Source organism: Parvibium lacunae, assembly GCF_003335215.1.
GTDB lineage: Bacteria > Pseudomonadota > Gammaproteobacteria > Burkholderiales > Burkholderiaceae_D > Parvibium > Parvibium lacunae.
In genome coordinates this window covers 519044-633703 of sequence record NZ_QPGB01000001.1, presented here as the reverse complement: position 1 = coordinate 633703, position 114660 = coordinate 519044, and the positions used below count along the sequence as shown (strand labels likewise).

108 protein-coding genes and 8 tRNA genes (2 of these 116 only partly in view) are annotated in these 114660 nt (G+C 50.4%); 54 read left to right on the top strand and 62 right to left on the bottom strand.

What is annotated here, in order from left to right:
• From DU000_RS02975 to DU000_RS02965, 3 genes are all read right to left on the bottom strand, one after another.
• A protein-coding gene (locus DU000_RS02975) for a nicotinate phosphoribosyltransferase (protein ID WP_114401833.1) crosses the window boundary here: on the bottom strand, positions 1 to 731 show its 5' portion. The gene continues 709 nt to the left of window position 1, outside the view; 731 of the gene's 1440 nt are visible here — the first part of the coding sequence; its start codon is at positions 729 to 731; its stop codon lies off the left edge, out of view.
• Positions 732 to 803: 72 nt separating this feature from the next.
• Positions 804 to 1907: a bifunctional nicotinamide-nucleotide adenylyltransferase/Nudix hydroxylase gene (locus DU000_RS02970; protein WP_114401832.1), complete on the bottom strand. Its 1104-nt coding sequence runs from the start codon at positions 1905 to 1907 to the stop codon at positions 804 to 806.
• A 175-nt stretch (positions 1908 to 2082) separates the two neighbouring features.
• Positions 2083 to 3645, bottom strand: coding sequence for a DEAD/DEAH box helicase (locus DU000_RS02965; RefSeq protein ID WP_114401831.1), 1563 nt, complete (start codon positions 3643 to 3645; stop codon positions 2083 to 2085).
• A gap of 518 nt (positions 3646 to 4163) precedes the next feature.
• On the opposite strand from DU000_RS02965, the gene DU000_RS02960 reads away from it, so the two are divergent.
• Positions 4164 to 5057, top strand: a complete 894-nt coding sequence (locus tag DU000_RS02960; protein WP_114401830.1) for a DMT family transporter — start codon at positions 4164 to 4166, stop codon at positions 5055 to 5057.
• A gap of 126 nt (positions 5058 to 5183) precedes the next feature.
• Here DU000_RS02960 and DU000_RS02955 read toward each other — a convergent pair whose 3' ends face one another.
• From DU000_RS02955 to DU000_RS02945, 3 genes are all read right to left on the bottom strand, one after another.
• A complete protein-coding gene (locus DU000_RS02955) occupies positions 5184 to 5645 on the bottom strand; it encodes a tetratricopeptide repeat protein (protein ID WP_158529612.1) in 462 nt (153 codons plus the stop codon).
• A gap of 106 nt (positions 5646 to 5751) precedes the next feature.
• Positions 5752 to 6444, bottom strand: coding sequence for an anti-sigma factor (locus DU000_RS02950; RefSeq protein WP_114401828.1), 693 nt, complete (start codon positions 6442 to 6444; stop codon positions 5752 to 5754).
• Entirely contained in the window at positions 6441 to 7040 is a 600-nt protein-coding gene (locus tag DU000_RS02945; protein WP_114401827.1) for a sigma-70 family RNA polymerase sigma factor, read from the bottom strand. The genes DU000_RS02950 and DU000_RS02945 overlap by 4 nt, the downstream gene beginning before the upstream one ends.
• Positions 7041 to 7129: 89 nt before the next feature.
• Here DU000_RS02945 and DU000_RS02940 point away from each other — a divergent pair, with 89 nt between their 5' ends.
• The 3 genes from DU000_RS02940 to ahpF all read left to right on the top strand — a co-directional run bounded on the left by DU000_RS02940 (position 7130) and on the right by ahpF (position 9801).
• Positions 7130 to 7345 carry a DUF2788 domain-containing protein gene (locus DU000_RS02940; protein WP_114401826.1) on the top strand — a complete coding sequence of 72 codons (216 nt, stop codon included), beginning with the start codon at positions 7130 to 7132 and terminating at the stop codon, positions 7343 to 7345.
• Between the two features lie 142 nt (positions 7346 to 7487).
• Positions 7488 to 8051, top strand: coding sequence for an alkyl hydroperoxide reductase subunit C (gene ahpC / locus DU000_RS02935; RefSeq protein ID WP_114401825.1), 564 nt, complete (start codon positions 7488 to 7490; stop codon positions 8049 to 8051).
• A 163-nt stretch (positions 8052 to 8214) separates the two neighbouring features.
• A complete protein-coding gene (gene ahpF, locus DU000_RS02930) occupies positions 8215 to 9801 on the top strand; it encodes an alkyl hydroperoxide reductase subunit F (protein ID WP_114402089.1) in 1587 nt (528 codons plus the stop codon).
• Positions 9802 to 9877: 76 nt separating this feature from the next.
• On the opposite strand, the gene DU000_RS02925 is transcribed toward ahpF, so the two are convergent.
• The 3 genes from DU000_RS02925 to ompR are packed head-to-tail and all read right to left on the bottom strand — an operon-like array spanning position 9878 to position 13436.
• Entirely contained in the window at positions 9878 to 11152 is a 1275-nt protein-coding gene (locus DU000_RS02925) for an MFS transporter (protein WP_114401824.1), read from the bottom strand.
• 2 nt (positions 11153 to 11154) lie between these two features.
• Positions 11155 to 12657, bottom strand: coding sequence for an ATP-binding protein (locus DU000_RS02920; RefSeq protein WP_114401823.1), 1503 nt, complete (start codon positions 12655 to 12657; stop codon positions 11155 to 11157).
• Positions 12654 to 13436, bottom strand: coding sequence for an osmolarity response regulator transcription factor OmpR (gene ompR, locus DU000_RS02915; RefSeq protein ID WP_114401822.1), 783 nt, complete (start codon positions 13434 to 13436; stop codon positions 12654 to 12656). The genes DU000_RS02920 and ompR overlap by 4 nt, the downstream gene beginning before the upstream one ends.
• 234 nt (positions 13437 to 13670) lie before the next feature.
• Between ompR and DU000_RS02910 the strand changes: the two genes are divergently transcribed.
• The 4 genes from DU000_RS02910 to DU000_RS02895 all read left to right on the top strand — a co-directional run bounded on the left by DU000_RS02910 (position 13671) and on the right by DU000_RS02895 (position 16335).
• Positions 13671 to 14090 carry a hypothetical protein gene (locus tag DU000_RS02910; protein ID WP_147266950.1) on the top strand — a complete coding sequence of 140 codons (420 nt, stop codon included), beginning with the start codon at positions 13671 to 13673 and terminating at the stop codon, positions 14088 to 14090.
• 89 nt (positions 14091 to 14179) lie between these two features.
• Positions 14180 to 15073, top strand: a complete 894-nt coding sequence (gene tsaB / locus DU000_RS02905) for a tRNA (adenosine(37)-N6)-threonylcarbamoyltransferase complex dimerization subunit type 1 TsaB (protein ID WP_114401820.1) — start codon at positions 14180 to 14182, stop codon at positions 15071 to 15073.
• Positions 15070 to 15564, top strand: a complete 495-nt coding sequence (rimI, locus tag DU000_RS02900) for a ribosomal protein S18-alanine N-acetyltransferase (protein ID WP_114401819.1) — start codon at positions 15070 to 15072, stop codon at positions 15562 to 15564. The genes tsaB and rimI overlap by 4 nt, the downstream gene beginning before the upstream one ends.
• Before the next feature lie 6 nt (positions 15565 to 15570).
• The gene (locus DU000_RS02895) at positions 15571 to 16335 is read left to right on the top strand and encodes a uracil-DNA glycosylase (protein ID WP_114401818.1); all 765 of its coding nucleotides are present in this window, start codon (positions 15571 to 15573) and stop codon (positions 16333 to 16335) included.
• Here DU000_RS02895 and lplT read toward each other — a convergent pair whose 3' ends face one another.
• Complete coding sequence (lplT, locus tag DU000_RS02890; protein ID WP_114401817.1) at positions 16336 to 17664, bottom strand: lysophospholipid transporter LplT; 1329 nt, start codon at positions 17662 to 17664, stop codon at positions 16336 to 16338.
• A 435-nt stretch (positions 17665 to 18099) separates the two neighbouring features.
• Between lplT and glnA the strand changes: the two genes are divergently transcribed.
• From glnA to ntrC, 4 genes are all read left to right on the top strand, one after another.
• Complete coding sequence (glnA, locus tag DU000_RS02885; RefSeq protein ID WP_114401816.1) at positions 18100 to 19512, top strand: type I glutamate--ammonia ligase; 1413 nt, start codon at positions 18100 to 18102, stop codon at positions 19510 to 19512.
• Positions 19513 to 19707: 195 nt separating this feature from the next.
• Positions 19708 to 20241: a DUF4124 domain-containing protein gene (locus DU000_RS02880; RefSeq protein ID WP_240001768.1), complete on the top strand. Its 534-nt coding sequence runs from the start codon at positions 19708 to 19710 to the stop codon at positions 20239 to 20241.
• Positions 20242 to 20247: 6 nt separating this feature from the next.
• Positions 20248 to 21375 (top strand): nitrogen regulation protein NR(II), encoded by a 1128-nt coding sequence (glnL, locus tag DU000_RS02875; RefSeq protein WP_114401814.1) that lies wholly within the window; start codon positions 20248 to 20250, stop codon positions 21373 to 21375.
• A 109-nt stretch (positions 21376 to 21484) separates the two neighbouring features.
• Positions 21485 to 22954 (top strand): nitrogen regulation protein NR(I), encoded by a 1470-nt coding sequence (gene ntrC, locus DU000_RS02870; RefSeq protein WP_114402088.1) that lies wholly within the window; start codon positions 21485 to 21487, stop codon positions 22952 to 22954.
• A gap of 25 nt (positions 22955 to 22979) precedes the next feature.
• On the opposite strand, the gene DU000_RS02865 is transcribed toward ntrC, so the two are convergent.
• From DU000_RS02865 to DU000_RS02855, 3 genes are read right to left on the bottom strand one after another with little or no spacing between them, the layout of a single operon-like run.
• Positions 22980 to 23951, bottom strand: a complete 972-nt coding sequence (locus DU000_RS02865; protein ID WP_240001767.1) for a sensor domain-containing diguanylate cyclase — start codon at positions 23949 to 23951, stop codon at positions 22980 to 22982.
• Between the two features lie 16 nt (positions 23952 to 23967).
• A complete protein-coding gene (locus tag DU000_RS02860) occupies positions 23968 to 24582 on the bottom strand; it encodes a hypothetical protein (RefSeq protein ID WP_114401813.1) in 615 nt (204 codons plus the stop codon).
• A complete protein-coding gene (locus DU000_RS02855) occupies positions 24579 to 24947 on the bottom strand; it encodes a response regulator (RefSeq protein WP_114401812.1) in 369 nt (122 codons plus the stop codon). Before DU000_RS02855 ends, DU000_RS02860 begins: the two co-directional genes overlap by 4 nt.
• Positions 24948 to 25205: 258 nt before the next feature.
• Between DU000_RS02855 and fnr the strand changes: the two genes are divergently transcribed.
• The gene (gene fnr, locus DU000_RS02850) at positions 25206 to 26003 is read left to right on the top strand and encodes a fumarate/nitrate reduction transcriptional regulator Fnr (RefSeq protein ID WP_114401811.1); all 798 of its coding nucleotides are present in this window, start codon (positions 25206 to 25208) and stop codon (positions 26001 to 26003) included.
• Positions 26004 to 26034: 31 nt separating this feature from the next.
• Here the strand turns inward: fnr and ccoS are convergent, their stop codons facing one another.
• From ccoS to DU000_RS02825, 5 genes are all read right to left on the bottom strand, one after another.
• Positions 26035 to 26193: a cbb3-type cytochrome oxidase assembly protein CcoS gene (gene ccoS / locus DU000_RS02845; RefSeq protein WP_114401810.1), complete on the bottom strand. Its 159-nt coding sequence runs from the start codon at positions 26191 to 26193 to the stop codon at positions 26035 to 26037.
• Positions 26193 to 28949, bottom strand: a complete 2757-nt coding sequence (locus DU000_RS02840; protein ID WP_114401809.1) for a heavy metal translocating P-type ATPase — start codon at positions 28947 to 28949, stop codon at positions 26193 to 26195. Before DU000_RS02840 ends, ccoS begins: the two co-directional genes overlap by 1 nt.
• Entirely contained in the window at positions 28940 to 29872 is a 933-nt protein-coding gene (locus tag DU000_RS02835; protein WP_114401808.1) for a sulfite exporter TauE/SafE family protein, read from the bottom strand. The genes DU000_RS02840 and DU000_RS02835 overlap by 10 nt, the downstream gene beginning before the upstream one ends.
• A gap of 42 nt (positions 29873 to 29914) precedes the next feature.
• Positions 29915 to 31366, bottom strand: a complete 1452-nt coding sequence (gene hemN, locus DU000_RS02830) for an oxygen-independent coproporphyrinogen III oxidase (RefSeq protein ID WP_240001766.1) — start codon at positions 31364 to 31366, stop codon at positions 29915 to 29917.
• Between the two features lie 109 nt (positions 31367 to 31475).
• Positions 31476 to 32258 carry a 3-hydroxybutyrate dehydrogenase gene (locus DU000_RS02825; protein ID WP_114402086.1) on the bottom strand — a complete coding sequence of 261 codons (783 nt, stop codon included), beginning with the start codon at positions 32256 to 32258 and terminating at the stop codon, positions 31476 to 31478.
• A 164-nt stretch (positions 32259 to 32422) separates the two neighbouring features.
• Here DU000_RS02825 and DU000_RS02820 point away from each other — a divergent pair, with 164 nt between their 5' ends.
• Positions 32423 to 33331: an alpha/beta fold hydrolase gene (locus DU000_RS02820; protein WP_114401807.1), complete on the top strand. Its 909-nt coding sequence runs from the start codon at positions 32423 to 32425 to the stop codon at positions 33329 to 33331.
• Positions 33332 to 33400: 69 nt separating this feature from the next.
• Positions 33401 to 34327, top strand: coding sequence for a hypothetical protein (locus DU000_RS02815; protein WP_114401806.1), 927 nt, complete (start codon positions 33401 to 33403; stop codon positions 34325 to 34327).
• Positions 34328 to 34356: 29 nt separating this feature from the next.
• Here the strand turns inward: DU000_RS02815 and DU000_RS02810 are convergent, their stop codons facing one another.
• A complete protein-coding gene (locus DU000_RS02810; RefSeq protein WP_114401805.1) occupies positions 34357 to 35244 on the bottom strand; it encodes a response regulator in 888 nt (295 codons plus the stop codon).
• Positions 35245 to 35285: 41 nt separating this feature from the next.
• On the bottom strand, positions 35286 to 35744 hold the full coding sequence (gene smpB, locus DU000_RS02805; protein ID WP_114402085.1) for an SsrA-binding protein SmpB: 459 nt from the start codon (positions 35742 to 35744) through the stop codon (positions 35286 to 35288).
• 83 nt (positions 35745 to 35827) lie between these two features.
• On the opposite strand from smpB, the gene DU000_RS02800 reads away from it, so the two are divergent.
• Entirely contained in the window at positions 35828 to 36259 is a 432-nt protein-coding gene (locus DU000_RS02800) for a type II toxin-antitoxin system RatA family toxin (RefSeq protein WP_114401804.1), read from the top strand.
• Complete coding sequence (locus DU000_RS02795; protein WP_114401803.1) at positions 36252 to 36560, top strand: RnfH family protein; 309 nt, start codon at positions 36252 to 36254, stop codon at positions 36558 to 36560. The genes DU000_RS02800 and DU000_RS02795 overlap by 8 nt, the downstream gene beginning before the upstream one ends.
• A gap of 21 nt (positions 36561 to 36581) precedes the next feature.
• Here the strand turns inward: DU000_RS02795 and DU000_RS02790 are convergent, their stop codons facing one another.
• Positions 36582 to 37103 (bottom strand): DUF4124 domain-containing protein, encoded by a 522-nt coding sequence (locus DU000_RS02790; RefSeq protein WP_114401802.1) that lies wholly within the window; start codon positions 37101 to 37103, stop codon positions 36582 to 36584.
• A 106-nt stretch (positions 37104 to 37209) separates the two neighbouring features.
• Here DU000_RS02790 and DU000_RS02785 point away from each other — a divergent pair, with 106 nt between their 5' ends.
• Both DU000_RS02785 and DU000_RS02780 read left to right on the top strand, forming a co-directional pair.
• Positions 37210 to 38466, top strand: a complete 1257-nt coding sequence (locus DU000_RS02785; protein WP_114401801.1) for a lipoprotein-releasing ABC transporter permease subunit — start codon at positions 37210 to 37212, stop codon at positions 38464 to 38466.
• Complete coding sequence (locus DU000_RS02780; RefSeq protein ID WP_114401800.1) at positions 38459 to 39169, top strand: ABC transporter ATP-binding protein; 711 nt, start codon at positions 38459 to 38461, stop codon at positions 39167 to 39169. The genes DU000_RS02785 and DU000_RS02780 overlap by 8 nt, the downstream gene beginning before the upstream one ends.
• 100 nt (positions 39170 to 39269) lie before the next feature.
• On the opposite strand, the gene DU000_RS02775 is transcribed toward DU000_RS02780, so the two are convergent.
• Complete coding sequence (locus DU000_RS02775; RefSeq protein WP_114401799.1) at positions 39270 to 40550, bottom strand: putative Na+/H+ antiporter; 1281 nt, start codon at positions 40548 to 40550, stop codon at positions 39270 to 39272.
• A gap of 37 nt (positions 40551 to 40587) precedes the next feature.
• Positions 40588 to 41202, bottom strand: a complete 615-nt coding sequence (locus DU000_RS02770) for a DUF2062 domain-containing protein (protein ID WP_114401798.1) — start codon at positions 41200 to 41202, stop codon at positions 40588 to 40590.
• Between the two features lie 22 nt (positions 41203 to 41224).
• Here DU000_RS02770 and DU000_RS02765 point away from each other — a divergent pair, with 22 nt between their 5' ends.
• From DU000_RS02765 to DU000_RS02745, 5 genes are all read left to right on the top strand, one after another.
• The gene (locus tag DU000_RS02765) at positions 41225 to 42127 is read left to right on the top strand and encodes a TatD family hydrolase (RefSeq protein ID WP_114401797.1); all 903 of its coding nucleotides are present in this window, start codon (positions 41225 to 41227) and stop codon (positions 42125 to 42127) included.
• A gap of 9 nt (positions 42128 to 42136) precedes the next feature.
• Positions 42137 to 44812, top strand: coding sequence for a DNA internalization-related competence protein ComEC/Rec2 (locus DU000_RS02760; protein WP_114401796.1), 2676 nt, complete (start codon positions 42137 to 42139; stop codon positions 44810 to 44812).
• A gap of 114 nt (positions 44813 to 44926) precedes the next feature.
• Positions 44927 to 45571: an L-threonylcarbamoyladenylate synthase gene (locus DU000_RS02755; RefSeq protein ID WP_114401795.1), complete on the top strand. Its 645-nt coding sequence runs from the start codon at positions 44927 to 44929 to the stop codon at positions 45569 to 45571.
• 29 nt (positions 45572 to 45600) lie between these two features.
• Positions 45601 to 46251: a site-2 protease family protein gene (locus DU000_RS02750; protein WP_114401794.1), complete on the top strand. Its 651-nt coding sequence runs from the start codon at positions 45601 to 45603 to the stop codon at positions 46249 to 46251.
• Between the two features lie 11 nt (positions 46252 to 46262).
• Positions 46263 to 47462: a tryptophan--tRNA ligase gene (locus tag DU000_RS02745; protein ID WP_114401793.1), complete on the top strand. Its 1200-nt coding sequence runs from the start codon at positions 46263 to 46265 to the stop codon at positions 47460 to 47462.
• A gap of 43 nt (positions 47463 to 47505) precedes the next feature.
• On the opposite strand, the gene DU000_RS02740 is transcribed toward DU000_RS02745, so the two are convergent.
• The 7 genes from DU000_RS02740 to DU000_RS02710 form a co-directional block, all read right to left on the bottom strand.
• Positions 47506 to 50346 (bottom strand): sensor domain-containing protein, encoded by a 2841-nt coding sequence (locus DU000_RS02740; RefSeq protein ID WP_114401792.1) that lies wholly within the window; start codon positions 50344 to 50346, stop codon positions 47506 to 47508.
• Positions 50347 to 50656: 310 nt separating this feature from the next.
• Positions 50657 to 51439 (bottom strand): peptidylprolyl isomerase, encoded by a 783-nt coding sequence (locus tag DU000_RS02735; RefSeq protein WP_114401791.1) that lies wholly within the window; start codon positions 51437 to 51439, stop codon positions 50657 to 50659.
• A 33-nt stretch (positions 51440 to 51472) separates the two neighbouring features.
• The gene (locus tag DU000_RS02730) at positions 51473 to 51739 is read right to left on the bottom strand and encodes a BolA family protein (protein WP_114401790.1); all 267 of its coding nucleotides are present in this window, start codon (positions 51737 to 51739) and stop codon (positions 51473 to 51475) included.
• A gap of 5 nt (positions 51740 to 51744) precedes the next feature.
• Complete coding sequence (locus tag DU000_RS02725; RefSeq protein ID WP_114401789.1) at positions 51745 to 52398, bottom strand: septation protein A; 654 nt, start codon at positions 52396 to 52398, stop codon at positions 51745 to 51747.
• Between the two features lie 8 nt (positions 52399 to 52406).
• Positions 52407 to 52835 (bottom strand): peptide-methionine (R)-S-oxide reductase MsrB, encoded by a 429-nt coding sequence (msrB, locus tag DU000_RS02720; protein WP_114401788.1) that lies wholly within the window; start codon positions 52833 to 52835, stop codon positions 52407 to 52409.
• A 28-nt stretch (positions 52836 to 52863) separates the two neighbouring features.
• Complete coding sequence (locus DU000_RS02715; RefSeq protein WP_240001765.1) at positions 52864 to 54558, bottom strand: protein adenylyltransferase SelO; 1695 nt, start codon at positions 54556 to 54558, stop codon at positions 52864 to 52866.
• Positions 54555 to 55046 carry a WbuC family cupin fold metalloprotein gene (locus tag DU000_RS02710; protein WP_114401787.1) on the bottom strand — a complete coding sequence of 164 codons (492 nt, stop codon included), beginning with the start codon at positions 55044 to 55046 and terminating at the stop codon, positions 54555 to 54557. Before DU000_RS02710 ends, DU000_RS02715 begins: the two co-directional genes overlap by 4 nt.
• A gap of 21 nt (positions 55047 to 55067) precedes the next feature.
• Here DU000_RS02710 and DU000_RS02705 point away from each other — a divergent pair, with 21 nt between their 5' ends.
• Genes DU000_RS02705 through DU000_RS02695 form a run of 3 tightly spaced genes read left to right on the top strand, consistent with a single transcriptional unit; the run spans position 55068 to position 57549 of the window.
• Positions 55068 to 56045 carry an alpha/beta hydrolase gene (locus DU000_RS02705; protein WP_114401786.1) on the top strand — a complete coding sequence of 326 codons (978 nt, stop codon included), beginning with the start codon at positions 55068 to 55070 and terminating at the stop codon, positions 56043 to 56045.
• 24 nt (positions 56046 to 56069) lie between these two features.
• The gene (locus DU000_RS02700; RefSeq protein WP_114401785.1) at positions 56070 to 56537 is read left to right on the top strand and encodes a GNAT family N-acetyltransferase; all 468 of its coding nucleotides are present in this window, start codon (positions 56070 to 56072) and stop codon (positions 56535 to 56537) included.
• Between the two features lie 34 nt (positions 56538 to 56571).
• Entirely contained in the window at positions 56572 to 57549 is a 978-nt protein-coding gene (locus DU000_RS02695) for a DMT family transporter (protein WP_114401784.1), read from the top strand.
• 6 nt (positions 57550 to 57555) lie between these two features.
• On the opposite strand, the gene DU000_RS02690 is transcribed toward DU000_RS02695, so the two are convergent.
• Together DU000_RS02690 and ygfZ are read right to left on the bottom strand one after the other, a co-directional pair.
• Positions 57556 to 57858: a DUF4936 family protein gene (locus DU000_RS02690; protein ID WP_114401783.1), complete on the bottom strand. Its 303-nt coding sequence runs from the start codon at positions 57856 to 57858 to the stop codon at positions 57556 to 57558.
• Positions 57859 to 57940: 82 nt separating this feature from the next.
• A complete protein-coding gene (gene ygfZ, locus DU000_RS02685) occupies positions 57941 to 59134 on the bottom strand; it encodes a CAF17-like 4Fe-4S cluster assembly/insertion protein YgfZ (RefSeq protein ID WP_158529610.1) in 1194 nt (397 codons plus the stop codon).
• A 221-nt stretch (positions 59135 to 59355) separates the two neighbouring features.
• Here ygfZ and mltG point away from each other — a divergent pair, with 221 nt between their 5' ends.
• From mltG to DU000_RS02650, 7 genes are all read left to right on the top strand, one after another.
• Positions 59356 to 60381 carry an endolytic transglycosylase MltG gene (mltG, locus tag DU000_RS02680; protein WP_420812097.1) on the top strand — a complete coding sequence of 342 codons (1026 nt, stop codon included), beginning with the start codon at positions 59356 to 59358 and terminating at the stop codon, positions 60379 to 60381.
• Positions 60382 to 60464: 83 nt separating this feature from the next.
• On the top strand, positions 60465 to 61127 hold the full coding sequence (gene tmk, locus DU000_RS02675; RefSeq protein WP_114401780.1) for a dTMP kinase: 663 nt from the start codon (positions 60465 to 60467) through the stop codon (positions 61125 to 61127).
• A complete protein-coding gene (gene holB / locus DU000_RS02670) occupies positions 61124 to 62233 on the top strand; it encodes a DNA polymerase III subunit delta' (RefSeq protein WP_114401779.1) in 1110 nt (369 codons plus the stop codon). The genes tmk and holB overlap by 4 nt, the downstream gene beginning before the upstream one ends.
• Entirely contained in the window at positions 62230 to 62631 is a 402-nt protein-coding gene (locus tag DU000_RS02665) for a PilZ domain-containing protein (protein WP_114401778.1), read from the top strand. Before holB ends, DU000_RS02665 begins: the two co-directional genes overlap by 4 nt.
• Positions 62632 to 62720: 89 nt before the next feature.
• Positions 62721 to 63524, top strand: coding sequence for a TatD family hydrolase (locus DU000_RS02660; protein ID WP_114401777.1), 804 nt, complete (start codon positions 62721 to 62723; stop codon positions 63522 to 63524).
• Between the two features lie 28 nt (positions 63525 to 63552).
• Positions 63553 to 64272 carry an ankyrin repeat domain-containing protein gene (locus DU000_RS02655; RefSeq protein WP_158529609.1) on the top strand — a complete coding sequence of 240 codons (720 nt, stop codon included), beginning with the start codon at positions 63553 to 63555 and terminating at the stop codon, positions 64270 to 64272.
• A gap of 49 nt (positions 64273 to 64321) precedes the next feature.
• Positions 64322 to 65479, top strand: a complete 1158-nt coding sequence (locus DU000_RS02650) for an AI-2E family transporter (RefSeq protein WP_114401775.1) — start codon at positions 64322 to 64324, stop codon at positions 65477 to 65479.
• Between the two features lie 33 nt (positions 65480 to 65512).
• Here the strand turns inward: DU000_RS02650 and DU000_RS02645 are convergent, their stop codons facing one another.
• Genes DU000_RS02645 through dapA form a run of 3 tightly spaced genes read right to left on the bottom strand, consistent with a single transcriptional unit; the run spans position 65513 to position 68364 of the window.
• The gene (locus tag DU000_RS02645; RefSeq protein WP_114402083.1) at positions 65513 to 66322 is read right to left on the bottom strand and encodes an MBL fold metallo-hydrolase; all 810 of its coding nucleotides are present in this window, start codon (positions 66320 to 66322) and stop codon (positions 65513 to 65515) included.
• 4 nt (positions 66323 to 66326) lie between these two features.
• Positions 66327 to 67433 carry an outer membrane protein assembly factor BamC gene (bamC, locus tag DU000_RS02640; protein WP_114402082.1) on the bottom strand — a complete coding sequence of 369 codons (1107 nt, stop codon included), beginning with the start codon at positions 67431 to 67433 and terminating at the stop codon, positions 66327 to 66329.
• 58 nt (positions 67434 to 67491) lie between these two features.
• On the bottom strand, positions 67492 to 68364 hold the full coding sequence (gene dapA / locus DU000_RS02635) for a 4-hydroxy-tetrahydrodipicolinate synthase (protein ID WP_114401774.1): 873 nt from the start codon (positions 68362 to 68364) through the stop codon (positions 67492 to 67494).
• 278 nt (positions 68365 to 68642) lie between these two features.
• On the opposite strand from dapA, the gene DU000_RS02630 reads away from it, so the two are divergent.
• The 7 genes from DU000_RS02630 (at position 68643) to DU000_RS02600 (ending at position 72468) form a co-directional block, all read left to right on the top strand.
• Positions 68643 to 68718 (top strand) — tRNA-Gly (locus tag DU000_RS02630).
• Between the two features lie 80 nt (positions 68719 to 68798).
• Positions 68799 to 68872 (top strand) — tRNA-Cys (locus DU000_RS02625).
• Positions 68873 to 68885: 13 nt separating this feature from the next.
• Positions 68886 to 68974, top strand: a tRNA-Leu gene (locus DU000_RS02620).
• Positions 68975 to 69104: 130 nt separating this feature from the next.
• Complete coding sequence (locus DU000_RS02615) at positions 69105 to 70355, top strand: aspartate kinase (protein ID WP_114401773.1); 1251 nt, start codon at positions 69105 to 69107, stop codon at positions 70353 to 70355.
• A 110-nt stretch (positions 70356 to 70465) separates the two neighbouring features.
• Positions 70466 to 70558, top strand: a tRNA-Ser gene (locus DU000_RS02610).
• Positions 70559 to 70614: 56 nt separating this feature from the next.
• A tRNA-Arg gene (locus DU000_RS02605) sits at positions 70615 to 70691 on the top strand.
• 142 nt (positions 70692 to 70833) lie between these two features.
• A complete protein-coding gene (locus DU000_RS02600; RefSeq protein WP_114401772.1) occupies positions 70834 to 72468 on the top strand; it encodes a methyl-accepting chemotaxis protein in 1635 nt (544 codons plus the stop codon).
• A gap of 85 nt (positions 72469 to 72553) precedes the next feature.
• Here the strand turns inward: DU000_RS02600 and DU000_RS02595 are convergent, their stop codons facing one another.
• Both DU000_RS02595 and DU000_RS02590 read right to left on the bottom strand, forming a co-directional pair.
• Positions 72554 to 75901: a transglutaminase family protein gene (locus DU000_RS02595; protein ID WP_114401771.1), complete on the bottom strand. Its 3348-nt coding sequence runs from the start codon at positions 75899 to 75901 to the stop codon at positions 72554 to 72556.
• Positions 75902 to 75980: 79 nt separating this feature from the next.
• Complete coding sequence (locus tag DU000_RS02590) at positions 75981 to 76736, bottom strand: proteasome-type protease (RefSeq protein ID WP_205074001.1); 756 nt, start codon at positions 76734 to 76736, stop codon at positions 75981 to 75983.
• A 177-nt stretch (positions 76737 to 76913) separates the two neighbouring features.
• Between DU000_RS02590 and DU000_RS02585 the strand changes: the two genes are divergently transcribed.
• Together DU000_RS02585 and DU000_RS02580 are read left to right on the top strand one after the other, a co-directional pair.
• Positions 76914 to 78368 carry a circularly permuted type 2 ATP-grasp protein gene (locus DU000_RS02585; RefSeq protein ID WP_192878416.1) on the top strand — a complete coding sequence of 485 codons (1455 nt, stop codon included), beginning with the start codon at positions 76914 to 76916 and terminating at the stop codon, positions 78366 to 78368.
• 50 nt (positions 78369 to 78418) lie between these two features.
• The gene (locus DU000_RS02580; protein WP_114401770.1) at positions 78419 to 79372 is read left to right on the top strand and encodes an alpha-E domain-containing protein; all 954 of its coding nucleotides are present in this window, start codon (positions 78419 to 78421) and stop codon (positions 79370 to 79372) included.
• 74 nt (positions 79373 to 79446) lie between these two features.
• On the opposite strand, the gene DU000_RS02575 is transcribed toward DU000_RS02580, so the two are convergent.
• On the bottom strand, positions 79447 to 79746 hold the full coding sequence (locus tag DU000_RS02575) for a hypothetical protein (protein ID WP_114401769.1): 300 nt from the start codon (positions 79744 to 79746) through the stop codon (positions 79447 to 79449).
• 276 nt (positions 79747 to 80022) lie between these two features.
• Between DU000_RS02575 and DU000_RS02570 the strand changes: the two genes are divergently transcribed.
• On the top strand, positions 80023 to 81402 hold the full coding sequence (locus DU000_RS02570) for an HD-GYP domain-containing protein (protein ID WP_114401768.1): 1380 nt from the start codon (positions 80023 to 80025) through the stop codon (positions 81400 to 81402).
• A 14-nt stretch (positions 81403 to 81416) separates the two neighbouring features.
• Here DU000_RS02570 and DU000_RS02565 read toward each other — a convergent pair whose 3' ends face one another.
• From DU000_RS02565 to DU000_RS02555, 3 genes are all read right to left on the bottom strand, one after another.
• Positions 81417 to 82961 carry a SpoVR family protein gene (locus DU000_RS02565; protein WP_114402079.1) on the bottom strand — a complete coding sequence of 515 codons (1545 nt, stop codon included), beginning with the start codon at positions 82959 to 82961 and terminating at the stop codon, positions 81417 to 81419.
• Between the two features lie 109 nt (positions 82962 to 83070).
• Complete coding sequence (locus tag DU000_RS02560; RefSeq protein WP_114401767.1) at positions 83071 to 84348, bottom strand: YeaH/YhbH family protein; 1278 nt, start codon at positions 84346 to 84348, stop codon at positions 83071 to 83073.
• A gap of 120 nt (positions 84349 to 84468) precedes the next feature.
• Positions 84469 to 86391 (bottom strand): PrkA family serine protein kinase, encoded by a 1923-nt coding sequence (locus DU000_RS02555; protein WP_114401766.1) that lies wholly within the window; start codon positions 86389 to 86391, stop codon positions 84469 to 84471.
• A 171-nt stretch (positions 86392 to 86562) separates the two neighbouring features.
• Here DU000_RS02555 and DU000_RS02550 point away from each other — a divergent pair, with 171 nt between their 5' ends.
• Positions 86563 to 87495, top strand: a complete 933-nt coding sequence (locus DU000_RS02550; RefSeq protein ID WP_114401765.1) for a sodium-dependent bicarbonate transport family permease — start codon at positions 86563 to 86565, stop codon at positions 87493 to 87495.
• A gap of 23 nt (positions 87496 to 87518) precedes the next feature.
• Positions 87519 to 87821 carry a P-II family nitrogen regulator gene (locus DU000_RS02545; protein ID WP_114401764.1) on the top strand — a complete coding sequence of 101 codons (303 nt, stop codon included), beginning with the start codon at positions 87519 to 87521 and terminating at the stop codon, positions 87819 to 87821.
• A 39-nt stretch (positions 87822 to 87860) separates the two neighbouring features.
• On the opposite strand, the gene iscX is transcribed toward DU000_RS02545, so the two are convergent.
• The 10 genes from iscX to uvrB all read right to left on the bottom strand — a co-directional run bounded on the left by iscX (position 87861) and on the right by uvrB (position 96137).
• The gene (gene iscX / locus DU000_RS02540; RefSeq protein WP_114401763.1) at positions 87861 to 88064 is read right to left on the bottom strand and encodes a Fe-S cluster assembly protein IscX; all 204 of its coding nucleotides are present in this window, start codon (positions 88062 to 88064) and stop codon (positions 87861 to 87863) included.
• On the bottom strand, positions 88064 to 88402 hold the full coding sequence (gene fdx, locus DU000_RS02535) for an ISC system 2Fe-2S type ferredoxin (protein WP_114401762.1): 339 nt from the start codon (positions 88400 to 88402) through the stop codon (positions 88064 to 88066). Before fdx ends, iscX begins: the two co-directional genes overlap by 1 nt.
• Complete coding sequence (gene hscA, locus DU000_RS02530) at positions 88399 to 90270, bottom strand: Fe-S protein assembly chaperone HscA (RefSeq protein ID WP_114401761.1); 1872 nt, start codon at positions 90268 to 90270, stop codon at positions 88399 to 88401. The genes fdx and hscA overlap by 4 nt, the downstream gene beginning before the upstream one ends.
• Position 90271: 1 nt before the next feature.
• Positions 90272 to 90820 carry a Fe-S protein assembly co-chaperone HscB gene (gene hscB / locus DU000_RS02525; protein ID WP_158529608.1) on the bottom strand — a complete coding sequence of 183 codons (549 nt, stop codon included), beginning with the start codon at positions 90818 to 90820 and terminating at the stop codon, positions 90272 to 90274.
• Positions 90817 to 91140 (bottom strand): iron-sulfur cluster assembly protein IscA, encoded by a 324-nt coding sequence (iscA, locus tag DU000_RS02520; RefSeq protein ID WP_114401759.1) that lies wholly within the window; start codon positions 91138 to 91140, stop codon positions 90817 to 90819. The genes hscB and iscA overlap by 4 nt, the downstream gene beginning before the upstream one ends.
• Before the next feature lie 38 nt (positions 91141 to 91178).
• A complete protein-coding gene (gene iscU, locus DU000_RS02515; RefSeq protein ID WP_114401758.1) occupies positions 91179 to 91562 on the bottom strand; it encodes a Fe-S cluster assembly scaffold IscU in 384 nt (127 codons plus the stop codon).
• Positions 91563 to 91581: 19 nt separating this feature from the next.
• Positions 91582 to 92796, bottom strand: coding sequence for an IscS subfamily cysteine desulfurase (locus DU000_RS02510; protein WP_114401757.1), 1215 nt, complete (start codon positions 92794 to 92796; stop codon positions 91582 to 91584).
• Between the two features lie 15 nt (positions 92797 to 92811).
• Positions 92812 to 93300: a Fe-S cluster assembly transcriptional regulator IscR gene (gene iscR, locus DU000_RS02505; protein WP_114401756.1), complete on the bottom strand. Its 489-nt coding sequence runs from the start codon at positions 93298 to 93300 to the stop codon at positions 92812 to 92814.
• 167 nt (positions 93301 to 93467) lie between these two features.
• Positions 93468 to 93956, bottom strand: coding sequence for a low molecular weight protein-tyrosine-phosphatase (locus DU000_RS02500; protein ID WP_114401755.1), 489 nt, complete (start codon positions 93954 to 93956; stop codon positions 93468 to 93470).
• Positions 93957 to 94055: 99 nt separating this feature from the next.
• Positions 94056 to 96137 (bottom strand): excinuclease ABC subunit UvrB, encoded by a 2082-nt coding sequence (uvrB, locus tag DU000_RS02495; RefSeq protein ID WP_114401754.1) that lies wholly within the window; start codon positions 96135 to 96137, stop codon positions 94056 to 94058.
• Positions 96138 to 96437: 300 nt separating this feature from the next.
• Here uvrB and DU000_RS02490 point away from each other — a divergent pair, with 300 nt between their 5' ends.
• From DU000_RS02490 to recJ, 4 genes are all read left to right on the top strand, one after another.
• A complete protein-coding gene (locus tag DU000_RS02490) occupies positions 96438 to 97646 on the top strand; it encodes an amino acid aminotransferase (protein WP_114401753.1) in 1209 nt (402 codons plus the stop codon).
• Between the two features lie 86 nt (positions 97647 to 97732).
• Positions 97733 to 97808, top strand: a tRNA-Asn gene (locus tag DU000_RS02485).
• A 110-nt stretch (positions 97809 to 97918) separates the two neighbouring features.
• Positions 97919 to 99160 (top strand): hypothetical protein, encoded by a 1242-nt coding sequence (locus DU000_RS02480; RefSeq protein ID WP_114401752.1) that lies wholly within the window; start codon positions 97919 to 97921, stop codon positions 99158 to 99160.
• A gap of 9 nt (positions 99161 to 99169) precedes the next feature.
• Entirely contained in the window at positions 99170 to 100915 is a 1746-nt protein-coding gene (gene recJ, locus DU000_RS02475) for a single-stranded-DNA-specific exonuclease RecJ (RefSeq protein ID WP_114401751.1), read from the top strand.
• Between the two features lie 19 nt (positions 100916 to 100934).
• Here recJ and DU000_RS02470 read toward each other — a convergent pair whose 3' ends face one another.
• Positions 100935 to 101672, bottom strand: a complete 738-nt coding sequence (locus DU000_RS02470; protein ID WP_114401750.1) for a class I SAM-dependent methyltransferase — start codon at positions 101670 to 101672, stop codon at positions 100935 to 100937.
• A gap of 91 nt (positions 101673 to 101763) precedes the next feature.
• Here DU000_RS02470 and prfB point away from each other — a divergent pair.
• A protein-coding gene (prfB, locus tag DU000_RS02465; RefSeq protein ID WP_114402078.1) for a peptide chain release factor 2 occupies positions 101764 to 102868 on the top strand; the annotation gives its coding sequence in 2 pieces (ribosomal slippage) (positions 101764 to 101844 and positions 101846 to 102868; 1104 coding nt in all).
• A 58-nt stretch (positions 102869 to 102926) separates the two neighbouring features.
• Positions 102927 to 104453: a lysine--tRNA ligase gene (gene lysS / locus DU000_RS02460; RefSeq protein ID WP_114401749.1), complete on the top strand. Its 1527-nt coding sequence runs from the start codon at positions 102927 to 102929 to the stop codon at positions 104451 to 104453.
• Positions 104454 to 104496: 43 nt separating this feature from the next.
• Here the strand turns inward: lysS and DU000_RS02455 are convergent, their stop codons facing one another.
• The 3 genes from DU000_RS02455 to rnr are packed head-to-tail and all read right to left on the bottom strand — an operon-like array spanning position 104497 to position 108732.
• Positions 104497 to 105381, bottom strand: coding sequence for a DMT family transporter (locus DU000_RS02455; protein ID WP_158529607.1), 885 nt, complete (start codon positions 105379 to 105381; stop codon positions 104497 to 104499).
• A gap of 13 nt (positions 105382 to 105394) precedes the next feature.
• The gene (rlmB, locus tag DU000_RS02450) at positions 105395 to 106174 is read right to left on the bottom strand and encodes a 23S rRNA (guanosine(2251)-2'-O)-methyltransferase RlmB (protein ID WP_114401747.1); all 780 of its coding nucleotides are present in this window, start codon (positions 106172 to 106174) and stop codon (positions 105395 to 105397) included.
• A 14-nt stretch (positions 106175 to 106188) separates the two neighbouring features.
• The gene (rnr, locus tag DU000_RS02445; protein WP_114401746.1) at positions 106189 to 108732 is read right to left on the bottom strand and encodes a ribonuclease R; all 2544 of its coding nucleotides are present in this window, start codon (positions 108730 to 108732) and stop codon (positions 106189 to 106191) included.
• A gap of 226 nt (positions 108733 to 108958) precedes the next feature.
• Between rnr and DU000_RS02440 the strand changes: the two genes are divergently transcribed.
• Both DU000_RS02440 and DU000_RS02435 read left to right on the top strand, forming a co-directional pair.
• Positions 108959 to 109045 (top strand) — tRNA-Leu (locus tag DU000_RS02440).
• A 16-nt stretch (positions 109046 to 109061) separates the two neighbouring features.
• A tRNA-Ser gene (locus tag DU000_RS02435) sits at positions 109062 to 109151 on the top strand.
• A 91-nt stretch (positions 109152 to 109242) separates the two neighbouring features.
• Here DU000_RS02435 and DU000_RS02430 read toward each other — a convergent pair.
• The 7 genes from DU000_RS02430 to DU000_RS02395 all read right to left on the bottom strand — a co-directional run.
• Positions 109243 to 109797, bottom strand: a complete 555-nt coding sequence (locus tag DU000_RS02430; RefSeq protein WP_158529606.1) for a hypothetical protein — start codon at positions 109795 to 109797, stop codon at positions 109243 to 109245.
• A 369-nt stretch (positions 109798 to 110166) separates the two neighbouring features.
• The gene (locus tag DU000_RS02420) at positions 110167 to 110637 is read right to left on the bottom strand and encodes a hypothetical protein (RefSeq protein ID WP_114401743.1); all 471 of its coding nucleotides are present in this window, start codon (positions 110635 to 110637) and stop codon (positions 110167 to 110169) included.
• Positions 110634 to 112781: a DUF3631 domain-containing protein gene (locus DU000_RS02415; RefSeq protein WP_114401742.1), complete on the bottom strand. Its 2148-nt coding sequence runs from the start codon at positions 112779 to 112781 to the stop codon at positions 110634 to 110636. The genes DU000_RS02420 and DU000_RS02415 overlap by 4 nt, the downstream gene beginning before the upstream one ends.
• Positions 112778 to 113080 carry a CHC2 zinc finger domain-containing protein gene (locus tag DU000_RS02410; protein WP_114401741.1) on the bottom strand — a complete coding sequence of 101 codons (303 nt, stop codon included), beginning with the start codon at positions 113078 to 113080 and terminating at the stop codon, positions 112778 to 112780. Before DU000_RS02410 ends, DU000_RS02415 begins: the two co-directional genes overlap by 4 nt.
• A 12-nt stretch (positions 113081 to 113092) precedes the next feature.
• Positions 113093 to 113362 carry a helix-turn-helix transcriptional regulator gene (locus DU000_RS02405; protein WP_114401740.1) on the bottom strand — a complete coding sequence of 90 codons (270 nt, stop codon included), beginning with the start codon at positions 113360 to 113362 and terminating at the stop codon, positions 113093 to 113095.
• Positions 113363 to 113436: 74 nt separating this feature from the next.
• Positions 113437 to 114147 (bottom strand): hypothetical protein, encoded by a 711-nt coding sequence (locus tag DU000_RS02400; protein WP_114401739.1) that lies wholly within the window; start codon positions 114145 to 114147, stop codon positions 113437 to 113439.
• Positions 114144 to 114660: the final stretch of a tyrosine-type recombinase/integrase gene (locus tag DU000_RS02395; RefSeq protein WP_114401738.1), read on the bottom strand. 728 nt of this gene lie beyond the right edge of the window; 517 of the gene's 1245 nt are visible here — the last part of the coding sequence; its start codon lies beyond the right edge, outside the window — the gene reads right to left on this strand; the stop codon is at positions 114144 to 114146. Before DU000_RS02395 ends, DU000_RS02400 begins: the two co-directional genes overlap by 4 nt.

Below are 114660 nucleotides of genomic sequence, written 5' to 3'. Positions count from 1 at the left end.
TCTCGTCCCCAGCTGGTGATAGTGGAGTGCTCCGCAGCGGGAATGGAGAAAGCAGCCATAGGTTCGTTGTAATACTGATTTGCAGCCATAACACCCAGCACGGTATCACTACCCATAAAGTTAACCAAGTGCGCCATGCCACCAATAGCAGAAGATTCTGTGCTCGAAACCCCACGTGCGCCAAAGTCGTGGAGTTTAAATGCGATCTGTCCAGCTGGGTCATCGCTGGTTTTGTCTAAATATTCGCGAATGACTTGTTTAATGTGCCAGCTTACGGTTGCTACCGTGATTGGGTACCACACGCGGAGAAGCAGTGTCTCTAAATAGGAGGCAACCCAAAATACTTTGGGATCGGTACACTCAATTGTCATCAGCACATTTTTGGTCGGTACGACAGTACCTTCTGGTACGGCTTTGATTGTGACGGGTAAAAAGCCTTGATAGCTATCAATGATATAGAGCCATGCGGCTTCATTAAATGGCTCGCCGTGGGCTAAAAAGAATAACTTGGCTTGTTCAACCATTTCACGAGTAATAGGTTGAGATAAATACTCTTTGAGAATGCTTTGCAATCCAAAAAAGACTGTTTTATCGTATTCGCCGCCACGTGATTCTATGTATGAAAACATGCCGCATGTGCCGCTGCGGTATTGCTCCCAGTGTGAGGCCTTATATGAGTCAGTGTTGAGGATGAGATTGTTTGTAAAGCTATTAAGAATGGAATTGCTCATTTGGAAACTCCTTCCAAAAGTGCCCTATTGATCGGGCGTTAGTGAAATCACAGGTCTATCCTGTGATGAAAATTAAACAGCGCCTAAGAAATAACTGCCAATATCAAAGTGATCTTCATACATTTGATCACGCATTCCAAAAAATTGTGAGAGCGGTACCCAGCGTGCTTTGTCGGCATCATCAGAGGCACGAATATCAGGTAAATCTCCCGTGGGAAACTCGAATAAAAATGCATGGGTGATCGTTCTGCCTCGACTGGAGCGATCTGGGTGGTCAAATACACGCTGCGCTTTGATCGAACCGCGTAAGACCGGTGCCGGGATTTTCAGACGCGTTTCCTCACGTAATTCACGAATACAGCAATCCAGAATACGCTCATCTTGATTCAAAAAGCCACCAGGCCATGCCCATAAGCCTTTGCCTGGCTCAGCTCGCCGCCTTACTAGCAACACATGACCTGAATGTATAACAACAGCATCAGTAGTAACAAATGTAGGCGCATAGGGCGCAGCAGACCAGGCTTGTTTGTATTGTTTGATAAATTCGTGTTCTTTAACCAGCTGAGTGTAGGCTGGCATACGTTTAAAACTGAGTAAGAAATCATAAACAGGGCGCGGGACGGCTGACTCAATTAGCATGTCGTTACCATTCTGGTTGCTATTGTTGTCTAGCCATGCATCGCGAACTTGAGTAGCGGACAATCCCCCCATGTCAGGAACATCTATTTTTTCCCATTGCGGGAACATATTTAAATAGTATGAAGAAGCGTCTTTGTCGTGCCCAATCAAACCAACACGTGCGCTCTCATTGCCGCTTTGCTCTAAAACTGCAGTATTAACTTGATCTTGTACTGAGCGAATCCATTGCTCATCGTTATACAAAACGTCGCAAACAGTTGTAAAAACTAAGGATGCCTGAAGCTCTTCGGGAAACGAGCGACGGATCATAACAATCCGTTCATCAACATTCCACGGGTTTTTGAGTGTGCGGGGCTTTTTATCGGAGCCAATCACAAAAACAATTTTGTTTGCTATTGTTAATGCTCGATCAACGACCGCTTTGTGACCATTGTGGAATGGTTCAAACCGACCAATAAAAACAAGAAAATCAAAACGTAGATTGTTATTGCTAGAGATATTGACTACAGCGTTGGCTGCATTGCCTTGCGTCTTCATGGGAATCCCCCAAAAATATTGATTGGCTTGTGTCTGTCACTCACCATAAACTTATGGTACGTCAAAATGATTTCGATAGCAAGTACTTGTATTGCTCGAATATCTGCTTGAACTTAAAAAAATGCCCTGTAGCGTTTTATAGATGCTACGGGGCATTGTCCTGATTTAAATTAGCTTACCAGTTGCTGTAACCTGCACGGCCACTGCTGCGACCGCGGCCTTGGCCGTCACTACGGCTGCGGAATGAACGTTCGCTGCGTTCACCTTGACCCCCATTGGGGTTGCTGAAGCGGCGGGGTTCGCCTTGACGGGCGCCTTGAGCGGGACCGCCTTCACGCTTTTGAAATGGCGTACCTTCGGTGCGAGCAGGGCGATCACCACGGGCGTTGAACTGCGGTTTGTCGCCAAAGTTTCTGTCGCCGAATGGCTTGTCACCGAAACGTTGTTCAGTGGGCTTACGATCACCAAATTTACGCTCGCCAAAGCTGCGCTCGGCGGGTTTACGGTCGCCAAACTTGCGATCTCCAAATTTACGCTCACCAAATTTTCGGTCGTTGGGGCGTCCGTTTCCTTTGAATTCCTTTTCTGGCCGTTCGACATATTTAGACTCTAATCCTGCAACGGTCTGAACCGGAATTTTGTGTGTGGTAAAGCGTTCGATTTGTTTTAATTTAAAGCGCTCTTGAGGTGAAACAAGCGTAATAGCGATCCCATTTTTCCCCGCACGTCCTGTACGACCGATACGGTGGACATAATCTTCTGCTTGCATTGGCAGATCAAAATTAATCACATGAGTGATGCTTGGTACATCAATGCCGCGTGCGGCAACATCGGTGGCGACGAGAACACGGATTTGCCCGCGACGTAGTTTGTTCAGGGTGCGGGTACGCGCGTTTTGCTGCATGTCGCCATGTAGTGCTGCACTGGCGTGGCCTTGTTCATCCAAAATGCGAGATAAGCGATCTGCTTCACGCTTGGTACCAGTAAAGACAATCGCCTGATCAACCGTTACATCTCGTAGCCAATGGTCTAGCAAGGCTTCTTTGTGGTTGAGGTTGTCAACATAGTGCATGTGTTGGGCGATATTCGTATGCTGATCTCGCTGGGTTGCGATTTCGAGCTTTTGTGGATTACGCAGAATGCGTTGAATCATGCCTGCGATTGCTCCGTCAAAGGTTGCGGAGAACAGCATGGTTTGACGGTTCGCTGGTAGTGCTGCCACGACCTTTTCGATGTCTTCTTGGAAGCCCATGTCGAGCATGCGGTCTGCTTCGTCTAGCACCAATAATTCGAGCCGAGAGAAATCAACACTGCCGCGCTCCATGTGATCGAGTAGGCGACCTGGTGTGGCCACCATGACATCCACGAATTCTTTTAAGGTTTTTAATTGGGCCCCATATGGCATGCCCCCTAAAATACTGGCAACCCGTAAGCGAGGCAGCGCACCGCCATAGGTGGTGCAGGCTTTGGTTACTTGTTGTGCCAATTCACGCGTGGGTGTGAGGACCAGAACGCGGGGGCCTTTGCTTTTGATCGGGTTAGTTTCTGTCAGACGGTGAAGGGCGGGCAACATAAAGGCGGCTGTTTTACCACTTCCGGTTGCTGCAGAGACTTGCAAATCTTTCCCTGCAAGGGCGAGGGGTATCGCAGCGGCTTGAACTGAGGTGGGGTCGGTATAGCCGGCGCGTTTAACGGCATTAACGAGGGCAGGGTGTAAACCTAATGAATCAAATGACATAATGACTTTCAACAATAAACAGCCGGCGCTATAGCAGCCAGCTATATGGAAAAAGCAGAAACTAAACCTGAGAACGTATTGATAGGATCAGGACATGACCTGCAGATATCTTTTCTAAAGAGTATCCTGCAAAAGATTTCCTGTTTACCCAGCAAACAAGTAGATCGAAATAGTGATGATCTGTTTGTGCGGCAATCTGGTTAACTCTGCGCGACATCGACGCTAACCAGATAACTGCCGAAATGGAAGTTCAAAACTGCGAGCAAGAGGGCAATAGGGCCAGAGGCGATGAAATAAGCTTTTAACAACAAAGCAAAAGGATTATCCCATGAAATACTTTTTTTTACCAGCAATATCTACTGTGCGCGGGAAGCCTGCCGTAACTAAGGGATTATCAAGCTAAGTCATTTTGCCGCAAACAGCGAATAACGGTGTCATCAACTGCCAAAACGGATATTTCGCCATTTAAGTCTGTGGCACACTGATACACTCTAAAACATAATTGAATAATACTGACTATGGCATGGGCACATCTTGTCGAACTAATTTTACTGGCGGCAATTTGGGGCGCCTCTTTTCTATTTATGCGCATTGCAGTGCCGGTATTCGGGGCGGTTTGGCTGATTGAGTATCGCGTATTGTTTGCCGCAATTTTTCTTGGGCTGATTGCGCTTTGGCAGCGGAGGCCGCTATCTCTACGCGGGAATTTGGGCCATTTTCTGATTGTTGGGGCAATCAATACGGCCATTCCTTTTGTGCTTTTTGCGTATGCTGCACAGACATTGCCTGCCTCACTGCTATCAATATTTAATGCGCTTGCCCCGATTTTTGGCGCGCTTGCTGCGGCGCTCTGGTTGCGATCCCCGCTCACGTCGCAGACGATGTTAGGGCTGTCGCTAGGCTTTCTAGGGGTTGGGGTGCTGACCGCAGACTATGTTCAGCAAGCACACCTCAATTTTCACAGTAACCAAGTCTGGTATGCCTTACTCGCTGCAACGTTAGCACCATTGTGTTATGGCATTGCAACGGCTTATACCAAGTGGCGTAGTGCGCAGGTAGAGGCTTTTTCTAACGCGCATTTGAGTATGTGGGCGGCGGTATTGATTTTATTTCCCTTGGCCTATCTTAGTCCTGCGCCACAAGTTAACGCAGTATCTGCTTGGCTGCCATTGATCGCTTTAGGCGTGATCTGTACCGGTTTGGCCTATGTACTCTACTTCAGGCTGGTTGCTGCGGTTGGTCCGGTCAAGACCCTTACCGTCACTTTTTTGATTCCTGTGTTTGGCGTTTTGTGGGGGGTGTTATTTCTCCATGAATCTTTAACCTGGTGGTTACCGATTGGCGGTTTCTTTGTCTTGCTTGGGAGTGCGCTCGTCAACGGGATTGTGCCTACCCGATGGCTGCCGAAATAGTGGGCTGGGACTTGATCCAATGCGTATCACGCCACAAAAACAGGATAGGGCAGTGCATGACAGGCGCGAATACCGCTCCTGTCTGCATGCCTATCAATCCTTTGCTATCCGACTGATTAATATCACTTACTGGGGCTTATAGTTCGTGATGGCGATTTCTAAACTCTTATATTCAGGACAGCTTTTGCCACAGATCTTCTCGAGGTTAGCGAGCAACTTTTGCGCTTCTTCTGGCTGTTTATTCATTAAGAAGGCTTTGCCCATGTATTCGTGCGTTCCACGATGGTTGGGATTGAGTTCCAGAGAGCGGCGGTAGTGCTGGAAGGCTAATTCTAATTGACCCTGCCAGCGATACGTGTAACCCAGCATGTTGTGGACATCGGCATTGTTAGGCTCTGCCGCCTCCGCTTTTTTCAGCTCTTTCAGCGCTAAGGACCAGTTTTTATCAAGTGCGGCTTGTTTGCCAATTTCATAAGCCGACTGTGCGGCTGTTACTGCTGCTGGCGCTGTATCGAAGGGCGCAGCTTGTAACAAGTGACTCGTAGACAGGGCACTAACTAAACATAGCTGAATAAAAGACTGACGCATCTGCATGAAATTCCTCACTGAGTAATTGTTGAAGTCCCCCTGTGTTTGTCATTCCATACCAGTGGGTCTTCTTTATACGAATCTCAGTGTCAGATGGATGCAGGGCTTACCAAAATTTTGCGCAATCTCCGCTAAACAGGGTGTTCTCTGCGTTTGGAGCGCGTCCATCCTTAGTCAATGCCAGTTTGTTGACCTTGAAGAAGATTTTTTCTGCAGGCTCACTCAGCGTTAAGTCTGCTTTACCTGTGGGCGGGATTTGTCCTACCAGGAATGGTTTGCCATCAGCCGGAATGGCCCAGAGCGTTAATTGAGCCTCAGCCGGTAAACTGGTGATTGGTTTTAGCCATTTGATACTGAGGGTCTTGCCATGGCGCAGTGCGCTTGTGATAAGGAGTGGGGCATGGTTGGCATCATATAAAAAACCAACGTAGCTGGCTGGCAGTGTCGTTGGGCGTGGTTGTAAATTGAGCCAGCCTGGGTTCTGTATAAGGATACCCACCGTAATTAATAAACCACTCGCAAAAGTCGCAACCGGGATTAGCATTCGCCACCAATCTTTATTCGGGCTTGTGGGCTGTATGCGTTGATAAATCTTGTCCCATACTTGTTTATTTGGCGCCACGGGCGGGATGCTGTTGCTCAACATCTGGATTCGATTCTCCCAGCCTTGAACACTGATGCGGGCGGCATGTGATTCGTTTAAAAGCGTTTCAAAACGTCGGCGAGCACCGCCACTAAGCGTACCCAGCACATATTCAGCGGCCAATTTATCGAGTAGGGCAGGGTGCTGATAATTCATTCTTGACCTTCCGCTGCTGGCTGCGATTGAGGTTGACTGAGACTATTTAAGCAATGTTTCATCCGCTCTAAACCTCGGCGGACCCATGTTTTGATCGTGCCGAGAGGGGTTGTCATGTGCGCGGCTAACTCCGCATGAGACAAGCCATGATAGTAGGCGAGTGCCAGTGCCTGTCGCTGCGCGGGGTTTAGTGTTTGCATGCAGTTTGCAATTCGCATCGTGTGACATGCGCGGTCAAACAGTCCCAACGGGTCTTGCGCTTCATCTGCTATGTCAAAGTGTGTCTCGCTATCCTCTAAGGTGAGTTCTTGGTGTTTGCGCTGTCGTAACACATCCAATGCCTTATTGCGGGCAATGGTGGTCATCCAGGTCATTGGCGCTGCCAGGCTTGCGCGATACTCTCCTGCATGCGTCCAAATACTGACGAACGCCTCCTGCAAGACTTCCTCGGCGCGAGCCCGTTGCGGCAATATACGTAGAATCACGCCAAGTAGTTGCGGTGAAGCGAGTTGATAGGTGGCCGCAAAGGCTTGGTGGTCTCCTAGCGCACTGCGCGCCAGGAGTTTTTCAAGGAGTAATGGATCGATAGTAGCCATGTATAGCGCTTAGTTTCTTGCTTTTTCATGAAGGTGACCAGCAATATCAGGCAAAATCATACCCGTTCATCTTCATTCAAGGAATAACCATGTTCGGTATTTCAGAAGAGCAAATGACACAATTGGGTGTTACGGTAGGGGTCGGCGGTTTAATCGCCTATATGTGCTTCATTATTTTCAAATTGGCCAAAGAGTCCAACGCCGGTAAAACCGGGACGTTTGTCCTGTTTCTGGTGCTTTCCTTCGGGATGTTGGGTTTTGTAGCTAAAGGTGTTATTGCTAAAATATTGGGCATTGACGGCTAGTTGACCGCCCTGTTATAGTAATTAACAATCAACTTAATTTAATCAATCAATTTTACGTATCATTGAAACCGCTTTACTATACGTTCAACGTTAGCAGTGATTTAAAACGTTCTTCTCTTCTTCAACCAACAGGAGCATTTGTATGTCACTAATCAATACCCAAGTTCAGCCCTTCAAAGCGCAAGCTTTCCACAACGGTAAGTTTGTTGAGGTGACCGAGCAGAGCCTCAAAGGCAAGTGGTCTGTTTTAATTTTCATGCCCGCCGCTTTTACCTTCAACTGCCCAACCGAAATTGAAGATGCGGCAGAAAACTATGCCGAGTTCCAAAAAGCCGGTGCGGAAGTGTATATCGTGACAACCGATACTCACTTCTCCCACAAAGTGTGGCATGAAACTTCCCCAGCCGTGGGCAAAGCCAAGTTCCCATTGGTGGGTGACCCTACGCATGCACTGACCCGTGCTTTTGGCGTACACATCGAAGAAGAAGGCTTGGCACTGCGCGGTACGTTTGTGATCAATCCTGATCTGGTCATCAAAACTGCTGAAGTGCATGACAACGCGATTGCTCGCGACGTGAAAGAGACCGTACGTAAACTCAAAGCAGCGCAATATGTGGCTAACAACCCTGGCCAAGTATGTCCTGCGAAGTGGAACGAAGGCGCTAAAACTCTGACGCCTTCATTGGACTTGGTTGGCAAGATCTAAGCTTCAGTCAGCCTAGAAGCCCCGCTGTTTGGGGCTTCGCTGTGAGGGTCTAGTGGCTGTTCGCGTGGTTACTGGGTCTTGGCACCGAAGCCTCTGAAATGAAACGATTGAAAACGACTAACGAGGCGTCGGGGTTGCCCGCGCCTGTATGAAAGGAACCATCATGCTGGATGCAGACCTCAAACAACAACTCGGCGCCTATTTGCAACGTGTTTCGCAGCCCTTTGAGCTGGTTGCGCATTTGGATGATTCTAGCCAAGCCCAAGAAATGCATGGCTTGTTGCAAGACATTGTCGCCCTCAATGAAAAAATTACTTTGCGCGTCGCGGATGCTGCTCAGGATGCATCGGATGCGAGCATCCGTCGCCCTTCCTTTAATCTGCAACGCACCGATCAGCCCTTCAGCCTCAATTTTTCGGCCATTCCCCTAGGGCATGAGTTCACATCACTGGTCTTGGCTTTGCTTTGGACCGGTGGCCATCCGCCCAAAGTCGAACCGGCGGTGGTTGAGCAAATTCGTGCGCTGGGCGGTGACTATCACTTTGAAGTGTATATGTCCTTGAGTTGCCATAATTGTCCCGATGTCGTGCAAGCTCTGTCTTTGATGGCGATTTTGAATCCACGCATCAAAACGACGGTGATTGATGGTGGCCTGTTCCAAGCCGAAGTGACTGCCCGCGAAATTATGGCGGTGCCCAGTGTTTACCTGAATGGGCAACACTTCCATGCTGGCCGTATTACGGTTGAAGAACTTGTGGCGAAATTAGACACTGGCTCCGCCGCCCGTGAGGCCGCGCAATTATCAGCGCGTGACGCCTACGACGTGCTCATCGTAGGTGGTGGCCCTGCTGGAGCCGCAGCGGCCGTGTATGCCGCCCGTAAAGGCATTCGGACTGGCATTGCGGCTGAGCGCTTTGGTGGTCAGGTCAACGATACCTTGGCCATTGAAAACTTCGTTTCGGTGATGGAAACGGACGGCCCGAAATTCGCTGCCGCCTTGGAAGCCCATGTCAAGGCATACGACGTCGAGATTATGAATCGCCAGCGCGCAGCCCGGCTCATTCCTGCGAGCGAACCGGGCGGGTTGGTCACCATTGAATTTGAAAATGGCGGCACCTTAAAAAGCCGGAGTGTGATTTTATCGACCGGGGCACGCTGGCGGAATGTGAACGTACCTGGCGAAGCCGAGTACAAAAACAAGGGCGTGGCTTACTGCCCGCACTGTGATGGTCCCTTGTTTAAGGGCAAGCGGGTCGCCGTAATTGGGGGCGGTAACTCCGGCGTAGAAGCGGCGATTGATTTGGCGGGCATCGTGCAGCATGTGACCTTGCTGGAGTTCGGTGAACAATTGCGTGCGGATGCGGTGTTGGTCAAGAAACTGCAAAGCTTGCCGAATGTCACCATCCACACCATGGCGCAAACCACCGAACTCACGGGTGATGGGAATAAACTGAATGGCATTACCTGGCTGGATCGACGCAATAATGAAAGCCAGCACGCTAACCTCGAAGGCGTATTTGTGCAGATTGGCTTGGTTCCCAACACCGAGTGGGTCAAGGGGACGCTGGAATTATCCAAACACGGGGAGATTGTGGTGGATGCCAAAGGGCAAACCAGCGTCGCGGGCGTCTTTGCGGCGGGGGATGTGACGACCGTACCCTATAAGCAAATCATTATTGCAACGGGAGACGGCGCCAAGGCTGCTCTGTCCGCCTTTGATTATCTAATCCGCACGCCTTCGGCACACTAGGCTAGCAATGACAATCGCTGAAGGGATAGTCCTTTTACCCTTCAGCGACCAGTAAGAGCGCATCCGTAATCGGTGTTTAGTGTTGCTGTTGGCAGTGGGTCTCACGGATACGCCAGCTGATCACAGCGGCCAATAGCGCAAAACACAATAGGCAGGTAAAGCCTGTTGCATAGTGTTCGGGCTGATATTGCCTGACGCCACCGATCACCGATCCGTCCCACGCCCGATCCATCAAGCAGCCAATTAAAGGCAGCAACAAGGCACCACCGGTAAAGCCGCCCATATTGGTCACCGCCGTGGAAATACCCGAATAAGCCGGGTCATTGACTTCTTTAGCGCACGGCCATGTTAGAACAAAGGTCGCTGTAAGCAGACCGAACAGCGGCGCGCAAAGATAAAAATAGCTTACGCTCGGTAGCCAGTCATTCCAAATAGCGAGCCAGCAACAGGCATACAAATGGCTACCGACGATTAAAAAAGGTTTACGGCGCTGATAGCGATCTGAGAGTGTGCCAATTAGCCACGTGCCAATCGCAAATCCGCCGAAGTAGAGTGATAACAGTTGGCTGCTGTCGCCTGCTGTCAAACCATGCACTTGTTGCAGCCAGGGGCCAGCCCACAAGCCGCCAAAGGCAAAGAAGCTGCCAGAAATACCTAAATTAATCAGGACAGCAGGCCATGTTTCGCGATTTTGAATCACATTCGCCAGCGCGCGAATCATTGTTTTTCTTACGGCTTGTTGTGGTTGGTTCGAGCCAGTACGCGCTGTGTTAGCGGGCAGAATAATTGGGGGCTGTTTGAGCAGTCGCCAACATAAGCCGGCGAGTAGAAGGCTAAGCAGAGCAAGTCCAGCGAAAACCAGGCGCCAACCGATTTGCTGTGTTAGCCAAGCGAGTGGGGTGCCGGCAAAAACAGACCCCAGATTGCCGAGCAACATACAGAGCCCGACCATGCTGCTAAAGCGTCCAGCCGGATAGCTTTGTGCCAGGATTTTCAGCATTGCAATAAACGTCACCGAAACGCCCAGCCCAATTAGGGTGCGTCCGATCACGGCGTACTCCAATGAAATCGCCAAGGCAAAGATCAGACTGCCAATACTGGCGACAATGCCACCCGCTGTGAGGACCACTCTTGACCCTAAAGCGTCAACTAGCACGCCCGTGGGAATTTGCATTACGGTATAGACATAGAAGTAACTCGATGCCAGGATGCCTAGTGCAGTCGCGCTGCTATTGAGGCTCACCGCGAGTGTCTGGGCAAGGGCTGCCGGTGCAAAGCGATGAAAAAAAGACAGCATGTAACAACCGATGACAACAGGAAGAATCAGGCCCAAGGCATTTTTTCGCGTCATGCTCACGCCTGCTGATCTGGTTGTGACGTGTTGGCAGGCAACCGCATTGGGCTGCTATTAGGTGTTCTCTTTTTGGCTTGAAGCGGAAAATGCAGTTCAAAGGCCAGCCCGGATGGCGCCGCATTGCGAATGATCAACTGCCCCTGATGGCGGCGCACTATCCTGTCGACTATCGCGAGGCCAAGGCCGGTTCCTTTTGTGTCGGTACGGGCGCTGTTAAGACGCCGAAAGGGTTGGGTGAGTATGGGTAAGGCGGATTCAGGAACGCCAGGGCCATAATCGCGCATGGTCAGGATAACGGTCTGCCCCTGTTGCACCAAGCTGATATCAAGACGAACAGGAATAGCGGCAGTGGGCTGGTCTAATGAACTTGATAGGTGGCCATAATGGAGGGCATTTTCGATTAAATTAATCAGCACTCGCTGTAACTCTTGCGGGTTGCCTCGAATCGGTGGCACTGAATCAAGCGCTGTATGTAGGCTGAGTGACGTTTGGTCGATCTGTTGGCGTTGCAGATAGGGTTTTAGGGTCTCTTCGATTAAGGTGGCTAGTTCAATATCTGTTTTTAGTAAATCGGTATGTTGTAGCCGTGCGAAATCGGTGAATTGCCGCACAATACCTTCCATCTGATCCAAGTCACCAACCATGCCATCCCGACTGGACTGATCAAGTGGCGCCATTTCTAATTCCAGCCGTAAGCGTGTGAGTGGGGTGCGTAAATCATGAGAAATCCCGGCAAGCATCAATGCTCGGTCTTCTTCACTTTGACGTAAGTCTTGGAGCATGTGGTTAAAGGCGCTGGTGAGTAAGCGAATTTCCATCGGGCCGCGCACAGGGAGGGCCTCAGGCAGTTGGCGATTGGCTACCTGCTTGGCGGTTTTAGTTAACTGTGCCAGAGGGCGATTTAAAAACCGTCCGATAATCAGCGCACCAACGACAGAAAGCAAGATGGCAATTAAGCCCCAGCTCAGCCATTCCAACGCAGGAATGCGGTTGACTTTCTCGGCTGGAAAATAGACCCAGTACCAATCATCTTCGATCGAAAAGCTCACCCAAAAACCGGGTTGATCATTAACCCGACCAACGATGCGCGTTTCTGTACCCAATTCAAGCTGGATAAAGCCCCGCACCATCTGAATTAATTTACGATCGGGGAGGGGCGTAGTCACATCATTGGGTTCCAGCGGTAATACCCGTATGCCTTCATTAAAAGCCAACTCGCTTAATAAGTTTTGTCGCTCACGCGGGTCAGCATAAATCAGGGCGGTACGGGTGAGGTTAACGACGCTAACGAGTTGCTCGGCAAATTGCTGGGCGCGGGGGCCGCGCTCAAACCAGACAAAAAAACGATACCAACCAAACAGACTCAGTCCGAGTAGCAGGGCAATCAGTAAAAAGGTCCGCCAGAACAGCGTTAATCTGATCTTTCGCCAACGCGAAATCGGGTTAACCCTTTTGACTTGTTTTAAGCGGGTCAACCAGTCAGTAACAGACTTGGGGTTCATGAATCAATCGGCTGGCGTCCAGAAACGCTCGTCTGCACAGTCTCTGTAGGGCTAGTGACATCATCGGGCACGAACACGTAACCCAATCCCCATACGGTTTGAATATAGCGAGGTTTGGTTGGGTCTGGCTCCAGTAATTTGCGCAGTCGGGAGATCTGGACATCTAAGCTGCGATCAAAAACTTCGTACTCCCGTCCTCGCGCCAATTCCATCAGTTTTTCGCGTGATAGTGGCGTCCGTGGGTGTCGTGCGAAGACTTTTAACACTGAAAATTCACCCGTAGTGAGCGGAATATCCTCCCCATTCTTGCTCAGTTGGCGTGTCGCCAAGTCTAAAACAAAATCGCCAAAGTGAATAATTTCTTGGCTTTGGGATGGCGCTCCTGGCACTTCAGTTGGCGCTTTACGACGCAACACTGCATGAATTCGGGCCAGTAACTCACGCGGGTTAAAGGGCTTGGCCAGGTAGTCGTCGGCGCCAATTTCTAGCCCAGTTATGCGATCCGCTTCTTCGGCTCGCGCTGTCAGCATAATAATCGGGGTTTGATCATCAGCAGCACGCAAGCGGCGGCAGATTGATAAGCCATCCTCGCCCGGTAACATTAAATCCAAGACCAGCAAGTCAAACCTTTCTCTGATCCAGAGCTTATTCATTGCGATGGCGTTTTCGGCCACATAAACATTGAAATTCTGCTCGCTGAGATAACGCCGTAATAAGTCACGCAGACGCTGGTCATCATCAACAACCAAGATACGGGGAGTGGTTTTGGTTTTATCCATCGAAGTTATCCTCTCTGTTCGATACTGGGTGGGCGTTGATCTTGTTGTGACCATAACCCAAGCTGCCCCCCCTGTAACAAGCCAAGAAACGGCTTGTTACAAAAAGACAATCACTTTCTCCGGCGCTGGTGAAACAACTTAAGTATCGACAGAGTATGATTCATTAAATGTTATTTTATCGCTGTCTGCTCTGCTATGAAGCCAGTTTTTTCATCAACATGTTGGATTTCGTTTTTGGTTGGCGGCTGTCTGTTGCCAATCGAATGTTGCCTTGCTTCGGCGAATACAGAGCCTTTGCAGCGGCCTTATCCAGCGGCAGGCGTGCGGCATACTTTTCCTGAAACCCGTCTTGGTGCTGACCCAGTCTATGGCACGCCGCGTGCCTCCCGTTTACCCGCTCATTCGCCCAATTCTCGGATGATGGATGCGTATCGGCCCTCGGGTTTTACGGCGGAAGGGCGTAAAGGGTTTCGCCATCAGGAAATATCTGACTACGGGGCCAGTGTATTACCCCCTTTACCCAGTCGCCGACATTTATCGCCTGATGAGCGTCATGCTTTGCGGCAGTCGATCCGACAAGCGCACCAACGTCGTTTGGAGCGGCCAGCTCAACCCCCTGTGCAGGCCGTTATCGATACGCCTGAGCTGCGTTAAGTTTAGCTTGCTCGCAGCTCACAGTGGATAGCTGTCTGCATTCGACTAAATAATCGCGTTCCGCAAAGCGCATCCTTTACAATAGGGGCATGACCTTATCTTCTTTCTCCCTGCCTCCTCGTCGGGATTCACTTGATCTTGCTGCTATCCGCGTTTCCCGTGGTGATTTTGCGGGGCAGCGCTTGCTGGCCCTGGAAACATCAGGGGATTACTTGTCGGTGGCGGTTGCACATGGGGATCAACTCTTCAGTTATCACCAGCCTGCACCACAGGAGCACTCGGGGGCAATTTTGACAGTCATCCATGCCTTGCTTGAACAGGCTGAGCTTGCTCCCCACGCTCTGTCTTGCTTGGCAATAGGGCAGGGACCAGGCGCATTTACGGCATTAAGAATAGGGGTTGCTTGCACCCAAGCATTGGCCTGGGCATGGAACAAACCCTATTATGCGGTGTCCAGTTTGGCTATTCTTGCTGCTGAGATGGCGGCCGAGATTTCGGGTATCTCTGTAGCCTCTGCGTCTGCCGCCCAAGAGCCGGTTTATTTCATTCCGGTCTTTGATGCCAGAATGGGTGAACTCTATGCGGCAGTCTATCAAGAGGCCTCCTCGGGTACGAATGCTTTGCAATGCGTGGTAGCACCAAGCCTGATGTCGCCCGCTGATTTTCCATCATGGTTCTGTCAGTACATTCACCCTGGAGCCGTTCTCTATTTTTCTGGATCAGGTGTTGCTAAACTCGACAGTCAGCTGTCTGAACTGCAAACGCACTTTCCAACCATGCACATATTAGCTTCAGCTTTGCAGCCAAGCGCAAGGCAACTCGTGCAGTTAGCAGTAATGGCGCAGGGGAGCTGGCAGCATGATCCGGCAAAGCTAGAACCTCTTTATGTGCGCAATAAAGTCGCTCAAACCGTTGCAGAGCGTGCGGCTAAGGGGAATCCTGAGTATCTGGGCAGGCCAGATTTGCGGCAGTCTCAGTCATGAGAGGCTTTGTCAATACGCTAGCGGCGACATCATTAACCGCCCGACCTATGCGAGTAGAAGACTTGGAATCTATTTTGCCTGTGGAGCAAGTGTTATATCGATTTCCATGGACGCGGGGTAATTTCATGGATTCACTTGCGGCGGGTTACCAGGGATGGATGCTATTTAAGCAAGAATACTTGATCGGCTATGCTATGGTTATGATCAGCTTGGATGAATATCATTTACTGAATTTCAGTATTGTCCCGGCAGTGCATCGTCAAGGGTATGGCCGCCAGTTTTTGGGATATTTGCTGGATTGGGCTAAATCAACACAGGCGAGTCGCATGTTGCTCGAGGTTCGTCCTAGTAATCTTGCGGCGCTTGCCCTATATACCTCGATGGGATTCAGTGCGGTGGGGCGTCGCAAAGGATATTACCCAGCTGGCCTCGACGCTAGCGGCCTTGCGCAGCGCGAAGATGCGATTGTCATGGCCCATTCTTTTTGTTGATTCGGTATGGTTGATATTTCCTCTCTCTCCAGCCGTCAGGCTCTGTTAAATACTTTGGGGCCTACTTGGCGCTTAAAAACTCAGACAGCGGTCCAGCCTGAAGCTGCCCTAGCGGTTGAGCCTTCTCTGGGGAATATTGAACACAGCGGCTGCACGTCAGTGCAGGCATTATCTGCGCCTTCGATGACCTTACCCGTGTTGACTGAGACTGTTAAAGCTTGCCGCTTATGTGGTTTATGTCAGACCCGAACGCAAACGGTGTTCAGTGCGGGCTACGAACAAGCCGCATGGATGTTGATTGGTGAAGCCCCGGGTGCCGAAGAAGATCAACAGGGCCAGCCGTTTGTGGGCCAAGCTGGCAAGTTATTAGATAACTTGCTGTTCAGCATCGGCTTGAGTCGGCACGCAACGACACCCAGTGAGGCCGTTTATATTGCCAATGTCTTGAAGTGTCGGCCCCCGAATAATCGTAATCCAGCGCCCGAAGAAATTGCGGCGTGTCAGCCTTATCTGACACAGCAAATTGAGCAGGTGCAACCCAAAATATTAATTTTACTAGGGCGCTATGCAGCACAAACAATTTTAAATACAGACTCGGCGATAGGGGCGTTACGTGGACGGGTGCATCATTATTCAACCCAAGGAGGACAAACGATCCCCACGATAGTGACCTACCATCCAGCTTATCTGCTGCGCGCGCTGGGAGAAAAAGGGAAAACTTGGGCCGATTTACAATTGGCTCGGCGCACCTACCAGCAACATGTGCGTTAGTTAATGTTTGTGTTCGCCGATTAAGGCTGTTGCATCAAAGGCGCGCTGGTTGGCTTGGTGCCAGCGGATAACCAAATACATATTCACCGCCACAAAAACACCAAAACTGATAATAACAATATCGACACCGATATCTACTTTCAAAAGTAGGGCATAAAGCCCAAGCATACTCAGCACACTAAGGTTTTCATTAAAATTTTGCACAGCAATCGAGTGGCCTGCACTCATCAGGATATGTCCTCGGTGTTGCAAAAGAGCGTTCATGGGGACAACAAAAAAACCAGCAAACCCGCCGATAATCATTAGGAGAATACCTGCCACCGCGAGATATAAAGGCAAACTTAAAGCATGCCCAAACAGGTTGAAGGAAATATAGTGCCCAACAAAGAAAGTGTCATCGTAGAACCCGAGTCCCGCAGATAAAACCCCCATAGCAACACCCATCGGCAGAACGGATAGTGAGCGTTTTAATGGAATCCGTGATGCCGCACTGATAGCGCCTACCGCGATACCGACTGCCACGATACCTTGCAAATAAGTGCTTTGATAAAGCGGTAAGTGCAATGACTCTGACGCCCAATCTAAGACAATGAACTGGAGTGTGGCGCCAGCACCCCAAAAGAGCGTGGTGACCGCCAATGAAATCTGGCCAAGCTTATCCTTCCAGAGTGTTTGGCAACAGTGGCTAAATTCCACCAATAGTTTCAGTGGGTGTCGCTCTTGGTGCGGATAGCGCGCCCCGGTATCCGGGATGTGCAGGTTGCAAAATGCGGCCAGCAAATAAATGATGGCAATAATGACAATCGCTGATTCTGCGGGGCTATCAATACCCGTTTGCACGAACGGTAAATCTAAGCCAAGCAAGGTAGCAGATAGTTTGGGGCTAATCAGTAACCCCCCCACGAGGGTCCCCAGAATAATCGAACCCACTGTCAACCCTTCAATCCAACCGTTCGCTGCAACCAGCTTTTCTGCCGGGAGTAATTCAGTCAAAATGCCATATTTGGCTGGGGAGTAGGCGGCGGCACCAAATCCTACGACGGCATAGGAAAGAAGGGGATGCACACCAAAAAACATCATGCTGCAGCCCACAATTTTGATGCTATTTGTAATCAGCATGACTCGGCCTTTTGGCATTGAATCCGCAAAGGCACCGACGAAGGCCGCTAAAACCACATAGGAAATAACAAAAAAGAGCTTGAGCAGGGGGCTCATCCAGGCTGGGCTATTGAGTTCTGCCAGCAGCGCAATCGCCGCAATAAGTAAGGCATTGTCGGCCAACGACGAAAAAAATTGCGCGGCCATGATGGTATAAAAACCCGGCTTCATAGTCTCCACTTCTACCCTGTGTGAGGGATTTCTACCTGTATTGGGCAGATTTAAGTTGTTTGGCTTTATATCATGATTCTGTGTCCTATCCTGGCCAAGCAGGATGAATTCCCCATGCCCGCAAATGGGGATAGATTCATTTTGGTGCAAATTAAATCCCTTTTTTGGTGCGCAAGCTGGTAGTTCGAGCACAATTCCGTTGCTGTTCGGCGCAGATCCCCTCTGAGGGGGCATCAAATTGGGCGGCCGCCCCTCCGCTTTTGTGGCACAAAAAGTGCTAATGGGGTACTTGGTGTGCTGAACAGTCAGCTTTCTGCATCATGCGGGATTGTACTGATGCGAGGTGGATGTAATTAGGCACGAATCGGACATACAATGCTGCAGGCAGCACTGTTCCGACTGTAAAGATTTTTTAGACCCAACCAGGAGATAGGCATGGCAACAGCCAACGACGTACTAAAGCTGATGACTGATAACGATGTGAAATTCGTTGATTTGCGTTTTACTGATTTCAAAGGCAAAGAGCAGCATGTCTCTGTACCCAGCAAAATGTTTGATGCGGATAAATTTGACTCAGGTCATGCCTTCGATGGTTCTTCGATTGCAGGATGGAAAGGGATTGAAGCATCTGACATGCTATTGTTTCCTGATGCCGATACGGCTCGCCTCGATCCATTCCGCGAAGAGTCAACCATGATCATCACCTGTGATGTGATTGAGCCGTCAAGCGGTAAAGGTTACGATCGTGACCCCCGCTCAACCGCGAAACGTGCTGAAGCGTATCTGAAATCGACTGGCATTGGTGATACCGTCTATTTTGGCCCAGAACCCGAATTTTTCATTTTTGATGGTGTTGTCTGGGGTGACGACATGTCGGGCAGTTTTGTAAAAATCAAATCTGAAGAGGCCCCTTGGTCAACCGGTATCGACTACGAAGGTGGTAATCTGGCTCATCGGCCTGCAAAAAAGGGCGGTTACTTCCCCGTTCCGCCGACCGATTCTTTCCAGGATATGCGCTCGGAGATGTGCTTGCTGCTGGAGCAACAGGGGGTTCCTGTTGAGGTTCATCACCATGAAGTTGCTGCACCTGGGCAGTGTGAAATTGGAACTGTCTTTAGCACCTTAACAAAGCGCGCAGATTGGACTCAGATCCTGAAATATACGGTTTGGAATGTTGCTGCCGCTTACGGTAAAACAGCCACCTTTATGCCGAAACCAGTGGTGGGAGATAATGGTTCAGGGATGCATTGCCACCAATCGATTTGGAAAGATGGGAAGAACTTATTTGCAGGCAATGGCTATGCTGGATTGTCAGATTTTGCGCTGTATTACATCGGCGGGATTATCAAGCATGCGCGCGCCCTGAATGCGATTACTAACCCAGGGACCAATTCTTACAAACGCTTGGTTCCAGGCTTTGAAGCCCCGGTTAAATTGGCTTACTCAGCGCGCAACCGTTCCGCTTCTATTCGTATTCCTTATGTCGCTAGCGACAAAGGGCGTCGAATTGAAGTACGCTTCCCAGATCCATTAGCGAATCCTTATCTTGCCTTTGCCGCCATGATGATGGCTGGTTTAGATGGGGTACAAAATAAAATTCACCCTGGCGATGCAGCCGATAAAAACCTTTATGACTTGCCACCGGAAGAGGATGCAAAAATCCCAACCGTATGCTCATCTCTAGATCAAGCGTTAGAAGCTTTGGACAAAGACCGTGAGTTCTTGACACGGGGTGGGGTATTTAGTAACGACATGATCGATGCTTATATTGCCCTGAAGATGGAAGAAGTAACCCGTTTCCGTATGACGACGCATCCTATCGAATTCGATATGTACTATGGCTCGTAATCAATGGCGATTGGTTAAATAGCAAGTAACAAGGGGCGGCTTGACCGCCCCTTGTGATTTATACGGCACTAATGTTGGATTTAAGCTGTCAAATAGTCACTTAAAATCCGCAGTTTGGCGGGCGACTTGTCAATCCCCCTCTCTGCCCATACACTGCGGTTGGGTAGTTACATTGATTTCTTTTGATTGCTTCAGATGAATACTGTTATGTTTCAGCGCTGTTGGTTTCTTTTGGCTCTTTGCCTGTTCAGTTCATGGGCTCATGCTCAGAATGAAATTTTTCTCTGTGTTGATGAGCAGGGCAATCGCACCTATCAAAATGTCGGTACGGGAAAAGGTTGTCGAAAATTGGAATTGCAGCCACTGAACACGGTGCCTGCCTCTAAACCCAATAATCCTGGTAATACGGGCGCAAATGTCGGGAATCCTGGGCAGCGTGGGGTAACGACAGGAGGGGGTAGCAGTAATTTCCCGCGTGTCGATACCAGTTCCCAGCGTGTGCGTGATGAAGAGCGTCGTCGAATTTTGCAAGAAGAGTTAAAAAGCGAAGAACAAAAACTCGGTGACCTACGTAAAGAGTTTAATAATGGTGAGCCGGAACGTCGTGGCGATGAACGAAACTATCAAAAATACCTAGATCGAGTGCAAAAAATTCGTGAGGATATTGCGCGGAGTGAAGCAAATATTGAAGGGTTGAAGCGCGAATTGCGTAATATACCGCCAAATTAATCTCGCATGGCCTCGTTTATATCGTCTAAAAACTGGGCTTTAGGTAAGCGTCGGATCGCAAAAAAATGGCGTGAAGCCAGTCCATTTTGGGATTGGCTAACCACTGGCGTCGTTATTCTCAACCAGCGCGGGGAGGTTGACTACGCCAATACTACGGCGCAAGATCTCCTTGAATTGTCGGTATTGCAGCTCGGTGAGAAACCGTTTGTACAGCACTTTATTTCGGAAGAACAATTAACCAAAGTTCTGGCAGAAGTCCGGCAGGAGAGCTATGCGATCCATCGTTTGCTGTTTAACCTGCAGAAAATTGGGCGCCCGGAGCCTCTTCCTACGCTGCTCACAGTTTCTTCTATTCTTGAAACTGACAGCGTGCTATTGGAGTTTGTCACAGCAGAGCAGCAGTTACGTCTGGATCGTGAAGAACGAACGCTTGAACAAAGCCAGGCCAATAAAGAATTGATACGTAATTTAGCGCATGAAATCAAAAATCCTCTGGGAGGAATTCGTGGCGCAGCACAGCTCCTAGAGAGTGAGCTGACTAACCCAGAGCTTACTGAATACACCCAGGTCATTATCAAAGAGTCTGCAAGGTTGCAGAGCTTGGTAGATCGTTTATTGGCACCGCATCGAAAACCAAGAATTATTGGGGATGTCAATATTCATGAAATCTGTGAAAGGGTGCGCAGTGTATTGTTAGCACAGTACCCAAAACAAATTCATATTATTCGTGATTACGATATCAGTATTCCTGAGTTTCGCGGTGATAACGAGCAGCTCATTCAAGCATTGTTGAATGTTGCCCAGAATGCGGCTCAAGTATTGGCGGACTTCAGTCCTCAAGCCTTGCCAGGCTATCAAGCCACTATTACTTTTCGCACGCGGATTGCGCGCCAAATTACGATTGCGCGCCATCGCTATAAGCTGGCATTGGAATTGCATATCATTGATAACGGCCCGGGTATCCCTGTTGACCTGATCGATAAAATTTTCTTGCCATTGGTATCAGGACGCGAAGGTGGTAGTGGGCTTGGTTTGACACTAACACAAACATTCATTCAGCAACATGATGGGATGATTGAGTGTGTCAGTGAGCCGGGCTATACCGACTTCAAAATTTTGATTCCCTTACCATAGTCGATCATGCGTGATGATGGCAAGGCTGAGCTCGACAGTATGGCTGATACACAGTGAGCGGTAGCGTTAAAACGCTGTCGCGTTTTGGGGCTACAGTTGGATGGAAAAAATGAATAAATCCGTTTGGATAGTCGATGATGATGATTCAATTCGCTGGGTGTTGCAGCGAGCTTTAACCCGCGAAAACATCCCTGTAGAGGTGTTTAGTAGTGCGTATGCGGTATTAGAGGCATTACAAGAGTTGCCCCCCCCACAAGTGCTGGTTTCTGATATCAGAATGCCCGGAACCAGCGGTTTGCATCTGCTTGAAAAAGTAAAACAGGCTCTGCCCAATGTACCCGTGATCATTATGACGGCGTATTCTGATCTGGATAGCGCAGTGGCTGCTTTTCAAGGGGGCGCTTTTGAATATTTGGCTAAACCGTTTGATATCGAGCCTGCTGTTGATCTGATCCGCCGTGCTATTCAAGAAAGTTTGCGCAGTGATGAGGAAACCGAACAGTTAGACGATGTGCCGGAAATTTTAGGGCAAGCCCCCGCGATGCAGGATGTTTTCAGGGCAATAGGTAAACTAAGTCAATCGAATGTTACCGTCTTAATCACGGGTGAATCAGGCTCGGGGAAAGAATTGGTCGCACGTGCCTTGCACAAGCACAGCCCACGAACACATGCGCCATTTGTTGCAATCAACACTGCCGCCATACCCAGAGACCTTTTAGAGTCCGAACTGTTTGGCCATGAACGGGGTGCCTTTACCGGGGCGCAGGCAATGCGACGTGGACGCTTTGAACAGGCGGAAGGGGGAACCCTCTTTCTCGATGAAATTGGTGATATGCCGGCAGAGTTACAGACTCGCCTGTTGCGCGTTCTTTCGGATGGTCAATACTATCGTGTCGGTGGACATCAGCCCATGCGGGCCAATGTGCGTGTGATTGCAGCGACACATCAAAATCTTGAAGAGCGCGTTAAGCAGGGCTTGTTTCGAGAAGATCTCTTTCATCGCCTGAATGTGATTCGTTTGCGCCTGCCTCCCTTACGTGAGCGTGCCGAAGATATTCCGCTATTAACACGGTTCTTTTTGCAAAAAAGTGCAAAAGAATTGGGTGTCGAGTCTAAACGTATCAGTGATACTGCAACAGAGGTATTGATGCGTTTCCCCTTTCCGGGAAATGTACGTCAACTTGAAAATGTTTGTCATTGGCTGACTGTCATGGCACCTAGCCAAACAGTAGAAATTAAAGATCTTCCTGAAGAGCTGCGTGATCAGCTCAATGCCTCAATTAATCAACGACCAACGACAGGGAAGTCATCGGCACCCTTTGGGGAGAACCGTTCTGCTGAAGAAACGGTATCGGGACCAGAAAATTGGCTTAACTTATTGGCACGCCAAGTTAGCGAATCTCTCAAAGAGGGAGATCCTGAAATCATGGACAAGTTAACTCGAGAGTTTGAAAAAGTCTTGATTTTAGAGGCGCTTCGTTTCACCCATGGCCGTAAATTGGATGCCGCTCTACGTTTGGGTATCGGTAGAAATACGATCACTCGCAAAATTCAAGAATTGAATCTCAACCCGTCTTAGGCTGGAGAGTACGCTGCCAAAGGGCCTAGGGAGCGGCTGCGCCGGAAGAGGGCAGACCGTAGACGCGAACCTGGTTACGCCCATTATGCTTGGCCTCGTAGAGTGCCTCATCGGCTGCCTGTAACCAGGCTTCATGGTTATTAAACTGTCCGTTAACAGAGCACAAGCCTATGCTGGTGCTAACTTTGATCGGTGTTTCACCAAACATAACAGGCTCGGCTTGGATCGCAAGACGGATTCGCTCTGCTAGCGTCATTGCCCCAGCTTGATCAGTATCGGGCAAAATCAATGTGAATTCTTCACCGCCATAACGACCAAAGACATCGTGGGCTCGAATCAATGATTTGACGCGGCTGGCTACAGTTTTTAGTACCTCATCCCCACCTACGTGACCATAGGTATCATTAATTTTCTTGAAATGATCTAAGTCAAACATCAACATCGTGAGGGGTTGAGGGCTTCTTTGTACCCGCGCAAATTCGCTGGCAAGGCGTTGCTGCAGATAGCGGCGGTTATACACTTGGGTCAAGCCATCCGTGATGCTGCTGATTTCCAGTTTTTCGAGTGCTTCGGTTAGTTGACGCTGATAGATTGCAACATCTGTTACATCGAACAAGGTGACACAAATATGCTCGATTTCATTTGTGTCAGTATTTTTGAGTGGCATAAATACGCAGTTTTGCTGCATGTAATCCACGCCGCCAGTAATCGGACGATTATGCGAGAAAGGGAAAAGCCAGGGTCGCTGTTCCCATGAGGTAAATGCAAAATTTTTTAGAACGAGAACACTACGTAATTTTTTTTCTAACCAGATTTTTGGCAAATCAGGGAAAGCGTCAAATAAATTCTTACCTAAGACCTCTGGCGCGGACTTACCGCTGCGCGACGCCATGTAGTTGTTCCACAGCACCACTTGCATGTTTTTATCTAAAACAAAAATGCCCGCTTCGAAATTATCGACAATGGCGGGCAAGAAATGTTGTGGGTCAGTCGTCACTGAGCAATCCTATTTATCAGAAAGACTCCATGAAAGCATCGATAGACTCGCGTAGTTTTTCGATGGACGATTCAGGCATCAATTGAGTTAAATGACAGGTAAAGTTGCGCGCTTCAAGAGCAAAATTGACTTCAATTAGAACTGCGTATTTCCAGGTCAATTGATCCAGTTTCATCAAATCATTGACAGGTACGCCTTTAGCCATGATCGACGGGGCCGAGAAACTGATATCAACCCCTAAAATCTGGGCGACACCAGATTGAAAGGAGCCAATCAAGACATTCGCGACATCAAGCAATAGCTCGCGTTCAACAGATTCCTCAAGCTTGCCATCATAGCCCCATAAATCGGCTAGATCTTGATAGCCTTGTTCGTTAAAAATGGCAATTGATTCACCGCGCATGGGACCGCTAAAGGCTTGCCGAACGGCTGCCACCATTTTGCCGTCACCCACCATGCGGGTCATCGACTCATTAATAAGATCCGCCTCAACAATATTGATACGAGGAATAGAGAGTTGTACAAAAACACCCAAGAGTTCAGCCAGCGATTTACCTGCCTGTCCCATGGCAATATTGTTGACTTCTTGCAGCGCATCACGCTGATCTTGGTTAAGCAAGTCGGCGCTCATAGTTCGACCCCATATTGTTTTAATACCGCTTCCACTTCTTGGGGATTAACGGGTTTTTTCAAAAAAGCTATAGCGCCTAAGGATAACACTCTTTCTTGTGCCATTGGCTGGATGTCAGCGGAGACAACGATAACAAATGTATTTAAGTCTTCTTTACGCATCTGCTCAAGGGCCTGATAGCCATCCATTTCTGGCATTTGTAAATCCAGAAACATCACTTCCGCTTTGCCGGCCCGGTAAGCGTCGAGCGCTTCAATCCCATTTGCTGCTTGGGTAATTTCGACATCCCAGGTGGAAGGTAATGCTTTAATCAGCATTTTCCTGGCCATCGCAGAATCGTCAACAACTGTGATAGGTGTTGTCATCGTAGCCCTGTCATTCTCTAAATATTTAACGCTAGCCTATAGCAAAAAGCCGTGCTTTTCATACTCTGCCTGACGTTCTGCCGGTCATGTGGCATGTAACGAGGAAAAATTACGACACTTTTTCATGTGACCTGCTGAATCCGAACAGCAGCTCCTTTTTCTTCGAGACATCTTGTTTTACCGTTTGCAGCGGTAGTTTAGTAAAACAAGCTCCACGGGATATACTATCGGCAGGTTTGTTAAGCTCTTGAGTGCAAAATGACACTGCCACAAGTTTCATCGATTAGCCCCATTTCTGGGCCAAAACAGTCGGCTATTCCAGCCTCCCTGCACCAAATTAAGACACATTGTGCCACGTGTTCAATGCATGATCTTTGCCTGCCAGTCGGTCTGTCAGAAGCGGATATCAGTCGTTTGGACGACATTATCCGTCGCCGTCGTCGAATTAAACGGGGCGAAACGCTCTATCGCATGGGGGAAAAGTTTCAATATCTCTATGCCATTCGCTTTGGCCATTTCAAAGCGATTCAGGTAGAGAGTTCAGGGGCAGAGCAAATCACCGGCTTTCAAATGTCAGGCGAATTGCTAGGCCTGGACGGGATTGCCACCGACATTCATCAATGTGATGCCATCGCTCTTGAGGATAGCGAAGTGTGTGAAGTTCCGTTTGTGCAACTCGAAGACCTCTTTCGCGAGATTCCTGGCTTACAGCGGCACTTCCATCGAATGATGAGCCGCGAAATCACCCGTGAACAAGGCGTGATGTTGCTGCTGGGCAGTATGCGAGCAGAACAACGCTTGGCTGCTTTTTTATTGAATTTATCGGGTCGCTACGCGGCACGTGGGTACTCAGCAAATCGTTTTCAGTTGCGGATGACGCGGGAAGAAATCGGTAATTATTTGGGACTGACTGTCGAAAGTATCAGCCGCTTGCTAACGAAATTTAGGCAACAAGATTGGTTAAAAGTAGAGCAGCGAGAACTGGAAATCGTAAACCATGATGAGTTAAAAAAGCTCATTTCTGGCACCCCAGATGAGGACTGCAGTAATGCCTGACCCTCGATTTTTGCACACGAACAATCTCAATTTAGTGAGAAGAAGGGCGGTCGTCGTCTTGTATCACCCGTTCTGCTGGGCCGCGTAAATCATCAAATTGACCACTATCAGTCATTTTAAAAAATAACCAAATCGCGATGCCGACAATGAGCAGGCTGATCGGAATCAAAATAGCTAGGGTCTCTGTCATTAATGGCTAGGTAATTTTGTGACGCGGCGCGCATTTAGCACCACAAACAACGAACTGAGTGCCATTCCTAGGCTGGCTTGCCAGGCACTGAGCCAACCACAAGCGGCGGCTGGAATCGCTATGCCATTGTATAGCAAAGCCCAATACAGATTTTGGCGCATCACGGCGTGCGCCTGGCGTGCAACTCGAAGCACTTCACGCACGGGCGATAAACCAGGAAATTGACAGACGATATCGGCATTTAACTGGGCCAATGCCGCGCCATTCGCCATGGCAATGGAGACATCCGCTTGCGCTAATACCGGTGCGTCATTCAGCCCATCGCCCAGCATCGCAACAATTTGACCCTGCTGTTGATGTTGGCTCACCCAATGACGCTTGGTTTCCGGGCTGCAGTTGGCTATCCAGCGTTCAATCCCAGTCTTATTGGCCAAATCCCTGACTGCTGCTGTGCGGTCCCCAGACAATAAGGCGACATTCAGGTTACGATCATGTAAATACTCAACGAAATCCAGTGCCTCAGAGCGAGGCTGATCCGTCAAGATAAAATGTGCGACAGGCTCCCAAGAGGTCTCTGTCTGGCGACTCAGTATCAAATTCAGGCTAGTCGATTCTTCCGGTGGGGCATCTGAAGCTTTCACGTTCCACAACAGGCTGGAGTAGGCGGTGAGATCGCTTTGGTCCTGATGAGGCAAGGAAAAATTGGCTACCCCCAGTCGATAGACCCGGCCTTCATATATCCCTTCTAGACCCGTGTCATGTTGTCCTCTGCTGCCTGTGATGCTCAGTTGCTTGACCTGGCTGGCGGCGCTGGTTGTTGTAGTAATAACAGTATGCCGGTGGAAGGCTTGCGCGATCGGGTGCAGACTATGCTGCTCAAGGGCACAGGCAATCTGCAATACGGCCTCAGTGCTGTAGCCGTTTGCCGCTTGAATCTGGTTAATACTGAGGTGGCCGGTAGTGAGCGTACCGGTTTTATCAACAACCAGCGTATTAATTTGGGCCAATTTTTGCAGGGCTTGTGGGCGTATAACCAAGACTCCATGGCGCATCAGTTGACTGAGTGCGCAGGCCTGCACAGTGGGCACGGCCAGCGACAGTGCGCAGGGACAGGAAACGACCAACACCATGATGGCAATAGTGATTGCTTGATCTGCCCCCTCAAACCACCACCAAACGCTCCCGCAGAGAAGTGCAAACAAGAGCAATGAAACAGTAAAGTATCGTGCAATGCGTTCACTGAAAAGCGCCAGCATGGGCTTATTCAGAGCGGCGCGTTCTGCTGCTGCTGCCAATTGTGCCAGCATGGAGCGTTGTGGTACGGCGCTAATGACAACTTCAACCGTTTGCGTGATGTTGACACTACCTGCAACGACTGCGTCACCAATCTGCTTATCAATCGGTAGGCTTTCACCCGTCAAAACAGCTAAATTGAAGCTTGATGGCCCAGTCAATAAATGGCCATCGGCGGGGATTGTGTCTCCTGCCTTGATCAGAATACGATCTCCGACATTCAGGGCTGAGGTCGAGACCGATTGCCATTGCCCTTGTTGGAGACCTGGCTGAGTCACGGCATCTGCCTGCCAACGTAGGCAGGAGGAGGGCAAGACGGTTTGTAATTTATCGAGCTCTGCAGCCGCCTGCTGGCGCATCTGCGATTCAATATGCCGAGCCAGAAGTAGAAAAAAAACAAACATGGTGACAGCATCAAAATAAACTTCGCCGGCACCTTGATCCTGCCATAGCTTAAAACAACTCCCGAAAAACGCGGCAGCGATGCCGATTGCAACCGGGACATCCATACTCAGTTGACGATGCTTGAAATCACGCCATGCCTGGGTAAAAAAGGGGGCTGCACTATAGGCAACAACGGGTAATGTGAGTATCAAACTTGCCCATTGCATCAGCCAATTTGCGCTTTGATCTAATGTCGTTGTGTCGGCTATGTACGCCGGGTAGGCATACATCATGACTTGCATCATGCCCATAGCGGCAACAAAGAGTCGTTTCAGGCGCTTGCGGCTATCCGCTTTGGCCTGTGCCGCCCGAATCAGTGGATCGAACGGTCTGGCTTGGTAACCCAAGCGATCTAAGGTTGATAAAATAGGGGATAAGCGGCATGCATCGGGTTCCCAAATTAAATGCAAGCGCTCGTTGCTGTAATTGACTTCTGCCCGCAATACCCCTGGTATGAGGAGCAGTTGTTGCTCAATCAACCAAAGACAGGCGCCGCAGCGTAATCCAGTAATAACAAAATAGGCTTCCAGTGCCATTTTATTAGTGCCAGCAAGCGCATACGGGGTCGCGAAATGTGCCTGAGTGGCTGGGGAATCATACAAACTCCACGTGTCATCCATCGCGGTTGAGACCGCCTCAGGCAATGCAGGAAACCAAAGATTCTGTGCCTCCGCCACAAGCCCGGGTAAAGGCGTCAACTCGCTCGATAATCCTAATGCATGGCGCTGTCGATAATAATCACCCAGTCCGCTGCGCAAAATGGTATTTGCCGCTGCTTGGCAACCGGCGCAACAGAGTATTGGCGGCGAGGGTGGTGCGCCATTCTGAGAGGGCGGCATCAATTTTTCAGCGATGGCCTGAGCGGTTTCGTCCAGATAAAAAACTGGGGTGTCGAGTACCTCTTGTCCGCAATGGAAACAATAACCTAAATAACCTGCTTTGCTTGTCATAGACGTCTGTGCATGAGCGGGATCATTAACGAGCGGCACACCAGAGGTGATCAACTTTTCTAGGAACATAAGCTGGCCAAACCAGGGATATGAGCAAACGGATGAATTTTAAAAATACCGAGCAGACCAAAGACTAAAATTATTAATCCGGCAATTTTGTGGCTCCTGGGATCACGTAGCATCCTGATAAACCCCGCGGCCAGCCGCTGATAATTTATCCAAACAATATCCTTCTGTTCGCGTTGATGCCTCTTGAGGCTAGACGCAGATTCTACCTCTGGCATAGCCGATCGGGCTGGCCATGCCTGAGACATCGCCATACCCAATGCAAATAGGGCTGGTAAGGTTCCTAGGCCAAAGGCGAGCATGACGGCGCCACCTCGCCAGGCACTCCCGCTGGCTAGGGCGCTAAAGAGCATGGAGTAAACTAATCCGCAAGGTAACCAGCCCCACAGCATGCCTGCGATAAAGATCCGTGGCTTGCTATCGAGCGGTAAGCATTGTTGTGTATAAGGTTGAATCAGAGGCCAGATACGAGTGCCGATTTTTTCTAAAATTAAGACCCCTTGCCACCACCGTAGTAAATATAATCCCATTGCAATTAGCAGCAAATTAGCGAGGGTGGCGAGCCATTGTTGAATGGGCAGCAACCAGCCCACTGCCACCGAAAGACTACCTAGTCCGCCGATCAATATCCCGGTCAAGGTGTATGTCGTGAGCCGTCCCACGTTGTAGGCCAAGCTGAATTGGGTGGCGCTAAGACATGATTTATCTGTAGCGGGTTGTCTCGTTACGCCAATTTGGGCTACCGGACTATTCAGTAAAACGGGAGAAATATTGATTTGCTGATGACTAGGCCGGGGAGGGCGGCGTTGTGCAGCGAGGGCACTCACAATGCCGCCGCACATCCCAAGGCAGTGAACGCTACTTAACAGTCCCATGGTAAACAGGCTCAAAAGCTGTGCAATAAAGGTCGGGAGATCAGCAGACATCGTCGAGATAACGTATGGGGATGAATATACGCAATGGGTTCATCACACGGTTTGGGAATATTGCGCTAGCGTCGGCTGGCCTTGCCGCAAGTAAGCATCAAATACCATGGCCACATTTCTAACGACTAGACGCCCCTTTGGGGTGACACTTAACCAATCCCCCTCATGTTGAATTAACCCATCTGCGATAAACGGTTTCAAGGCAATTAATTCGCTTTGAAAATACGCGTCAAAATCGATCGGGTAAATTTCTTCGACGGCGCTTTTGCACAATTCAAAGTGACACATTAAACTCTGAATGACAGTGCGCCGGATCCGGTCATCCATGGTCATGTGCAAACCACGCTGAATGGGTAGCTGTTTGTTATCCAAGAGCGCATAATAAGTCTCTAGGTCGCGGGCATTTTGGAGATAGCTGCGTCCCATTGCGCCAATCGCAGATACCCCGATGCCAATTAAATCCGCTTGCGCATGCGTGGAGTAGCCCTGGAAATTGCGATGTAATCGACCTTGCCGTTGCGCAATCGCAAGCTCATCTGTTGGCAAGGCAAAATGATCCATTCCAATGTAGGCATACCCCGCAGCAGCAAGTTGCTCAATCGCTAATTGCAAAATCAATAATTTTTCTGCTGAGCTTGGTAACGCCAGTTCATCAATACGGCGTTGTGGTTTAAAGCGGCTGGGCAGGTGGGCGTAGTGGTAGAGCGCGATGCGGCTGGGCCGAGCGGCGATAATGGTATCGATGGTTTGCCGGAAGCTGCTAACAGACTGATGCGGTAAACCATAAATCAAATCAATCGAGGTCGATCTGAAGCCTAGGCGCTGTACCATGCCCATGACATCTAAAGTCTGCGCAATCGGTTGAATGCGATTAATGGCCTGCTGTACCTTGGGGTCAATATCTTGTACCCCCAAGCTGACTCGATTAAAACCCATACTGCGTAGGGCGCTCAGAGTACTAGCATTCACCGTTCGGGGGTCGATTTCGATGCTGTATTCACCGAGTTCATCACTGGCAAACTGAAACGATTCGCGCAGAGATTGCATCAGGCGATGCAACTGAGCGGGTTCCAGGTAGGTTGGAGTTCCCCCACCCCAGTGCAACTGGCTGACGATGTCTTGGCCGTCATAGTGACGCGCATGCAGTGCAATCTCTTGTTCTAGGTAATTCAAATAATGATTGGCTTTACGACGATCTTTTGTGACTACTTTGTTACAGGCACAGTAATAGCAAACACTCTCACAAAAAGGGATATGAATATAAAGCGATAGCGGCGCCCGCAGGCCACGTTCACGTCTTTCGCGTGTTGCCAAAATATAATCTTTTTCCGTGAAATCAGAGGCAAATCGGTCTGCGGTTGGGTAGGAGGTATAACGGGGGCCGTTGGTACTCAAGCGCTGTAGGGTGGCGAGATCAAAGTCTACCGCGAGGCTAGGTGATCCAACGGCAATTAGGGTGGGGGTCATAATGGCGATACCATCCAAAAGTCTCATGAGGATAGCGCCAATGTAGTCAAAAAAAGGCGTGAGGTTATTGCGCCATGTCAACCTTTCGTGCTTTGGTGGTCAATCACTGCAGCAGTATGGCGCCTATCACCCAGCGTTATTGGGCCATCCACCCACCGTCCATGTTCCAGGCTACTCCCCGTACCTGATCGGCCGCAGCGGAACACAGAAAAATAGCCAAAGCACCGAGTTGGGCTGGGTCGACAAATTCTTGCGAAGGCTGTTTTTCTGCAAGCAGCCTTTTTTTTGCTTCTTCCAGTGAGACAGATTCTTTCGCTGCGCGGTCATCGACTTGGCGTTGTACGAGGGGGGTTAAGACCCATCCTGGGCAAATGGCATTGCTGGTAATGCCGGTTTGCGCGGTCTCAAGGGCCACCGCCTTGGTAAACCCAATGACACCATGTTTGGCCGCAACATAGGCAGATTTTTGTGCAGAGGCGACCAAGCCATGCACAGAGGCAATATTGATGATTCGTCCCCAGTTTTTCTGTTTCATATAGGGGATTGCGAGCCGAGTTGTATGAAAAACAGCACTCAGGTTAATGGCTAAGATAGCATCCCACTTCTCTAAAGGAAAATCTTCTACATTCGCCACATGCTGAATACCGGCATTGTTAACCAAGATGTCGATACCCGTTAATTCGCGCTGTGCTTGTGCCATCATGTCAGCGATTTCCTCTGGCTTGCTCATGTCCGCTGCATGGTAGAGAACCTGGATGCCATAAGTAGCCTGCAGGCGTTGTTGTAGATCGCTGATGGCGGATGGCTCGCCAAATCCGTTTAGCACGATATTCGCGCCCTGGGCTGCTAGGGCTTCAGCGATTCCCAGGCCAATCCCACTGGTAGAGCCGGTCACCAGCGCAGTTTTTCCTTGCAACATCATGGCATTCTCCTCAATCTCAATAAAATTGTGTCGTTAGTCATAAAGCATAGTTCTTACGAAGACTGGAGCGGCCTGTCACGCGGTCTGGTCAGCGGAATGCCACTTTTGTCGGAAACTAAGACAAATGATATGCTGTTTTAACCTCTATTTTGGGTATCTCTATGCGCGTTTCCAACACCAATCGGCCTCGTCAAAAATCCGTACAAGTACTGTGTCCGGCAGGCTTGCATCGCATGGCTTATGTGGAATGGGGTGATCCGCTGAATCCACAGCTGTTAATCTGTGTGCATGGCTTAACACGAACAGGGCGTGACTTTGATACCTTGGCCAGCCAGCTTTGCCAGGAATACCGCCTTATTTGTCCGGATGTCATGGGACGCGGCCAGTCTGATTGGTTGCGCGACGCCAACTATTACGAAGTTCCTCAATACGTAGCGGACATGGTGACGTTAATTGCCGCTGTTAGTGCGCCCTATGAAGAGGCGGGAGTCACGCCAACGATTGACTGGCTGGGAACCTCAATGGGAGGGCTGATAGGCATGGGGCTTGCTGCCACCCCCAATAATCCGATCCGTAAGCTGGTATTGAATGATGTCGGGCCTGTGATTAATGGTCAGGCATTACAACGCATTGCCGAGTATGTAGGGCAACTCATCAGTTTTGCCAGCTTGGCTGAAGCGCAGGCCTATATCCGCGCAATAAGTGCGCCATTCGGCCCGCATACTGAGGCCCAGTGGCAAATACTGACTGAGCATGTGGTGATCGAGCGCGATGGGCGTTGGTTATTACACTACGATCCGGCGATTGCTATTCCCTTTCGGGAAACAGCGGCCGCTAATCCCAGTGGCCACGATCTCACTCTATGGCCAATCTATGATGCAATTTCCTGTCCAACACTGGCCATTCGGGGTGAGCTATCCGATCTACTGCCGCTGGCTGTTCATGCCGAGATGGCACAACGTGGGCCGCGCGCAACACTGGCGACGATTCCCGGTGTTGGCCACGCGCCAACCCTGATGCAAGCCGAACAAATTGATATCGTTGCGGCATTTTTGGCAGACCCTCAATAACGATATCAAGCTATCGCGGTCCTGGCACAGATAGTGCATGTCCCATTTCAATACTTGGGGATGCCTTCGATGTCTTTGTATTTGATCTTCTTCTTGGTGCTTTGTGTCATTGCCAGTTATGGGTTTTTGCGGCGATTTTTAACCCGCTATGGCTTAGCGCTCGCGGCAGAGTCTGCGCGTCAACGCCGCACGCAAGCGTTTAGGCATGCCTTTGATTGTTTATCCGACTTGATGCGTTTGCTCAGGTTAATGCAGCAATACCGTGGTTTGTACGCAATTCGCTACTTGGGTGTGGATCAGCATGAATTGTTGGTCGAGCGCGCGATTGAAATCGAACGTTTATTTAGCTTGCTCTTGCAACAACTGCTTAGCCAGGATGAGCGATTTTTAGCGGTTGTCACGCCCAATAACTTCAAGCTAGTTCGCTATCAGTGGCAACTTGCCGTCAATCCTAGCTTCACCGTCAGTGCGGAACAGAGCTTCCAGCAACAAACCCAATTAATCGAGAAAATCATTAACTGGTTACGCGAGTTAGCACGTAAACAAATTGAGCCAGAGCTACCGAGTTTGGCGCAGGGTCAACAGGCTGACCAAACCCTATTGCGTTTACGGGAAACCATCAAACAATTTGCCCATACGCTCCCCGAACTGGCAGAAATGGTTGCGCGCATGCGTGGCTTGGCGATGATGCTGGCTTTAGCGCGGCATACCGATATCGGCAAACGGGCACAAATTATTCATTTGATGCAGCAAGCCGAGACCTTATTGAACAAACAAAGCACACTCGGCGGGCAGCTTTGCACCACGATAGCGCAGCCGGTAATCCATGAGGCTGAGCAGGCCTGCCACTATTTTTTACGACGACTGCGTGAGCAGTTGTTGGCAGATCAACCCAGTCTGGGGGTTGAGGTCATTTATCAGGAAGGAACCGCGGCTGTAGACGCACTTTTCGTCTGGATGGATCAGCTAAAAGCCGGTTTGCTGGGGCGCCTTTAAGGTTTGAGTAAAGAATGGTGAGAATTTGGCTATCCAGCATCGCGTGGCATAGATGCAGTGTTTGTCATGCGCCAACTTGGTAGGAACTTTTGCATGGTGCGCTCTAAATTTTCGGGGGAAATCGGCTTAACAAAATAAGCATCACACCCCGCCATGGCCGCTTTGGCTCGGCGGAGCAGCGAGGTGTCATGCGTCAACAGGATCGTCGCTGTCCGGCGTCGATCTTGTCGCTTTTTGATCAGCCCACACAGTGCGATACCGTCTCTATCGGGTAGCTCTGTATCACTAATAACAATGTTGTAGCGGTTCAAAGTGAGGAAATCGAGAGCTTCTTCGGCGCTTTTTGCCCAGTCTACACGGTATAACTGCCCAGCTAATTTGGCACTGATATACAAAAAACTCGCTTCGTCGGGGTCGACCACCAGAACACCGGGTGCCGTTTGGAACGTAATCGGTTCCTGGTGTTCAAACCAGTCACTGATCGATGATATTTCGACCTCGTTGGCGATCGCATCAATCCCTTCATCAGCCACAAAATCTTCTACGAGTTCCTGCTCCTCATTGGCTTTCTGATTGTGTAGTGCGCGCACTTGGTTATCGAGGGCCAATAAAAACTCAGACCAACGAATGGGACGATTAACAGTCGCACAAGGCACATCGCGAGGCGCCCCTTGATCAAAAACCACCAAAACGATTAATGCCGGTTGCGCAGATAACCGTGCCGCGAGTTGCTGTGCATAGTCAGGTAGGTTACTGTCTAGCACCAGACAGTCTGGTTGGGTGGTATCACCTCGGCTAGGTTCGTGATAACGGTGGGTTCGTAATTGAGATAACCGGAAAATGGAGCTAAATAAAATTCGCTCTCGTTCAGTAAAACCGAGAATTTCAACGGTGTGTGAGGTGATTTTTTGTTCCATACCTGCGCTCCGATGATTGATCTGGTAAAGAAGTTGATATTTCAGCGATAGTTTTGACGCATGACACGTGCTTTTTCACGCTCCCACTCGCGTTCCTTCTCACTTGCCCGTTTGTCATGCTGTTTTTTACCTTTGGCTAGACCGATTTCGAGCTTGATACGTCCTTGTCGATAATGCAGATTAAGCGGCATCAAGGTATAACCAGACTGTTCCACTTTTCCGATCAACCGCTTGATCTCCGGCCCCTGTAACAAGAGCTTACGCGTACGGGTAGGGTCCGGTTGAACATGGGTTGACGCAGACTCAAGGGCAGAAATATGGCCATTGAGCCAATACAGTTCCGCCGCCCGAATCACCACATAAGATTCTTTCATTTGAGCACGCCCAGCTCGAATGGCCTTTACTTCCCAGCCATTCAAGACCAAACCTGCTTCGTAGCGTTCTTCGATGAAATAATCATGAAACGCTTTACGGTTTTCTAAAATCAACTTATCCGACATAAACACCCGCATGCCCATTAGGCGCGATCAGTTACAATGATGCCAGTGTAGCAAATAGTCTGCCGCCTAAGCGCAATTTGAACATGGCAAAAATTCACAAAACTGTATTAGTTCCCTATGCGGCCGAGAAAATGTTTTCTTTGGTCGAACAGGTGGAACACTATCCTGAGTTCTTACCCTGGTGTGCAGGGGTTGACCTCATAGAGCGCGAACCGCTGCGTCAAGTAGCCACACTCAAGATTGCATTTAAGGGCATTCGTCAGAGTTTTACCACGGAAAATCGACATGACCCGCCACATACTATGTCGATGCAGTTACGGGAGGGCCCCTTTCGCCAATTACATGGCGGCTGGCGTTTTACCCCCCTAACCAGTGATGCTTGCAAAGTCGAGTTTGAACTGGAGTATCACTTTGCTAGCAGCCTACTAGAAAAAGTGATTGGCCCCGTTTTCAGTATGATCACCAGTACCTTTGTGGATTGTTTCGTAAAACGAGCGGAGCAGATCTATGCCTGAAATCGCTAAGCTATGGCTTTATCTTGATACCGAGGCAGGCCTACGCTCGACAGAATTTCCTTTTCTCGACAAGGAAACCTTAGGGCAATGGTTCGAACGCGACAGTGTACAAGCCTGGCTGGTGGCTCAGGGAGCGTCAAATATGAAGCCAGATATGCTGGTTAGCCAAAAACGCCTGGGCATTTATGGCAAATCACGGCATCTGGAAACAGTATTGCACCCAGGGGATCGGATTGAAATATACCGCCCACTCTTGTGTGATCCAAAAGAGATGCGTCGACAACGGGCGCGCAAAAAATAAGGCGATACTGCCTATTCAACGTTATTTGCAGTGTTGCTCTAGGCTGCGGCGCACGCGCTCTTGCTCGGCATTGCGGTCGCCATCTTCCATCACCACCCGTTCACCACTCGCATCAAAGCGACTCATCCGCTGCCCAGATTCCAGTGCTGCTAGCTGATTACGCTGTTGCTCACAGGCGGCTTTGCGCTGTGCGTCTTGGGCCTCTTTGTCCGCCTGTTTTTTTGCTTTTTCAGCATTTTCAGTCTGGCGCTTGCGGAATTCCATCTCACGTTCTGCCAGTGAAGCAGGCTTGCTGCCCCCTTTGTCTCCAGCTTGTGGGGCAGGGCTTGAGGGAATGGAGGGCGTCGAGAGACTCCGAACTGGCTCCATACCGCGCGGCCGTCGGATGATATTGGCTTCAGGAATATCTCCTGGCGGTGGCCGATCACTGAATTGCATATTGCCATTTGCGTCGCGCCATTGATACTGCGCTAACACAGAAAAACTGCATAACAAGCCACAAACTAACAATCCCCTCACTGTCTTAGCGCGTGTCGTTTTCATCCTACCCCACCGATTGACGAGTTTTATCTGGCTTTAGGATAGCAGACTCCAGGCGAATTTTAATAATTTGGCCTAAACTCAGGCCTTTTTCTGGCAAACTAGCCTTATGAAAATTCCTTACGAATTACAAATTGGCTGGCGCTATACCCGCGCGGGCCGGCATGGTGGGCGCAAAAATCGCTTTATTTCTTTTATCTCAGCGATCTCGACCGCAGGCATCGCGCTGGGCGTGATGGCCCTCATTGTCGTCCTCTCTGTAATGAATGGTTTTCAAAAAGAGGTACGTGATCGCATGCTTTCGGTGCTCTCGCATATTGAAGTCTTTGCAGCAGATGGCGATTTAGTCGATTGGCAAAAAACGGCAACTGAAGCCCGGCAGCACCCTGCCGTGCTGGGTGCCGCCCCATACGTGGGGGCTCAGGCGATGGTCATGCGTGATGAAACTGTGCGGGGTGTCATTGTGAGAGGCATCGACCCTGAACTAGAACCCCAAGTGTCAGAAATTCAGCAACAGGTAGTTGCAGGGAGCCCGCGCGAGTTGGCCCCCGACGCCTTTAATATTGTTCTGGGCGGAGCATTGGCGCAAACGCTGGGCGTAACGGTGGGGAGTAAAGTAACCTTGGTCGCCCCACAGGGCAGCACCACGCCAGCAGGCTGGGTTCCACGCTTAAAAACCTTTACCGTCGTTGGCCTGTTTGAGTCAGGACATTACGAATATGACAGTAGTCTTGTGTTGATTCATTTAGCAGACGCGCAAAAATTATTTCGACTCAGTGGGGTGACTGGGGTTCGCCTAAAAACCAATGACATGCAAGCGGCGCCGCTCATCACCCATGAACTGGCCCGTCGTTTGTCGGGTGATCTGTTGCTACGAGACTGGTCGAGTCAGAATCGAAATTGGTTTGCAGCTGTTAAAACTGAAAAACGGATGATGTTTATTATTTTGACGCTGATTATCGCTGTCGCTGCGTTTAATCTCGTATCGATGTTGGTGATGACCGTGACCGATAAGCGCGCAGATATTGCGATTTTGCGGACATTAGGGGCAACACCACGCAGTATTCAAGCCATTTTTATTGTCCAAGGCGCCTTAATCGGATGGCTTGGGACCCTAGTAGGCGTGCTTAGCGGCTGTTTAATTGCGGCGAATGTCGGTGCCATCGTGAGTGGCATTGAATGGCTCTTTGGCGTGCAATTTTTACCGCGCGAGATTTACTTCATTTCGAGTATGCCGAGTGAATTACGACTACATGATGTGCTGACTATTGCGGTCATCTCGTTTTTACTCAGCTTGCTGGCGACGCTCTACCCAAGCTGGCGAGCCGCGCGCATTGAGCCTGCGGAGGCCTTGCGTTATGAATAACCTGCTTGCTGCTGGATCCGCTCCCGTCGCGACAGCATTTGCTTTAGAGTGCCGTGGTGTGAGCAAAACTTTTCATGACACTAACCAAGCGGTTCAGGTATTAAATCGGGTTGATTTGGCCGTTAAACCTGGTGAGCGTATCGCGATCGTTGGCGCTTCTGGTTCGGGTAAAAGTACTTTGTTACATTTACTAGGCGGGTTGGACAGCCCAAGCCATGGCGAGGTCTTGCTAGGCGGGCGGGCGTGGGGAAACATGAATGAGCGAACCCGCAGCCAGTGGCGTAATCAGGCCTTGGGTATGGTCTATCAGTTTCACCATTTATTGCCAGAATTTACCGCGCAGGAGAATGTCATGATGCCCTTGCGTATCCGGCGGGAGCCGGATGGTCTGGCCCAGGCTCAAGCTCAGGCAATTTTGGAACAGTTAGGGCTAGGACATCGGTTGCATCACCGACCTGGGCTACTGTCGGGCGGTGAACGCCAGCGGGTTGCCATGGCGCGCGCCCTGGTAACGCGCCCACTGTGTGTGTTAGCCGATGAGCCAACCGGGAATCTGGATCGAGAAACTGCCCAAGACGTGTTTGCGGCAATGACACAGATGGCCCAAGCCACCGGAACCGCGTTTGTGGTGGTGACTCACGATATGGAGTTAGCACAGCGGACAGACCGGGTGTATCGCTTGCAGCAGGGCGCTTTACTCTGAATGCTTGCCGGTTACGACGACCCATCTCCAGTTAGCTTACCTGAACGCTGTAAAGGGGACGGCTTGCTTGTAGCCTAGAAAGGCTGAAGCTGGCATACGTTTATAGATATTTGAATGCCAGCCCAGCAATAACGGTCGGCGGTAGCGCAAATAGCAACAGCGCCAGAGGATTCACCGCTTTTTCACTAAAGTGTTCACGCAAAATGGCGACGCCCGCCGGGTTTGGCGCATTGGCGATAATGGTAAGCCCACCCCCAGTTACCGCACCTGCTACCAAGGCATATTTAAATTCTGTGCTCAGCCCTTCAACCAACGAACCCAAATAGGTCAGCGCAGCATTATCAGTAATTGCAGTCAGGGCTGTTGCCCCCATGAAGACGGCATCGCTACTCATGCTGAGTAAAAGCGGTTGCAGCCACCATTGTTGTTGCCCACCCAACACCACCAAGCCGGCCAGGAAGAAGGCCACCAACAAGCCTTCTTTGAGAATCAACGGACTTTGATAACGCGCATAGGCATGGGTAACCCCCAGAAAAAATAGCAATAACCCCATGAAAATCGCGGGATGGTGCGCGAAGAAAACCACGCCACTCAAAAACAGGAGATGCGTCAGTGTCAGGGTAATGGGTATCGGGTTAGCGGTAGCTGGGGTGAGCCCCGCACGGACCGCCAGCTGGCTCAGTTCGCGACTGAAGAAAAGGGTGAGCAGCGTACTGTTTACCACGACCGCCAGGGCTGCTTTCCAGCCAAACTGGGTGAACATGAATAGGGTATCCCATTGCCACTTCGCGGCAACCATCAAAACAGGTGGTGCGGCAAAATGAGTGAGGGTGCCCCCAATCGAAATATTGACAAATAAAACGGCCAGCGTGGCATAGAGAAAGCGCGAAGACATGCCATTGGCAAAATAGCGGTCACGCAGAATCAGTGCGGCTAGGGTCATCGCCGCAGGTTCGGTAATCAGTGAGCCAAGCAGCGGGACTGCCGTCAGCGTCATCCACAGATAGGTCATCGTGGCGGGTAGCCGGATCAATTGTGCGAGAAGTTGGCTGCTTAGATTGACGGCCTGCGCAGCTAACTGCAAGATAGGTTTTGTGCCTGCGACCACCATAATCGCAAAGACAAATAAGGGTTCGGTGAAATTCCGTGAGTCGATATAGTTAACCGCTGAGGCTTTGCCTGCTAATAGGAATAACCCCAACATAAAAATAAGTGCCCAAAAACCAAAGACAACTTCCACTTCACCGAGTAAGTGAAAAATTCCTTCATGATTGGGATAGCGGTGTGCCAAACGCTCAAAAAATTTTGTTGCGAAAGTATGCAGAATCGCCAGACCAAATAAAATCGCAGCAAATAATTCAATCACAGTGGGTTGGGCCATTTAATCTCTCTCTAGCGGGCAATGATTGGCAATCGCCTTATTTCAGTTGCTGATGCTGGGCTAGTCGCCGCCACCAAATTCGCCGCAAACGCCAATTCCAAACCAGCGTGATGGTCAGATAACTTGACAAGGCGAGGGTACTGGCCAGTAAGAGAATCCCGACAGCCAGGGGCGCCCCCAAACCAGATGCCCATTGCATCATTTGTTCGGTAGACTCACCGATTGCCTGCCAGTTCCAATTCGGAATAGATAAAGAGTGAGCTTGATGCTGCTGATCGCCCATCACCAGCGCCCCGTAATGGTAGGCCACGTAATACAAGGGCAAAATCGTGAATGGATTGGTATAAAAGGTACTGAGAATCGCTAGGGGCAAGTTACCTCGTAGGTACAAACAGGCAATGGCCGATCCGAGCACTTGTAATGGCCCTGGAATTAAGCCACAAAAAAGCCCAATGGCTACCCCTTTGGCAACGGTGTGCCGGTTAATTCCCCACAAAGCAGGATGAAACAGCCGCTCACCAAACAAATGCAGAATTTTATAAGACCGAATTTGCGCGCTGTCTGGCAAAATATGGCGTAGTTTACGTCGCACGATTCGAAGCCAGGAGCGTTGCGCTACTGACGACACAGGCGGCGGATTAGCGTTTGACATGCGTCCTCTTTGATAATACTTGATGTTAATTGATACCCACTGCCATCTTGATGCAACTGAGTATGAGCATCTTAACCCAGCGCCGCTGGCTGGAGAGACGTTAACGGCTTTTTCGGCAGCGCTGCAGGTTGCACATGCCGCCGCCGCGGCCGGGGTCGGCTTGATCATCATCCCTGCTGTGCAGGCTCATGATTTTAGCCGGGTTGCTCAGCTGGCCCAGTGGGTGAGTGAAAACACCCCCGTCGCGTGTGGTTATACGCTAGGGATTCACCCGCTCTATACCCTGCAGGCAACCCCAACCGATCTTGAGCGATTGAAACTTGCCATCACTCAGGCGTTGTCCGATCCTTATTTTTTAGGTGTCGGCGAAATCGGTCTCGACTTATTTGTTCGCAAGTTGCCCCTGGCCCAACAACAACGCTATTACGAGGCGCAACTGCGTCTGGCTGCAGATTTTTCTCTTCCGGTTTTATTGCATGTGCGGCGCGCCCAGGATTTGATTCTCAAAGCCTTGCGCCGCTACCGCGTTAAAGGTATTGCACATGCGTTTAATGGCAGTGAGCAGCAAGCACAGCAATTTATTGCGCTGGGGTTCAAGCTGGGTATCGGGGGCGCAATGACCTATCCGCGTGCTTTGCAAATTCGGCGCCTAGCGACCCAACTGCCGCTGGAGTCGCTGGTCTTGGAAACAGATGCGCCAGATATTCCGCCAGCATGGCTTGGCCAGCCCAGCCCTGATCCTGCTACAGGCATCCGTCAGTCGCTCAAGTCGCTCAATACACCCGCTGAATTGTTTGGGATTGCCGCTTGTCTGGCCGAATTACGCCAACTCTCTGTCAGCGAATTGATTCAACAGACCGCTCAAAATACCTATCAGGTGCTGCCGCGTGTCCCGTTACTGCTGCAATCACTGGGCAGAGCATAGAAGAGGGCTATGTCGGCAGCGGATTCGTCTCGATCAAACTGGCTGGCATTTCGCCCCAGCGAAAAGCGGGGTGAAGCGGCACACTCAGGGACAGTTAGCTTACCCTTGGTGCTCTTGGCTTGGTGCATGGGGATTGCCTACATACAGACCCAAACGAGCTTATGGCCTCTGCGCAGCGCAGTGATACTCGCCGTGTTACTGGCCAACGGTTTATGCGCCCTAGGGCTAGCCAAGTCTTATGCCAAACCACCACCCAAGTTGTATCAGTGGGGGGCAGGCCTGGCTCAAGCGCTATTGGCATTTGCTCTGGGCCTGATTTGGGCCTGCTGGTGGGCCGATACCCGACTGCAAGCACGGCTACCTGCCGTGTTGGAGAATGAGCCCTTGACCTTAGTTGGTGTAATCGATAGCCTACCGCACCCCCTGGATCGGGGACAGCGCGTTACCTTACGGGTTGAAGCGCTGAGCCCGATTACTGCGCTTAATGGAGATAAGGCGTACCCTATATCACCCCCGCTAGGGGTTGAGACAGAGCATGACCAATTCTCGTGGCCGGATTTCCGCTTACCGGCACGGGTCAGCCTAAGCTGGGCTGATGGTTTGGCAGATCAGGTTCGCCCAGCACAGCGTTGGCAGTTTCAGGTTAAATTACACGCGCCCTATGGCAATCAAAACCCCGGCGGGTTCGATTATGAGCGCTGGTTACTGGAAGAAAACGTGGGGGCTATTGGGCAAGTCATCCGCCCACGTGACCCCGCTGAAGCCGCGACTATTGCGCTAAAACGGCAAGAATTAGTCTGGAATCCGCTCGATCGATTGCAACGAGTACGCGGGATATTACGACACAAAATCCTCCAGGCCTTTGTGACCCGCGACGGATTGGCCCCTTATCGCGGCGTGATTACCGCGTTAGTGATGGGCGACCAGCGTGCGATTGATCCAGCCGATTGGCGCTTGTTTAACCAGACTGGGGTCGGTCATTTGATTGCCATTTCTGGTTTGCATATTACGATGCTGGCAACGTTTGCCGCTTGGTTGACCGGCGGGGTGTGGCGTCAACGGCTGCGCCAAGGTAACCGACAGGCGGGTTCAGCCCCGCAAGCCGGGTTGGTCGTTGGAGTGTTGGTCGCGGCGGCTTACTGTAGTCTAGCGGGGTGGGGCATCCCGGCGCAGCGAACTTTTTTGATGTTGCTGGTCGTTGCTTGGGGAACCTGGCGCTACGCGGGTTCACAACCTTTATTCAGCCTGTGTCTGGCGGCCGCGCTCGTCCTCGCGTGGGACCCTATGGCTTGTCTGGCTCCTGGCTTTTGGCTATCTTATGTTGCTGTGGCGATCTTGCTCTGGTTGGGGCAGCGTCGGCGTCTGGCATTGGTCACTCCAGCCCCACCAAACGGTGTGCCAGATAAATATCAAGCTTGGCGTCGCTTTGGAGGCTCATTACAAGAAGCGTCGCGTTTGCAGTTAGCGATTAGTGTGGGGCTGGTTCCCTTAACCGTCCTTTTTTTTCAGCAAGTGAGTTGGATCGGCCCCATCGCCAATGCGATAGCGATTCCCGTGATCAGTTTCGGTGTCACCCCACTGTCGCTATTGGGGGCGATTTGGGTTTGCCTGCCCGGAATCGGCAGCGATCTCGGGCTGCAAGCCGCGCATGGTCTTTTGGCGGCACTCATTGCAGGCTTGGAAGTCTTGTCTGCCTTACCCTATGCCAGCACTAGCTTGCCACTGCCCGCATGGCCGGTATTGCTCTTGGCGGGGCTAGGGTGTGTTTGGCTCTGCTTACCGCTCCGCTGGCCCTGGCGTTTACTGGGCATCGGCTGGTGCTTGCCACTGCTGCTGGCACCCGCAGATTGGCCGAGCTGGGGCGAATGGCGTATTACTGCCCTAGACGTTGGACAGGGCAATGCCGTACTCATCCAAACCCAGCAACACACCTTGCTATATGACACCGGCCCCGCTTACGGCAATCATCAAGATGCCAGTACCCGAGTGATTCTGCCTTATTTGCGGCATCAGGGGTTACTACCATTGAGTGCGCTGGTGGTGTCGCACCGTGATCAAGATCACGCAGGGGGCTTAATCAGCCTGTGGCAAGCAACGCCCCCAGAACAGTTTTACACCAGCATGTCGGCTGCAGAACTGCCCGCTTTCATTACTCAGAGTGGGCGTTACCAGCCTTGCCGCGCTGGCATGCAGTGGACTTGGGATGGGGTTCACTTTGCCTTTCTGCATCCACAAGAGCCTGCCGATTGGTCGAGTAGTAATGAGAAAAGCTGTGTCTTGGCGATCTGGACTGCCCGCGGACGGCAAGAGCAAGGCCTGTTATTGACGGGCGATATTAGCCAGCGTGTTGAGCAAGCGTTACTGACACGGGCTGCCACCGATCCGTTCATGGCGGCTCGGTTAAAACAACCTGTCTTGCTGGTGCCGCATCATGGCAGTGCGACGTCTTCTTCAGCTGCCTGGCTCGCGCACGTACAACCACGCTACGCCATACTTCAAGCTGGTCAGCATAATGCGTATGGGCATCCTCATGCGCAGGTGCTCGAACGCTATCGTGCGCAAGGGGTTCAGTTACTGGAAACCCGCCAGGGTGGGGCATGGCGGCTGGACTTCAATACGGCTGATGTATTACAGCCCAGCGCCTGGCGCCAGGAAAACTGCCGGTATTGGCATCATCATTGTTGATGACTGCGTAGTAACTTCATCTGATTGGCTGCAGACACCCCTCAGATAACGGTAAAATAAAGGCCTAATTTATTTAAAAGCGCACGGTTAGTTGACCTGCGATGACTGCTTAGCATGGCACGCATTTACAGCGTTCATCCCGAAAACCCGCCGTTACGGCAATTGCAACAACTTGTGGCGATCATTGAGCAGGGTGGGGTGGTCGCACTGCCGACAGATTCCAGCTATGCCTTGTGTTGTCATTTAGACGATAAAGCAGCGGTAGACCACCTGCGGCGAATACGCGGTTTAGATGACAAGCATTTATTGACCCTGTTATGCCGCGACTTATCAGATATCGCGCATTATGCAAAAGTCGATAATCAGCAATATCGTTGGCTGAAAGCGGCAACGCCAGGACCTTTCACCTTTATTTTGGCGGCGACCAAAGAAGTTCCTCGTCGGGTTTCGCACCCTTCTCGTAAAACGATCGGCCTGCGCGTCCCCGCCCACCATGCCACGCAACAGTTGCTGGCAACGCTGGGGCAGCCGTTACTGGCAACCAGCCTGATTTTACCGGGCGACGATTGGCCTTTGAATGAAGCCTACGCAATTCAAGATGCCCTGGATCACCAGCTAGATGGCATTTTAGATGCTGGCCCTTGTGGTCTGGAACCAACCACCGTCGTTGATTTAAGCGAGTTGCCGCCACGTTTAATCCGCCACGGGTTAGGGGATCCAGGACTGTTAGGATTGAGCGCAGAATCCAGTAGCGATTAACTGTCGCGATTATTTTTGGAGAAACATGCATGAACATGCAGGATACTGAAGCGCTTAAAATAGTACTCATCGCCGCGCTGCCACTGATCTTTACATTAACGCTGCGCGAGGCGGCAACAGGGTTTATGGCATATCGGCTCGGTGACCGCACAGGCCTGGCGCAGGGCCGTTTGAGCTGGAACCCAATGGTGCATCTTGACTGGTTAGGCACGGTAATTTTGCCTTTGGGCATGATGCTATTGGCGGGTGTCACGCAATTCCCCCTGATTTTTGGCTGGGCCAAACCGATGCCAGTTGACTATCGGCAATGTCAGCAGCCGCGTTTGGCCTTTCGCTGGATTGCCTTGACAGGTCTAGGCGCCTACCTCCTAATGGGCTTAGCGTGGAGTCTGTTAGGGGGGATATTACGGGGGGTAGATGCCCCTGACTTCTTTCGCTCGATGGCATTTTGGGGCTTGTGGATGAATGCGGTTTTTTTCGCGTGGAGTTTATTGCCATTACCACCGATGGATGGGGGACGATTATTGATTACTTTTTTACCGCCGCCGTTGGCCCTAAAACTGGCGCAAATTGAACGCTATACCTTCCTCATTTTGATTGGTTTTATCTTATTAGGCTTGCATCGCTATACCGTTTTACCGATTGCGTTCGCCGTATCACAACTCTTGACTTTTCTCTGACTGGCACAACTATGTTTCCTGATCGTGTTCTTTCCGGCATGCGTCCCACTGGCGCGCTTCACTTAGGCCACTACCATGGGGTCCTCAAGAACTGGGTGCGCTTACAACAAGAGTATCCCTGTTTGTTCTTTGTCGCCGACTGGCACGCCTTAACGACGCATTACGATAACCCACAAGTGATTGAGGCATCTGTATGGGATATGGTGATTGACTGGCTGGCAGCTGGGGTTGACCCAGCACAAGCGACCATCTTTATTCAATCCCGGGTACCCGAGCATGCCGAATTGCATTTGCTGCTTTCGATGATGACGCCCCTAGGGTGGCTAGAACGTGTGCCAACCTACAAAGATCAGCAAGAAAAACTGACAGATAAGGATCTCTCTACCTACGGTTTCTTAGGTTATCCCTTGCTGCAATCAGCCGATATCTTGATCTACAAAGCAGCACATGTGCCGGTGGGTGAAGATCAGGTTCCACATATTGAAATGACCCGTGAAATTGCCCGGCGTTTCAACCATTTCTATGGACGCGAAGCGGGTTTTGAAGAAAAAGCCCTCGATGCAGCGAAAAAACTCGGGGGGAAGCGCAATAAACTCTATCTGGAATTACGTACTCGTTTCCAAGAGCAGGGGGATGAAGCCGCACTGGAGCAAGCACGTGCCCTATTACAAGAAGCCCAGAGCTTGTCATTGAGTGACCGCGAACGGTTGTTTGGCTACATTGAGGGCGGGCGTAAAATTATTCTGCCAGAACCCCAGGCCTTGTTGACTGAAGCTTCACGTATGCCAGGGTTGGATGGTCAAAAGATGTCAAAGAGCTACCATAACGTGATCACCCTACGCGAAAGCGCTGAGAGTGTTACCAAAAAAGTTCGCACCATGCCAACCGATCCGGCTCGCATTCGCCGCACAGACCCAGGTGATCCCGCCCGCTGTCCGGTTTGGCAGTTGCATCAGGTGTATTCCGATCAGGCAACGTGTGAGTGGGTCGAGCAGGGCTGTAAAAGTGCGGGAATCGGTTGTCTGGAATGTAAACAACCTGTGATTGAAAAGATTTTGCAGGAACAAGAACCGATGCGAGAGCGGGCGCAGCAATATCTAGATGATCCGCAACTGGTTAAAAACATTGTGGCTGATGGCGCTGAAAAAGCCCGCGCGCTGGCCCAAGAAACCATGCGTGAAGTGCGTGATGCTATGGGCTTGAGTTATTGAACGCCAGTTGAGCTGGAATGCTGGCGCTATGTCGCGGTCAGCGTTAGATTAGGGTGGCACGAATTAGGTGTTGTATGCTCTCAAGCGGCATCGGTTTGCCGATGAAGAATCCCTGTGCGGCATGGCATTGATACCCACGCAGGGCTTCCAGCTGTTCACTGGTTTCTACTCCTTCGGCAATCACCTGCAAATTCAAGCGTTCACAGAGGGTAATGACTGACTGCACAATGGCAGCATTACCGCTATCTTGCGGCAAGCCCGTGATGAAAGCGCGGTCGATTTTGAGGGTGGTCACGGGCAGATTTTTAACGTAAGCCAGTGAGGAATAACCGGTACCGAAATCGTCAATGACTAAGCGTACCCCTAAATCTTGGATACGCCGCATAAGCAAAATGGCGCGCTCGGGGTCACGCATCCAAGCGCTTTCAGTGAGTTCGAGTCGCAACATTTCCGGTGGCATTTGTAACTCACGTAGAATCCGTGAGATATGCTCAGACAGGGCGGGATCATTTAACTGCTTGGCCGAAAGGTTAACACTTACCGCAATATCACCTAAGCCGAGGGCACGTAGCTCTAAGTGGTCCAGACAGGCTCGACGGATTGACCAATCGCCCAGGCGCGCAATCAAGTTGCTTTCTTCCGCCACGGGAATAAAGCGAGTCGGTGCAACAAAGCCCCATTCCGCATGGGGCCATCGGGCTAAGCCTTCCATCGCAATAATCTTACCGCTGGCTATATCAATAACGGGTTGGTAATACAGTTGCAGTTGGTCTTGTTCAATCGCTTTATCAAGTTCTGTTTCTAAGCGCAAGAAATCTTCTCGCTCGGCCTGAATCGCAGCATTAAAAACTTGAATCCCATTGCGCCCGGTCGATTTCACTCGATACATGGCTGTATCCGCATTTTTAATCAAACTAAAGGCGGTGCGTCCATCACGGGGAGCAATCGCAACGCCAATACTGGCTGAGAGCGAATGGGTCCGGTCATGCCAGGCCAGCGGTAATTCAATTTCGCGCAAAATTCGGCGGGCGACAGCTTCAGCAGCACGATCATTGATGACACTGGGGACGACCACCACAAATTCATCGCCACCCACCCGTGCTACGACATCTTCGGTTCGCAATAGCTGAGTAAGACGGCGTGCGATTTGACGCAGAGCATCATCCCCCGCCTCGTGGCCGAGCGTGTCGTTAATGTTTTTATAGCGATCTAAATCGATAAAGAAAACACTAAAACTATTGGTCTCTTCGCTCGTTTGGCTGGGCGCCGGAATCTGTGCCAATCTCTTTTCGATCAGATCAATCAGCATGGCCCGGTTGGGTAAATTGGTTAAGGCATCATGGGTGGATGCAAATAATAAGCGTTCTTCTGCACGTCGGCGTTGCAGATATTGCGCGACGGAGCGGCTGGTCACCTCAGCAACCTGATAAATGAATTGATCTGCCTCGTGATTTTGTGTGCTGAGGAAAACCATCACACTAATCACGGTCTGTCGATCGACAATCGGAATATAAAAGGCACTATGAAAACCGAGTCGCCGTGCGGCATCGGCGCGCGTAAAGCCCGGGTGCTCGCTTAAATTCTTGACCCAATGCGCTTTACCGGTACGCCACACTTCAGCCTGTAATGTATCGCTTTCAACCGCGATCACCTCATCGGGATAAGCCAGGTATTGCATGTAGCGGGCATTCCCAAAACTTTCAGCGCGAGCAACCGTACCACCACCATGCTGTCGATACCAACGTGAGCCGCCCGCCCAACCCATTTGCTCACATACCACGCGAATGAAATTAGTCACCGCTTGTGCGGGGCTTAACTCTTGGTGCATGGAATGCGCTAAACCATTCTCGATTTGCAGGAGAATCTCTTGACTGCGCTCTTCAGTAATGTCGCGGGCGACCCCCCGATAACCTAAAAATTCTCCCGAATGATTAAAAAACGGACGACCACTGACGGTGGCATGGGAAACTCGACCAGTTTCATTCACGATTGAAAAACTAAACCCTTCAAATGCCAATCGCGCTTCAAGAATATCTCGATGACGTTGCCAGTCGGTTTCATCGACCCCAAAGATGGGTAGATCCCAGCGTCGCTTTCCAATCCCTGTTTCCGCCATGAGGCCAAGGGTTTTTCTCGCACCGGAAGAAATCCAGGTGAATCGATGCTCCTGATCCGTTTCCCAATACCAATCAGAGCCCATATCGGCGAGTGCCTTGAATTTAGCTTCGCTGTCTTGAATGGTTGCAAAGGCATGCTGTGAGTCAGTGATATCTCGTACAACAGCCTGAATACGACGGGTTTTTCCTGCTTGATCTTTTTCACAATGACCGTGACTACGAACCCAGATCATCTGGCCATCGTGGCGCTGAAAACGATAGACAACATTAAAATTTTTCCCCTCGTGCACGGCGCCCATACGCGCATCACGTACTAGGGCTCGATCATCCGGATGAACTTGCAGTAAAAAATCTTTAAAGCTCGGAATGGGGGCTGCCGGTTCATAGCCATACAAATCATAAGTCCCCCGCGTCCACCAGATTTCCTGGGTTTGCAGGTTCATGATCCAGGAACCTAATTTGACAACGCCTTCGGCGATTTCATACTGACGTCTTAAAAAGCGTAACTCAGCAATCGCTAAAGTCCGGATTTCATGCCGGCGGCTGAGAATCAGGTAACGCACCCCCAGTAAGGTCGTGATGGTGGCAATGCCAATCGAGCCGAACAACAAGATCCAGGTCGATTGTGTTGCCCCCGCCGGAAAGGCTGCCACAAATGGAAAGGCACATACCCACAGCCAGGCAACGGCAATGCAGGCTGTGGCAATCAGATTGCCGCGCCATGCTTGGCTGGGAAGGGGGCGATTTAATGAACCTGGATTAGGCATGTGACCCAAATAAAATACCAATTAATTTTATGTACTGCGATGTTCAAGTGATTCTGGCTGCCCATAATCCCTTGAGAGCTCTATTTTTGTCGATTTTGATCAACAAAGTCGAGCAACGGTCATCAGTATCATCGGCCTCAATAACCGCTTGCCCATTTAACGGCTAAATTCACACTTACTTGATTTACCTATGGGCGTCGTAGGATTCCGCTGCACCTCGGCTACGCACAGCCTGCATTCAGTTTCGCAACTGCAGCAATTCAAATAAAAAAGGGCAGGGGAAACCTGCCCTTTTGCTGTGTAGCGGCTGTTACTGCACTTTTGCTTTATCTTTGAGCGTTTCCCTGAACTTATCAAGCTTGCTCTGTTTGAGTCTTTCGCTCAGTTGCCCTTTGACTTCTGCCAAGGCAGGGATTTGGCTTTCGCGAATGTCATCGAGTTGAATCACATGCCAGCCGAACTGGCTTTGTACTGGCGTATCAGTCATTTTGCCTTTCTCCAACTTCACGAGCGCATCCGCAAAGGACTTCACATAAACCCCAGGGCTTTGATAGCCAAGATCGCCGCCATTTTGTGCTGAGCCGGTATCTTTCGATTTTTTCGCTTGTTCTTCAAATTTGGCGCCGCGCTTTAGGGCCGCAATAATCTCTTTCGCGCTTTCTTCGCTATCTACTAGGATATGGCGAGCTTTGTATTCTTTACCGCCCATTTCACCCTTAATGCGGTTGTACTCTGCTTCTATTTCGGCATCGCTAACCGGGTTTTTCTGCATTTCATCTTGGACCAGGGCGCGAATCAGAATCGATTGGCGGGCCAATTCAAGTTGCGTTTGCACATCTGCTCGGCCTGCAATACCCCGTTTCATGGCTTCTTGCACCAGGATTTCACGATTAATCAACTCTTCACGAACTGCTTGTTGCAGTTCCCGACCATCTTGCTGGCCGGCTTTTTTAAGCTCGTTAATCATGTTATCTGCGCGTGTTTTGGGAATCGGCTTACCGTTCACCACCGCAATGTTCTGCGCTGCCACTTGCATACCAAAACCAGCCAATAGCGCACAGCATAATGCATGGCGCACAAAAGTCGAACGCATAGGAATCCTCTTATTAATTCGGGTTAGTCATTTTTAAGCTGACTGTGGGAGGCGTGCCTCTATCGCTAGCGCATGAATTTCGCGTCGCATCAAATCAGCCAGCGCATCATACACCAGTCGATGCCGCTGCACGGGGCTTAAACCGACGAAATGTGGGCTGGCAATGATTAAACGGTAGTGCCCACCCCCCCCTTGCGCGCCAGCATGCCCAATGTGCTGATGGCTTTCATCCATGATTTCCAGGTGCTGTGGTGCCAGTATTTGCAAACGCTCGCGCAGGGTTTCAATTGCAATTGCCATCAGCGTTACTCCTGATCTTTTTTAAGCGGTGCGGGGGACACGTTTGCAGCGTCTGAAAGATAGCGATTTAAGTAGAGCCCTTGCCCTATGGCAAATGCCAGTAATAACCCTATGCCGCCAAACAGCTTAAAGTTGACCCAGGTATCTGTACTAAACACGGAGGCTACCCACAAATTTAAGGCCGCCATCACCGTAAAGAATCCGATCCACAGCGTGCAGAGCCGATCCCACACGGCTTGCGGTAAGCTCAGCTGGGCGCCCATAAGCTGTTGCACATAGTTTCGGCCAAAGAGCCGCCCGCTGAGCAAAATAAACGCAAATAGACCGTATAAAACCGTGGGTTTCCACTTAATAAATGTCTCACTGTGAAGCCAGATCGTCGCGCCACCGAAAACGGTAATCAAGATTAAGCTGATCCATAGCATCGGTTCGACTCTGCGCTGGCGTAGCAACAAATAGCTAACCTGCCCAATCGTCACGACGATGGCCAAGGCTGTTGCCAACAGAATCGGCGCTTCTTGAGGGCTGATCACGCCCTCGGCCACCCATGGGCCCAGCCAGTCGGTGGCAAAAGTAGCGGCCTCGGTAGGGGCTTTTTCTGCCCACTTAAAGGCCGCAAAAAAAAGTACGATGGGTAGAAAATCAAACAAAAGTTTCATTACATTTCTCAGCGAGTCGTTGTGGTATAGCCGTCTGGTAAAGATTCAGTCGGCACAAAGGTCAAGGAGGCTGAGTTTACACAATAGCGCAACCCTGTCGGCGGCGGACCATCATTAAAGACGTGGCCGAGGTGGGCATCGCAAACTTTGCAGATGATTTCAGTGCGGATCATGCCGTGACTGTGGTCCGGTAGATAACCCACATTCTCTTCATTGAGGGCTTTGAAGTAACTTGGCCAGCCGCAACCCGCATCAAACTTAGCATCAGTGGCAAACAATGGGGTCTCACAGCAGACGCAATGATAGATCCCCGTCTCCCAATGATTCCAGTAACGACCAGTGAATGCCCGTTCAGTCGCCTTTTCACGGGTGACTTGATAGTCTTGGGGGCTGAGTTGTTGACGCCATTCAGCAGGACTTTTTTCAACTTTTTTCATATGGCTCTCTGGTTAGCAATAGTAGAGATTAAGAAGAACAGCTTACCGCAAGCGTTTGCGCCCATGCAGGTGGTGCCGAGGCGTAAGCGGCATACTCCGGTTGTTCGTCGTAGGGGTGTCGTAAAACTGACAATAAACGCGCGATTTCACTGAAGTCACGGTTGTGTGCGGCTTGAATCGCGAGTTCGGCCAAGTGATTCCGCAAAATATACTTGGGGTTGCAGCGCAGCATCGCCGTTTGCTGGGTAGCCCAATCTTGCCCTGACGCTTGGCGTAAATGCTGGTAATCCGCTAGCCATGCGCGTAATTGGGTTAGGTTAGCCCAATACGGCGCGAGCAAGGTAACACATTGTTCAAGCGCCAGAGGGGCATGCGGCGCAGGCAAGCGACTTAGGGTGCGAAAGAAGAGAGTGAAGTCACTGCTCGCGCTTTCCATGTCGTTAAGTGTGCGTTGAATAAAACGGTCGCGTTCGGTAGCCTGCGGGTCTGTCTTGACAGCAGTAGCAAGCGCCTGTGTCGCAGATAAAAACCCAAACTTAGCCCACCAGCGCTGCTGCATCGCCTGGCGATAGCGCACCGGAAAGGTATCTAGGATGGACTGAACCTGGGTTTGCGCTGCATGCTGCGGTTGCTGGGTGGAAAAAAGCGGCAGCAAGGCTTGCCCAAGCGCATAGAGGTTCCAATAAAAGATATCCGGCTGCGCAGCATACGCGTAGCGTCCCTGGGTATCGGAATGGTTACAAATGTGGCCCCAAGCAAATTGATCCAGGAATCCAAATGGCCCGTAATCCAGCGTCAACCCTAGGATTGACATATTGTCCGTATTTAAGACGCCATGACAAAAGCCGACACTCTGCCATTGTGCGACGAGCTGGGCAGCGTCATCAATGATCTGTTCCAGCCAGGCTTGGTAGCGTGGATAGCCTGGGTCCAGCGACATTAAATGCGGAAAATGGCGGCTAATCACAAAGTCAGCCAGTTGCTCTAATTCGCGGTGTTGATGTCGCGCGGCGTAATGCTCAAAGTGCCCAAAACGAATAAAGCTAGGGGCGACTCGTGCCACCACGGCAGCAGTTTCAGTCGTTTCGCGAAAGACAGGAAAGTCGCCGCCGATGAGTGACAGGGCACGCACGGTGGGGATACCCAAGCCGGCCATGGCCTCGGCGCAGAGAAATTCACGGATTGAGGAACGTAATACCGCACGACCATCGCCGCCACGGGAATAAGGCGTTTTTCCTGCGCCCTTGAGCTGAATCTCATAAGAATGGGGAGGGTGCCCAGGGAGTTGCAAGCGTCGCTCGCCGAGACACAATGCGCGACCATCGCCTAATTGACCTGCCCATACCCCAAACTGATGGCCCGAATACACGGTCGCCCGTGGCCAATCGCAGGCTGCCAGATTGTCACGCTGCTCATGCGGAGGGTCCCATGGCGTTGGATTGCCACTTAAATAGGCAATAGCGGCTGGCGTCTGCAGTTGTTCAAGCGTCCAGCCTAATCGCGTTGCGACCGCTTCGCTGCCCGCTACCCAATAAGGGGCCGCTGTTGCAGGAAAGGGAGTGGGCAGTAGGGGGGTAGCAAAATCGCTCGGTAGCGACGCCCAGATATCCGTACCCTCATGCTGCCAACCCCAGTCACCTTGGCAATCAGATGGCGCCTCCTGTAGCTGTGGCGGGCACTCATAGGGGAAAGCGCGGGGGGTCGAATCACGTGTCACGCTCACGTTGTTAGCCCACTTTTATATTTAACAAATTGCGTTAAATGACTTAAATAAGAATTTGTTTCTATGGCATTTTCTTCAGGCGCCCAAGGTGCAAATTCAGCCTGGGTGAGGGCTTGGTAAGGGCCCGCTTTGGCTTCAAAAAAAACAGTGTTAGGTGCTAGTGCCAATACGGTATGAAATTGCCCCAACGGCAAGTGATAACCATAAATCGGCCCACCGGGCTGGGCGATTTGGCTATCGATTATGTCGCCGTTATCGTTAAACAGGACAATCCCTAGCTTTCCCTGTACCATGATTAAGGTTTCATCTTTTTGTGGTGCCAGATGACGGTGAGGGCGAATATACGTACCAAGCTGTAACGCATTAAAGAGGCGATTGCAAGGGTGAGATTCCTCTGCATGAAAATTGAAATTTTTCCGTAATCGAGGGCTCTCTTGGGCTGCTTGGCAGAGCTGATCAAGCTGCGATTGAGTAATAAAATTTTCCATTAAAACCGCTTTCTAGAAGCAATGCTTGATAAACAACTTGAATTTTTACTCAGGGCTGTCGCGCGGGCAAAAGCAACCGGCAAACTCTTGCCTTATGAGGCGCTGAGTGTCAGTGCGGCCCGCCAGCAATATGAAAAAGCGGCACCAACACTCGATATTCTACCCTTGCCTGTGCATGCCGTAGAGACAACGCAAGTGCCCGCAATGTTCCATCCAGAGCAGATAACCCTAGCTGCCCGCTGGTATTGGCCTGGCGAGGCGAGCTGGTTTAATCCACTCCCGGCTTTGCTCTACCTGCACGGCGGGGGCTATACGCTTGGCAGCCTGGATAGTTTTGACGCAACGTATCGTTTATTTGCCCATCATGCCAAGTGTGCTGTGCTAGCGCTGGATTACCGCCTAGCGCCGGAACACCCTTTTCCTGCAGCGGTTCATGACACCTTCGCCGCACTCAACTGGCTACACCATGAGGCAGAGTCATTGGGCTTAAATCGCCAATGCCTGATGATTGGCGGTGACAGTGCTGGCGGTACTCTGGCCGCCGTCGGGGCCTTGTATGCGCGCGAGCAAAACTGGGCGTTGGCAGGGCAACTCTTGCTATATCCTGGCACGCAAGCCAGACACACTAGCCCATCGCATGCCCTTTTTTCACAGGGCTATTTGCTGGAAAGTACCACGCTGGATTGGTTTTTTTCGCATTACATGGGCCCAAGTGCCACCTATGAGGACTGGCGCTTCGCCCCCAGTTTGGCGGCTAGCCATCGTGGCTTGGCCCCCGCCTGGTTGGCGGTGGCGGGCTATGACCCCTTGCGCGACGACGGACTCCGTTATGCGGCACAATTGATAGCCGCTGGCACTGAGGTGACGACCGTCAATTACACCACTTTGGTACACGGCTTTTTCAACTTAGGTGGGGCAGTAAATGCGGTCCAAGCCGCGCATCGGGAAGCGCTCGACTTTGTGCAGCAGCGGATAGCGCTTAGTACTCGTTTAAATTAAACAATTAAATTCAATGATTTCAGTATGTTAGAGATAACTATTAATGTCGATTCTTGGGCGATTATCGGGCCGCAGGCAGCGGCTATTCGGCAGCAGGTCTTTGTCATAGAGCAGGGTATTGATGCCACGGAAGAGTGGGACGAGCAAGATGCGTTGTCACGCCATGCGATTGCCCTAATTCAATTACCGAGCCAAGCGTGGGCCGCGGTAGGTACTGCCCGACTTTTGCCCAGCGAAAAAACAGCGCATGGCACGACACTGAGTAAAATTGGCCGCATGGCGGTGTTACCCGCTTACCGCAAACAAGGGATCGGTGCGCAATTATTGCAAACCCTAATTGCTGAAGCGCGGGCACGCCAGGATGATGAGATCTGGCTGCATGCGCAACGCCATGCTTGTCATTTTTATGCAGCACAGGGTTTTACAGAGATTGGTCCTCCTTTTATTGAGGCGGGCATTCCCCATGTCAACATGCAACTGCTACTGAAATAAGGCTTTTCGCCGACACAAATTTACTGGGTCAACGATGTCAACTCCCGCCTCTCCGGTTATTGCCGATAGCCCTCGACACAAACGCTGGCTCGCCTACAGTTTGTTATTGACCGCCAGTCTGCTTTGGGCGGGCAACACAATTATTGGGCGTGGGTTAGCACAGCATATTAGCCCGCTTGGCCTTTCTTTTTGGCGCTGGTTACTGGCGTTTGGCTTGTTGACTTTGTTAAATTTGCCGCGCTGGCCCGCCTATTGGCGCGACTATGGTGAGCAAATTCGAGAACGCTGGAAAACCCTTGTAAGTCTGACTTTTTTTGGCGTTGTGTGCTACAACGCCTTTCAATATTGGGCATTACGGCACAGCCCGGCGATTAATGTCGCCTTGGTCGCCAGCGCTATTCCAATTGTTATTTTGCCGCTGTCGGTGGTGGTCTTGAAGGTACGCCCGGCCCCCCATGCATGGCTGGGCGTTGGGCTTTCTTCGCTTGGCGTCTTGGTTGTACTGAGCCGTGGCGAGCTGGGCAATCTATTGCAACTCTCGGTCTCTAAAGGTGACGCCATCATGTTTGTCGCCGTGATAGCCTGGGGAATTTACACCATTATTCTGCGCAAAGCGCCGCTGAATATGCCCATTAGACTGTCTTTGAATTTACAGATTGGGCTGGGTTGTTGCCTGCTCTTCCCGGCTTATGCAGTCGAAATACTCTTCAACCATGACGCGCAGCCGCCAGGATTGACGCTTGGGCTCCTGCTTCCGCCACTCACCCCAAATCTGGGAGTAGCTTTGCTCTATCTCGCGGTGGGACCTTCTTTGCTGTCCTACCTTTGCTGGGATAGAGGGGTGAGTTTAATTGGTGCGCCTGCTGCAGGCGTTTTTATTAATTTCATCCCTATCTTTGCGGCATTTCTCGCGGTCATGTTTCTAGGCGAATCGTTTCACCTTTATCATGCGCTGGGCTTAGGGCTGCTGCTGGCAGGCGTTGGGCTCATCAATAAACACAAAGCTGCCTAAGTTGTATTAGGGGGTGGTGACAAAAACCTCAACGTGGCGTTCTCCAGAGATAAGCTTCTGTAAGGCCTTATTCGCCTGCTTGAAAAGTGCGCCATCAAGATTGGCAGGAACATGTTCATAAATTTCGAGCCAGGTTTGCAGGCTATCGACCGCCAGCAGTTCCTGCCGACACTGCAAGCGACCACTCAAACTGTATTCTGCGGCCATCTCTGCCAACTGCAGTTGAGCGGCCTGCATGACAGCGGCAGAGTCTTGATAGGGCGCCTTGAAATAGACGTAGATGGTGCGCTGGAGCATGGAAGCCGACATGACTACTTTCTCAATACACAACGATAAACCTACAAACGATGCACATCAATGACTACTTGGCTGATCCTGTCACTGGCTTGTGCTAAGCGGCTGTCGGGTTGGGCACCGTATAAGGTAATTCAAGCGGTAACAGTGCGACACGGCGTGTTGGCGCATCCGCCACTGGCGCAGTCAAACGGAGTTCAATTCCCCCCTGATGATGCAATTCTGTAGGAATTTCAAGCAATAGCTCATAAGCCACGGAGTCTGGCTCAGCCGCTGGCGCTGCAAGGGCGCGCTGAGTTGCTGCCACATTAACGACCCGGCCAACAGGTTGAGCCGTTTCCCCAGTATGCCACACGTCTATGCCCGCTGATATTGCCGCACGTTCCGTGGAAGACAAACGGGTAGGTGGGGTTGCATAGCGATACATACGTCGCTTCAGTTTGCCCAGATATTGACTGCGGGCCACCACTTCTTGACCAGGATAACAACCTTTTTTGAAATTAACGCCCCCGATCAACTCATAGTTCACGATCTGCGGCACAAAAGCCTCTTGGGTGGCCGCTTGAATGTGGGCAATACCCGCACCGATTAGGGCTAGACGCCAGACCGCGCTCGCTTGACAGGGGGTATCTTGGAGCGCTGACACCAGCGCGGGGAGGGCGGTCTGCGATGCCACCCAGAGTGACGAGCTCGCTAGCTGCCCACTCAATGGCATAGCAAGGCATTGCAAGCCTGTCTCTGGGTGGCTAACCTGATAAGGCTGGCTGTTATGCTGAGTTATGGCAGCCAGATTGCCCCAGCTGGCCAAAATCAGATCATCAGTTTGGCTCACTGTGGCTTTCGCTCGCAAAACGTACATGCGGAGCCGCTTAATCAGATTACTAACTAGCCCAGTATCCGCGAGTAAATGGACAGTCGATTCAGCATCCGTTGCGCCAGCCGTTTTCCACAACAACATGGTCGCTAGCAGGCGGCCTTTAGGGCTGCAATATCCTGTCCATTGGGCTTGGTTTAGCGGGAGCAGGGCGACATCATTAGTGAGCTGCCCTTGCAGAAAAGAAACTGCATCCGCACCGGTGACCGTCAGATGACTCAAATGGGGTAGGCTGGTCCAGCCAGCCCCCCCCACACTAGGCGCTGCTGGTGTGCTAGCGTGAGGCCAGAAATCCCAATCATCGTTTTGTAACGCACAACTTCCCCATGCCTGTAGCTCAGCGGGTAATGTAAATGCAGTAGGGGAGCTTAAATTTGCTAGCGCTGCGCTTGGGCTTGAGGAAGCGGTGGGCATCATTATTGGCATCCGGTAAAATATCATTAAGACGTATTTTATATGAGCGCTGCTGCGATCCTATGGATAACCTAAAAACGATAAGGAGACGGCAGCAGCCGTGTTAGCGACTACCTGTCGAGAGTTTGCCTAATGATGACCAATAATAAAGTGAGTTGCCCTTGAGTCGCATCTCTCCCGTTTCTTCTCAGCCTCATCGCTGGCGTCTTTATTTTCTGCCGGCCATACTGACTGGTAGCCTAGCAATCCTATGTGTGTTGATCTATCTGGCGTGGGCCATACATCGCCCGCTTACTTTAAAAATGACCGAGGTGGAGGTCTGGATTGCGCCCGGCTCTAGTGCCAAAATGGTGGCACAGACCCTGCAAGACAGTGGGGTTCCGCTCTCTGTCACGGTGTTTACCTGGGTAGCACGCTTAAGCGGTCAGGCGCATAAGATCAAAGCGGGTAATTATGTTTTGCGAGCGCAGACGGCAAACGAACCCGCGCCAGCTAACGCCAATACAGCCGCCGCTCCACTCAGTTTGTGGCAAATTTTAGGCAAATTAACCCGTGGCGATGTCTCACAGCGTGAGATCCGCTTCATTGAGGGCTGGACGTTTCGACAATGGCGACAAGTCTTGAACCAACATCCAGATCTGCGGCATGACACGCTGAACATGACCGATCAGGAGATTATGACAGCCTTGGGCGAGCCCCAGCTTGCGCCAGAAGGCTGGTTCATGCCGGATACCTACCTGTTCGATCGCCAAACCAGTGATTTAGCCATTCTGCGACGGGCCTTCCACATGCAACAGCAACTTGTCGCGCAACTTTGGTCGCAACGGCCCGCTGTTAGCCCCCTCAATAGTGCTTATCAGGCCCTGATATTGGCGTCGATTATTGAAAAAGAAACGGGCCTAGCTGCCGAACGGGCGCAAATTGCAGCGGTTTTTCACAACCGCTTGCGGCGGGGCATGCTATTGCAAACGGACCCGACCGTAATTTATGGCCTGGGGGCCCAGTTTGATGGCAATTTGCGTAAACGAGATCTGCTATCAGACACCCCCTTCAATACTTATACGCGTCCAGGGCTACCGCCAACGCCGATCGCGATGCCAGGGCGCGCCGCATTACAGGCAGCCATTCATCCCGCTATATCAGATGCTTTATACTTTGTGGCGCGAGGCGATGGCAGCAGCTATTTCTCGCGCAATCTGGAAGAACACAATCGAGCGGTGACGCGCTATCAACGAGGGAATCGTCCTTGAAGTGCATGCCTGCTTATTTTTCAATACAGTTGCAAGACTATGTTGGCATCGATCTTTGCCTGCTAAGAAGAAACGATATCTAAATGACAGCCTTCTTTTCTGCGCTTCCCCTCACGTCGCGTTTCGTCAGTTTTGAAGGGATTGATGGCGCAGGTAAAACGACGCATATCTACGCCGCTGCGGACTTTTTGCGGCAGCAAGGCGCTGAGGTTATTTTGACCCGGGAGCCCGGTGGCACACCGCTAGGAGAAAAACTGCGGGAGCTGTTACTGCAAGACGCGATGACGCCAGAAACCGAAGCGCTGCTGATGTATGCGGCACGTCAGGAGCATCTGAAACAGGTCATTTTACCGGCACTGACGGCAGGGCAGTGGGTGTTAACAGACCGATTCAATGATGCTTCATTTGCTTATCAGGGCGGGGGACGTGGTTTGGCAACCGCTCAGCTTACTTGGCTAGATGCTTGGATTGTCGCGGGGCATCAGCCTGCCTGTACTTTTTTGTTTGATCTGCCGACGAGTTTGGCCGCCGAGCGGATTGAGCGTAGCGATCGTGCTGCGCGCGACCGTTTTGAACTGGAACAAAGCACGTTCCATGAGCGAGTCAGGCAAGCCTACCGCACGCGTGCCCAAGAAAATCCAGCGCGGTTTGTCACCATTGATGCCAGTGCCGATCCAACTGAGGTGGGGGCAACGATTTTGGGCGCCATAAAAGCCCACTGGCAAAAACAAACATTGGCATCATGATTGAGCCGCCAAGCCATCTAGGCTTATTGCCCTGGCAGGAAGAGACATGGCAAACCCTGTCTCACTGGCATGACAAATTGCCACACGCGCTCTTGCTCCATGGACCAGCAGGGATTGGCAAAACGCAATTAGCGCATGTTTTTGCGCAAAGCCTGCTGTGCTCAGCGCCCACGTCCACGGGGCTGCCTTGTGGTGCCTGCCAGTCTTGCCACTGGTTTGCGCAAGGTAATCATCCGGATTGTCGGGTGATTCGACCCGACAGCCTGGAGGCCGAAGCAGGGGAGAGTGATGCCGAATCAAACAACCAGGAAAAAACCGATAAAAATAAAACACCTAGCCGTGAGATTCGAATCGAACAAATTCGCCAGCTAGCCGACTTTCTGGCCATTGGGACCCATCGCGGTGGCCGCAGAATTGTTTTTTTATACCCGGCACAGAGTCTGAATACCTATGCGGCGAATGCCTTGCTGAAAATGCTTGAGGAGCCGACAGCCCACACCATTTTTATTCTCGTCACAGATCAGCTTGATCGTCTGCTGCCAACGCTATTATCGCGTTGCCGTAAAGTGGCAATTGCGCCACCGCGAGGGATAGCAGCGCAAGAGAGGGCGCAACAGTGGCTGGTTCGTCATGGCTATGATCATACGCAAAGCCACATCGCCCTGACAGAAGCCGGTGGCATGCCCCTGCAGGCACTTAGCCTACTACAAAACAGGACGGAGACCGCGTCGTCAGCACAAGGGGGCGCAAGCTTTAATACCGACGCTTGGGTGCGGGAATTGGCCCGGTTGCTGCTTGAGCCGAATGCCGATGCCGTCTTGAAACTAGCGAATTATGGGCACAAAGAGTCGTTGCCGCTGCTCTTACAAACAACACAACGCTGGGCCCATGATCTCTCGCGACTGGCCATTGGTTTGCCCGCACAGTTCTACCCCCACATTGCCAAGCAAATCAATCGTCCCGCGCAGAAACTGGCCTTACAAGCCGTAACGACATGGGCGCAGGCGTTGCGTGAGCGCCAACGAATTGTCAATCATCCACTTAACCCGCGCTTATTTGTGGAAGAATTATTGCTTGAATACAGACAGAAAGTAGGGCGCTTATGAGTACTCCCGGTTCCGCCATTCCCGCTTCTAATCCAGCCCCGAATGGCGCTGCTCCAGCCGCACGATCGACCGTTCTTTCCTTAGCCATCAAGGAAAAAGCAGCGCTCTATGCGGCCTACATGCCCTATTTGAAAAATGGGGGGATTTTTGTCCCCACCAATAAACCCTACAACCTAGGGGATGACGTTTACCTGCTGCTTCAGTTGATGGACGATCCCGTCAAGTTGCCCATACCTGGAAAAGTGGTATGGATTACCCCTGCCGGCGCCCACAACAGCAAGGCACAGGGCATCGGGGTGCATTTTCCAAGCGATGCTACGGGAGAGGTGGCAAAAAATAAGATTGAGGCGATTTTAGGCTCGGCCATAAAATCTACTCGCCAAACGCATACCATTTAGTCCACGGCGGGCAATAGTGCTGCCTAACTGGCCTCCTGTGAGGTACCACGCGATTGTTTCATACGACGTTATAACTGGGTTGGCCATTTATGTTTGTTGATTCCCATTGCCATCTTGATTTTCCTCAGTTCAGTACTGAGTTACCCCAGATTTATCGCAATATGGCTGCCCATGCGGTGACGCATGCTCTTTGTATTAGCGTGAATTTGCCGGACTTTCCGCGTGTGCTTCAATTGGCTGAGAGCCAGCCTTTTTTATTTGCCTCTGTTGGGGTACACCCGGACTATGAAGAGACGCCAGAACCGTCTGTTGAAGAACTGGTTCGCTTAGCGGCGCACCCGAAAATCGTGGCAATTGGTGAAACCGGCCTAGATTACTATCGACTCAATGGCCGCACCATTGAAGAGATGGCTTGGCAGCGGCAGCGCTTCTGTACCCATATCCAAGCTGCCCGCCAAGTGAAGAAACCACTGATTATTCATACTCGCCAGGCGGCAACTGACACGCTTGAGTTGATGCGCGCCGAATCTGCCCATGAAGCGGGCGGGGTGCTGCATTGTTTCACCGAAACGGCTGACTTTGCCCGTGCGGTTCTTGATATGGGTTTTTACATTTCCTTTTCGGGAATTGTGAGCTTCAAAAATGCCGCCGATTTACGTGAAGTCGCGCGCTGGGTCCCGGCAGATCGGTTGCTCATTGAAACGGATTCGCCCTATCTCGCCCCGGTGCCGATGCGCGGCAAGGTTAATCAACCTGCCTATGTGAAACATGTGGCGACTTGCCTCGCTGAGCTGCGCCAAGTCTCAGTCGATGCGCTTGCCACGCAAACTACGGCTAATTTCTTTCGCCTTTTTCGTCATGCTCAACCCACACCCCAGTCATCATTCCAATAATCCTTCATTGAGCCACCCCAGTCATGCTATGAGCGAAGATTCATTAAGTTCTCGGCGGTCATTCAAACTGCCCTGGTTGCTTGCTTATGCTTTGATTTGCCTCAATATGTTGAGTGCGGATTACAGCCACGCAGGGGCGTATGAAGATTTCTTTCGCGCCATCAAAGAAGACCAGGTAGATACGGTGCGATCCCTGATGCGGCGTGGCATGCAGGCAGAGATGCTGGACCCGGCCCTGACGCCGGCTTTTTTTGTTGCGGCACAGCAGCGTGCTTGGGAAACCCTCAAGCTTTTTTTAGGCGATGAAAAAATTGATTGGAACTATCGCAGCCCAGCGGGCGAAACCGTATTGATGCTGGCGGCCTTGCATGGCGAATACAACCTTTGCCAGGCACTGCTAAAACGGGGCGCCAAACTCAACCAGCCAGGCTGGACCGCTCTCCATTACGCAGCCACCAGTGGACAAGACAACATTATTCGGCTGCTGCTGGATGCGGATGCCTATATTGATGCGGAATCACCCAATCAAACCACGCCACTAATGATGGCGGCACGCAGTGGCAACCGTGCAACTGTACGTCTGTTAATCGATCTCGGTGCAGATCCCAGCGTCGTCAACCAACAAGGTTATTCAGCAGCGCGCTTCGCGCACGAGTTTGGGGATATGGAATTGGCTGCCTGGCTGGGCCGTCAGGATGATAATTTTCGGGTTAAGCACGGCTTGCCGTTGCGCCCAGAGGCTCCATAAATTTTCGCCAATATATATTATGTTAAATAAATGACGGGGAGGTAAAGAAATGAGCATTAAATACGCGGGAGAACGCCCTGACCGGCGACAACAACAAGATACCCAAGTACAAGCCCAGCAACGCTCCCGCTGGCTCATTAGCCTCATTTTCAGCTTGGCGATACTCAGCGCGGGACTTTTGGTTTTACAACCATTCCTACTGGCGATCTTGTGGGCAGCCATCATTGCCACCTCGTCATGGCGGCTGCATCGTGGTATCTACAAACGCTTACAGCGACGTCGCAACCTAGCCGCTTTCTGTACTACCTGCCTGATTGGCTTTGCCTTGGTGGCGCCCCTCGTGCTGCTGATTACGTTCGCCGTGCGTGATGTGATTGCGTTGTCTGAGTATCTGATTGAAGCAGATACGTATGGAACGGCAGCACCACAATGGCTGATCAATGTACCTATGATTGGTGACTATCTGCTGCAAAAATGGCAAACCTATCTCGCACAACCTGACCAAATTTCTGGTGTGCTACGGGACTTACTGTCAGCCAAACTGAGTGTTTTACAAGGAGCAGCACAATCGATTTTGTTTGAATTAACGGGTCGTGTCGCCACACTCTTCTTTGCTTTGTGGGTGCTGTATTTTTTCTACCGTGATGGCGCCGGAATCCTCAGCCAAATCAATCGAATTGGCTATAAGTGGCTAGAGCGTCGCTGGCCCGCGTATGTCCATATCATGCCAGATGCAATCCGTGCAGCGGTCAATGGCCTGATATTGGTGGCGGTTGCTGAGGCCGTCTTATTAGCTGGCTTACTCTACTTCGCGGGCGTACCTAGCGCTGTTTTATTGGGCGCACTGATTGCGGTACTGGCATTTATACCGATGTTGGCGCCGGGCATGCTGGTCGTGATTGGCTTTCTATTATTTGCCAGTGGCGCAACTGTGGCGGCTTTTTTTGTCGTGATTGGGGGTAACTTGATCGTGCTGGCGGCAGACTATGTTGTTCGCCCTGCACTCATACAGGGCGGCACACAATTGCCATTTATCGCTATCTTGTTTGGCATATTTGGTGGGATTGTCACCATGGGAATTGTCGGCCTGATTATTGGTCCAGTTCTACTGGTCGCATTGCTGGTGTTTTTCCGCGAGGCGGGGTTGGATGAAGCAGCGGTAAGCCTGGATTTCAACACCACAACCCAAGCTGACAAATATTGGTAAGCAACCTTAAATAAATCACCCAACGTATTGATATTATTGAATTTTTATCCAATCAAAGCCCTGCTCTTGGCAAGCGATGTGTAAGCGATCTGTCAAGCCCAACGGCGCTAAAACGGGTTCTAGCGCAGCCCGTGCCAAAGCGGGCCGATTGTTCTCTTGGCTCAGATGGGCGGCAATCACGCATTGCAGACCGCTGTGTGCAATATCACGCAAAATGGCTGCCGCCGTGCAATTTGAAAGGTGCCCAAAACGCCCACCAATACGCTGCTTTAATCGCGCCGGGTAAGATGATTCATCAAGTAATGCAAGCTCATGGTTACACTCTAGCAATAATCCGTCAAGCGCCTGCAGAACCTGCGCAAGATGGGGGGCGTAGTGACCCACGTCAGTCAATAAGCCAATTTGTTTATCCTGATAACGAAAAACGTACTGAGCTGGCTCGCGGGCATCATGCGGAATGGCATAGGGGAATACCGTTAACAAGCCAATCTGTTGGGCAGCATACCCTTCGATGAATTGAAAGTTCAACGCGTCCGGTTTAGACCATCGGGTGGCAAGCCACGTGCCGCGGGTCAAGTAAATCGGCAGCCCATATTTACGTGCCAGTCGCTCTACTCCACCCACATGATCACTGTGCTCATGCGTGACCAGAATTGCCTCCAACTGGGCGGGATCTAGGCCGTGCCGGGCAATCCGAAGTTCGGCTTCCTTTAGGGTAAAACCACAATCAACCAATACCGTTGTGGTTGAGTCGGCGCGAGGCAAGGAATCGGGCTGCGATGAACCTGCAGCAATCAAAATCCCGTTCCCTGCACTCCCACTGCCCAAGCCTGCCAATCTCAGCATATTATTTCAGCTGATCTTGGAGTAATTTAAGGATCCGTTCTGCGACCGCTTGGTTATCTGGATTGACTTTGACAGGCCGCACATCAAGGCGAGTGACCTCCCCCGCCTCAGTAGTGAGCTTGATTTGAAACTGTTGCTGCTGTTGTTTATTGTCTTTAGCGACAAAGATTTTCTCAAAAAAACCACGCCGCTTTTCAAGCTCACCGGACTCATCTGGATCAACATAGCGCACAAAATAGATGCCATCAGCACGATTTCGATCTTCAACGGTAAACCCTACCCGATCAAGGGCCAACCCTGCGCGCCGCCATGCACGCTCAAACGGCTCTTTAACCAGCAGATAGGCGTTCTGATTTTGCGCGGAAGGAACGAAGTCAGCCCTAGATGGCGCGTCAGTTGGATTAGCGATGACTTTTGCCTTTGCAGTTTGCTCATCATCACCGAAACGAAGTAACAAGCGCCTGAGAAATTCAACTTCTAGCTCAGGATCGCTGTCGCGTGGCTGCCAAATCGAGCTATCTTGTTTAGAGTTGACAACCTCTTGCATACCTCGGTGTGTAATGAAGATCTCCGCCCCCTGACCATTGCGTTCGATCCGGGTACGATACTTGTCGCGTTCGCTGGTAGACCAGAGACCATCGAAGACCTTACCAATCGTGCGCCGAATAATATCTTGTGGAATTTTGGCGCGATTCTCTGCCCAATCGGTTTCCATGATCCCCAGCTCAGGTTGATCAATATTGAGTAAAAACCCGTTATCCAGCCAGAAAGCTTTGACTTCAAGCCACACTTTTTCGACGGGTTGATTGACGACCAACCAACGCTGTGTACCTGCCCGTTCAATCCGCGCCGCATTAAAAGTAGGAGCAACGTTTTTCCCATCAACTTGCGTCGGCGCGTTCTCTTTTCCTTTCACAAAGCCAGAAAAAGTCGCTGTGGCACGGTTCGGCCCTTGTGGCACGGTGAAGCGCTCTTCGGCTGGTAAACTGGTTAGGTCTGGCGGCACATCGAGTGTTTTACTCTTACCAGCAGATTTATATTGGATTTCCCCTTTTTTGCTGAGGTTGTCATAGCTTCCACATCCCATCAACAAAATTGAGATTGCCATCGACCATAGCCCAAACTTAAAGCGGGTCTGATTCAAATTAAAACGGATACCCAACAATTTATACTCCTGCTTCAACGAGTGCTTGTTTAATAACTGCCTGTCCACTCACGCTCAGCTCAACCAACGGTAAACGGATGCCTGCGGGAATTTTTCCCAAGTGGGCAAGAGCCCACTTCACCGGGATGGGATTCGCCTCGACGAATAAATGGCGATGTAGAGGCAGTAATTCATAATGCAGGCGCATTGCGGTTACTAAATCGCCGGCCAGAGCGGCTTGACAGAGTTGATGCATGCGCCGGGGAACCACGTTTGCCGTCACGGAGATATCCCCTTTGCCCCCTGCCAGCGTTAAAAAAACGGCAGTCGCATCATCCCCACTGTAAACGGCAAAGTCTTGGGGCGCTTCTTTAATCAACCACGCTCCCCGTTCTAAATTACCTGTTGCGTCTTTTATCCCAACGATGCCAGGAATTTGCGCTAAGCGGAGCACTGTTTCGTTTGACATATCCGCAACCGTACGACCTGGCACATTGTAAAGAATTAAAGGCAGGTCAACGGCTTCCGCAATCGATTTGAAATGCTGATAGAGCCCCTCTTGAGTGGGCTTGTTGTAGTAAGGAACAACAGAGAGTGAATAGTCTGCACCAACCTGCTTGGCATAGGCAGTAAGTTCTATCGCTTCCGCAGTCGAATTACCGCCGGTGCCAGCGATGATGGCAATGCGACCAGCGCTCTGCTCCACCGCGACGCGAATCAGTTCACAGTGTTCTTCAACGTTGACGGTGGGAGACTCCCCGGTGGTGCCAACAATCACCAAACCGTCGCTCTGTTCAGCGATATGCCAATCAATTAACTGACGAAATGACGACCAGTCAATCTCTCCCGTTGAGGTCATCGGTGTCACTAAGGCAACAATACTACCTTGAAGCATGGCGTACTTTCTGTTGAAAGAAGAAATCAAATTGTACCGGAATGCGCAGCCTTTGCCGCACTCTAGCAAGATACTTTCTGCACGAAGATGTTACTAAAGAGTGTGGTTCAACGCTCGCCCCGCTCGATTGGCTGACAATCGAATTGCCGTATTCGGGTAGATCTGATGGCGGGCAGAAAATGAATCGATCAAACAATTGGTTCAATCTGATTTGACAAACCCTAAAAAAGTCTTTATAGTTTCGTTCTCTGTTGTTAAGCACTACAACAACAAACTATGCGGGAGTAGCTCAGTTGGTAGAGCGCAACCTTGCCAAGGTTGAGGTCGCGAGTTCGAGACTCGTCTCCCGCTCCAAACGCAACGAAGGGAAGCCATTGCTTCCCTTTTTTAATGGAAAAGCAAACTTAGACAGATTGCGTTACCATTGTGCATATGGCGGGGTAGCAAAGTGGTTATGCAGCGGCCTGCAAAGCCGTCTACGCCGGTTCGATTCCGGCCTCCGCCTCCACTTTGACGGTGTCGCCCGGGTGGTGAAATTGGTAGACACACAGGACTTAAAATCCTGCGGGCCTAACAGCTCGTGCCGGTTCGATTCCGGCCCCGGGCACCACAATTTTTGTTTTCTGCTGCGCTGCTGCCTGTTAATCAGCGCAGCGCGCGGGGCCGGAAATAAACTAGGGTTTTGCGCAATGGTAAACCCCACATTCTTCTTGTATCCTCTAAATTTTTTTCAATAAATTATGGCTCTGATCGTACATAAATACGGCGGCACGTCGATGGGTAGCACTGAGCGCATCCGCAACGTGGCTAAACGTGTGGCGAAATGGCATCGCGCCGGTCACCAGATTGTGGTCGTTCCTTCTGCGATGTCAGGAGAAACTAACCGCTTACTAGGTCTCGCTAAGGAATTGGACAGCAATGCTAATCCGCGTGAGCTCGATATGATCGCCGCGACAGGGGAACAGGTGAGCGTAGGCTTGTTGGCCATTGCCTTGCAAGCAGAGGGCGTCAAAGCCAAAAGTTATGCTGGTTGGCAGGTTCCCATTAAAACCGATTCTGCTTTCACCAAAGCCCGGATTGAATCGATCGATGCAGAGGCGATTCGTGCTGATTTAAATGCAGATCAAGTGATTATCATCACCGGCTTTCAGGGTGTTGACCCCGATAACAACATTACCACTTTGGGTCGAGGCGGCTCTGATACGTCGGCGGTTGCGGTTGCTGCTGCGATTGATGCGGATGAGTGTCTGATTTATACAGATGTCGATGGGGTCTATACAACTGATCCCCGAGTCGAGCCTGATGCACGCCGCTTAGATCGTGTCACGTTCGAAGAAATGCTGGAAATGGCGAGCCTGGGGTCAAAAGTATTACAAATTCGTTCCGTTGAATTCGCTGGCAAATATCGCGTTCCAACTCGGGTCCTCTCTAGTTTGACAGATCCCCTTATGTCGCTTGAACAAGAAATGCAATCCGGTACTCTCATTACCTTTGAGGAAGAAAATAATATGGAAAAGGCTGTTATCTCTGGCATCGCATTTAATCGTGATGAAGCCAAAATCACGGTCCAGGGGGTTCCTGACCGTCCAGGTATCGCTTACTCAATTTTGGGCCCTGTCGCCGCCGCCAATATTGATGTTGATATGATTATTCAAAATCAATCGGTAGATGGCTTGACCGATTTTTCTTTTACGGTACACCGTAACGAATATCAAAAGGCCCTGGACGTCTTAAAAACTCAGGTTGCCCCAGCTATCCACGCAAAACAACTGTTGGGTGAAGATAAAATCGCCAAGGTATCTGTTGTCGGTATTGGTATGCGCTCGCATGTAGGCATTGCCAGCCTGATGTTTGAAACGTTATCGAAAGAAAACATCAATATTCAGATGATCTCGACCAGTGAAATCAAAATTTCTGTGGTGATCGACGATAAATATATGGAATTGGCGGTGCGGGCCCTACACAAGGCATTTGGCCTAGACGCACAATAAATTCTCAAACTGTCGCAGTATGGCAGCCCTTTCTCGATGTGATTCGATTAAGGATTGACCGTAAGCGGACAAACCGCTAAACTGCGGCCTCTTTTGCTGTAAGGCAAATTGGAGACGTGGCCGAGAGGTCGAAGGCACTCCCCTGCTAAGGGAGCATGCGGCCAAAAACTGCATCGAGGGTTCGAATCCCTCCGTCTCCGCCAGATTGCTTTCTGGTTGAAAAAAAGATCGATGTCTGTCATAATATCGTTCTTTGCATGCACCCGTAGCTCAGTTGGATAGAGTACTTGGCTACGAACCAAGGGGTCGTGGGTTCGAATCCTGCCGGGTGCGCCAAACTAAAACGCTGACTTCTCGGTCAGCGTTTTTTCTTTTCAAGCCCCCCACAACATTTACTCCGTCTCTTGCTGTGCTCAAGTTTCAGCCAGCAACTCCGATAATTGGTCAGTTAAATACGAAAAGCTGATTGGAGAGAGTTATGGCAACACTAACAGTGCGAGCACGATTAATTCTTTTTAGTTTAATCGCTCTATTGGGGGTGTTAATAAGCAGTGCTTGGATGGTGATTAGCGCCCGCCATGACAACAAAGCAGCTAAAGAAATCCAAGTCAGAAAAATCGTTGAAGCAGGAACAAGCATGGTGGCTTACTACCATGAACTAGAAAAAGCAGGGAAACTTGATACGGCGGCAGCACAATCAGCGGCCAAAGAAGCATTAAGGAAAACCACCTTTAGTGACAGCGGTTATTTTCTTATCAACAGCATGGATATGAAGCGTGTCATGCATCCGCTTAATCCACAACAAGAAGGAACTGATCTATCCCAGAAGAAAGAAAAGAATGGATCAATTGCGGCAAAGCTCTATGTCGAGGCTGTTGAAAAAGGCCAAGATAATTTTGGCATTGTTTACACCTATGCGAAAAAGGTGGGGATTCCAGGCGATGAAGAGTTCCCCAAATACAATGGTGCGAAACTCTTTAAACCATGGAATTGGATTATTGTTTCCGGGGTCTACGTTGATGATATGGAGGCAGATAATCGAGCGAAATTAGTACAGGTTTCACTATTCACACTCATTCTATTGGGAATCATTTTAAGTTTGGGTTTTACAATTAGTAATTCACTGTTGCGGGAACTCGGTGGAGAGCCAAAACAGGTCGTTGCGCTCACCAGTGCGATTGCGAACGGTGACCTTACCCAAACCGTCAATAATCCTTTACCAGGTAGCATGCTAGCCAGTGTTGCGGCCATGCAAGAAAAGTTGCGTACCCTGATTAACCAGATTCGTGCTAGTGCAATGGCCGTTAATGAGTCAACCACGACTTTGCAGCAAACGTCTACTCAACTAAACCATGCCGCCACTGAAAATGCCGACTCGGTGGAACAGATGGTGCAGTCGATTAGTGCACTAGTCGGCGATATCGATGCAATCTCTGATTTAGCCCAAAATAGCCATCGCTACTCGGCAGACGCAACGAAACAGACTCGCGCGGGAGAGCAGGCAGTACACGATGTTGCCGATGAAATGCAAAAAATTGTAGGCTCGGTGGATCAAGCCAGTGCCACGATTGCCGGATTAAGTCAGCGGGCGCAGGAAATTACCAGCGTGGCCAATGTGATTAAAGGCATTGCCAACCAGACCAATTTGTTGGCCCTTAATGCAGCAATCGAAGCCGCGCGCGCCGGTGAGCAGGGGCGAGGTTTCGCGATTGTTGCAGATGAAGTCCGCAAACTCGCTGAACGCACCGCTGATGCGACACTGGATATCACGCGACGGATTGAATCTGTACAGGAAGAGACCGCAACCGTTGTTGAGGCGATGCAGTTGGTGAGACCACAAGTAGAGCGTGGCGTTGAGCAAACCAGTAATGTGACGGGGGTTTTAGCACAGATCCGTCAGAGTACGGAAGAAACCTTAACCCAAATAGACCAAGTCGCATCTGCGACGACCAGTCAGACAACCACCAGCCAAGCTATTTCTTCACTGGTACGACAAATTTCAAACACATCGCAACATTCTGCCAGTATCACGAACGATGCCGGTCGGGTGATTGTTGATTTAAACCAGCAGGCAACCATGCTGCAAAATGCTATCAGTGCATTTAAGGTATAAGAGTCTTACTATCGCTCATTCCCCCCTCCCCCCTTACTGAGATGCAGCAAGCAGTTAGGGCAAGAAATATGCTTGCCCTAACTACTCAGCTTGCCTTCCAGCGTAAATCTAAGGTACAAGGATAGGCTGGATTAACTTCTATCGGTGGCACGGTGAGCTGACCGGGCGTGTGTCCGAAAGGCACAAAACGTGCATGCCGCCGAGCCTCAGCTTCATTGGCATTGATCGGGAAGGTATCGTAGTTACGGCCACCGGGGTGGCTCACATGATAAGCGCAGCCACCAAGAGAGTGTTCATTCCACTGATCGACCAAGTCAAACATCAGCGGCGTTTGCACCCCAATTGTGGGATGCAAGGCGGATGGGGGTGCCCAAGCTCGGTACCGAATGCCCGCCACATACTCACCTGGTCGCCCTGTGGCCATCAGCGGCACGCGCTTGCCATTACACAACACAGCATGCCGCGCATCCAGCATGCCAGTGACTTTAAGCTCAAGTCGTTCCACGGAAGAATCAACATAGCGCGCGGTTCCCCCAGCACTGATTTCTTCGCCCAGAACATGCCACGGCTCTATGGCTTGTCGCAATGCCAGGGTAACGCCATCATAACTAACAGCACCATAGCGCGGAAACCGAAACTCATAAAAGGCAGCAAACCACTCTTGCTCAAAAGCATAACCCGCGTGCTTAAGATCGGTTAAGACCTGAGCAAAATCTTGCATGATAAAGTGCGGAAGCATAAAACGATCATGCAAGCTCGTTCCCCATGGGATCAAGGGTTTTTGATAAGGCTGTTGCCAAAACCAAGCGACCAGTGCTCTGAGCAATAAGTGCTGTAATGTACTCATCTGCCAGTGCGGTGGCATTTCAAAGCCACGGAATTCCAATAAGCCTAATCGACCTGTTGCAGAGTCTGGCGAATACAACTTGTCGATGCAGAACTCTGCGCGATGTGTATTGCCCGTCAGGTCAGTGAGTAAGTGGCGAAATAAGCGATCAACCAACCAAGGCTGAGTATGCTCCTTGCCACTCTCGACTGTTCTTGCCAGTTGCTGAAAAGCGATTTCCAGCTCATACAGACGGTCATCGCGCGCCTCATCGACACGTGGCGCTTGGCTGGTCGGGCCGATAAAGGTCCCTGAAAACAGATAGGATAATGCTGGATGATTTTGCCAATAGCTGATTAAACTGCGCAGCAAATCAGGGCGCCGCAAGAGCGGCGAGTCTGCAGGCGTCGGCCCGCCGAGGGTGACATGATTACCACCACCTGTACCCGTGTGCCGACCATCCAGCATGAACTTATCGGTTCCCAGTCTCGTTTGTCGGGCCAAGTCATACAAACTTGCCGTTTGCTTGACCAAAGCCGCCCAACTTGGTGCGGGCATAATATTCACTTCAATCACACCCGGGTCAGGCGTAACCGCAAAATGGAGTAAACGGGGATCTCTGGGTGGCGCATAACCCTCGATGACAATCTGTAGATTGAGCTTGGCGACGCTGTGCTCAATCGCAGTCAGTAGTGCCACATATTCCTCTAACTGGGTGAGTGGCGGCATAAATACATGAAGATGCCCGCGCCGCACTTCGACACATAACGCCGTTTTAATCACCGTATCTTGAACCCACTCGCCCATCGCCACCGGGGGCGCACGGCGCTTACCAGGGGCAACAGCTGTGGGTAGCGCATTGCAGGCAGCAAACGGATCACGAGGATAATTGACTGGATCGTCCTCCGGGGGCTGCCATGGCAGCGCGTCCAAGGGTAGGCGTAAGCCCAAGGGCGAATCACCCGCGAGTAAATACAGCCGCTCTCGGCGCAGTGGCCAACGTGAGGTTTGCCAGATAGTTGGGCTGGAGATTTCGGGTTCAGCGGACCGGCGGCGACGTTTGGTCGTCGAGATACTCGCGGCATCGGGCTTGGCACGCAAAGGAAGCACCAAGCCTACGGGCGTTTTTAAGCCACGCTGCAAGGCTCGGGCCAAGCTTGCCCGCCCCGTTTTTTTGCTCAGGTCATGCTTCAAGGGATCTAGATTCTTGGGTAATCGACTTTCTTGAATCAAGAGTTCCGGTATATCTTCATAAGCGGTTAAGACCGCCTCCACAGGCAGTCCCAAGTGACTAAGCAACGTCTGCATAAACTGCGCTGCATCCTCTGCTGTGTGCTGGCCTGATTGTGCTGTATTGGCAAATAACTGGGGCCGATGCCACAAAGGCTGCCCGTCTGCACGCCAAAAAACATTCATTGCCCAGCGTGGCAATGGCTCACCGGGATACCATTTTCCCTGACCAGAATGCAGCAGATAACCCTGTGCATAATGTGCTGCCAAGCGCTGTGTCAATTGTGAACCCAACGCATATTTCGTCGGTGATAATGCCGTGAAATTCCATTCCGGGCCATTCATATCATCGATAGAGACGAAGGTCGGTTCCCCCCCTTGAGTCAGGCGAACATCCTGCTTTTTCAACACCTCATCAACCTGCATACCGAGCTGGTCAATGGCTTGCCACTGCTGTTCTGTAAACGGCTGCGTCACGCGCGGGTCTTCATGTAAACGGGTGACCTGCATGGCAAATGAAAAATCTACCTGAGCGATATCGCTCGCACCAATAATGGGTGCGGCGCTTTGCGGGCTGGGGGTTGCCGCGAGGGGAATGTGTCCCTCCCCTGCCAATAAACCGGAAGTGGGATCAAGCCCCACCCAACCAGCACCAGGAATATAGACCTCACACCAGGCATGCAGATCCGTAAAATCTTTTTCTGGACCGCTTGGCCCCTCGATCGGTGTCACATCGGCTTTCAGTTGAATCAAATAGCCAGACACAAAGCGTGCAGCGAGACCCAAATGGCGCAAAATATGGACAAGTAGCCATGCGCTATCGCGACAAGAACCACAAGCTAGACCAAGCGTTTGCTCGGGTGTTTGCACGCCTGGCTCTAAGCGAACTAGATAGCGAATATCTCGATACAGGGTGGCATTCAAATTGACCAACATATCGACAATGGCAGGCCGTTTTTCTAGCTGTGCTTGCTTAAATTTGCTTAGCCAAGCTTGTAAGCGCCGACCGGGCTTGCCGATTTCCAGATAAGGGGCCAGTTCTTTCGCCAGAAGCTGGGGGTAGCGAAACGGATAATGCTCCGCATAACTTTCAATAAAAAAGTCAAATGGATTGATGACAGTCATATCTGCCACCAAATTGACCGTAAAGGACAAGGATTGAGTCCGCTCGGTAAAAACAAATCGTCCAACCCAGTTGCTAAAGGGATCTTGTTGCCAATTAATGAAATGTTGATCGGGCGTCACCGCAAGGCTGTAGCTCAATAGTGGCGTACGCGCATGCGGTGCGGGCCGCAATCTGACCTCATGTGGCGAGAGTGTGACCAAACGATCGTATTGATAATGGGTAGTATGCGTCAGCGCGACACGAATAGTCATAATTGAGCCAAGCGAGGTTGATATTGAATGATATTTTAAATAATTGTGCGGCTGAGTGGTCTGGCGCTATTTCAATTAATCAAACCCAGGTTGGATCTGGCAACCGGCGAAAAACCTCACGTAGTCCATCACCCCAGGTATTGTGGATCATCTGGAAGTATTCGTCGTTATCTTCGATCCGTTTCTGTAATTTGATGGCATAGCTATCAGTTTCATACATCAACAGATCAATCGGCATCCCGACTGAGAGATTACTGCGCATCGTCGAATCAAAAGAGACCAAGGTACATTTGGCCGCATCGACAAGCGGCGTATGTCTCTTAACGACCCGATCTAAAATCGGTTTGCCATATTTGATTTCGCCAATTTGGAAATACGGGGTATCGCCTGTTGCCTCAATAAAATTGCCTTCTGAATAAACGAGAAACAGACGTGGCCGTTCCCCTTGAATTTGCCCCCCCACAATAAATGAGGCACTGGCATCAATATTGCCTGCTGCAAAAGCAGGCCCATCACGGCGCCGCACATCACGGAGTGATTCCCCTAATATGGTGGCAATGTCAAACATGGAAATCGCATTAAACAGCGTAGGAACTAAGGCGTTTCGCTCGCGCAGTTCTAAAATACTCAGCGCATTTTGCGTTACCGAGAGATTACCCGCCGACATCACCACAATGGTGCGATCCCCATCTTGGTGATAAACCTTCATTTTTGAGAAACGGGCGATGTTATCAACCCCCGCATTGGTGCGGGAGTCTGAGGCGAAAATCATACCGGCATCTAACAACATTCCAACGCAATAAGTCATGCCAAAACCCTCGAAGATGATTGTCATTCCTGTTAACAATACTGCCAAAATGAAAAAAATAGCAAGCAACCTAGTCATTAGTGGTAAATATGCTGCTTGATGATCCATGGCCCTTGCCTAGTCTGACTAACAACGCAAAAATGAAGGAAGGCGAGTAGCAGAAAATTGTGCTAACTCTAAAAACAAGCTGTGACCGAGGCCTCTATGAATCCAATTTATGACGAAATGTACCAAGCCTACGCCTTGGTAACAGGGAAATCTGCCGCCACAAAAGAAATGACGGGTACCACGCGGGAACATTACCAAGCCTACCATGCGTGGCTGGGGCAGCAGGGGCAAGCTAAGCTTGATGCCAAACGGGCTGAGGCCGATTCAATTTTCCACCGCGTGGGCATTACCTTCGCCGTTTATGGCGACGAAGCAGGTAAAGAGCGGCTGATCCCCTTCGATATCGTCCCCAGAATTATTCCCACAACAGAGTGGCGGCAATTAGAGGCGGGCCTTCGGCAGCGCGTCAAGGCGCTGAATCTCTTTGTTCACGATGTCTATCACGAACAGAAAATACTCCGCGCAGGTGTCATCCCAAAAGAACAGGTTTTACGTAACGCTCAATATCGCCCTGAGATGCAAAACATTGATGTCGCTGGCGATATTTATTCGCACATCAGTGGTGTCGATATTGTCCGTGCAGGAGCGGGCGAGTTCTACGTCCTTGAAGATAATCTGCGCGTTCCCTCTGGGGTGTCGTATATGCTGCAAAATCGCAAGATGATGATGCGCCTCTTCCCTGAGCTATTTGGTAAAAATAAAATTGCCCCTGTCGCGCACTACCCTGACATGCTTCTGGAAAATTTACGCGGGGTTTCACCGCGGGGGATTGATAACCCAACCGTTGTGGTGCTCACCCCTGGCCAGTACAACAGCGCTTATTACGAACACTCTTTTCTGGCCCAACAAATGGGGGTGGAACTGGTTGAAGGCCAGGACATGTTCGTTCAAGATGACATGGTTTACATGCGGACAACCCAAGGACCACAGCGGGTCGATGTCATTTATCGCCGCATCGATGACGATTTTCTAGACCCCAAATATTTCCGCCGAGATTCTATACTCGGCGTGCCGGGCCTCTTAGATGCCTACCGTGCGGGGAACGTAACCCTGGCCAATGCAATTGGAACCGGGATTGCAGATGACAAATCGATTTACCCCTATGTCCCCGACATGATTGAGTTTTATCTGGGCGAAAAACCCCTGCTCAATAATGTCCCAACTTACCAATGTCGCAAGCCTGATGATCTGGCTTACGTACTCGCCCATCTAGCCGAATTGGTGGTCAAAGAAGTGCATGGAGCCGGGGGATACGGCATGTTGGTAGGGCCAAGCGCCAGCAAAGCGGAATTGGCGACGTTTCGCGAGCTCCTAACCAAACACCCCGACAATTACATCGCCCAACCCACCCTAGCGCTGTCAACTTGCCCGACCTTTGTCGAACAAGGTATTGCGCCACGGCATATCGATTTACGCCCCTACGTGCTGTCTGGCAAAGAAATTACTATGGTGCCAGGGGGGTTATGTCGTGTGGCGCTGCGTGAAGGCTCGCTCGTGGTGAACTCCTCACAAGGCGGCGGCACCAAAGATACTTGGGTGTTAGAAGCTTAATCATTCATGAGCACCGTTTTAGACAGACTACATTAACGATTGGAGCAAGCATGCTAAGCCGCACTGCTGATCATTTATTCTGGGGCGCCCGTTATATGGAACGGGCGGAAAATAGTGCCCGTATCTTAGATGTAACCTATCAAACCACCCTGCTCCCGCAATCGACTGAAAGTGCCGAACATAACTTAGCCGCATTGCTCAAGCTGTCGGAACTCGAAACGGCGTTTGCAGCGCGCTATAGTCAGCTCACGATTGATAACATTCTAGAGTTCATGATCTGGGATAAGACCAACCCTGCCAGTATCTATAGCTGCATGCGAGCAGCGCGTGAAAATGCCCATGCGGTGAGAGGCTCGGTGACTACCGAAGTCTGGGAAACACAAAACAGCATGTGGCTAGAGCTACAGGATTATGCGAACAATCGTAAAGCCTATCTTGATCCCACCATGATTCTTGAGTGGGTCAAGTACCGTTCGCACCTTTCCCGTGGGGTAGTGATTGGGACCATGCTCAAAGATGACGCCTGGTGTTTTACCCGCCTGGGGACGTTCCTAGAACGGGCTGATAACACTGCGCGTATCTTGGATGTTAAATATTTGGCGGAGGAAGGCAAACGAAAAAATGATGCCCATCACGAGTTTTATCACTGGAACGCCCTACTGCGCTCAGTATCTGCCTTTGAAATATACCGAAAAGTCTATCGGGACGTCATTACCCCAGAACGGGTTGCTGAATTACTGATACTACGCCCTGATATGCCCCGTTCATTGGTTGCCTGCTTACAGGAAATCATTACCATTCTTGGTCTAATCCATAACCAACAATCACAAGAAACTGAGCGTCGCGCTGGCTTCTTGCATGCGGAACTCAAGTACGCGCGAATCAGTGATATTTTAGACACAGGACTACACGCCTATCTGACTCGTTTCTTAGACAAAATCAATGACCTGGGGTCTCGCATCAGTCATGATTTTTTAGCGCCGACGTTAGAAAAAGCAGCTTGAATTTTTATTACTCTATAAACAAAAAACCCGGCATCGCCGGGTTTTTTGTTCGTGCTGGATGTGATGCTCGATACTTAAGATAGAGAGTCTTCTTGTGTTTTTGATTGAACCACACCATGGAAGATGGACGAGGCTACCGCAATGCCGACAGCCCATGATGCAGCAAATGCCCCTTTGACTACGGGTGCGCCCCAGTCATGCAAGGCTTCTACACCAGGAACCTTAAAGTGCCCTGGGAAGACAAACAATACACAGAATATTCCTACCACTGAACTAAACAACCAGCCAGACATTGCCTGCCGATCGCTCACATAATAAGCTAATGCGTATGCAAAAAAGCCTAATAACAAAGATAACAGTGAATAAGTTGTCATAGCTTCCTCCTTGTGCAAAGTTACACCTGTATAACGGTTACAAGACAGGGGACTTAATAGCCAATTCGCTAATCTTGATGTAAGAAAAACTGTTAAATAGATAAGACGATCAGGCTAAAAATTTCATGGTTAATGCTTAAATTTACTCAAGTTTGGCCTTGCTATGTCGTAGTTAATATTCCAGGCAGTCATCAACAATCCACTAATAACAAGCAGTTTTTGATGAAATTGGGTAGCCGGAGACACATGGTTAGTTAGGCATTTCTCGGAGGCCCCGTGAGTACTTCTTTTGCCGATTTATTGTCCAAACAGCAAGTTGCGATGCACCCAGGTTTGAACTTGGAAATGGAACTCGCAACCGGGAAAACCCACTATACCCAGCGCCTGAGTGATGCTAGCCAGCATACCGAGGTGATTGCTCAAGAAGATATTTATTCCGATCGCGGCTTGAAATTAATTAGTGCAGGCTCACGGTTAACACCGGAATTACGCGAGCGTCTGCTGTTACACAAGCTCCACAAGCCGCTTGAAAAAACAGTTCAGATTGGTACGCCGGCTGTCGTCGATCGGCTAATCAGCGCGGCAGAGCAAATTTTAGCCGAACGTACTGAGTTATTACCGTTAATAGGTTGGCGTCATGGCTCGGTCACCAGTATTGACCTGATTAGTCAAATACGCCCCAATCGGCATACACTCTCTGCCCTGGCGCTGATAGAACAAAGCGCCGGTTTTGGCTTGTTGCATAGCGCCCTTGTTACCCTGATCGCACTTGGCATCGGTAAAAAACTGAATCTAAGTTTTAATGAGATGCAGCAGCTATGCCAGGCTGCTGTGTTTCACGATTTGGGCCAGTTATATGTCAATCCAACGCTATTTCATGGGGGCAAAAAGCTAGCCCCTGCTCAATTTAGGCATATTGCCGTACATCCGCTGGTGGGCTCGCAAATTATGCAAAATGTACTCGGTTTGCCTGAACCCATTTGCCGTGCCGTGCGCGAAAGTCATGAGCGAATTGATGGCTCGGGGTATCCCCAGAGGCTCACAGAACCCCATATCTCTAAATTAGGAAAAATACTTAGCTTCGCGGAGCAAATTTCTGGCGTCGCGGCAAAGACACAAGGTAGTTTGTCACGATTGATCATTGCCGCCAAAGTCATTCCCTATGAACATTCACGCGATGTCCTTAGCGCATTTATTCAGCCTCTAGCAGACAATAATGCGCAACCCATTCAAGTGACCCACAGTATTTCAGACCATTTGCATGGTTTTTTTGTTCGCATCGCCAATACCCTAACAGTGCTCGCTCATCTCGAAAACCGGCATGGCCTCACGCCTGAGTATAGCTTTATACTCGATAAGTCAAAAAGTCGGTTTGATACCGTGCAAAAAGCCTTTTCTAGTACAGGCTTGGACATGGCAGCTAACAACCAAAATTGGCTGACCGATATGGAAAATTCTTTACATGGCATTGAAGCGCAAGTTGCGCTTGATGAACTATTGTGGCGCTTGTCTGAATTAGCGCGAGATGTTCATCTGCGTTGCGACGGGTTGAGTGACAATCAAATGCAACTCTTTGAACCCCTCATTGGCGCCTTGGATGGCACCATGACGCATAGCTTGGAAGTTGGCCTAAATCAAGAGATTGATCTATTTTGATCGCAGCATGCAGGTTAATGACGTTTTTCTACCCGCGCTGCAAACGTGGCGTTAACACGGCCCTGGTCGTCAATACTCTCCAACTCGACATCAAATTTCCATAAGCGGGCGACTTGCTTCAAGACGTCAGCCGTATGATTATTCAAGGGCCGATTGCGATGTTTGTAGTGCCGCAACGTCAAGGTCCGGTCGCCACGCAAATTCACGTTATAGACCTGAATATTTGGCTCACGATTTCCAATATTGTATTGAGCAGCGAGCGTTTCACGCAAATCCCGATAGCCTGCTTCGTCATGAATCGCTGAGATATATAAACGCTCATTTTCCTCATGATCCAGCACCGAGAAAAGCCGTAAATCACGCATCAGTTTAGGGGAAAGATACTGCGCAATAAAGCTTTCATCCTTAAAGTTACGCATCGCATAATCAAGTGTGGTTAACCAGTCTTTGCCGGCGATATCAGGAAACCACTGTCGATCTTCCGCTGTCGGCTGTTCGCAAATACGCCGAATATCTTGAAACATCGCAAACCCCAAGGCGTAGGGGTTGATGCCACGATACCATTTGGCTTTTACTGGCGGCTGATAAATCACGCTCGTATGGGAGTGGAGCACTTCCAGCATAAACCCATCGCTTAATTTTCCTTCTGCATACAATGTCTGTAATAGGGTGTAGTGCCAAAAGGTGGCCCACCCTTCGTTCATCACCTGAGTCTGGCGCTGCGGGTAAAAATATTGGCTAATTTTGCGAACAATCCGCACAATTTCGCGTTCCCACGGCTCAAGCAACGGGGCGTGCTTCTCAATGAAATACAGGATGTTTTCTTGAGGCTCTGGCGGGAAAAGCACGGCAGTTTCGGTTGGCACTTTTTCTGTCACGGGCGGTAAGGTGCGCCATAGATCATTCACTTGTGATTGTTGGTAGGCTTCCCGCTCTTTCTGGCGGGCTTGTTCTTGGGCCAGCGAGAGCCGTTTGGGGCGCTTGTAGCGATCCACCCCATAATTCATCAAGGCATGGCATGCATCTAAAATTTCTTCTACCGCATCCAAGCTATACCGCTCTTCACATTCCTTAATATACGTTCTCGCATAGGCCAGATAGTCAATGATTGAACCCGCATCAGTCCAGGTCTGAAATAAATAATTGCCTTTGAAGAAAGAGTTATGTCCAAACGCCGCATGGGCAATCACCAAGGCTTGCATAGGCAGTGTATTTTCTTCCATCAAATAAGAAATACACGGGTCTGAGTTAATCACAATCTCATAGGCGAGGCCCATTTGGCCACGGCGATAGGCTTGCTCAGTAGCGATAAATTGTTTGCCGAATGACCAGTGATGGTAATAAATCGGCATGCCAACGGCCGCATAAGCATCCATCATCTGCTCAGCGGTAATTATTTCCAATTGATTGCGATAGGTATCGAGTTTGTAAGCAGCAGCGACACGCGCAATTTCATCGTAATAACGCTCGATCAAACCAAATGACCACTCAGAGGGTGACGGCAGCGGCGTCTGGGTTGTCGGACTCGCCCCACCCTGGCCTGCTGGGGGTTCTGGCATGCTGGTTTTCACTAAAATACCCGACTCAGGCAGCGTAGGATCAAAAGAATCATCTGTCATGGCAACCCTCCCTCGCTATCTCTCTCACCGTGGCGTCCTTTATGCGCAACTAGAACAAGGCCTGTTGCGTTTGCTTTTTGAAAAGCTCACGAAAAACAGGAAAAATATCCGCTCGCTGAGTGATGCGCTGCATTGAAAAATAACGCTGCGTCTCTTTCAATTTTTCATATTCAAACCATAAATTTTGAGGCTCGCCATCGGTAATCTCAATATAAGCAAAGTACTGTACCAGCGGCATGATTTGCTCATGAATCAACTGACCGCAGAGTGGCGAATCACCGCTCCAATTATCGCCATCGGAGGCTTGTGCCGCATAAATGTTCCATTCATCGGGCGCATAACGTTTCGCCATGATCTCGACCATCAGCTTCAGTCCCGAGGAAACAACCGTCCCCCCAGATTCGCGTGAATAGAAAAAGTCCTGCTCACTCACCTCCTGCGCTTGGGTGTGATGCCGAATGAAAACCACCTCAATTTCTTCATAAGCACGCTGTAAAAACAAATAGAGCAAAATAAAAAAGCGTTTTGCCATATCTTTTTTATCTTCATCCATCGAACCAGAGACATCCATTAAACAAAACATCACCGCTTTATTATTCGGCTTCGGCTGTTTCACCCGATGGCTGTAGCGCAGGTCCAAAGGGTCCAAATAGGGAATCCCCAGAATACGCCCCCGCAAGACATGGATTCTTGCCTCAAGGTCTGCAATTTCTTGAGCATGATCGGCGGGATCTTCTTTCAGTATTTGTAATTCTTGCTCCAAGGCTTTTAATTTTGCGGCGAGCGGTGTGGCGAGCGCCAGCCGCCTACCAATTGCACCTTTCATGGAACGCACTACATTAATATTCGTGGGCGAACCATCATTAGTAAAACCAGCGCGAACTAATTTAGTTTCTTTACTCTGCGACAAATGGGTTTTGACCAGATTCGGCAAGGCCAAATCATCAAAGATATAGTTCAGATATTCGTCGCGAGAGAGCGTAAACGCGAATTCATCTTGCCCTTCCCCATCCTCGCTTGCTTCACCGCCCCCTTTGCCCTGACCGCCTCCCTGGGGGCGTTCAATTTGATCACCGGTCACATAGTCCTCATTACCGGGGTGTACCGTTTCCCATTCGCCCCCTTGGCCATGCCCAAAATTAGGTTCACGAATATCTTTAACTGGGATAGAGACGCCCTCACCACTGGTGACATCTGTAATCGAGCGTCCTTTGATCGAACGATTGACAGCCTCTTTGATTTGAGTGCGATAGCGGCGCAAAAAGCGCTCTCGGTTAATCGCGCTTTTATTTTTACCATTCAAGCGACGGTCGATTACTTGGAACATGGCAGTCCTAATCTCGCTAAAAATGCAGCTATCGGCACACAATACGCAGAAGGTTTACTGCGCTAAGCGCCCGCTTTTTCTCCGCCGAGTGCAGTGTCCATCACCTATTCACACCCTTCTCTAATGCGCTTTACGCACTCGCAAATACCATTCGCAGAGTAACCGCACCTGTTTAGCGGTGTAGCCTTTCTGCACCATCCGATTAACGAAATCATCATGCTTTTTCTGATCGTCTGCACTGGCCTTGGCATTAAATGAAATCACAGGTAGTAACTCCTCGGTATTGGAGAACATTTTTTTCTCAATTACCATGCGCAGTTTTTCATAACTGGCCCAGTGCGGGTTATTGCCGCCATTATTCGCGCGTGCTCGCAACACAAAATTCACCACTTCGTGCCGGTAATCTTTCGGGTTGCTAATCCCGGCAGGCTTCTCAATTTTTTCCAATTCATTGTTCAGCGCCCCCCGATCAAACGCCTCGCCCGTGTCAGGGTCACGAAACTCCTGGTCTTGAATCCAGTAATCAGCAAAGGTGACATAACGATCAAAGATATTTTGCCCATATTCGGAATAAGACTCCAAATAAGCGGTCTGAATCTCTTTACCGATAAACTCAACATACTTGGCAGCCAAATACTCTTTCACATAGGCGAGATACTTTTGTTCGGTTTCTGCGGGGTATTGTTCACGCTCAATGCTCTGTTCCAGCACATAAAGCAAATGCACCGGATTGGCGGCCACTTCAGACATATCAAAGTTAAACACCTTCGACAGCACTTTATATGCCCAGCGTGTTGAGGTACCACTCATCCCCTCATCCACACCAGCGTAATCCCGATATTCTTGAATAGACTTGGCTTTCGGGTCCGTATCTTTTAAGTTTTCACCGTCATACACCTGCATTTTGCTGAAAATGCTCGAGTTTTCAGGGTCTTTAATACGGCTCAAAACTGAAAACTGCGCCATCATTTTCAGTGTACCGGGCGCACAGGGTGCCTCTTTCAAGGAAGAGCCACGTAAGAGCTTTTCATAAATTTTGACTTCTTCGGTCACCCGCAAACAATACGGCACCTTCACAATATAAATACGGTCTAGAAAGGCCTCATTATTCTTATTGTTCTTAAACAGTTTCCATTCCGACTCATTAGAGTGCGCCAGAACAATCCCATCGAACGGAATCGCCCCGAAACCCTCGGTTCCTTTGAAATTATTTTCCTGGGTTGCGGTGAGCAGTGGATGCAACACCTTAATCGGGGCCTTGAACATCTCCACAAATTCCAGCAAACCCTGATTCGCCAAACACAGCCCCCCAGAAAAGCTGTAGGCATCGGGGTCATTTTGCGAATATTGTTCGAGCTTGCGAATATCCACTTTCCCCACCAAGGAAGAAATATCTTGATTGTTTTCATCACCCGGCTCGGTTTTTGCAATACCAATTTGGTTTAAGACTGAGGGATAACGCTTCACCACCCGAAATTGCCGAATATCGCCATTAAACTCATGCAAGCGCTTCACCGCCCAGGGCGATAACACTTTATTCAAATAACGGCGCGGAATGCCATATTGCTCCTCCAGAATCGCGCCATCTTCATCACTACTAAACAACCCCAAAGGCGACTCATTAACCGGAGAGCCTTTAATGGCATAAAACGGAATCCGCTCCATCAACTGTTTCAGTCTTTCCGCAATCGACGATTTCCCGCCTCCCACCGGGCCCAGCAAATACAGCACTTGCTTACGCTCTTCCAAGCCCTGCGCCGCATGGCGGAAATAAGACACCACCTGCTCAATGACTTCCTCCAGCCCATAAAACTCGCGGAAGGCAGGATAAATTTTCACCACTTTGTTCTGAAAAATACGCGACAGGCGAGGGTCATGCCGGGTGTCGAGTAACTCTGGCTCGCCAATCGCCTGTAGCATGCGCTCTGCGGCGGTCGCATAGGTCAATGGCTCGCGTTGGCAGAGCGCCAGATATTCCTCGAGCGAAAGCTCTTCTTCACGGGTGCGATCATAACGTTCGGCAAATTTACTGAAAATATCCATCTCGCCTCCTACCTATTCGGTTAATCCAGCTAATGAGCATCCCTTTGCGATCAAGGGACATTAAGATCACCTGTACTCACATTCAGTCTACGTCGTAAAATGCCATAACTAAAGGTAGTGATACCTCAAATACCGTAACAAAATCCCCTCTAAACTCCCGTTAGGTAATTTATGGACCCGGTTGTCCTCTTTTTTTTACTCGGTATCGCTGCGCGATTACTCAAATCTGATTTGCGCTTACCCGAAGCACTCTACGAAACCCTCTCGATTTTTCTGCTGCTGGCGATCGGGATCAAAGGCGGTGTGGAGCTTGCCAAACAGCCATTGGCCGCCCTTGCTCCACAAGCTATCAGCGTCATTCTCATGGGCGCACTCATTCCCTTTTTACTGTTCCCGATTCTCAGCTGGCTCGGTAAACTCAGCCGTCCTGATGCGGCCTCTATTGCGGCGCACTATGGTTCGGTGAGTGTCGTCACGTTTGCGGTTGCCAGTGCCTATCTGCTCAAGCAAGGGGTTGCGGTAGAGCCCTACATGCCACTGTTTGTGGCCTTGCTTGAAGCCCCCGGCATCATCGCCGGGATTTTGCTGGCACGCAGTGCTAACCTGAGCAGTATTCGTTGGGGCGAACTGGCTCATGAAGTATTTTGTGGAAAAAGTGTGTTGCTCTTGGTGGGCGGCATACTGATTGGTGCATGCGCAGGCCCCGACGGCATTAAACCAATAGCGCCGCTCTTTCTCGATCTGTTTAAAGGAGTGCTTGCCCTTTTCTTGCTGGAAATGGGGCTGGTGGCGGGCGGGCGATTGCCCGATTTACGCCAGGCCGGGGTATTTCTTGTCGCCTTTGGGTTAATCACCCCAAGCCTGCTCGCCATGTTGGGCATGGGGGTTGGTTACGCGATTGGGCTTACCCCTGGCGGCGCTACCCTGCTCGCCTGTATGGCTGCTAGCGCCTCTTATATTGCCGCCCCAACGGCAATGCGGATCGCCGTGCCAGAAGCCAACCCCGCCCTTTCGATTGGGGTTGCATTAGGCATTACCTTCCCCTTTAACATTACTGTGGGGATTCCCCTCTACCACCGCTTGGCACAAACACTATTCAACTAAATTGCCCCACTCTGGAGACACCCATGCCTACCCATGCTCGCCAATTACTGGTCATCATTACCGAGGCCGCACTAGAAAAAAACTTGATCAAAGCCGCCCGCCAACATGGGGCGCAAGGCTACACCATTTACGATGTGCGCGGTGGCGGCCAGCACGGCACCCGTGAAGATAGCTGGGAGGCCGACCGCTCGATTGAAATGAAAGTAATCTGCACCCAAGAGGTCGCGCAGCAATTGAGCCAATACATTCTCACCACCTACTGCCCCCACTACTCAGTGTCGATGTTTATTGCCGAAGTGAGTGTGCTGCGCCCAGAAAAATACTGACTATTTGTCATGCAAGGAAAGCAACGTCTGAAATGTAACTCAGCAGGCCTCCTCTATCCACGCTGCTTGAATTGCTTCTAAAATTTTCTCACCAGAGCGATTCGGGTCATCGGAAAAATCTGGCAGCTCACACACCCAGCGATGCAGGTCGGTAAAGCGAATCTGCTGTGGGTCAACCTCAGGATGCGCATCGCAGAGCGCAATGGCGATCTCAAGCGTATCAGTCCATTTTAGGCTTGGCATCAGTGGTTCTCCCGCGCATGGTTGAGGGTGTATTTAGGAATTTCGACTGTTAGGTCAGTCTCTGCGATGATTGCTTGGCAAGACAGACGAGATAAAGCGGTTAATCCCCAGGCCTTGTCTAGTAAGTCATCTTCGAGTTCATCACTTGGCGCAAGCGAACTAAACCCCTGCCGCACAATGACATGACACGTCGTGCAAGCGCAGGACATTTCGCAAGCGTGTTCAATCGAAATATCGTTTTCCAGCAGGGCCTCACAGAGCGAAGCGCCAGGAGTCGCCTCAAATTCAGCTCCTGCTGGGCATAAGGTTGGGTGGGGAAGAATGGTAATTTTTGTCATTGCGATTCAATTTCTTGGATTGATTTACCTGCCAGCACACGTTTAATCGATTGATCCATGCGACGTGCCGCAAAGTTTTCAGTCAGCTGGCTGAGCTGTTCGGTGGCTTGTGCCAGCAAGTCCTGCGCTGCCGCTGGTAAGAGTGACTGTAAGGTGGTAAGTGCGGCCTCAATCTGCCCTAGCTCAGTAGCATCGAGCAAGTGCGCATCTTGTTCTAGAGCGCTTTGCACACTTTCAATCAAACGCTGGGCATCTACCTGTTGCTCACGCAAAGCACGTGCATGCATGTCGGCCTCTGCGCTATTGAATGCAGATTCCAACATGCCACGAATCTGCTCATCACTCAGGCCATACGATGGCTTCACTTGCACCGTGGCTTCGACGCCAGACACTAGTTCTCGCGCACTGACCGCCAGTAAACCATCCGCATCTACTTGATAGGTAATTCGTACACGCGCCGCCCCAGCCACCATGGGGGGAATGCCTTTTAATTCAAACCGGGCGAGTGAACGGCATTCGCTGACCAGCTCGCGCTCACCCTGCAACACATGGATGCTCATGGCGGTTTGGCCGTCTTTAAACGTGGTGAATTCCTGCGCGCGTGCGATGGGTAGAGTTGCATTCCTCGGAATGATTTTTTCCACCAGCCCCCCCATCGTTTCCACACCGAGCGAAAGCGGAATCACATCCAGCAATAACCAGTCATTTCCTGCTGAAGGCTTATTCCCTGCTAACAAATTGGCTTGCATCGCAGCGCCCAGCGCCACCACTTTATCGGGATCCAGGTTGGTCAAGGGGGTTTGTCCAAAAAACTCGCCAACCGCTTGTTGTACATGTGGCATGCGGGTTGAGCCACCAACCATCACCACACCGTTGACCTCCGCTTTTTCTAACCCCGCATCGTGTAATGCCCGCCGACAAGCTTGCAAGGTTTTTTGCACGAGCGGTTGCGTCATGGTCACAAACGACTCTGCTGTGAGCGTCAAATTAAGCTTCTCACCGCTTTCCAAAAGAACACTGACTGGCGCTTCACCATGTGTACTGAGGGCTTCTTTGGTTTCACGCGCCAGCATGGTTAAGCGCCGCTGATCATGTGCAGAAAGCGGCCCAAATTGACCCTGCTCAATCAGCCAACAATAAATTCGGTGATCAAAATCATCTCCCCCCAGAGCACTATTACCCCCCGTTGCAAGCACTTCAAAGACACCCTGGCTCAGGCGAAGAATCGAAATATCAAAGGTCCCGCCCCCTAAATCGTAGACGGCATAAATCCCCTCCGCGGCATTATCCAAACCATAAGCAATCGCTGCAGCCGTGGGTTCATTCAACAGCCGCAGCACATTCAAACCAGCGAGTTTGGCGGCATCTTTTGTGGCTTGACGCTGCGCTTCGTCAAAATAAGCTGGCACCGTAATCACTGCGCCAACAAGCTCACCACCTAGCGATGCTTCCGCACGGGCTTTTAAGGTCCGTAGAATTTCAGCTGAAATTTCAACGGGTGATTTGACCCCGGCAATGGTTTTAAATTGGACCATACCAGGGCTATCAACAAACACGTAGGGGCTGTGCTCGCTGTAAGCCACATCACTGAGGCCCCTACCCATGTAGCGCTTAACAGAAACGATCGTATTACGTGGATCGCTCGCTTGCTGTTTCTGCGCTGCCCGCCCAACTAAGGTTTGGCTTGCTTGGTAGTTCACAATTGATGGCAATAATGCATGACCCTGCTCATCGGGTAGCACAGTGGGAATGCTGTTGCGGACTGTGGCTACCAGGGAATTGGTTGTCCCTAAATCAATGCCCACGGCAAGGCGATGTTGATGCGGTTCGGGCGAGAGGCCAGGTTCTGAAATTTGCAATAAAGCCATGTTATGCCTCAAGTTGCGCCAGCGCAGATGTCACTTCTTGGCTGATTTTATCGATAAAAAAAAGTTGTCGGATCAAGCTTGCTGCAGCTGGATAATTTCTTTGCTGATCGATCAAGTCTGCTAATTCCCCATAAGTTTGATTGCGATAAGTTTGAATCTCGCCCTCCAAATCCATAAGGGCTGGCGCTGCACCAGCTGCTTTAGCCTCGGCCAGGGCTTCTCGCCAGGTCATCTGCAAGAGCAGAAAAGATTGGGGCATCGTTGTATTACTGTCTAACTCAAGTGCTATCGCATGCAGTTCACACAAATATACCGCGCGCTTTAGGGGATGCAACAAGGTTTGATAGGCTTCATTGACGCGCGTCGCTACTTGCATAGCCAGCCGCTGTTCCGTGGCGCTTGCTTGCACATAACGATCAGGGTGAACCTGCGCCTGCAATTCACGCCAACGTTTCGACAAATGCTCACGGTCTAAAGCAAACTGCTGGGGCAAGCCCAGCAGTTCAAAGAAATTAGCACTCAACAATGCTGAAGCATTCACGACCGTCATACTCGAAAAGACTCCCCGCAGCCGCATTTATCTTTTTCACGTGGGTTATTAAATTTAAACCCCTCATTTAACCCCTCGCGAGTAAAGTCTAATTCCGTACCATCCAGATAGGGCAAGCTTTTAGGATCAACCAATACGGTTACACCATGGCTCACAAATTGATGGTCTTCTGCCAAGGCTTCATCGGCGTATTCAAGCTTATAAGCTAAACCAGAGCACCCGGTTGTGCGAACGCCTAAACGCAAACCAATCCCTCGGCCGCGCTTAGCCAGAAATTTCTGAATATGGTTAGCGGCACTTTCAGATAGGGTGACGGCCATGGATACCTCGCTTAATTTGACAAGAGCGCAAATACCGCTCAATGGCTATGTTTTTTCTTGTAATCCTCGACAGCAGCTTTAATCGCATCTTCCGCCAAAATTGAGCAATGGATTTTAACGGGCGGCAATGCAAGCTCCTGCGCGATCTGTGTGTTCTTGATTGACAAGGCTTGATCTAGGGTTTTGCCTTTAACCCACTCAGTAACTAAAGACGAAGAAGCAATCGCAGAACCACAACCATAGGTTTTAAACTTGGCATCTTCAATCACACCCGCTTCATTTACTTTAATTTGTAATTTCATCACATCACCGCAGGCAGGGGCGCCAACCATCCCTGTGCCTACTTGCTCATCGCCCTTTTCAAAGGAGCCGACATTGCGTGGATTTTCGTAATGATCTAATACTTTTTCACTGTAAGCCATGTGTGTTACCTCAGGTTAGTTAGTGTGCCGCCCACTGAACGGTACTCAAATCAATGCCTTCTTGATGCATTTCCCACAAGGGTGAAAGCTCGCGCAATTTGCCGATTTTTGTTTGCAAAAGTTTGATAACAAAATCGATTTCTTCTTCTGTTGTAAAGCGCCCAACACTAAAGCGAATTGAACTGTGCGCCAATTCATCACTGCGCCCCAACGCCCGCAACACATAGGAAGGCTCCAGACTGGCCGAGGTGCAGGCCGAGCCGCTTGACACGGCCACATCTTTAATCGCCATAATCAGCGACTCACCTTCGACATAGTTAAAAGAAATATTAAGGTTGTGGGGAATGCGGCGGGTCATATCGCCATTCACATAGACCTCATCCATGACTGTTAAGCCTTGCCAGAGTCGATCACGCAAGCGGCGAATACGCGCATTTTCAGCAGACATCTCAATTTTGGCTAAACGAAAAGCCTCGCCCATACCCACAATTTGATGGGTCGGTAACGTGCCAGACCGCAATCCCCGCTCATGGCCCCCGCCGTGCATTTGCGCTTCCAGGCGCACCCGCGGCTTACGGCGCACATAGAGGGCCCCCATCCCTTTCGGCCCATAAGTTTTATGCGCTGAAAAAGACATAAGATCGACTTTCAAAGTTTGCAGATCAATCTCCACCTTGCCCGTCGCCTGCGCGGCGTCAACATGGAAAACAATACCGCGCTCACGACAAATTTCGCCGATTTGAGGAATATCCTGAATCACCCCAATTTCGTTATTAACAAACATCACGGAAACCAAAATAGTGTCAGCACGCAGCGCTTGCTTGAAGGCCTCAAGGTCGAGTAAGCCGTTATCGAGAACATCCAAGTAAGTGACCTCAAAACCCTCGCGCTCCAACTCTCGGCAGGTATCCAAAACCGCCTTGTGTTCGGTTTTGACCGTAATGATATGCTTGCCTTTTTCTTGGTTGAAGTGAGCAACACCTTTGATCGCAAGATTGTTCGATTCGGTTGCCCCAGAGGTCCAGATGATTTCACGAGGATCGGCATTGACCAAGGCCGCAACTTGCTCACGAGCTGTTTCAACGACCTGTTCTGCCGCCCAACCAAAGGCGTGGCTACGTGAGGCTGGATTGCCAAAATGTTGCCCGAGCCAAGGAACCATCGCGTCGACCACTCTCGGGTCTACCGGCGTTGTCGCGGAATAATCCATATAAATGGGCAAAGATAGGGTCATGCTAAACACTCCAAACTAAAGCGTATTGTGAACAACGACTGCGCGTTGTGTAGGAACCAGATTTACCGTAGCGGTATTTGCCGCTTGGCTGCGTTGCCGCTCGCGCTGCTGCTGAACCAAATCATCTAGCGAGACCGAGTCCAAGAAATCAACCATCTTTCGATTCAGACTGGCCCACAAGTCATGTGTCATACAGCGTTGCTCGTCATGACAATTTTCTTTGCCCCCGCACTGGGTCGCATCAAGGGGTTCATCAACCGCATAAATAATGTCTGCTACGGTGATTTGTGCCAACTTTCGGGCCACGGTATAGCCGCCACCGGGACCACGCACACTCTCAACCAACTGGTGGCGACGCAAACGCCCAAATAACTGTTCAAGATAGGACAGAGAGATTCGCTGCCGCTGGCTGATTGCAGCTAAGGTTACCGGGCCATGATCTTGACGCAGCGCCAAGTCGATCATGGCAGTCACTGCAAAGCGGCCTTTCGTTGTCAATCGCATCGCATCCTCGCCTTAAAAAGGGCAATAGCAGCGGCTGTTTGCTTGAGCCAAAGCTATTCCCGATAATTTAAGTCAAGTATATTAATTCCCACTTATTTAGTCAACTATCGCAGTGCAATAACCATAAAAAAACCCCGCCGCAGCGGGGTTTTTGGCTGGATCTCCGTTTAAGCAGCGGCAAATTGCAAGCTCCGTTTGCGGGCCACTTCCAATAAACCCGCGCAAGCGTCTTCGACAAAATTAAGCACTGTCTCAAAAGACTCGGGGCCGCCATAGTATGGATCTGGCACCGTCGCTTCATCGTGCTCTGTGGCGAAGCGCATCAAGAGTTGCAGTTTATGCAGATAAGCCTTGGGGCATAATTGCTGCAAAGCAGAGAGATTATCCCAATCCATGGCTAAAATATAATCAAACTTGGCGAAGTCGTCTGGCGCAATCTGACGCGCCCTGAGTTCTGAGAGATCATAACCACGCTTACGTGCTGCCGCGCGGGTACGGGGGTCAGGCGCTTCGCCTAAATGATAGCCGTGGGTTCCTGCGGAATCGACCATGATTACGTCGTCCAAGCCAGCTTGCAAGACCATGTCTTGGAATACCCCTTCAGCGGTAGGTGAGCGGCAAATGTTGCCCATGCAAACAAATAAGACTTTAGTCATTACAGTTCTCTCTTTTTTCCGTAATTTTCCCGAATTTTTACCAATTTGCCAATGCCTCCGTAGAGGCTTTACAAAAAAACACAAAAAACACTTGCCTTTTTAGGCAGCATGACCTCCAGGTGAGGCAACAGCTCCGTCGATTGGCGGCAACTCAGTATGTCCATCATTGGCAACGCCAAATAGCTGGGTTTTGAGTTGTGTGAGCTGGTCTCGCACTTGCGCGGCTTTTTCAAACTCGAGGTTACGTGCGTGTTCCATCATCATTTTTTCCAGTTTTTTAACTTCAGCGGCCAATTGTTTCTCTGAAAGGGCGTCATAGTTAGCCACGGCCTGAGCGACTTTGCGCTCTTGTTGCAGCTCACGGTTGTCATACACCCCATCAATCAAGTCTTTGATTTGTTTGACAACCCCACGCGGGACAATGCCGTGCAGCGTATTGAAAGCGATTTGTTTCTGACGGCGGCGCTCTGTTTCATCCATGGCGCGCCGCATGGAATCGGTAATCCTGTCTGCATACAAGATCGCACGCCCGTCCAAATGGCGTGCCGCCCGGCCGATGGTTTGAATCAATGAGCGCTCAGATCGCAAGAAACCCTCTTTGTCGGCATCTAGAATCGCGACCAGAGAAACTTCCGGAATATCCAGCCCCTCACGCAATAAGTTGATGCCAACCAGCACATCAAACACCCCCAGGCGCAAATCGCGAATAATTTCAACCCGCTCAACCGTGTCAATATCGGAATGCAGATAACGGACTTTGACCTGGTGCTCAGAAAGAAAGTCCGTGAGATCCTCGGCCATCCGCTTGGTGAGCGTCGTTACCAAAACCCGCTGCCCTTGTTTGGTACGGATTCTGATTTCGCTTAACACATCGTCAACTTGGCTGGTTGCAGGCCGAACCTCGACAGCAGGATCTATCAGCCCCGTGGGTCGAACCACCTGCTCCACTATCTGCCCACTCTGTTTTTTTTCATAGTCTGCCGGGGTTGCTGACACAAAAACACATTGCCTCAACTTAGCCTCAAACTCGGGAAAGCAGAGGGGCCGGTTATCCAATGCAGAAGGTAAGCGAAAGCCAAATTCGACTAAGGTTTGTTTACGTGAACGGTCACCTTTGTACATCGCACCAAGCTGACCAACGGTGACGTGACTTTCATCGATAATTACCAAGGCATCTGCCGGTAAATAATCGATTAGCGTCGGGGGTGGGTCCCCCGCCTTGGCACCCGACAAGTGCCGGCTGTAATTCTCAATCCCCTTGCAGAAACCAAGCTCTTGCAATAGCTCTAAATCAAAGCGTGTGCGCTGCTCCAAGCGCTGCGCTTCGACGAGCTTGCCCTGTTGATGAAAGAAGGCTAAACGCTCGCGTAATTCAACTTTGATATCTTCAATCGCCCGTAAAACGGTCTGGCGGGGTGTCACATAATGCGAGGAGGGATATACGGTAAAGCGCGGAATTTTTTGCCGAATTTTCCCGGTTAATGGGTCAAATAGTTGCAGGCTTTCTATTTCATCGTCAAACAACTCAATCCGTATGGCTAACTCGGCATGTTCAGCGGGAAAAACATCAATCGTGTCACCCCGCACACGGAACGTGCCACGCGCAAAGTCAAGTTCATTGCGGGTATATTGCATGGCGGTAAGGCGGCTGATGACATCACGCTGACTCAGCTTATCGCCTACCCGCAGAATTAAAATCATTGCATGGTAATCCGCTGGATTGCCGATACCGTAAATCGCAGATACGGTTCCCACAATCACAGTATCACGCCGCTCTAAAAGAGATTTGGTCGCAGATAAACGCATTTGCTCGATATGCTCATTAATCGACGAATCTTTCTCAATGAAGAGATCGCGTTGCGGCACGTAAGCTTCGGGCTGGTAATAATCGTAGTAAGAAACAAAATACTCGACCGCGTTGTGCGGTAGAAACTCACGCATTTCTGCATAGAGCTGCGCGGCTAGCGTTTTATTCGGCGCCAAAATCAAGGCTGGGCGGCCGGTTTGAGCGATAACATTGGCCATCGCAAAGGTTTTACCTGAGCCGGTTACCCCCAATAGGGTTTGAAAACTCAAGCCGTCATATACACCAGAAACAAGCTGCGCAATGGCGGTAGGTTGATCGCCAGCAGGGGGGAAAGGCTGATGCAAGGCGTATGGGCTGCCCGGAAAGTAAACCATCTTTCCTTGCGAACCAGCAGGTAGCGGCGAGAGTTGCGGAGTGAGCGTTTTCACGAGATAAATAGAAACCGTTTCGAAGTAAGCAAAGAGAGTCGATACGGCACAAAACTAATAAGGCATTCTGCTATTATCTCAAATTACGCAAAATTTTGCACTGCTCAATTTTTTACTGGTCAAAGCAAAGCGCATAATTGATTAAAAATAAATCAAATACGCGCAAAAATCATGTTGATACAGCATAAGACTATGGGCAAAGAGTGATGCAAAATCAAAAAGTATTTATTTTCTTAGGTATTGATCATGAGCCAACATCTGTTTTCACACGTTGAACTAGCCCCCCGCGATCCTATTTTGGGCCTCAATGAAGCTTACAACGCTGATACTCGTGCCACGAAAGTGAATCTTGGTGTCGGTGTTTATTACGACGCGAATGGTAAGTTACCTTTGCTAAAAGCCGTTCGAGAAGCCGAAGCCACCAGAATTCAAGGAGCTCCCGCCCGTGGCTATCTGCCGATTGAAGGGATCGCTGCTTACGATCAAGCGGTACAAAATCTATTATTTGGCGCTGAATCCTCCCTCATTTCAGCCGGCCGTGTCGCGACGTTTCAAGCAATTGGTGGGACCGGTGGTCTGAAGATTGGTGCAGATTTTCTGCAGCGCCTGAACCCCCAAGCCAAAGTGCTGATCAGCGACCCAAGCTGGGAAAATCACCGCGCTCTTTTTGAGAACGCAGGCTTTACGGTTGAAACCTATCCTTACTACGACGCACAAACCCGTGGCGTTAATTTCGCGGGAATGCTGCAAGCCCTCGAACAGGCGGCAGCGGGAACGATTGTTGTGCTACATGCCTGCTGCCATAACCCAACTGGGGCAGATTTGTCAGCAGAAGAATGGCAAAGAATCATTGCTGTAGCCCAAGCCCGCGAGCTGGTCCCGTTTTTGGACATGGCTTATCAAGGATTTGGCGACGGCATTAAAGAGGATGCTATCGCTTTGGATTTGTTTGCAGCATCGGGTCTCAACTTCTTTATTTCCAGCTCTTTTTCAAAATCATTTTCTCTCTATGGCGAACGCGTCGGTGCGCTGACTGTTGTCACCGACGGCAAAGACGAAACCGCGCGTGTCGTTAGTCAGGTGAAACGCGTTATTCGTACCAATTATTCAAACCCTCCTACGCATGGCGCAACCGTCGTTGCGACGGTACTGAACACGCCTGCATTACGCAGTATGTGGGAGAATGAATTGGCAGAAATGCGCGAACGCATTCGGGCAATGCGGGCTGGCTTGGTCGAGAAATTGCAGGCCGCCGGAGTCACCCAGGACTTTTCTTTTGTCTTACGTCAACGCGGCATGTTCTCTTATTCCGGCTTGACTGCAAGCCAAGTAGATCGCCTACGCGAAGAGTTTGGTATCTATGCTGTCAGCTCTGGTCGAATTTGCGTTGCTGCACTAAACCAGCAAAATCTAGACTACGTCGTGCAAGCAATCGCCAGCGTCGTGCGCGCGTGAGATTTGTACAAAGGCTGCAAACGTAACAAAGACGCCATTGCCACGCTTGACGTGACAGTAAAAAGCTGGCTATAATACGCATCTATTCCCTGATAGCTCAGTCGGTAGAGCGACGGACTGTTAATCCGCAGGTCGCTGGTTCGAGTCCAGCTCGGGGAGCCAAATATAAACGGGTTCACTATAGTGAACCCGTTTTTTTTTTCGCCTAGTCAACCCTAACCATCGCGCTAGGCAGATAAAATCAATCTGGTTAAACTCTTGCAGGAAACGTCATGCGCCATACTCTTTACTTACGTGGCGGTCTCCTACCAGCAACATGGCTCGATCAACTGGTTACGCCGGCGCAAAGCCAAAGCCTGGCGCACGCACTGGGACTCAATCGCCCAAAAGGAACGGCCCACTCTATTGCCGATACGCAAACGACGCGGCTTTGGCGCACACTGCTCAACCGCGCCAGTCACACCCTCCACGATCACTGTACGCGCGCTCATCAGCCGACAAGCTTTTTTGATGATTGGCTGAAACAACATTTTTTTTCTGCCGCAACGCATAGTGCTGACTTACCCTATGCAACACTCAGACTGCATCAGGCTAAAAACCTACCCCCCGCAGTCGCGTTGCAAAACCCTGCTGCCTATCAATGGTTTTGCTGCGATCCTGTGCATTTACAGTTAACCACCAGCCACGTGGAACTGGGTCAAACGATTACCACAATGAGCACCGAAGAAGCCGATGCATTAGCCCGTGCGATTGAACCAATCTTACTAGCAGCCAATTTATTCCTGTGGTGCCCAACGCCGGATCAATGGTTGCTGGCTTCACCGTTGAATGCTGATGGCAGCCCGAATTTGAACCTTCGAACCTGTCACCCTACCCTGGCCAAAGATAACAACATCCATGATTTTTTGCCGCGAGACTATTCGCCGAAGATACACCAGCCCGCAAATAAACACGGCACTGCACGACAATGGCGCCGCATCCTCAATGAAATCGAGATGACTTGGCATGATCACCCGGTGAATCAATCACGACAAGCGCAGCAACTACCCGCCATCAACAGTGTATGGCTCTATGGATCCAGCTTGATTCAAGAGCATGAATTACCGCACTCCCCCTTTCTGCAAATCCAAAGCAATGATGCAACCGTGAATCAGATTAGGGCATCTCTTGGCCCACAAACAGATCACGCCATCGCGGTTGAGCAATCGCTCTACCTCTACAACGATTGTTGGCAAGCGACTCAGCAAAATGACGATAGGCAATGGATCAAGGCTTGGCATACCAACTTAATCAACTATATTGAGCCGCATCTGGCCCTGCTAAGACAGGGGGTGATTGATGAGCTGGAACTCCTGATTGATCAAGTCGATGCCTGCCAACAGCTAACACTTGGGCGATTTCAATTACACCAATTTTGGCGTGATTGGCCCTTTTTATTACAGCCCGCAGCGAAGCTCAGTGATCGCCTGATTCAGTTCCTCGCTGCTGACGCTGAATCAAGTGACCCTGCTTAGGCCAAAGTCATGAAAAAAATAATCTGTAGTCGCCCTCAATCATCCGCAACGTTTCAACACGAAGTAATGTTAAATGAGCATGGGGTACACCCACTACTGGCCAGATTATGGGCAGCACGTGGCATTGACAGCACGGCTAACATTAGCCTTGAATTGAATCAATTGCTGCCACCTCACGGGCCAACAGGTCTCAAGGGCATTGATAATGCGGCAGCGCTACTAACCACGGCCATTCTGACGCAACAAAAGATACTGATTGTTGCCGACTACGATTGTGATGGTGCGACTGCCTGTGCAGTCGGCGTGCGGGGCTTAAGGATGTTGGGCGCACAAGTTGAATACTTGGTTCCTAATCGCTTTGACTATGGGTATGGCTTAACACCAGAAATCGTTGAGCTTGCGCTCAAGAACCGCGCCTATCGCCCCGATCTCTTGGTCACGGTGGATAATGGCATTGCGAGTATTGAAGGCGTTGCGCATGCCCGCACAAATGGCCTCCCCGTCATAATCACAGACCACCATCTCCCCGGTGATCGGCTGCCAGAGGCTGCCGCTATTGTTAATCCCAATCAGCCGGGCTGCCCCTTTCCAAGCAAACATCTGGCGGGCGTTGGTGTCATGTTCTATGTCTTACTGGCGGTGCGGGCGGCATTGCGCGAACATGGGCAGTTTACAGCCGCAACACAACCCCGTATCGATAGTCTGTTGGACCTGGTTGCGCTAGGCACTGTCGCCGATGTGGTAAGACTTGACCACAATAATCGAATCCTGGTTTACCAAGGTTTACAGCGTATTCGCCGTGGTCGAATGCAAGTGGGTCTGCAAGCCCTCATGCAAATTGCGGGACGCCAGACACACCGTATCACCGCTGCCGATTTAGGGTTTGCTATCGGACCGCGTCTCAATGCAGCAGGGCGTCTGGCTGATATGGGTTTAGGCATTGAGTGCTTGTTGGCGGATGATCGCGAACATGCCTTGAAAATTGCGACGCAGCTCGATCAAATTAATCAAGCGCGTCGTCAAATCGAAAGTGAGATGCAAGCCAGTGCCCTTGAAAGTCTGGCGGCAATTGATCCTGATGAATGGTCTGCACGTACCAGCGTCACCCTGTTCGACCCAGATTGGCATCAAGGGGTAATTGGCATTGTCGCAGGGCGCATTAAAGAGCAAATGTGGCGGCCAACCATTGCCTTTGCCATGGCCGATACGCAAGGAGACACCTTAAAAGGCTCTGGGCGTTCCATTCCCGGCATTCATTTACGCGATGTACTGGATTTGGTGAGCAAAAAAGTGCCCGGCTGTATCCTCAAATTTGGAGGGCATGCCATGGCGGCAGGCCTCACGATCGTGGCCGATGACTTGGATGTGTTTGAGTCTGCCTTTGAAGAAGCCGTGCAAACGTTTATTGCCAATAATGGCAATCCGACTGTTCTGCAAGCAACACTCGAAACCGATGGCCAATTAAATGAGGAATGGCTGCAGCCTCATATCGCACAATTACTGGATGACCAAGTCTGGGGCCAAGGCTTCCCAGCACCAGTCTTTTGTGACCAATTTAGGGTGGTCAATCAGCGGCTTTTGAAAGAGAAACACCTCAAACTGCAGCTAGAAACAACCAATGGCACCCGAGTAGAGGGAATCTGGTTTGGACACGCGGACAATTTACCCGCCCAAACCACCCTTGCTTATCGCCTTGCGTTAGACGAATACCAAGGCCAGCCGCGTCTACAGATCATGGTTGAAGCCGCTGCCTGATTCACTCTGAATAACTGACTCAACCATTCGATTTAATAGCAACTACGTTAATTAACGTTTCCTCACGCTGCCCCGCTGGTTTGGGTTTACAACGAAAAAGCCATTCCATTAATCCTAGATCGGCGCGACTCCACCATAAGTAAGGAGTGGAAATTTGGGTTTCATCAACTTGAAACCCGGCTTTTCGCAGCATTTCAACGTATTCTTCGGCTGTCCGTTGTTTGTCCATAGGGTGCTCAAATAACCAACGGATAAGCCAAGAATGAATATAAGCTTTTGTTGATTCCGCAAATAATAAAAGGCCGCCTGGTTTTAAGATTCGATAAAACTCAGCTAGAGATTCCTCTTGCCGCACGAGATGATGGCAAACTTGGTGACAAAAAATAATATCTGCGGTGGCATCCGGCAGAGCTATTGCAGCACAATCGTTCTGCAGTAATTCGATCTCAAGCCCAAGCTTTTTTGCACGCGTCGCTGCTACCGCTAGCGAATGCGCATCATATTCCACACCGATAAGACTAGTGGGACGAAAAAAACGGTGCAACAAGGAAAAACTCAAGCCTTGACCGCAGCCAACATCGACCACGACTGAATAACTTTTCTGTCTATGTTGAATGCGTGGAATAAGATCTTTCAAGGCCACTTTCAACACTTGTTCTGACCACGTTTTGGTGCCTAGAAACCAAAATCCAAACTTTGTATCAGCAACATAATCTGGTATCGAGATTGACCTCGACTGAGTAGCAGGAATTGACATGCTTGCCCTAGAAAAAAGCACGAGATTGTTCGCAATGAGGTACGGAGCCAGTAAAATAGATAGGTTGATTACTCACTTATTTTAAATGCAAATGGAAGCCGAACGCCTAAACCTACTCAGTAACCTTATTGCTGGCTTGGCCACCCGTTGCCATGACCTTCGGGGGTATCTTTGACTTCGCCGTTAAGGCTGAAAGACTAATCGTAGTTAATCAAGCGCTGGAAGATCCTGCTATCTGGAATGACAGTAAACGCGCGCAAGAGCTTGGTAAAGAAAAAAAGTCGTTGGAAACAGTTGTGCATAGCCTTACAGAACTCGGTGCTGGAATCAATGATGCGCAGGAGCTGTTTGAACTGGGCCAACTCGAAAACGATGACGCCATGCTCGAAGCTGTAGAAGCCGATGCGCAAGCGCTGGATAAGCGCGTTGCCGAGATGGAATTCCGACGGATGTTTAATAACCCGATGGATCCCAATAACTGCTTTATTGACATCCAATCGGGCGCTGGTGGCACCGAAGCACAAGACTGGGCATCGATGTTGCTGCGCCAATATCTCCGGTACGCTGAGCGCAAAGGGTTCAAAGCAGAAATTCTGGAACAATCCGACGGGGAAGTCGCGGGCATTAAAAGCGCCTCGCTCAAACTAGAAGGTGACTATGCCTACGGTATGTTGCGCACTGAAACTGGGGTGCATCGCCTAGTGCGTAAGTCCCCATTTGATTCCAGCGGGGGCCGCCACACCTCTTTCTGTTCGATTTTCGTTTACCCCGAAGTGGACGAATCGATTGATATTGAAATCAACCCTGCCGATTTACGCACTGACACCTTCCGTGCCTCCGGCGCAGGGGGCCAGCATATTAACAAAACAGACTCTGCGGTACGGATTACGCACTTACCCACTGGCATCGTTGTCCAGTGCCAAAATGATCGGTCGCAGCATCGTAACCGCGCCGAAGCAATGGCGATGTTGAAATCCCGCCTATACGAGGCCGAGCTGCGTAAGCGTATGGCCGAGCAGCAAAAACTGGAAGACAGCAAAACCGATGTCGGCTGGGGTCATCAAATTCGCTCTTATGTTCTAGACCAATCGCGCATTAAAGACTTACGCACCAGTGTTGAAATCTCAAACACCCAAAAGGTGTTAGATGGTGATCTGGATGCGTTTATTGAAGCCAGCCTCAAACAAGGCGTGTAAATAATTACGTAGCCATATAACTTTCAGCTAACAGAGAATCTTACCGAGAAGGTAAACAATGACACAAGCAACCCCAAACAATGAGCAACCTATTGTCGATGAAAATCAATTGATCGCGGAAAGACGTGCCAAACTCGCCGCATTGCGCGCGCAAGGTGTCGCCTTCCCCAATGACTTTGTGCCACTAAATAAAGCCGCTGATTTGCACGCAGCGTATGACGAAAAAAGTAAAGAAGAACTCGAACCCCTCGGCGTTACCGCAAAAATCGCGGGCCGCATGGTGCTCAAACGGGTGATGGGTAAAGCCAGCTTTGCGACACTGCAAGACAGTACAGGCCGGATTCAAATTTATGTGAGCAATGATCTGACGGGTCAAGAGACCCACGATGCCTTTAAACACTGGGACTTGGGCGACATACTCGGTGCCGGGGGTACGCTCTTTAAAACCAAAACGGGTGAACTGACACTGCAAGCGACCAGCTTGCGTCTGCTGACCAAATCGCTGCGCCCGTTGCCCGATAAATTTCATGGTTTGCACGACCATGAAATGAAATACCGCCAGCGTTACGTGGACTTGATCACTACGGAAGAAACGCGTAAAACGTTTATCGCTCGCAGCAAAGCCATTGCCTCGGTGCGTCGATTCATGACCGATCACGACTTTTTAGAAGTCGAAACCCCCATGCTGCACCCTATTCCCGGTGGCGCCTCGGCCAAGCCATTTACCACCCATCACAACGCGCTGGATATGCAAATGTACTTGCGCATTGCGCCAGAGCTGTATCTCAAACGCCTCGTCGTGGGTGGCTTTGAGCGGGTGTTTGAAATCAACCGCAACTTCCGCAATGAAGGCGTCAGCCCACGGCACAACCCCGAATTTACCATGATGGAGTTCTATGCGGCCTACACTGATTACCAATGGTTGATGGACTTTACCGAGCAAGTGATTCGCCAAGCCGCGATCGATGCGACCGGCAGCGCGGTGCTGACTTATCAAGGCCGTGAACTGGATTTATCCAAGCCTTTCGCTCGCCTCACCATCGTACAAGCGATTCAAGCACATAGCCCACAGTACACGCTAGAACAACTGAACGATAACGCTTGGTTACGCACCGAACTCAAACGCCTAGGTGCGGATGTCAATGGCCCGCAGCTTGCCAACGCCGCACTGGGTGCACTGCAACTCGCGTTGTTTGAAGAAACCGCCGAAGCCGAGTTATGGAACCCTACCTACATTATTGATTACCCGGTCGAAGTCAGCCCCTTGGCGCGTGCGTCTGATACCCGCCCCGGCATTACCGAACGCTTTGAGTTATTTATGACCGGGCGTGAAATCGCGAATGGCTTTTCAGAATTGAACGATCCCGAAGACCAAGCCGCTCGCTTCCATGCCCAAGTGGCCGCCAAAGACGCTGGCGATGAAGAAGCCATGTTCTTTGATGCGGATTACATCCGCGCCCTCGAATACGGTATGCCTCCCACGGGTGGCTGCGGAATTGGGATTGATCGCTTAATGATGTTGTTGACCGATGCACCGAATATCCGCGACGTGATTCTGTTCCCGCACCTGCGTCGGGAAGACTAAGACAGGGCTTGGGTATTGAACATGCGGATCTAGCTTTGCCCGCTTATAACGCGCGTTTAGCTATATAAATACCCGTCAGCACTAAACCAGCGCCAACAATCTGTATCCCACTCAATTGCTGGGCCAAAATTAACCAAGCAAACACTGCGGTTAACACTGGCTGTAGCAATAAAGTAATTGAGGAAAAGGTTGCGGGAAGATGGGCAAAGGCATACGCAATGACCACTTGGCCTGACAATTGAGAAATCAGTGCCAAGCCAATTACAACACCCCACCCTGTCACGGTAATTGGCCATAATGGTTGCTGCCAATAGAAATAGGCAAAAATCGCGGCAGGGAATAAAACCGCAGCCGCACTCAAACCACACAGACACATGGCCCGGAGTGTGGGAAGCTGTTGGCGGGCACGCTGCAGCGCCAGGATATACAGTGCATAAAACACCGCTGAAGTAAGTCCGGCTAAATCCCCGAGCCATTGTTGGCTTGCTGCCGCTGGCTTAAGCAGGTTGGGTAAGGCGATGCAGACAGCACCTATGAGCGCGAACAGCATACCGAACCAGGTTAAGGGTCGAGGCGCAGCTCCCGTCAGATACCACAGGCCAAGGGCGACAAAAATTGGGGCTAAATTTGATTCCAGTGTCGCCGCAGCGACCAGGGTATTGACTGCCGCATAATGAAAAAGAATCAGGTCAATCGCAAACCACACGCCCGCCCAATAGGCGGCACGTTTCGCTTGATGTAGCGATACCGAAGAAATGCTATCCGACAGCGTGTTTAGGGTGCGAAATCGGGGCCAAGCCAATATGGCCGTCAATATAGGTAGCGCCAGAAACATACGCCAAAAGGCACTGGCGATGGGGCCCGTCTCTGCCAAACGAACAAAAATACCGGCAAATGCAATCGCCGTTGCCCCTACGATCAGGGCCAAGAACGGGGCTCCTCTAGCCATGCCCAGCTGACACAGGCGTTTTACTTGTATGAATAGGTAAACGTTGCCGGCACGCCTCAAATAAACAAATGCCACTCGCGACCGATACGTTTAGGCTTTCCACTGTGCCCTGCATCGGGATTTGAATGAGCGCATCACAGGTCTCGCGAGTTAAACGACGCAGGCCCTCGCCCTCTGCCCCCAACACCAGGGCCAACGGTCCAGTCAACGCTGTCTGATACAAGGTTTGGGTCGCTTCGCCAGCCGTACCAATAACCCAAATACCACGAGCTTGTAGGGTGCGTAACGTTCGCGCTAAATTAGTCACCATGAAGTAAGGAACACTGTCTGCGGCACCCGATGCTACTTTATGAACCGTGGCATTCAACCCCACGGCACGATCCTTGGGAGCGATCACCGCATGAACACCTGCGGCATCTGCAACCCGTAAACAAGCGCCCAAATTGTGGGGGTCTGTTACCCCATCGAGAATCAATAAAAAAGGCGTTTCCTGCTGCTGTTCGAGGTCTTCAAGCAAGTCATCTAAATGCTGTGCCAGCACAAGAGGCTGAACACGGGCGATTAACCCCTGATGGCGCTGCCCTGCTGCCAATTGCTCTAGCCTTGCACTATCAACAGCAACCAGTTTCACCTTAGCGGCGGCAGCCTGCTCAATAAAGCTTTGCATTCGCTGGTCACGCCGACTGTTGTCGTAACATATTTCTTCAATTGAGCTGGCTGACTGTCTTAAGCGCGCTGTTACCGCATGAAAACCAAATAAAATTTTACTCATTATTTTTTACCAGATTAGCGTCTTTTACGTCGGCTTGAGCCCTTGCTGCTCGCAGCCACTTTAGCGCTTTTTCCTTTGCGCTCAGCCGCGGCGACTGCGCCTTTTTTACTGCGGGTAGCGCGCTGGGGTTCGAGGTGACGACTCTCCGGGTCCGACATAGATCGAGCAGAAATGCGTTTCTTTTTTGGTTGTGCAGGCTGCTGACCGGAAGAAGTTGGCCCTTCAGAGGCGACTGTTTTTTTACGCTGAGAGGGTTTCTTGACTGGCAAGCCCTGCTCTTCTAGCAAAGCCCCCGCCATTATTTGTTTGTAGGTTAATCGCTTAACCAAGCGGAATTCGATTTTTCTCGCTTCAATATCCACCCGAGAGACTTGCACATTGAGCGGATCGCCCAGACGGAACCGCTGCCCAGTGCGCTCACCACGTAATTCATGATTAATTTCATTGTAGTGAAAGTACTCATCCCCAAGTTCTGTCACATGGACCAGCCCCTCAACGAACATGTCTTTCAAGGTCACAAAAACGCCAAATGGTGCAACCCCGGTTACCTGCCCGCCATATTGTTCGCCCACATGCTCTTTCATATAGAAACATTTTAACCATGCCTGAACATCGCGCGAAGCATCGTCCGCACGGCGTTCATTGGCAGAACATAGTAATCCGTATTGTTCCCAAATCGCCTGCGCTTTCTCGCGCTGTAGATCACGCTTGGTTTTGCCGGTTCCCTGCTCAGCTAAGGGAGGCAAAGGATGCGAAGGCAACATCTCTTCACGACCGGCAATCGGTGCCGGTAAATAATGCCGCCCGTGCAACAATGCTTTAATCACCCGATGGGTCAATAAGTCAGGATAACGGCGAATCGGTGAAGTGAAGTGCGCATAAGCAGGATATGCCAGTCCAAAATGCCCGACGTTGTCAGGGCTATACACCGCTTGCATCATCGATCTAAGTAACATGCTCTGCAGTAAGCTGGTATCAGGCCGATGCTCAATTTGACGCATCAAACTTGCATAATCGGCGGGGCTGGGAGAGTCGCCACCACCTAAATTGATGCCTAGCGTTTTTAAAAAAGCCCGTAGATTACGAAGTTTGTCTGGCGACGGGCCTTCATGAATCCGATACAAGCCAGGGTGTTGACTGCGTGCCATGAAATCAGCCGCGCAGACATTCGCAGCGAGCATGCATTCTTCAATCAAGCGATGCGCATCGTTACGAACTCGTGGAATAATTTTCTCAATCCGTCCCAGTTCATTACAAACAATGTAAGTTTCAACCGTATCAAAGTCGATAGCGCCACGCCGATTTCTTGCTTCCACTAAAATTTGAAATAGTGCGTGAAGCTGTTGAAGATGCGGAAAAAGCGCTTGATAACGCTGGAGACTGGAGAGATCAGCACCACTTAGCATTCCCCAAACTTCGGTATAAGTTAAACGCGCATGAGAATAAATAACAGCAGGATAAAACTGGTAGCCCTTGATCGCGCCACGAGGACCGATCACCATGTCACAGACAAGACAGAGTCGATCTACACGTGGATTCAATGAGCATAAGCCATTGGATAACTTTTCTGGCAACATCGGAATGACGCGACGAGGAAAATACACTGAGGTACTGCGCGCTACGGCATCCTGATCAATTGCGTCGGCAGACTGAACATAATGGCTGACATCGGCGATCGCCACCAATAATCGATGACTGCCTGTGGGTTCCTGCGTGACTGAATCAAGTATCGGTTCGCAGTACACCGCGTCATCAAAATCTCGCGCATCTTCACCATCTATGGTGACAAAGGGAATATCGCGCAAATCAACGCGTCCTGCTAAATCGGCCTGCTGTACAGTCTCCGGCAGTTGTTCAGCTTGTTTGATTGCTGCGCTAGAAAACTGATGTGGCACATCAAATTTACGCACAGCGATTTCAATCTCCATACCAGGATCGTCAATCGCGCCCAGTATCTCAACCACGCGACCCAGTGGCTGTGAGTAGCGACTAGGCTGCTCCAAAATCTCAACCATGACAACTTGGCCAGCTTGTGCATTGGCAATCTCATTGGGGGGAATCAAAATATCATGTTTGATCCGTTGATCTTCAGGCACAACCACGTAAACATTGCGCTCATTGAGCAAGCGCCCGACCAGTTTATTGGTCCGCCGCTCGGTAATTTCAACAATTGTCCCTTCCGGTCTGCCACGCTTATCCGTTCCACTTATTTTGACTAATACACGATCTCCATGTAACACCTTGAGCATTTCGCGTGTGCCTAGGTAAACGTCTGGGCCTCCATCATCACGCAGCAGAAAACCATAGCCATCACGATGCCCCGCAATTTTGCCGGCAATGAAGTCCAAGCGGGTCGCCAACAGCAGCGCACCTTTACGGTTACGCATCAATTGGCCATCACGCTCCATGGCATCCAATCGTTTTTCCAAACCTTCCAAATGAGCGGCAGGCAAAGCTAATAATTCAGCCACTTGTGCGGGAGGCAGCGGTGTATCTTGCTGGCGAAACAGTGCCAAGATCGCTTCACGACTAGGAATGTCATAATCAAAGTTAGGCATAGGGCAGAAGGTCATCCATCGTTTAAATCAGCTATCCAGTATAGGGCAAAGCGACTGTCAAACATGGGCTTGAATCAACTCACCGTATGATACTCACCTATCGCTGGCTGAAAATCATGGTTAACTGTCCCCTTAGAGCCGCAGGCAAGCCTTCATGATTGACAAAATAGCCCGCTTCTATATAATCTCGCCTTCTTTAGAAGTCGGTCTTATGACTTCAAGTTGTGCCCAGATGGCGGAATTGGTAGACGCACTAGGTTCAGGTCCTAGCGGTGGCAACACTGTGGAGGTTCGAGTCCTCTTCTGGGCACCAAAGCAGCCTGTAGCAAGGAAGCGTGGCAGAGTGGTTGAATGCACCGGTCTTGAAAACCGGCGGGGCTTTACGGCCCTCGTGAGTTCGAATCTCACCGCTTCCGCCAGATCATTAGTATTTTCAAGGCTTCGAAAGGGATAAATTTCAATATCCCTCATACAGCCCCACAAAGAACATCTTGTTTAATACAGACAGTTTTAGGTGGGCATTCTTATTGAGCCACGGCAACGACAACCGTATCGGCTGGACGGAAACTCCCCTTTGTGGCCCTTGTTGAGAGAAAACTCCTTACCATCTAACTTAGAATGCTCTGGGAAGTCACACAATAATTCGCAGTATCTCCACACAAAGCGTTTTTCACCAATTTCTGCCAACCTGTAGAGATTTATTGCCTCATGACCACAAGATGTGATTTTTGCAATTCCATGAGTAGCGTCCCGCTTAGTTTTAAATACCTTAGGAACCAGTTCATTCAAAAATGATTTCGACCGAACACCGGCAGCTAAGCATCGAATAGCCTCTTTTTTAGTTTCAGCTATAAGCGCATCATCACAATGCCAAGGTATGTGAAAATTATTTATCGCTTTCTTCGCAACATCTAATAACCATGGCTCCGTCTCGAATAAATTAAAGGTAGGAATTGATTTAGACTGAGAATCAAGTAGCCCAATACCCATAGATTTTGGCTGACAGATCGCTTTGCTCTGAGATATGCCATTGATCATGAGCCTAAGATTTTTAAGGAATCCCAAAACTAATCTCCAATAAAAAAAATTTTTAGAAACTAAACCTAAATGATTTTACTCTCCTCTACCCGATGTCGGAAAATGCCCTTTTTTACTGAGTAAGGAAATGCCCGTTATTGGCACAATACACACTCTAAACGATACAAGGCCACCTGTTGCCGCTGCATCATTCGGTAAAGCGCTCTAAACGTCCATAGCTTGCCCCTACTGCTCAATAGCTGCATCGCGTTCAGGTTGGCGGCTAACTCTTTGTAGCCCATCTTGATGCGTGAGCGGTAGGGGGTGTTTAGCTTTAGTCTGAGCATGGCGCAAACTTGCTCTATTACCTTTTGATTGTGTTGCTGTATTTCTTTTCGGTTCATAATTCAATAATCCTCATGCGTCACTCTCAATAAATAGCGTACAGCGCTGAAAAACGTCACTCTCTGGCACGCGTTGACTGCACCCCTCCCTAGTCATGAATTGGCACTCAAAACACAAGCGCCTATCGTCATTCATGCGGTCACGGTAGGCCATGCGCTCGGCGTGAATATCAGCCAGTCCATCTGTGAGGCCCAGCTTAATCATACGCGTATGGCGTTGCTGGAATGCCTGCACCTCTGGCTCACCCCATGCCGGAAAATGCAGGCTATGCCATTCTGTATCGCTTAGAAACGGGTTAGGGCTGGGGGTGAGTTTTGGTGCGCGTTTGTAGTTGTCAATAATCTGTTGCTTGGCCTCTTTGATTGTTGACACCCAGCGCTTGACTGCCTCATCCGGCCCCGTCACTTTCAGCTTATCCAGCGGGGTCACTGATACCGTCACACCTTCGTCTTTCAGCACAAAAAGCAGATCGTGGATATTCATAACTCCACCTCGATATTTTCTCCGCCTGCACCTCCGTTTTTATCCGTAACAACGTCACAACCCCCGTCCGTATTAGGTTTGCACGTTACTTTTTCGGATTGTGTTACGGTAACATTATTTCCATCCGTAACATCTAAACCCTCTTCGGTATTGGGTTTGCATGAATTGTTACCTTGTGACGGTAAATTTAAGGGGGGGCCGAGATAACGGGTAAAGGCATCGGTGAATTGGTCTAACTCAAAACCTTTAGCAGTGCCATAACCTATCCGTACCGTTTTCGATTTAATCCCGTAACCATTTAAGCGTGTTGCAATTTGCCGCGCAGTTATTGATTTGCCTCGGTTGTAGGTCGCCCATGATTTTTCATCATCATCGGTCAGCGCCTTGATTAAGTCTGCGGTGCTGATTTTAGCTAGACGCTTATTCTCAAAAATTTCCTGAATGTCAGCCAGTAATTCATTCCCTGTGCTGACGGTCTTATCTCCCGCGCCGGATAGTGTTAAGGCTGCGACTGTTGCCCGTTGTAGCCATTCTGTACCCGCACATCCCGCTATTGCTAACAAAGGCTCCCAATTATCTTGGGCACGGTCGCCTAATTCATCGGGCAGCGTTGGACGTGCTTGTCGTACCTGCTGTGCGTAATCCTCAGCGAAGCGGGCGAGTTTAGCCGCTACACCATCAAATAGCCCGCCCTCGGCATGACGCAGGCGTGTGACTGATTCGTGAGGCAATTTGCGCCGCAATTCAAAAATGATTGCGCGGCTCATAGTGGCATCGGGTAAATGTTTTTCTAGCGCTATCCCTGCCAATGCTTTAGCGCCCCATACTTTGAATAATTTGGGTTCATGGTTGTCACCCACTACACGCAATACAAACGCATTGGCGCGGGTATGTCCGGCATTGATTAAGCCTTTTAACTCGTCGTTTTCACGGATAAAAGTGTCCGCCTCATCAATCAGTACCGTGGGTTCCCAAAGCTCTACCGCCCTGAATAGGCCTGCCGCCGTTGAATTGGATGCGGGTAACGGCTTCGCAGATAAGCGGCCCATCAGGTCAAGTAACTGCGATTTACCGCAGGCTTTCTCAGGGGCATTGATGATTGCTAAAGGTGCGACGGCCACCACATCCACAAACCATGTAAAGGCCACCCATAAGGCAGCCGCATCAGCTTGTACAGGCTCCAACACAATGAAGCGCCGAATAAGGTGAGACACCTCATTGAGCAATTCAGCTGGGTTGACGGGTTCGGGGTGTGGCTCCACTCTGGCAAAGGGTAGGCGCTCGGATTCGCTTTCCTCGTTACGCGCCGTTTTGACTAAATCGTCTAAGGTACTAACTTGCACGCCTAGGGCTTTGGCCTGTTCTTTTCTGATGCGGTCATATTCCATCGGCTTGAGGCTAGATAGCCATGCAATAGCCTCATCATCCGTTTGCGGTTTAGTTAATAAAGTAGGGGCAGATTCCGTGCTTATTGGGTTTATTTCTGGCAAGTTATTCTGTGCAGGTAGCAAGGCCAACGCACGCAGATCATCGGCACATGGTTTGCGCCCGTGTGTTTGCTCAAAAGCACTCAGCCAGTCCACGCAGTCACCTTTAGCGGGCAGATTAAGCGCGGCCACGTCAATCGTTTTGATCGTTGCGGCAAGCCCAGCTAAACACGCCGCTACCTCTGCGGCATATTGTTGGCCTGCTGGGTCGTTATCTGCCCAGATAATCACATCACGCCCATTTAATGCCTGCCAATCCGCATCTTTGGCACTGGTCGCCCCGCCGGAAGTTATGGCTAACAGCCCTAAGCGTTGCAAGCTATCGGCGCATTTTTCACCTTCGACGATATAAACCGGATGCGCGGGATAGAGCGCGAGCAAATGCAAACCGTAGAGGGGTTTGCCTTGTGAGGGTTTAGGCGGTTCTTTCATTTCTACCTTGGCCCAATCACCTCCAATCGGAATAAATGGCCTTATCTGTTTGCTGTCTGACGTATCGACACGATAACGGGCATATAAGGCTTGGCCTTGCGCATCACGGTACACATACAGCCCGACAGGTTTACCGCCATGCTTAACGAGGGTTTGGGTTATTTGTTTGGCGGCGGCTTTGATTGCTTCTAAATCATCATAGATCGGCAAGGTAATCGGGGTCATTCGTCACCCCCTACCCATGCACCTAGGGCTTTAGCGGCAGCAATAAAGCCTAAGCCATAGCGGTGCATATGAAAGGCTAATACATCCCCACCATGCGCCCCACAGACCATGCACTTATACCCACCACGTTCGACGTTTACCCGCAAGCTGGGCTTGGTGTCTTGGTGGAATGGGCAGAGCGCGTCACGCCATGCGCCTGTCCCCTTTAGCTTAATGCCTTGGCTTTGATAATACTCAATCGAGTTGGGGAGATTTGACCGTACAAAGCGGCCTTGTGCGCGTAGTTTTTTCGCGTGCATAGCTTTCCCCCTTTACTTGGTACGAGAAAGCATCCACTCGCGGATACTCTCAACGGGCCATGCAGTCACGCGCTCGGATAACTTAACGGGCGCGGGGAAAGTGCCTGCTTTTACTTTTCGCCACAACGTAGCCGACGAAAAAGGAATAATTGCAGGGATAAGCTGGGCTTGCCGAATATAGCCGGTTGCGGGTAGGTTGATGCTAATCGGAGAACTATTCTCGCTTATGTACTGCAATGCAGGGGTTACAGGTTGGTTGCTGGTACTGAGTTTTTTTGACATTACATATCGCTCCATGAGTTAGAACGATACGAACTATCTATTTTATTTTTTGCTCAAGCGTTAGAGTCGAGCAGCTATTTTTTCCCGCCATTTAAATATTTCCGCGCTGTCGACAGCCCGAGCAGCTTAGCACGGTGTTTTTCACGTATTTTTTTCTCGGCTTCTAAATGGTTTAGATCGGGATTGCCGCTCTTTTCATTACTAACATCATCATCAAATAATTGGGAATGATCTTGAAATACTTTCAAAATTGCATCGTTACGACTTAAACTAGGCAACTTTCGTAATACGCCATCAACTAAGGCAGGGAATTCTTTAGGAAACCCTCGAATAATTTTCATGGCAAGCGGGAGTTTTTTTAGCTTTGGGTTATTATGTTTTTCAATCGCAGCAAGCACTAGAAAATCGCTCCTTTTTCGATCTCCATCTGTTTTATTTTTCTCCCCTCCCCGTTTTCGACCTATCTCATTTTTTATTTCCGCTTCTACGTACTTCGATTCCATAAACCTCAAAATAAAATCCCTAACACTCTCAATCTGCGGATGATCTTTCCTTTCATTAAAGCGCCAACGATCTAGTAAATATGCCTTGATTGCCTCTACCTTAAAAACATTTTCTGCCCAATCGCCCACCGGCCCGTCAACAGACCAATACTTTGGGTGTCCATCACTCACAGTGAGGCTAAACTGCGCCAATTCTTCGAGCGTCAAGCCTGTTTTTTCAATTACCAGCGGAGTTACTCTATCTCCTGAAAATAATTCGGTTTTACTGATGCGCTTGCTCATGCACTCACCTTTTTATTCAATGAAATAACCTCAGCACTTAGGCTAATCGTGCCGCAAAACTTAGCCCATTCAGCCATTAGCCGCGCTCGCTTCTCGAATAAGTCCCCGCGCCTATAGGCGGCTTCTACCTTGTTATCAATCGCATGCGCTAGGGCCATTTCTGCAACCTCTCGCGGGTAATTGGTACATTCCGCACACCAATCCCGAAAGGTTGAACGAAAGCCATGCGGTACGGTGTCTTGCCCCATCCGGCGCATGATTGCGGTCATTGCCATATCAGACAACATGCCACCACGCGGGGCTTGAAAAACGAGCGCACCATCATCAATCCGTGGCATTTCCCGTAAGATTTTGAGCGCAGGTTCAGAAAGGGGGACTCGATGCTCTTTTTTAGCTTTCATGCGTTCGGCTGGAATAGTCCACACGCCTGCATCAAGATCAATTTCTGCCCAAGTTGCACCCCTCGCCTCACCTGATCGCACCGCCGTTAAAATCGTAAACTCCAGTAAGCGA

What these genes read in the sequence shown, in the direction of transcription:
- DU000_RS02970 (WP_114401832.1), bottom strand. Translation starts at nt 1,907, where the DNA reads ATGAAGACGCAAGGCAATGCAGCCAACGCTGTAGTCAATATCTCTAGC.
- DU000_RS02965 (WP_114401831.1), bottom strand. Translation starts at nt 3,645, where the DNA reads ATGTCATTTGATTCATTAGGTTTACACCCTGCCCTCGTTAATGCCGTT.
- DU000_RS02960 (WP_114401830.1), top strand. Translation starts at nt 4,164, where the DNA reads ATGGCATGGGCACATCTTGTCGAACTAATTTTACTGGCGGCAATTTGG.
- DU000_RS02955 (WP_158529612.1), bottom strand. Translation starts at nt 5,645, where the DNA reads ATGCGTCAGTCTTTTATTCAGCTATGTTTAGTTAGTGCCCTGTCTACG.
- DU000_RS02950 (WP_114401828.1), bottom strand. Translation starts at nt 6,444, where the DNA reads ATGAATTATCAGCACCCTGCCCTACTCGATAAATTGGCCGCTGAATAT.
- DU000_RS02945 (WP_114401827.1), bottom strand. Translation starts at nt 7,040, where the DNA reads ATGGCTACTATCGATCCATTACTCCTTGAAAAACTCCTGGCGCGCAGT.
- DU000_RS02940 (WP_114401826.1), top strand. Translation starts at nt 7,130, where the DNA reads ATGTTCGGTATTTCAGAAGAGCAAATGACACAATTGGGTGTTACGGTA.
- ahpC (WP_114401825.1), top strand. Translation starts at nt 7,488, where the DNA reads ATGTCACTAATCAATACCCAAGTTCAGCCCTTCAAAGCGCAAGCTTTC.
- ahpF (WP_114402089.1), top strand. Translation starts at nt 8,215, where the DNA reads ATGCTGGATGCAGACCTCAAACAACAACTCGGCGCCTATTTGCAACGT.
- DU000_RS02925 (WP_114401824.1), bottom strand. Translation starts at nt 11,152, where the DNA reads ATGACGCGAAAAAATGCCTTGGGCCTGATTCTTCCTGTTGTCATCGGT.
- DU000_RS02920 (WP_114401823.1), bottom strand. Translation starts at nt 12,657, where the DNA reads ATGAACCCCAAGTCTGTTACTGACTGGTTGACCCGCTTAAAACAAGTC.
- ompR (WP_114401822.1), bottom strand. Translation starts at nt 13,436, where the DNA reads ATGGATAAAACCAAAACCACTCCCCGTATCTTGGTTGTTGATGATGAC.
- tsaB (WP_114401820.1), top strand. Translation starts at nt 14,180, where the DNA reads ATGACCTTATCTTCTTTCTCCCTGCCTCCTCGTCGGGATTCACTTGAT.
- rimI (WP_114401819.1), top strand. Translation starts at nt 15,070, where the DNA reads ATGAGAGGCTTTGTCAATACGCTAGCGGCGACATCATTAACCGCCCGA.
- DU000_RS02895 (WP_114401818.1), top strand. Translation starts at nt 15,571, where the DNA reads ATGGTTGATATTTCCTCTCTCTCCAGCCGTCAGGCTCTGTTAAATACT.
- lplT (WP_114401817.1), bottom strand. Translation starts at nt 17,664, where the DNA reads ATGAAGCCGGGTTTTTATACCATCATGGCCGCGCAATTTTTTTCGTCG.
- glnA (WP_114401816.1), top strand. Translation starts at nt 18,100, where the DNA reads ATGGCAACAGCCAACGACGTACTAAAGCTGATGACTGATAACGATGTG.
- DU000_RS02880 (WP_240001768.1), top strand. Translation starts at nt 19,708, where the DNA reads ATGAATACTGTTATGTTTCAGCGCTGTTGGTTTCTTTTGGCTCTTTGC.
- glnL (WP_114401814.1), top strand. Translation starts at nt 20,248, where the DNA reads ATGGCCTCGTTTATATCGTCTAAAAACTGGGCTTTAGGTAAGCGTCGG.
- ntrC (WP_114402088.1), top strand. Translation starts at nt 21,485, where the DNA reads ATGAATAAATCCGTTTGGATAGTCGATGATGATGATTCAATTCGCTGG.
- DU000_RS02860 (WP_114401813.1), bottom strand. Translation starts at nt 24,582, where the DNA reads ATGAGCGCCGACTTGCTTAACCAAGATCAGCGTGATGCGCTGCAAGAA.
- DU000_RS02855 (WP_114401812.1), bottom strand. Translation starts at nt 24,947, where the DNA reads ATGACAACACCTATCACAGTTGTTGACGATTCTGCGATGGCCAGGAAA.
- fnr (WP_114401811.1), top strand. Translation starts at nt 25,206, where the DNA reads ATGACACTGCCACAAGTTTCATCGATTAGCCCCATTTCTGGGCCAAAA.
- ccoS (WP_114401810.1), bottom strand. Translation starts at nt 26,193, where the DNA reads ATGACAGAGACCCTAGCTATTTTGATTCCGATCAGCCTGCTCATTGTC.
- DU000_RS02840 (WP_114401809.1), bottom strand. Translation starts at nt 28,949, where the DNA reads ATGTTCCTAGAAAAGTTGATCACCTCTGGTGTGCCGCTCGTTAATGAT.
- DU000_RS02835 (WP_114401808.1), bottom strand. Translation starts at nt 29,872, where the DNA reads ATGTCTGCTGATCTCCCGACCTTTATTGCACAGCTTTTGAGCCTGTTT.
- hemN (WP_240001766.1), bottom strand. Translation starts at nt 31,366, where the DNA reads ATGAGACTTTTGGATGGTATCGCCATTATGACCCCCACCCTAATTGCC.
- DU000_RS02825 (WP_114402086.1), bottom strand. Translation starts at nt 32,258, where the DNA reads ATGTTGCAAGGAAAAACTGCGCTGGTGACCGGCTCTACCAGTGGGATT.
- DU000_RS02820 (WP_114401807.1), top strand. Translation starts at nt 32,423, where the DNA reads ATGCGCGTTTCCAACACCAATCGGCCTCGTCAAAAATCCGTACAAGTA.
- DU000_RS02815 (WP_114401806.1), top strand. Translation starts at nt 33,401, where the DNA reads ATGTCTTTGTATTTGATCTTCTTCTTGGTGCTTTGTGTCATTGCCAGT.
- DU000_RS02810 (WP_114401805.1), bottom strand. Translation starts at nt 35,244, where the DNA reads ATGGAACAAAAAATCACCTCACACACCGTTGAAATTCTCGGTTTTACT.
- smpB (WP_114402085.1), bottom strand. Translation starts at nt 35,744, where the DNA reads ATGTCGGATAAGTTGATTTTAGAAAACCGTAAAGCGTTTCATGATTAT.
- DU000_RS02800 (WP_114401804.1), top strand. Translation starts at nt 35,828, where the DNA reads ATGGCAAAAATTCACAAAACTGTATTAGTTCCCTATGCGGCCGAGAAA.
- DU000_RS02795 (WP_114401803.1), top strand. Translation starts at nt 36,252, where the DNA reads ATGCCTGAAATCGCTAAGCTATGGCTTTATCTTGATACCGAGGCAGGC.
- DU000_RS02790 (WP_114401802.1), bottom strand. Translation starts at nt 37,103, where the DNA reads ATGAAAACGACACGCGCTAAGACAGTGAGGGGATTGTTAGTTTGTGGC.
- DU000_RS02785 (WP_114401801.1), top strand. Translation starts at nt 37,210, where the DNA reads ATGAAAATTCCTTACGAATTACAAATTGGCTGGCGCTATACCCGCGCG.
- DU000_RS02780 (WP_114401800.1), top strand. Translation starts at nt 38,459, where the DNA reads ATGAATAACCTGCTTGCTGCTGGATCCGCTCCCGTCGCGACAGCATTT.
- DU000_RS02775 (WP_114401799.1), bottom strand. Translation starts at nt 40,550, where the DNA reads ATGGCCCAACCCACTGTGATTGAATTATTTGCTGCGATTTTATTTGGT.
- DU000_RS02770 (WP_114401798.1), bottom strand. Translation starts at nt 41,202, where the DNA reads ATGTCAAACGCTAATCCGCCGCCTGTGTCGTCAGTAGCGCAACGCTCC.
- DU000_RS02765 (WP_114401797.1), top strand. Translation starts at nt 41,225, where the DNA reads ATGTTAATTGATACCCACTGCCATCTTGATGCAACTGAGTATGAGCAT.
- DU000_RS02760 (WP_114401796.1), top strand. Translation starts at nt 42,137, where the DNA reads ATGTCGGCAGCGGATTCGTCTCGATCAAACTGGCTGGCATTTCGCCCC.
- DU000_RS02755 (WP_114401795.1), top strand. Translation starts at nt 44,927, where the DNA reads ATGGCACGCATTTACAGCGTTCATCCCGAAAACCCGCCGTTACGGCAA.
- DU000_RS02750 (WP_114401794.1), top strand. Translation starts at nt 45,601, where the DNA reads ATGAACATGCAGGATACTGAAGCGCTTAAAATAGTACTCATCGCCGCG.
- DU000_RS02745 (WP_114401793.1), top strand. Translation starts at nt 46,263, where the DNA reads ATGTTTCCTGATCGTGTTCTTTCCGGCATGCGTCCCACTGGCGCGCTT.
- DU000_RS02740 (WP_114401792.1), bottom strand. Translation starts at nt 50,346, where the DNA reads ATGCCTAATCCAGGTTCATTAAATCGCCCCCTTCCCAGCCAAGCATGG.
- DU000_RS02735 (WP_114401791.1), bottom strand. Translation starts at nt 51,439, where the DNA reads ATGCGTTCGACTTTTGTGCGCCATGCATTATGCTGTGCGCTATTGGCT.
- DU000_RS02730 (WP_114401790.1), bottom strand. Translation starts at nt 51,739, where the DNA reads ATGGCAATTGCAATTGAAACCCTGCGCGAGCGTTTGCAAATACTGGCA.
- DU000_RS02725 (WP_114401789.1), bottom strand. Translation starts at nt 52,398, where the DNA reads ATGAAACTTTTGTTTGATTTTCTACCCATCGTACTTTTTTTTGCGGCC.
- msrB (WP_114401788.1), bottom strand. Translation starts at nt 52,835, where the DNA reads ATGAAAAAAGTTGAAAAAAGTCCTGCTGAATGGCGTCAACAACTCAGC.
- DU000_RS02710 (WP_114401787.1), bottom strand. Translation starts at nt 55,046, where the DNA reads ATGGAAAATTTTATTACTCAATCGCAGCTTGATCAGCTCTGCCAAGCA.
- DU000_RS02705 (WP_114401786.1), top strand. Translation starts at nt 55,068, where the DNA reads ATGCTTGATAAACAACTTGAATTTTTACTCAGGGCTGTCGCGCGGGCA.
- DU000_RS02700 (WP_114401785.1), top strand. Translation starts at nt 56,070, where the DNA reads ATGTTAGAGATAACTATTAATGTCGATTCTTGGGCGATTATCGGGCCG.
- DU000_RS02695 (WP_114401784.1), top strand. Translation starts at nt 56,572, where the DNA reads ATGTCAACTCCCGCCTCTCCGGTTATTGCCGATAGCCCTCGACACAAA.
- DU000_RS02690 (WP_114401783.1), bottom strand. Translation starts at nt 57,858, where the DNA reads ATGTCGGCTTCCATGCTCCAGCGCACCATCTACGTCTATTTCAAGGCG.
- ygfZ (WP_158529610.1), bottom strand. Translation starts at nt 59,134, where the DNA reads ATGATGCCCACCGCTTCCTCAAGCCCAAGCGCAGCGCTAGCAAATTTA.
- tmk (WP_114401780.1), top strand. Translation starts at nt 60,465, where the DNA reads ATGACAGCCTTCTTTTCTGCGCTTCCCCTCACGTCGCGTTTCGTCAGT.
- holB (WP_114401779.1), top strand. Translation starts at nt 61,124, where the DNA reads ATGATTGAGCCGCCAAGCCATCTAGGCTTATTGCCCTGGCAGGAAGAG.
- DU000_RS02665 (WP_114401778.1), top strand. Translation starts at nt 62,230, where the DNA reads ATGAGTACTCCCGGTTCCGCCATTCCCGCTTCTAATCCAGCCCCGAAT.
- DU000_RS02660 (WP_114401777.1), top strand. Translation starts at nt 62,721, where the DNA reads ATGTTTGTTGATTCCCATTGCCATCTTGATTTTCCTCAGTTCAGTACT.
- DU000_RS02655 (WP_158529609.1), top strand. Translation starts at nt 63,553, where the DNA reads ATGAGCGAAGATTCATTAAGTTCTCGGCGGTCATTCAAACTGCCCTGG.
- DU000_RS02650 (WP_114401775.1), top strand. Translation starts at nt 64,322, where the DNA reads ATGAGCATTAAATACGCGGGAGAACGCCCTGACCGGCGACAACAACAA.
- bamC (WP_114402082.1), bottom strand. Translation starts at nt 67,433, where the DNA reads ATGGCAATCTCAATTTTGTTGATGGGATGTGGAAGCTATGACAACCTC.
- dapA (WP_114401774.1), bottom strand. Translation starts at nt 68,364, where the DNA reads ATGCTTCAAGGTAGTATTGTTGCCTTAGTGACACCGATGACCTCAACG.
- DU000_RS02615 (WP_114401773.1), top strand. Translation starts at nt 69,105, where the DNA reads ATGGCTCTGATCGTACATAAATACGGCGGCACGTCGATGGGTAGCACT.
- DU000_RS02600 (WP_114401772.1), top strand. Translation starts at nt 70,834, where the DNA reads ATGGCAACACTAACAGTGCGAGCACGATTAATTCTTTTTAGTTTAATC.
- DU000_RS02595 (WP_114401771.1), bottom strand. Translation starts at nt 75,901, where the DNA reads ATGACTATTCGTGTCGCGCTGACGCATACTACCCATTATCAATACGAT.
- DU000_RS02590 (WP_205074001.1), bottom strand. Translation starts at nt 76,736, where the DNA reads ATGACAATCATCTTCGAGGGTTTTGGCATGACTTATTGCGTTGGAATG.
- DU000_RS02585 (WP_192878416.1), top strand. Translation starts at nt 76,914, where the DNA reads ATGAATCCAATTTATGACGAAATGTACCAAGCCTACGCCTTGGTAACA.
- DU000_RS02580 (WP_114401770.1), top strand. Translation starts at nt 78,419, where the DNA reads ATGCTAAGCCGCACTGCTGATCATTTATTCTGGGGCGCCCGTTATATG.
- DU000_RS02575 (WP_114401769.1), bottom strand. Translation starts at nt 79,746, where the DNA reads ATGACAACTTATTCACTGTTATCTTTGTTATTAGGCTTTTTTGCATAC.
- DU000_RS02565 (WP_114402079.1), bottom strand. Translation starts at nt 82,961, where the DNA reads ATGCCAGAACCCCCAGCAGGCCAGGGTGGGGCGAGTCCGACAACCCAG.
- DU000_RS02560 (WP_114401767.1), bottom strand. Translation starts at nt 84,348, where the DNA reads ATGTTCCAAGTAATCGACCGTCGCTTGAATGGTAAAAATAAAAGCGCG.
- DU000_RS02555 (WP_114401766.1), bottom strand. Translation starts at nt 86,391, where the DNA reads ATGGATATTTTCAGTAAATTTGCCGAACGTTATGATCGCACCCGTGAA.
- DU000_RS02550 (WP_114401765.1), top strand. Translation starts at nt 86,563, where the DNA reads ATGGACCCGGTTGTCCTCTTTTTTTTACTCGGTATCGCTGCGCGATTA.
- DU000_RS02545 (WP_114401764.1), top strand. Translation starts at nt 87,519, where the DNA reads ATGCCTACCCATGCTCGCCAATTACTGGTCATCATTACCGAGGCCGCA.
- iscX (WP_114401763.1), bottom strand. Translation starts at nt 88,064, where the DNA reads ATGCCAAGCCTAAAATGGACTGATACGCTTGAGATCGCCATTGCGCTC.
- fdx (WP_114401762.1), bottom strand. Translation starts at nt 88,402, where the DNA reads ATGACAAAAATTACCATTCTTCCCCACCCAACCTTATGCCCAGCAGGA.
- hscA (WP_114401761.1), bottom strand. Translation starts at nt 90,270, where the DNA reads ATGGCTTTATTGCAAATTTCAGAACCTGGCCTCTCGCCCGAACCGCAT.
- hscB (WP_158529608.1), bottom strand. Translation starts at nt 90,820, where the DNA reads ATGACGGTCGTGAATGCTTCAGCATTGTTGAGTGCTAATTTCTTTGAA.
- iscA (WP_114401759.1), bottom strand. Translation starts at nt 91,140, where the DNA reads ATGGCCGTCACCCTATCTGAAAGTGCCGCTAACCATATTCAGAAATTT.
- iscU (WP_114401758.1), bottom strand. Translation starts at nt 91,562, where the DNA reads ATGGCTTACAGTGAAAAAGTATTAGATCATTACGAAAATCCACGCAAT.
- DU000_RS02510 (WP_114401757.1), bottom strand. Translation starts at nt 92,796, where the DNA reads ATGACCCTATCTTTGCCCATTTATATGGATTATTCCGCGACAACGCCG.
- iscR (WP_114401756.1), bottom strand. Translation starts at nt 93,300, where the DNA reads ATGCGATTGACAACGAAAGGCCGCTTTGCAGTGACTGCCATGATCGAC.
- DU000_RS02500 (WP_114401755.1), bottom strand. Translation starts at nt 93,956, where the DNA reads ATGACTAAAGTCTTATTTGTTTGCATGGGCAACATTTGCCGCTCACCT.
- uvrB (WP_114401754.1), bottom strand. Translation starts at nt 96,137, where the DNA reads ATGGTTTACTTTCCGGGCAGCCCATACGCCTTGCATCAGCCTTTCCCC.
- DU000_RS02490 (WP_114401753.1), top strand. Translation starts at nt 96,438, where the DNA reads ATGAGCCAACATCTGTTTTCACACGTTGAACTAGCCCCCCGCGATCCT.
- DU000_RS02480 (WP_114401752.1), top strand. Translation starts at nt 97,919, where the DNA reads ATGCGCCATACTCTTTACTTACGTGGCGGTCTCCTACCAGCAACATGG.
- recJ (WP_114401751.1), top strand. Translation starts at nt 99,170, where the DNA reads ATGAAAAAAATAATCTGTAGTCGCCCTCAATCATCCGCAACGTTTCAA.
- DU000_RS02470 (WP_114401750.1), bottom strand. Translation starts at nt 101,672, where the DNA reads ATGTCAATTCCTGCTACTCAGTCGAGGTCAATCTCGATACCAGATTAT.
- lysS (WP_114401749.1), top strand. Translation starts at nt 102,927, where the DNA reads ATGACACAAGCAACCCCAAACAATGAGCAACCTATTGTCGATGAAAAT.
- rlmB (WP_114401747.1), bottom strand. Translation starts at nt 106,174, where the DNA reads ATGAGTAAAATTTTATTTGGTTTTCATGCGGTAACAGCGCGCTTAAGA.
- rnr (WP_114401746.1), bottom strand. Translation starts at nt 108,732, where the DNA reads ATGCCTAACTTTGATTATGACATTCCTAGTCGTGAAGCGATCTTGGCA.
- DU000_RS02420 (WP_114401743.1), bottom strand. Translation starts at nt 110,637, where the DNA reads ATGAATATCCACGATCTGCTTTTTGTGCTGAAAGACGAAGGTGTGACG.
- DU000_RS02415 (WP_114401742.1), bottom strand. Translation starts at nt 112,781, where the DNA reads ATGACCCCGATTACCTTGCCGATCTATGATGATTTAGAAGCAATCAAA.
- DU000_RS02410 (WP_114401741.1), bottom strand. Translation starts at nt 113,080, where the DNA reads ATGCACGCGAAAAAACTACGCGCACAAGGCCGCTTTGTACGGTCAAAT.
- DU000_RS02405 (WP_114401740.1), bottom strand. Translation starts at nt 113,362, where the DNA reads ATGTCAAAAAAACTCAGTACCAGCAACCAACCTGTAACCCCTGCATTG.
- DU000_RS02400 (WP_114401739.1), bottom strand. Translation starts at nt 114,147, where the DNA reads ATGAGCAAGCGCATCAGTAAAACCGAATTATTTTCAGGAGATAGAGTA.